This window comes from Curtobacterium sp. 9128, from assembly GCF_900086645.1.
Taxonomy (GTDB): domain Bacteria; phylum Actinomycetota; class Actinomycetes; order Actinomycetales; family Microbacteriaceae; genus Curtobacterium.
Map to the genome: position 1 here is coordinate 3647031 of NZ_LT576451.1, position 115343 is coordinate 3762373.

Below are 115343 nucleotides of genomic sequence, written 5' to 3' on the forward strand. Positions count from 1 at the left end.
GACGAGTCCACGACGAAGTCCGTCCGCGGACACTCGGTCATCGTCGGCAACTGCGGGATGCTCCAGGCGAACGCGATGCTCCTGCCGGAGGCCGAGATCGACGACGGGGTCTTCGACATCGTGGTCATGCGTCCCCGGGGGTTCTTCGGCTGGGTGCGGATCGGCGCGCGGATCTTCTGGGAGAACGCGATCCTCCGGTGGTTCCGCCGCTCGACGCTCGGCAACACGTTCGTCGGGCGTCGGATCATCACCCGCGCCAAGCAGGAACGGCCGCTGCGCTACCTGCGTGGTGAGGAGTTCGTGCTGCGGCTCGAGAAGCCGGACGAGTTCGAGATCGACGGCGACCCCGTCGGCGAGATCTCGGCGTTCCGGGCTCGGATCGACCCGGGGGCGCTCCGTGTCCGCGTGCCGGAGCCCGCGGAGCCGACCGGCCGCGCCGCGCGCAAGCGCTCCTAGCGCGGGTCGGGCTCGCCGGAGACGATCGCGCGGAGCCAGTCCCGTGCCTCGACGAACGCCTCGTCCGAGTAGCGCAGCGGCACCTCGGACTCCAGCCGATCCGCGCGCGGGTAGGACCCGAGGAACGTCACGCGCGGGCTGAACCGACGCAGGCCGAGCAGGGCATCGGCGACTCGCTCGTCCTCGACGTGCCCGTCGAGGTCGATGACGAACCGGTAGCGGCCGAGCTCGTCCCCGATCGGCCGCGAGGACAGCAACCCCATGTTGATGCCCCTCGTGGCGAACTGCTCGAGCATGTCGACGAGGGCACCCGGGTGGTCTGCGGGCAGTTCGACGATGACGCTCGTCTTGTCCGAACCGGTGCGCTCCGGGATGCTCAGCGTCTTCGAGACGAGCACGAAGCGGGTGACGGCACTCGCGTTGTCGCCGATCGAGCTCGCGAGCACGGCGAGGTCGTGGTGGTCGGTGATGCCCGGCGGGGCGACGGCGGCGTCGGCCGTGGGGTGCTCGTCGAGCAGGGCGACGGCGGCGGCGACGTTCGACGAGGCCGGGATGTGGCCGTGCCCGGGGACGTTCGTCTCGAGCCAGCGGTGGGTCTGGGCGTAGGCGACGGGGTGCGCGTTCACGGTGCGGACGTCGGCGAGCGCGGTGCCGTGCCGGGCGACGAGCACGAAGTCGACCGGGACGAGGTACTCGCCCACGATCCGCACGCCGGGGATCCGGGCGAGGGCGTCCTGTGTGGCGCTGACGCCGCCGTCGACGCTGTTCTCGATCGCGATGACGGCACCGACGGAGCGGCCTGACATCACGTCGTCGAGCGCTTCTCCGACGTTGTTGACGCTCCGCCAGGGCTTGCCGGCAGCCGCGTCGACGAGCTTGAGCGCCGCCTCGGTGAAGGTGCCGGCGGGTCCGAGGTAGCTGTACGTGTCGGACGCTGCGTCGGGCTGGCTCATGCCGCCGAGCCTATTGCACCCGTCCACGCCGCCACGGCCGGGTCAGTCGGCCGCCGGTCGCCACTGCTGCGCACTCGCCGCAGCGGGCGCCGCCGCAGCGGGCGCCGCCGGGCGGGAGGCCCGTGGCGGCCCGGCACTGGGCCTCCCGCCCGCCCCGCGGCGAGTGCGGGGCCGTGGCGGCCCGGCACTGGGCCTCCCGCCCGCCCCGCGGCGAGTGCGCAGACGTGGCGACGCCCGGCGGCTGCCGGCCACCGCTTCCGCGCACTCGCCGCCGGGCACACGCGCGCACCGCCGGGCGGGAGGCGCGGGTCGGGCTGGCACCGGGTCCCCCCCGCCCCGTAACGAGTGCGCAGACACGGCGACGCCCGGCGGCTGCCGGCCACCAATACTGCGCACTCGGCGCCAGGCACACGCGCGCACCGCCCGGCGGGAGGCGCGCGGCGGCCCCGCACCGGGCCTCCCGCCCGCCCCGCGGCGAGTGCACAGACGTGGCGACGCCCGGCGGCGAGGCCCGCGTCAGTCGGCCGCGGTACCGGTCAGCCGCGCCTCGCAGATGGCCGCGTCGTCGTCGTCCCGGGGGTAGGTCAGCGCCGCGAAGCGCCCCTCGGGGTCGAGCGTGGTGAGCAGCGACTTCGCGATGCCGTCGAGCTGGGCGACCTGCTCGTCGGTCAGCGCGTCGATCACGAAGCGACGGGCGGTACGGACGTGGTCGGGCGCTGCCTCCACGATCGTGGCGTACCCGGCGTCCGTGAGCCGCACGTCGGTCGCGCGGCGGTCGTCGGTGGACGGGCAGCGCGCGACGAGTCCGCGCTTCTCGAGCCGGGACACCACGTGCGACAGCCGCGGGAGCGACGCGTTCGTCGCCGATGCGAGCGCGGACATCCGGAGGGTGCGCGTGTCGGTCTCGGAGAGCATGGCGATGACCATGTAGTCGAAGTGGGTCAGGTCGGCGTCTCGCTGGAGCTGCTGGTCGAGCGCTGCCGGCAGGAGTTCCATCACCGCGACGAGCTTCATCCAGGCACGCAGCTGCTCGCGCGTCAGCCAGGGCGTCTCGTCGGTCATGCTCCCATCCTACGAAATGGTTGTCGTTTCAACCACCCTGGAGTTCCGCCGAGCCGTCAGCCACCCCACGACGAGCACCGCGACGACCACGAGCAGCAGTGCGCCCTCGACGACGAGCAACCGCGTGGTGTAGTCGAACGGCACCACCGTGGGGTTCTTCGCACCGTGGTGCTTCGCGGCGATCTCCGGCAGGACGACCAGCGCCAGCACGCTCCCGAGCACGACGGCCGCCTGCACCACCACGAGTACCCACAGGCGGAGCGCACGGCCGGCCCGGCGGAGTCCGAGACCGACGAGGACCACGAACGGCGACAGTATCGCGTCGTGCAGGATCACCGCGCCGAGGAGCCAGGTTGCGAGGCCCCCGATGCGGTTCGGACGGACGGTGGTGACCATGACGTACGCGCCGAACGCGATCACGAGGACCCCGACGACGACGAGCACGATCCGCGCGGCCTTCACGAGAGCACCTCGATCTTCGCGATCCACTTCGTCTGCAGCACGCCGGGCCGCCCGGGCGCGATGATCCGAGCGGGGAACCCGTGGTCGAGGTCGAGCGTCGCGCCGTTCAGCTCGAGCGCCACGAGCGTCGTCGGGTCGGACGCGTACTCCGGCCCCATGTCCATGATCCGGTAGCCGCCGTGGCGCTCCAGGCTGGTCACCCGCACGTGCGAGGACGGGTCGGCCTGCACCGCTCGGAGCAGGTCGCGCATCCGGACTCCCTTCCAGGTCGCCATCTGACTCCATCCCTCGACGCACGAGATCGGCAGCGCCGCCTCGGTGGTCCCGAGCGCGACGAGCTCGGCGCGGGAGAACATCCTCGTCACCGCTGGACCGGCCACCGTGAGCGACCAGTCCGCTGCGGTCGCGGTCGCGAGGACGCCAGCTGCCCGCGCGGTCCGGTTCACCGGGAGACCGTTCGGGCCGATGTGCCGCTTGCGGGGCGCGAAGACGTTGAACGGCTCGGCGAGCTTCGAGGACTGGCCGGCGGTGAGCACCACGACGCCGGCGGTCGCGGCCGCGATGCCCGTGAAGAAGCCGCGACGGGCGATCCGCTCGCGTCGACCGGCGGTCGGTTCCGGCCGTCCGGCCTGTCCGGCCTGTTCGGTCCGTTCGGTTTGTTCGGTCTGTTCCGGACGGGAGGCTCGGCCCGGCCCCGCCCCGTCGGCCCACCGCATCACGCGGCCGGTGATCCCCCGCGGGTACGCCGCGGTGGCGTCGTACGCCGGCAGCTCGCTGCCGACGGTGTCGTCGTGCACGAAACGGCCGTCCGCGTCGTAGGAGTCCCGCTTCCGCCAGTAGCGGCTGATCACCCGGAGCTTCGCGCCGATGTGGATCACGAGCGACCCGATGATGACGTACGCCAGCGCGTAGTGCACCTGCCGGAACGGGAACGGCCACGGGTACCACTGGAACGTGTTCACGAGCCCGGTCGCGACCTGCACGATCGACGCCGCGACGAACACCGCGATCGACGCACGCTCGAGGAAGTGCAGGACGTTCCGCACCGGCGGGTCCTGGGCCAACGCGGGCATCACGGTGTTGAGCTTCGCGAGGAGCAGGGGGATGATCGCGATCCCCGCCGTGATGTGGAGCCCCTGCGTGAACTGGTAGAGCTGCACGGGCCTGGTCGGGAAGCGCATCCCGGGCAGCGGGTCCTGCAGCAGGTGGCTGTAGACACCGGTCCCGAAGCAGATCAGGAACGCGATGCCGAGCAGCCGTCCGATGACGACCGCCGATCGCGCGTTCCGGTTCGGGGAGGCCATGGCGGCCCGGGCATCGTGGAGGCCCTGCCGGACGAACGTCGGTAGCCTCGACGGACCATGCGTCTGCGTCCCGGCACCCTGCTCCCGACCGTGCTCGCCGTCATCGGCGTGCTGGCCCTGGCGGGCGTCATCGCCTTCGGGGTCACGCATCTGGGGTTCCTCCGGTCCGGTCATCGACAACCATTCGTTGCGTGGACCCTGATCGCTTGGGCGGTGTTCGTCGTCGCGGTCGTCGGGCTCCGGTTCGTCCCGGCTCGTCTGGTCACCATCATCGTCCTCGGCGGCGCCGTGGTCGTGGGGCTCGCCGCCATGGTCGGTCAGCCGAACACCAGCACCGACTCTGCTCGCTACGCCTGGGACGGCATCGTCCAGCACGCCGGGGTCTCGCCGTACGCGCACACGCCGCAGTCGACCGCGCTGTCCGGCCTCCGTCCGGAGTGGTTGTTCCCGGACAAGGTGAACGGCACGTGCGAGCCGCTGCAGCCGCGGTACCGCGGGCTCGGGGACGGGGCAGCCGGACACTGCACGGCGATCAACCGCCCCGACGTGCCGACGATCTACCCGCCGATGGCCGAGCTGTGGTTCGCGCTCGTGCGCTTCTCCGTGCCGGCCACCGTGCAGTACTGGCCGTTCCAGCTCGCCGGCCTGCTCGTCTCGCTCGGCGTCACCGTCGGACTCCTCGTCGTCCTGCGCCGCATCGGCCGCCCGGCCTGGTGGGCGGCGCTCTGGGCGTGGTGCCCGCTCGTGGCGTCCGAGGCCGTCACGAACTCCCACGTCGACGTCGTCGGCGCGGCCCTCGCGACCGCCGGCGCCGTGCTGGTCGCGTTCGGCCGGCCGATCTGGGGCGGGATCATGCTCGGCGCCGCGACGTGCACGAAGCTCATCCCGGCGATCGTCTACCCGGCGCTGCTCGGCCGGTGGCGGAACTGGTGGGCGGTACCCGTCGGCATCGCCGTGTTCGGGTTGCTCTACGTCCCCTACGTCGCGTCGACCGGAGCGAAGGTGCTCGGGTACTTGCCCGGCTACCTGACCGAGGAGGGGTACGAGGACGGCTCCCGCTTCGCCCTCGTGTCGCTCGTCGCGAAGGGCGACCTCGGCACGGTGATCGTCGCGCTCGTCGTCCTCGTCGCAGCGGTGCTCGCGTGGCGCCTCTCGGACCCGAGCCGACCGTGGTCAGGCGAGGTCCTGATGATCGGCGTGACCTTCCTCGCGGTGACGCCGCGGTACCCCTGGTACGCGCTGCTCCTGATCCCGTTCGTGGTGCTCTCGGGGCGGTGGGAGTGGATGTCCATCGCGCTCGCGATCGCCCTGCGTGGTGTGTGGCCGTCGGTGGACGCGTACCGCTGGTGGCTCGGCGCGGCGATCCTGGTCATCGTGGTGGTGACGGTCATCCGGACGGACCGGTCGGACTGGATCCGCTGGCGCGACCGGCTCCTCCCGGGGCGCGACCGGCGACTGCTCCCGGTGCGCGACCGACGACCCGCCGTATCATCGCTGCCATGACGGCTCGCATGCTCCCGTCGACGGGACTGCTCCGTCGCGTCCGGCAGCCGTCCGCGCCGATCCCCCACCGGCCGGACGACGACGGCCTGCTCGACCGGTTCGGCCGACGGGCGGTCGACCTCCGTGTGTCCCTCACCGAGCGGTGCAACCTCCGGTGCACGTACTGCATGCCGGAGCAGGGGCTGCCGGTCATCCCGAACGAATCGCTGATGACCGCCGAGGAGATCGAACGGCTCGTCCGTCTGGGCGCAGCGCACCTCGGCATCCGCAAGGTCCGCTTCACGGGCGGCGAACCGCTGCTCCGCCGTGACCTGGCGGACGTCATCGCCCGGACCGCTGCGCTCGGGGTGGAGGTCTCGCTGACGACCAACGCGATCGGGCTCGCCGCACGCGCCGCCGATCTGCGGGCCGCCGGACTCGACCGGATCAACGTCTCGCTGGACACCGTCGACCCCGACGTGTTCGCGGAGGTCACCCGTCGGCCGTTCCTCGACCGTGTCCTCGACGGGATCGCCGCCGCGGACGATGCCGGACTCGGCGTGAAGATCAACGCCGTCCTGCTCCGCGGCGTGAACGACCACCTCGCACCCGACCTGCTCGCGTGGTGCCTGGACCGCGGCCACGAGCTCCGCTTCATCGAGCAGATGCCGCTCGACCCCGGACACGCCTGGGACGGCGACGACATGGTCACCGCTGCCGAGACCCGAGCGCTGCTCGGCGACCGCTTCGTGCTGACGCCGCACGACGCCCCGCGGGACGGTGCCCCCGCCGAACGGTTCCGGGTCGCCGCACGGTCCACGGGCGACGAACTCGGCACCGTCGGCGTCATCGCGAGCGTCACCGAGTCGTTCTGCGCCGACTGCACCCGCACCCGGCTGACCGCCGAGGGCCACGTCCGGAGCTGCCTGTTCTCCGACGACGAGTCCGACCTCCTCGACCCGATGCGCGCGGGCGCGTCGGACACCGACGTGCTCGACCTGTGGCGGCGGGCGATGTGGGCGAAGCCGCGGGACCACGGGGACGACGCCGACGGCATGGTGCACCCGTCCCGTGGCATGAGCGCGATCGGCGGCTGAGGTGACGACGATCCGGTTCTTCGCCGCGGCGCGCGCTGCCGTCGGCCTCGACGAGACCACGACGGACGCCCACACGCTCGACGACGCCCTGCGCGCCGTGCGGGCCGACGACCCCGAGCGCTGGACGGCCCTGCAGGAGCGGTGCTCGTACCTCGTCGACGGCGTGAGCACCCGCGACCGGTCGACCCCGCTCACCGGTGTCGCACTGGTCGACGTGATGCCGCCCTTCGCCGGCGGCTGACCCGCCGACGGCTGACCTGCCGACGGCTGACCCGCTGGGCAGGGCAGCGCGCTACGGGCTGACCGACAGGACGATGAACGCGGCGAAGATCACCAGGTGGACCCCGCCCTGCAGCCGCGTCGCTCGTCCGGGCAGCACCGTGAGCACCGCGGCGACGATGGTCAGCGCGAGCAGCACGATCTGCGCCGACCCGAGGCCGAGCAGCAGCACCCCGTCGGTGAAGAACGAGGCGATCGCGATCGCCGGGATCGTCAACCCGATCGACGCCATCGCCGATCCCATCGCCAGGTTCAGGCTCGTCTGGATCCGGTTGCGTGCAGCGGCCTTCGACGCCGCGATGCCCTCCGGCAGCAGGATGAGCAGCGCGATCACGACACCGACGAACGACGGCGGGAACCCGACCGCGGCGACACCGGCCTCGATCGCGGGCGACTCCACCTTCGCCAGCCCGACCACGGTCACGAGCGCCAGGAGCAGCAGCCCGAGCGAGATCAGCGTCGCGCGTCCGGCTGGACGGTCGGCGTGGGTGTCCTCGGATTCCTCGAGGACCCCGCCCGACCGGTTCACCGGCAGGAAGAAGTCGCGGTGCGCCACGGTCTGGGTGACGACGAACAACCCGTAGAGCGCGAGGGACGCCACTGCCACGAACACGAGTTGGACCGCGGTGAACGACGAGTCGGAGGTGCCGGTGGTGAACGTCGGCAGCACCAGCGTCAGCACCGCGAGCGCGGCGACGGTCATGGTCGCGGCGGAGGCGCCCTCCTGGTTGAACCGCACGGTGTTGTGCCGCAGGGTGCCGATCAGGATCGCGAGCCCGACGAGCCCGTTCATCGTGATCATCACCGCAGAGAAGACCGTGTCCCGCGCCAGTGTCTCGGCCTTGGCGCCTCCGGAGCTGGAGAGCGCGATGATGAGGGCGACCTCGATGATCGTCACGGCGACGGCGAGCACGAGCGACCCGAACGGTTCGCCGACGCGGTGCGCCACGACCTCCGCGTGGTGCACGGCCGCGAGCACCGTGCCGGCGAGGACGACCGCGACGAGGACGACGACCGCCGTCCCGAGGTCGTGCCGGCCGAAGGAGACCACGAGCACGATCGCGGCGATCACGGGCACTGCGATGGGCCACGCCCGGAGGATCCTCGTCACCGGGCAATCCTGTCACCGTCGCGGTTCGTACACGTCCACTTCGCCGACCGGCACCGCGATCCGGACGTCGTCACCGACCGCGAGCCCGAGCCTGCTGGCGGCCGCCACGGTCACGTCCGCGACCAGCTCCTGCGCATGGATGCGCACGAGTCCGTCCCGCGGCTCGAGCGCGGTGACGGTCCGCAGCAGACCGGAGCCGTCAGGGCCGACGACCGCGGCGGTCGGGTGGTAGGCCGCCAGACACCGGCGGCCTGGAGGCTCGACCCGCGTCCGCCCCGACAGCTCGCCGCCGCCGTCGAGCGCGATCCCACCAGCGGTGGCGGTCCCGGCGAGCAGCACCAGTCCGGAGAACGCGGCACCGAAGTCGCTCGTCGGACGCCCGAGGACCTCGGCGGTCGTGCCGGACTCGACGACCCGGCCGTGGTCGACGACGAGCACCCGGGTCGCGAGCGTGACGACCTCGATGGGGTCGTGCGTGACGAGCAGGCTCGGGCGCCCGGCGATCGCGGTCGCCAGGGCCGCACGCACGCTGCCCCGCGCCTCGACGTCGAGCGCGGACGTGGGCTCGTCGAGCAGGAGCACGGCGGGGTCGGCGGCGAGCGCCCGGGCGATCGCGACGCGCTGCGCCTGCCCGCCGGACAGGGTCGCGGGATCGCGGTCGGCCAACCCGACCGCGTCGACGAGTACCAGGGCCCTGTCGGAGGCGACCCGTGCCTCCCGTCCGCGCCTTCCGGCGGACCGCGGACCGTAGCCGACGTTGCCGGCCACCGACAGGTTCGGGAACAGGTCGGAGCGCTGCGCGACCAGACCGACCCGGCGTCGGTGCGGTGGCACGGGTCGACGGCCGCCGTCGACCGTGCTGCCGTCGATGTCGATCGACCCGGCGTCGAGTGCGAGCAGGCCGGCGACGGCCTCGACGATCGACGACTTGCCGGCGCCGTTCGGCCCGATGACCGCGACGCACTCGTCCGGCCCCACCTCGACGACCACGTCGACGTCGCGGTCCCGCAGGACCACGTGGGCGCGGAGCCCGCTCACGACCAGGCCGCCCGGGCTCCGGTGCGGATCGAGGTCAGCCCGATCACGACGACCGCGACCACGACGAGCACGAGCGCCAGCGCGACGGCCGTGTCCGGGTCGACCTCCCGCTGCAGGTAGATCTCCAGCGGCAGGGTGCGGGTGACGCCCTCCAGGCTGCCGGCGAAGGTCAGCGTCGCACCGAACTCACCGAGGGCCCTGGCGAAGCAGAGCACCAGGCCGGACGCGATGCCGGGCAGGGCACGCGGGATCGTCACGGTGAACAGCACCCGCGTCGGACCGGCACCGAGCGTGGACGCGATGCGCTCCAGCCGGTCGCCGCCGATCCGGAGCGAGCCCTCGATCGCCGACACGAGGAACGGCATCGCGACGAACGTCTGCGCCATCACGACCGCCGCCGTGGTGAACGCGATGCGGACGCCGTGGTCGGCGAGGAAGCCACCGACGGGCCCGATGCGGCCGAACGCTGCGAGGAGGGCGAGTCCGCCGACGACGGGTGGCAGGACGAGGGGCAGGAGCACGACGGCGCGCGCGACACCGACCCAGCGGGAGCGGACGCGGGAGAAGACGACGGCGAGCGGGAGCCCGAGGACGAACGCGATGCCGGTCGCGGCCGCGGCCGTGCCGAGGCTCAACCCCAGTGCGGTGAGGGACGACGGTGCGGTGACGAGCGCGACGAAGGACGTCCAGTCCACCCGGCCGACCATCGCGAGCACCGGGACGACGACGAACAGTCCCCCGAGCACGGCCGGGACCGGCAACCACCACGGTGCCGCCGTGCCCGACCTGCTCGTCACGGTGCGCCGAAGCCCGCCGTCGTGAGCACCTTCTCGCCCTCGGCCGAGCGGACGTACGCGCTGAACGACTTCGCGAGCGCGACGTTCGACGAACCCCGCACGACGCCGATCGGGTACGTGTTCACGGCGCTCTTCGACTCGTCGAACGACACCCCGTCCACCTTGTCGCCCGCGCCCTTGACGTCCGTGACGTAGACGAGCCCGGCGTCGGCCTGTCCCGACTCGACCTTGCCGAGGACGTCCGTGACGGACTGTTCCTCGCTGACCGGATGCAGGGTGACGCCGGCAGCCTGCTCGACCTGCTCGGTCGCCGCGCCGCACGGCACCGGGGCCGCGCACGTGACGACCTGCAGACCGGAGGCGGTGAGGTCGTCGAGGTTCGTGATCTTCTTCGGGTTCCCCGGAGCGACGGCGATCTGCAGCACGTTGGTGGCGAACGCCGGGGTCGTGCCGCTGATCAGGTCGGCCTTGGTGAGCTTCGTCATGTTCGCCTCGTCGGCGCTCGCGAACACGTCGGCCGGCGCACCGTTCTGGATCTGCGTGACGAGGTCGCTCGAGCCGGCGAACGAGAACTTCACCGTCGTGCCGGGGTGCGCGTCCTCGTAGTCCGATCCCAGCTCGGTGAAGGTCTTCTGCAGCGAAGCGGCAGCGAACACCGTGATCGTGCCGGTCGGGCCGGCGCTCGCACTGCTGCTGTCCTTCGCGGTGCCGGTGGCTGTGCCGGTGCCGGCGCTGCCCGTGCTGCACCCGGCCAGGACGACGGCGACGACAGCGGCCGTGACGGCGGCGGTGATGGTCGTGGTGCGCATTCGGTCTCCCACCTCAGTGACCGCATCCGCGGATCGACTGAGACATCCTATCCGCAGATGCGTTCACACAGTGGGAAGTCCCTCGCGGACCCACGCTTGCATGCCACCGTCGAGGATCGTCGTCGGCCGATCGGCGCTCGCTGCCCAGGCGACGGCGCGCGGGCCCCGGGCGCACACGACGACCACCGGGCCGCCGTCGTCCGGCAGGTCCTCCGGCGGGATCGCCCCGGTGATGACGCCGCCGGCACGCTCGGCCGGGGTCCGGACGTCGACGACCACCACGGGATCGGCGGCGTCCGCGATGCGCGCGGCGAGGGCCGACGGCGAGATGCGGTTCCCTGGTGCCACCTCGGGAGCGTCCGGTCGTCGCGACCCAGGGCCTCGCCGGAGCGGACTCTCGGTCCACCGCCACCGACGGGCGTCGACGCTCAGCACCCGACCGAGCAGCGGTTCCCCGAGCCCGGCGACGAGCGCGGTCACCTGTGCTGCCATCACCGAGCCCACCGCACCGCAGAGCGCCGGCAGGACCCCGTCGAGTGCGCACGAGCCCTCGTCCGGTCGCACCTCTGGATGCAGGTCGTGGAAGTCCACCACGCGGTCGTCGAACACCGAGACCTGCCCGTCGTAGCCGAGCACCGTCCCCCACACGAACGGGACCCCGTGCCGTGCGCACGCGTCCGAGACCGCACGTGTGACGACGACCGAGTCCGCGGCGTCGACCACGACGTCGTGCCCGGCGACGAGGTCCGCGTGGAAGGACCCGACGACGGCGTCGACCCGGCACTCGGGGTCGACGGCACGGACACGGGCAGCTGCGACCTCGGCCTTCGGCACCCCGATGTCCGCGGTGCCGAAGAGCGTCTGCCTGGCGAGGTTCGACGCGTCGACGACGTCGGGATCGACGATCGTCAGCCGGGCGATGCCGCTCCCCGCCAGGTACGCCACGACCGGGGCACCGAGTCCACCGGCACCGACGACGAGCACACGGGCGGACGCCAGCCGTTCGAGGACGGGATCACCGCCGGCGTCGAGCGCCGCGGTACGGGACCCGAGGCGACGGCGTCCAGGGGTCAGGTGCTCGTGCTGGTCAGTCGTCGGCATCCGGTGTCTCCACGGTGACCATCGTCGCCTTCACCGAGGCGACGGCGACCGACCCGATCTCGAGCCCCAGGTCGCGGACGGCCTCCGCGCTCATCAGCGAGACGACCCGGTGCGGACCGCACTGCAGCTCGACCTGGGCCATGACGGTGTCGACGACGAGGTCCGTCACGATGCCGACGAAGCGGTTGCGCGCCGAGCTCCGCACCGGTGCCGCCGGATCGGGCAGCGACGCCCCGTGGGCCTTGGCGTGCGTGGCGAGCTCGCGCCCGTCGACCACCGCGCGACCGGCGTCGTCGGCGAGTCGCGAGAAGGTCCCGTTGTCGACGAGCCGCCGCACCGTGTCGTCGCTCACACCCAGGTAACGGGCGGCGTCCTTGATGCGCAAGCGGCTCATGCCCAGACCCTAACCCGTCACCACGACCCGTCGGTTCCTGTGAGGGCTCCGAATCCGAATGTGACATTCACAGCCAGGCACGCCGATTCCCCAGGGGCCCGCCCAGGGGCCGTCGCTACCGTCGAGCGCGTGAGTTCCCCCCGCACCGGCAGCATCCGGGTGCCCCGTCCGATCGACGCACCCGTGGTCCGTTCGCGGCTGCGCGGCGCCGCCGGAGCGCTCGGCCTGTCGGTCGTCCGGACGCCGGAGCTGTCCGTCGGTGCGATCGGCGCGCTGGTCTCGTCTGCCTTCGCCTGGGTGCCGTCGCTCTGGTACGACGAAGCCGCGACCGTCACCAGTGCCCAGCGCTCCTGGCCGCAGCTCTGGGCCGAACTGCACTCCGTGGACGCCGTGCACGGGCTCTACTACGCGCTCATGCACGTGTGGTTCTGGCTCGTCGGGTACACGCCGTTCACCCTCCGCTTCCCGAGCGCCCTCGCCATCGGTGTCGCCGCCGGACTCGTCGTCGCCCTCGGCCGCCGGCTCGGTGGCAGACGACTCGGGATCGTCGCGGGCCTCGTGTTCATCGCACTCCCCCGCGTGCAGTGGGCCGGCAGCGAAGGCCGGCCCTACGCGACCGTCACCGCGCTCTCGGTCTGTCTGACACTCGTCGGGCTCACGGCGGTGCGACGGACCCGAGCGAACGGACGGCACCCCGTCCAGTGGTGGATCGCGTACGGCGCGCTCGCCGTCGTCGCCGTGACGCTCAACGTCTACCTCGCGCTCGCGGTCGTCGCGCACGCGGTCGTCCTGCTCTGGACCCTCGTGGCCCGCAGGTCCGCCGTCCGTCGATCCGCACTCTCGGACCGCGGTGGCACGGTGGCCGCACCGCTGGTCACACGGCGCGCACTCGTCCGCTGGGTGATCGCCGGGGTGGCCGCGGCCGTCGTGGTGTCGCCCTTGGTGATCGAGGTCGCGTCGCAATCGAAGCAGGTCGCCTGGATCGCCGGCATCACCTCGCGGACCGACGCCCAGGTCTTCGCCACCGCGTGGTTCGGTGGCGACAACGTCTACGCGACGGTCGCCTGGGCGCTGATGGCCGTCGGCGTCGTCACCGCGCTGGTGCGGGCACGCCGGACGTCTCCTGCCGTCCGTGACCTGTTCCGCGCACAGACCGTGCGGGTGGCACTCCCCCTGGCGCTCGTCCCGACCATCGTTCTGGTGGGCGCGACCGCGCTCGGTGAGCACCTGTACTCCCCGAAGTACGCGAGCCTGAGCCTGCCGTTCGTCGCCGTCCTGATCGCCCTGGCGCTGACCGCGATCCGCCCGCGGGTGTGGCTCGCAGGGGCGGTCGCAGCGCTCCTCGTCCTGTCGATCCCGTCCGCGTACGACGTCAAGACACCGACGTCCAAGCAGGACTCGACGTGGGCGAAGGCCGCGTCGATCATCGCGTCGGTCCGGGACGCCCGACCGGACGCCGACGAAGGCGTCATCTTCGGCAGTGTGTACAAGCACCCGGGGGCCACGTCGGACATCATCCGGGTGTCCTACCCGTGGGCGTTCACCGGCATGACCGACCTCGGCGTCCGGAAGAACGGCGCGGAGTCCGGCGTCCTGTGGAACCAGACCGGCGACCTCGCCACGACGGTCCCGGCGCGGCTCGACGACATCGACACCGTGTGGTTCGTCGGCGGGACCTCGCGGAACATCGAGCCTGAGGCGGCGTCCGTCCTCGCCGAGCACGGGTTCACCGCCCGCGAGCACTGGAAGACCGGCACCGTGATCATGACCGAGTACGTCCGCGCCTCCTGACACGAGGCCCGCCGGCTGCCCGGTGTGGGATGCTGCCGGGATGCGCCACGACGTCCGACCGATCGAACCGTCCGACGCCGACCGGCTCGCCGAGCTCCTCGTCGAGAACCGCGCGTACCTCGCCCCGTGGGACCCGGTGCGCCCTGACACGTTCTTCACGGCCGACGGGCAGCGCGCCGAGATCCTCGCGTGCGTCCGACGCCGCGAGCGGGGGCAGATGCTGCCGCTGGTCATCACCACCGACGGCGTCGTCGTGGGGCGCCTGAACATCAACGCGATCGTCCTCGGCGCGTTCATGTCGGGGACGCTCGGGTACTGGGTCGCCGAGGAGTCCGCCGGACACGGGGCCGCGACCGCGGCCGTGGGGCTCGCGGTCCGCCGTGCCTTCGACCAGCTCGGGCTGCACCGGGTCGAGGCGGGGACGCTGCCGCACAACGCACGGTCGCAGCGGGTCCTCGAGAAGAACGGCTTCGAGCGCTACGGCTACGCGCCGAGGTACCTCCGGATCGCCGGCGAGTGGCAGGACCACGTCCTGTTCCAGCGACTGTCCGACTGACCGCCGGACCGCCGGACCGTCGGTCCCGGTCCTGGGCTCAGTGCACGACGCGTGCGCCGTGCACCGGGCCGGTGGCGCGGACGGCGATCATGCCGATGGCGCTCAGGGCGACCTGGACCTCGAGCGCGGTGTCGGTGTCCGCGACGAGGAACGCCACCGTCGGCCCGCTGCCGGAGACGATCCCGGCGAGCGCACCCGACTTCTCACCGAGCTCCAGGGTCTTCGCGAGCGCGGGCTGCAGTCGCATCGCCGGTGCCTGCAGATCGTTGTGCAGGCAGTCCGCGAGCAGGTCGGGGTCCCCCGCGCGCAGCGCCTGCAGCACGTTCGCCTCGACCACGGGGTTCGACGGGGCCGGCGCGATGTCGGCCCGGTAGCGCTCGCGGTGTTCGTCGAGCGCACGGTACACGGCCGGCGTGGAGAGCCCGTCGTCGCTCAGCCCGAGGACCCAGTGGAACTCGCCCTTCGCCAGCGCCGGGCTGAGCTCGTCCCCGCGGCCGGTCCCCACGGCGGTCCCGCCCACGAAGGCGAACGGCACGTCGGCCCCCAGCTCGGCGGCAAGGCGCAGGAGTTCGTCACGCCCGAGCGCGGTGCCCCAGAGCGTGTCGACGGCGAGGAGCGTCGCGGCAGCGTCCGCTGACCCGCCGCCCATCCCGCCCGCGACCGGGACCTGCTTGTCGATCGTCAGCCGGACGCCGCCCTGGTACCCCGCCGACTCGGCCACGAGCCGGGCAGCACGGATCGCGAGGTTCGTGTCGTCAACGGGCACCGCCGAAGTGTCGATGGGTCCGGTGAACCGCACCGAGAAGTCATCGGCGGGTTCGGCGACGACGTCCTCGAACAACGACACCGCCTGGTAGGCCGTCGCGACGTCGTGGTAGCCGTCGTCCTGCAGGGCGCCGACGGACAGGAAGACGTTGATCTTGCCGGGAGCGCGCGTCCGCACGCGGGTCGGTGCGGCCAGCGAGGTCATACGACCAACCTATCCCGCGCGCGCTGCGCTGAAACCCCGCTCCAGGTCGGCCAGGATGTCGTCCGGGTGCTCCAGGCCGATCGACAGCCGGATGAGCCCGTCGCCGACCCCCGCTGCCGCCCGCTGCTCGGTCGTCATCTGCACGTGGGTCGTCGACGCGGGGTGCACGACGAGCGACCGGACGTCGCCGATGTTCGACACGTGGTCGAACAGCTCGAGTGCGCCGACGAAGCGCCGACCGGCCTCGACTCCACCGGCGAGGTCGAACGCCATCACCGCCGACGGGCCTGCCGGGACGTAGCGCTGCTGCAGGTGGTGCCACGGCGAGTCGGGCAGCCCGGCGTAGTGCACGCGGTCCACCTGGTCGTGTGCGTCCAGCCACGTCGCCACCGTCGCCGCGTTCGACACGTGCCGGTCCATCCGGAGCGACAGGGTCTGGATGCCCTGCAGCACGAGGAACGCGTTGAACGGGGCGATCGCGGGACCGAGGTCGGCGGCGACCTTCGTCCTGGTGCGCATGATGAACGCACGGTTCCCGAACCGCTCGGCGAAGTTGGTCCCCGCGAAGCCGGAGTCGAGCGTCGTCAGCTGCGGGTACTTGGCGGCGTGCGCCGCCCAGTCGAAGGTGCCGCCGTCGACCAGCAGCCCGGCGATCGCACTGCCGTGTCCGGCGAGGTACTTCGTCGCCGAGTGCACGACGATGTCCGCGCCGTGCTCGAACGGCCGGACGAGGTAGGGCGTGGCGATCGTGTTGTCGACGATGAGCGGGACACCGGCGTCGTGCGCGACACCGGCCACGCCCGCGAAGTCGAGGACGTCGCCGCGCGGGTTCGGGATCGACTCGCCGAAGAACGCGCGGGTCTCCGGGCGGACGGCCGCCGCCCACTCGTCGAGGTCGGTCGGGTCCTGCACGAAGGTGAACTCGATGCCGAGGTCACGGAGCGTCGAGGCGAACAGCGTGTACGTGGCGCCGTACAGCGAGGCACTCGAGACCACGTGCGCGCCCGCCCGGGCGACCCCGAGGATCGCCAGGGTGGTCGCCGCTTGACCCGAGGCGGTTGCCAGGGCGCCGACACCGCCCTCGAGGTCCGCGATCCGTCGTTCGAGCGCTGCCGCCGACGGGTTGTTGACGCGCGAGTACGTGTGGCCGGGGACGTCGAGCATGAAGCGCCCCGCTGCCTCCTCCGACGACGGGTACACGAACGCGGCGCTCTGCGCGATCGGCGGCACGTTCCCGCCGAACCCGGGATCGGCCTTGAAGCCGGCGCGGATCTGCCGGGTCTCGAACGCCCAGCCCTCTTCCGTCGTCCCCATCAGGCAGGCACCGACGCGCGGACCAGCGGGATGACCTGCTCGCCGAAGCGCTCCATCTCCTCGAGCTGCGGCGAGAACTGCAGCAGCAGCGTGTCGACGCCGGCGTCCTCGTACTCGCGGATGCGTGCCGCCACCTGCGCAGGGGTCCCGACGAACTGCGGCCGCAGACCACGGTTCGACACCGAGTAGTCCTCGAGCGACGGCACGTGCTCGAGCTGCGACTTGGAGATGAAGTCCTGGTAGGACTCGTAGGCCCCGCCGTGCTGCACGTCGGTGATCCGCGCCAGCTCGGCCTGCGCCTCCTCCTCGGTCTCGCGGACGATCGCGTAGGCGGCCATGCCGAACGCCTCGAAGGGCGGCAGCCCGGCGTCCTCGCGACGACGACGCATCTCCGCGATCTTCGTCCGGAGCTCCTCGACCGTGCCGCCGTGCGTCACGTAGGCGTCCGCGTAGTGCGTGATGCTCGCCTTGCCCGCCTCGCTCTCGCCGCCCGCGTAGATGCGCGGGGTGATGCGCGGCTTCGGTTCCAGGTGGGCGTTCTCGATGTCGTAGTACTCCCCGTGGAACGAGTACGGGGTCTCGCGCCACAGGCCCTTCAAGATCTCGACGAACTCCGCCGTGCGCTTGTAGCGGTCGTCGTGCTCCGAGAAGATGCCGCCGTACTGGCGCGCCTCCTCTGCCCACCACGCGCTCACCACGTTGAAGGTGAAGCGCCCGCCGGAGATGTCATCGATCGTCGCCGCCTGCTTCGCCGTGACGGCCGGCAGGTGGTACCCGGGCCGCATCGCCGCCATGATCTCCAGGCGCTCGGTCGTCGCCGCGATGGCCGCGGCGAGCGCCCAGGCCTCGAGTGAGGGTGCCGCGACGCCCTTGATGTCGTTGAGGTTCAGCTCCGGCACCAGGGTCAGGTCGAAGCCGATGCGCTCGGCGCGCTGCGCCAGGCGCTTGACGTAGTCGAAGGTGACCGGCATCTGCTCGTCGTCGACGTTGCGCAGCCAGCCGCCGAAGAGCGGGGTCCAGTATCCGAATCGCACGGGGTGAGTTCCTTGGGGAGGTGAGGAGGGTCGGACTGGAGGCTCGTGGCGGGCCCGCCACGAGCCTCCAGTCCGGTGGTTCTTGCGTGCTCAGGCCGTGAGCTGCGGCGCGTACTCGGCCGCCAGCAGACCGCCCAGGTAGCGGGCGATGGAGCGCGGGCCGGAGGCCGGCGCGGTCTCCTCGACGGCGGGGTTGTAGTTCGTGTTCGTGTTGATGTCGTAGACGACCGTGCGGCCGTCCGTCGTCTCCATGAACTCGACGCCCGCGATCTGGATGCGCTGGTCGGCGAGGAACGTGCGGAGCTGCTGGACGAGCGGGTGCTGCGCTGTGACCTCGGTGCGGACGGAGAACGCGCTCTGCTGGCCGGTACCGGGGACCTCGCAGACCGCGCCGGCGATGACCTGGGGCACCTCGCACGCGTCCGCCGGGCAGAGCTCGAAGCTGCCGGCGCTCGTGTCGACGCGAACGGCGTAGACGAACTCGCCGCCGACGAACTCGACGCGCGTGATGAACGGCTCGCGGGCCGTCAGGTACTCCTGCAGGAGCGTGATGCCGTCGACGGGCTCCTCGAACTCGGGGCTGTCGACGTAGGCGTCGAACTCCGCGAGCGAGTCGAAGCGACGGACGCCGAGGCCCTTGCCGCCCTGGTTGTGCTTCGTGATGAAGGGGACGTCCTGGCCGTCGGTGAACGTGCGGGCGGCGTCCTTCAGCGGTGCCGTGCCGAACACCGCCGTCGTGCGGGGCACGTCGAACCCGGCCTGCTGGAGCAGTCCGTGCTGGGCGACCTTCGACACCTCGAGCTCGAGCACGTGACTGCCGCCGACGACCTGCCGGCCGGCGCGCTCCAGGTGTCCGAGGAGTGCGCGGGTGTACTCCTTCGCGTGCTCGTGGCCGCGGGTGTGGGAGCTGGCCGACATCCGGGACCAGTACACGCCCGGTTCCGGCTCGGAGGCCAGGTCGACCTGCCCCTCGGTGAGGAGGATCTCCTGGACCGGCACGCCCTCGGCCTCGAAGGCAGCGGCGAGCGGCGGGAACCACTCGGGGTTCTCGTGGATGACGTACACGCGCGGAGTGCTCACGACCCCACCCTAGGCACGGCCTCGGAGGGGTTGCCAGGTGTGTGACGCGGTGTTGCTCGCCGTACGGCTCGGCGACTCGTCGCCAAGGTCCTCGCCCGCTCGTCGGCCGCGTTCGTCTTCCGCGGCATCGGCCTCGAAGCGCACCGGGCCCGGTACCGAGGTCACGCGTTCCCGTCGCACGAGAGCCGGATGCTGCAGGCGGCCGACGTCGCAACGTACTTCCTGAACCGATCGCACACCATCACGGAGACCGATCCGCGATCGGAGAAGGCGATGGCTGACATCGTGGGCCGCATCCGTTCCATCACGTGCAAGGAGTACATCTGGCGGCCCTGACGACACAACGCCCCGCTCGTGGGCGGGGCGTTGGCTGGGTGCGGGAGGCTCGAAGCGTCCTGCATGGGACATACTAGCCGTTCTGATCGGCCACGGCTAGCGGCTGAACACCTGCTGGCCGACCACGCCGAGGAGCTCGAGCTTCTGCGCGTCCTCGCTGCCGGCTGGTGCCGTGAAGAGCAGCAGCGCCTGGGTCTGGCTCGTGGTGTGCAGCACCTGGCAGTCGACGGTGATCCGGCCGAGCTCCTGGTGCACGAATGTCTTGTGGTCCTCCCACCGGGTCCCGACCTCGTGCAGCGACCAGAGCGCTCGGAATGCCTCGCTGTTCGCTTCGAGGTCCGCGACGAGCTCCGTGGCGCGGCGGTCGCCTGGACCCGCGGCGCCGACGGCCGCACGGAGCGCCGCGACCTGGGCCCGCGCGAGGCGGTCGTGCTGCTCCGGGGCGTACTTGGCTCGCTCGGACTCGGTCATGAACCAGCGCCACGGCTGGTACCGCTCGTTGCCCGTCAGACCGAGCCCGCTGCCGAGGAGTGCGACGGCCAGCCGGTTCTCGACCAGGGTCTCGCCGAGGTCGCTGACCACGATCGCCGGGGTGTCATCCAGCCTGTCGAGCACGCGGAGGATCGCCGGGTCGACGTGGTCGGCGCGGTGCACCCGCGCGGGAGCGTTGTGCCCGGCGAGACGGAACAGGTGGTCACGCTCGTCGAGGCTGCAGCGCAGGGCCCTGGCGATCGCCTGCACCATCTGCTCGGAGGGCTGCGGGCCGCGCTGCTGTTCGAGGCGCGTGTAGTAGTCGGTGGACATCCCAGCGAGTGCGGCGACCTCTTCGCGACGGAGTCCCGGCGTCCGGCGCCTGGCACCGGTGCCGAGGCCGACGTCCTCCGGGCGCAGGAGTTCGCGGCGACGGCGGAGGAAGTCGGCGAGCGCTGGGCGGTCCATGGTGTCCAGTCTGCTGCCCGCCGGGCGACGGTTGCCAGGGATCGGCGGTCCCCCGATGACCGGACTCTGGTCGGGGTTCGCCGGTGGCCCGATCGTGGACGGCATGGACATCACGAACGCCACCGTCTTCATCCCCGGCGCGACCTCGGGCATCGGCCTCGGTCTCGCCCTCCGCCTGCAGGAGGCCGGCAGCACCGTCGTCATCGGCGGACGTCGCCGTGCCCTCCTCGACGCACTCGCCGCCGAGCACGGCTTCGGCACCGTCGAGCTCGACGTCACCGACCCGGCGTCGATCACCGCTGCGGCGGCCACCGTGACCGCCTCGTACCCGTCGCTCGACACGATCATCACCATGTCCGGCATCATGCGAGCCGAGGACCTCCGTTCGGCATCGCACCAGGACGACGCGGTCGCCACGATCGAGACGAACCTGCTCGGCACCATCCGGCTGATCGACGCGTTCCTGCCGCACCTGCTCGCGCAGCCGGCGTCGACGATCATCACGGTGTCGTCCGGCCTCGCCTTCACCCCGCTCGCTGCGACCCCGACCTACAGCGCGACGAAGGCCGCGGTGCACTCGTACACACTCTCGCTCCGACAGCAGCTCATCGACTCCCCGGTGTCGGTGCTCGAACTCGCGCCGCCGGCCGTCGCGACCGACCTGATGGGCGAGGGCGTGGACTTCGGCGGGATGCCACTCGACGCGTTCCTGACCGAGGTCGTCTCGCTCCTGTCGGCCGGCGCATCGCCCGAGATCCTCGTCGAGAACGTCCTGCCACTCCGGTGGGCAGAGCGCGACGGGAACCAGCAGCAGCTGATCAAAGCGCTGGCGTCGAGCAGGCACTGAGCGGCCGGCCACATCGCCCGAACGACGACTGCGGTCGCTCTGGGACGTCAGCCGCATGGTCCCGTCGCTCAGGCGTCATCCTGAGCGACGGGACGCACGATCACATGGTCGCCCGAGCAGTCGGGCGACGCGAGCGACTCCTCCTGACGAGTCGTTGCGGCGTGTACATGCGGACCAATGTCTCGTTGACCGCGCTGAACCGGTCCTCCACAGTCGCGATGCCGTCCGCCCCGGATGCGACCACCATGCCGGCCTGCACGGCGTGCGCCGCGGACAGGCCGGCTCGTTCCATGAAGTACCGAACATCCTCCAGCATGTTGGGCAGCTCGACGTGCACGGCGTCTGCGCGAACCACGACCGCGTGCCACCGATCCAGCAGGTCCCCGGCGAGCGAACGGACCTTGGGATTCGTGTATCGCACCGCACCGGACGGCGGTCCGGTCCGACGTCGGACATCCCGAGTGCCGAGTTCGAACGCCCTCTCGTGGAGCTCGAGCTCGAAGAGGTCGTTGTAGAAGAGCGCGGTGCGCGCGCGGACGATCCGCTCGAGGAAGGCCGAGCACGCTCGGTGATGAGGATCCGACCCCTCGAGCGCGCTCACGACGAACCCCGTCTCGAGCACGACCCCAGCCGGGAGCTGTTGACAGTCCTCCATCGCCTCGACCCCGAGATCGCAGGATGCCCCACCGGGAAGCGCATGCACGTCAGAGGTACCAGGCAGGACGTCGATCCAGCCGCTTGGAATCCGTGAACGTGGAGCGGCTGAGGATCTCTGCGACCTCTCTCGCACGGTCCTCGGGCGTTCCGACCGGGTGGTTGCGGCCTGCGTCGATCTCCGCGGCCGTCAGGAGACGGATCGGGACGTCGTCCGAATTGTAGCGATGCTGGTCGGTGCTGATCATGGTCATGGGGTGCTCCTTTCGTCAGATGTTGCACGGTAGGAGCGGCGGATCAGCCTCTGCAAGGAATCGAAATACAACCTGCAACCAGACCACCGCTTTCGGGTGCGCCAGGATGGGTGCATGGGGAACGAGGGGTACACCGAGACCAGCAGCACGTCGACGCTCTTCCGGGTGCTCGGGATCGCGACGGCGCTCGGCAGCATCGCGATCGCCACGACGATCGCCCTCGTTCCGCCGTCCCCCGGCAAGGAACCATCCATGTCGGACCTCGTGATCAGCAGCGTCGCGCTCGTCGTGGTCGCAGGGCTCGGCGTCGTCCTTGCGCGGACGCGACTCACGGTCAAGCTGGACGACCGACTCTCGGTCCGCCTCACACCGTTCTGGTACCGGCGCTCCATCGACCCGCAGACGATCACCTCGGCGACCCCGATCGAACTGCGGGGGACGGACGTCGGCGGGTGGGGCGTCCGCTTCGGCACGGGTCGTGGCACGGTGGTCCTGATGGACAACGGGCCGGGCGTCCGGCTGTCGATCACGGGCAAGCGCGACCTGTCCTTCCGGCGCGGCGACCCCGAACGACTCATCGCCGCACTCGCCGGACGCGGCGCGACGATCACCAGCACCGAGACACGGACGGAGCACTGATGAACGCACGCATGCAGGAGATCCAGCGGATCGTCGCCGAGGCCGGCGTGGACACGACGGCACGCGAACTCCCCGACTCCACCCACACCGCGGCGCAGGCAGCGGCGGCGCTCGGCACCGAGCCTGGTGCGATCGCCAGCAGCCTGCTGTTCCTGGCGGAGGGCGAGCCGCTCCTGGTGATGACCTCAGGGCGCCACCGCGTCGACACGGCGCTGCTCGCCGGCGGCCTCGGTGTCGAGGAGCTCACGATGGCGACCGCGAAGCAGGTGCGCGAGATCACCGGACAGCCGATCGGTGGGGTCTCCCCCGTCGGTCACCCGGCGCCGATCCGGACGGTCATCGACACGGCGCTGGCCGACTACGACCCGGTGTGGTCGGCTGCGGGGACCGCGAACTCCGTCATGCCGTTGACGTTCGACCAGCTCGTCGCCCTGACCGGCGGGGAGACCGTGCAGGTCGCCGCGGACTAGCCAGCAGCCGGAAGCCCTCAGCTCGCGGCGGCGAGCACCGTCCGGCCGAGGCGTACGAAGTCGTCGACGTCGAGTTCCTCGCCGCGGGCGGTCGGCGCGATGCCCGATGCCTCGAGCACCTCGGACGCGTGCGCACTGCCACCGAGTATCCCGGACAGGGCCTGGCGGAGCATCTTCCGACGCTGCTGGAAGGCAGCGTCGACGAGCGCGAACACGCGAGAGCGCAGGAGTTCGTCGCCCGGCGGGTCCTTCCGTACGAACCCGACGAGGACACTGTCGACGTTCGGCACCGGCCAGAACACCTGACGACTCACCTGCCCGGCGATCCGCCAGTCGCCGTACCAGGCGGCCTTGACGCTCGGCGACCCGTAGACCTTGCTGCCCGGGTCGGCGGCCAGACGGTACCCGACCTCGGCCTGCACCATGACGAGCGAGCGTTCGATCGACGGGAAGGTCGCGAGCAGGTGGAGGAGCACCGGCACGGACACGTTGTACGGCAGGTTCGCGACGAGGTGCGTCGGCGCGACCGGGAGGTCGTCCGCGGCGACCTTGAGGGCGTCCTGGTGCACCACGGTCAGCTGCGCGGCCGGTTGCATCGCGGACACCGTCGCCGGGAGTTGCGCCGCCAGGCGGGCATCGATCTCGACTGCGGTGACGGCAGCGCCGGTCTCGGTCAGCCCGAGGGTCAGGGAGCCGAGACCCGGTCCGACCTCGAGCACGCGGGACTCAGCCGTCACGCCACCGGATGCGACGATGCGCCGGACGGTGTTCGCATCGTGCACGAAGTTCTGCCCGAGCTTCTTCGTCGGGGTGACGTCGAGCTTCGCAGCGAGATCGCGGATCTCGGTCGGCCCGAGCAGCGCGCTCATCCGGACACCGTCACGGGTTCGGCGTCCCACGCGCCGTAGACGAGCTCGGTGTTCGAGGCGATCTGCGCCGCGAGCATCGACGGATCGGTGCCGAGCGTCTCGGCCATCGACCGGAGCGTCAAGGGGATGAGGTACGGCGCGTTCGGTCGCCCGCGGAAGGGCGTCGGCGTGAGGTACGGCGCGTCCGTCTCGATCATGATGAGGTGCCGCGGCGCCACATGCAGCGCGTCCCGGAGCGACTGGGCGTTCTTGAACGTGACCGTGCCCGCGAACGACATGTACCAGCCCCGCTCGGCGCAGAGCCTGGCGAGGTCCGGCCCGCCGGAGAAGCAGTGGAACACCGTCTTCGCCGGGGCACCGACACGGTCGAGCACCTCGACGACGGCGTCGTGCGCGTCGCGGTCGTGGATCGTCAGCGCGATGTCGTTCTCCTTGGCGATCCGGATGTGTTCCTCGAAGGACCGGATCTGGGCATCCCGGCCGTCGTCACCGGTGCGGAAGAAGTCGAGCCCGGTCTCCCCGATCGCCCGGACACGGGGCAGCGCGGCGAGCCGCTCGATTCCGGCCAGGTGCTCGTCGAGCAGTCCGGCGGCGTCGAGCACGGGCGCCTCGTTCGGGTGCAGGGCCACGGCGGCGAGGACCCGGGGCTCACGCGCGGCGATCTCAGCGGACCACTCCGAGGTCGCGAGGTCGGTGCCGACCTGCACGACACCACGCACACCGACGCTCGACGCGCGGTCCAGGTGCTCCCGGTAGTCGAGCGCGCCGTCGTCGCCACCGTCGGCGATCTCCATGTGGGTGTGGTTGTCGTATACCGGCACGACGAGCGCCTCCGGCAGCGGCGGGTACGTCAGGTCACGCTTGGACCCGCCACCGTCGCCGGACCGGGAGCGGAGATGGGCGTCGGTCACGCTGCGCCCTGTTCCGCCTGTTCGACACGCGGGAACAGGCCGGACTCCAGCGACGTGATCCGGGTCGCACTCTGCCACTCCCACGCACGGTCCACGCGCTGCTCAGCGATGGAGCCGCCGGCACCGATCGAGGCCCAGAGCTTCTCGGTCGCCTTCGGCATGGCCGGCGATGCGAGCACCGCCACGGTGCCGAGGCCGCGCAGCGCCGTCGCGAGCACGGTCCCGAGGCGCTCGCGCTGAGCGTCGTCCTTCGCGAGGGCCCACGGCTGCTGCTCGGTGATGTACCCGTTCAGCGCGTCGACGAGCTCCCACGTGGTCGTGATGGCGTCGTGCGGCGCGAAGGCGGCGATCGCGGCGTCGGCGCGCGTCGTGACGTCCACTGCGAGGTCGTCGATCGCCTGGTCGGACGTGGACAGTTCGCCACGAGTCGGCACTGCACCGTCGAAGTACTTGTCGATCATCGCGAGGATGCGGGACGCCAGGTTGCCGAAGCCGTTCGCGAGTTCGGCCTGGTACCGCGCCGAGATGTCTTCCCAGCTGAAGTTCCCGTCCTGCCCGAAGGTGATCGCGCGGAGGAAGTAGTACCGGAAGGCGTCCGACCCGAACGTGTCGGTGATCTCCGACGGCGCGATGCCGGTGAGCTTCGACTTGGACATCTTCTCGCCGCCGACGAGCAGCCAGCCGTGCCCGAACACGCGCTTCGGGACCGGCAGCCCCGCGGCCATGAGCATGGCGGGCCAGATCACCGCGTGGAACCGGGCGATGTCCTTACCGACGATGTGCACGCTCGGCCAGAGGCGCTGGAACGCTTCGTCGTCGTCGCTGCCGTAGCCGAGTGCGGTGACGTAGTTGAGGAGCGCGTCGAACCACACGTAGAGCACGTGGTCGTGGTCCCACGGGATCGTGATGCCCCAGTCGAAGCTCGACCGCGAGATCGACAGGTCGCGCAGGCCCTGCTTGACGAAGGAGACGATCTCGTTGCGGACGCTCTCCGGCTGGATGAACTCCGGGTTCGACTCGTAGAGGTCGAGCAGGCGCTGCTCGAAGTCGGACATCCGGAAGAAGTAGTTGCGCTCGGACAGGACCTCGACCGGGATCGAGTGGATCGCGCAGACCTGCTGGCCTTCGTACGCACCGGTGCCGGGGACGAGGTCACTCGGCTGCTTGTACTCCTCGCAGCCCACGCAGTAGAACCCCTCGAACTCGCCGGCGTAGATGTAGCCGTCGTCGTAGAGCTTCTGCAGGAACGCGGTCACGCCGCGCTCGTGCCGTTCGTCGGTGGTGCGGATGAAGTCGTCGTTCCGGACGTCGACGGTGTCGAGCAGCGGCTTCCACGCGTCGGTGACGAGCCGGTCCGCCCACTCCTTCGGGGAGACGTCGTTCGCCGAGGCGGTGCGCAGGATCTTCTGCCCGTGCTCGTCCGTGCCGGTGAGCAGCCAGGTGTCGTCGCCACGCTGACGGTGCCAGCGCGCCATGAAGTCCGCGGCGACCTCGGTGTAGGCGTGCCCGATGTGGGGCACGTCGTTCACGTAGAAGATCGGCGTGGTGATGCTGAACGAGGAGCCGTCGGACATGCGGACCATCCTACGGGCGCGCGGCGACCGCATGACGCGCCCACCGACGGTCTGTGGAAAACCCGGACTGGAGGGTCGTGGCGCCGCCGCCACGGGCCTCCCGTCCGCCGATCAGCGGGGTCACCGCGCCGCCAGCGCGCCCTCGTACAGGTCCCGTTTCGACAGCCCCGTCGCGTCCGCGACGGCGGCCGACGCCTCCTTCATGCGGGTACCGGCGGCCACGCGCTCGAGCACCAGCCGGACACCCTCGTCGAGCGAGACCTCGTCCAGGGAGCCGGACGCCCCCGCGACGACGATGCAGATCTCGCCCTTCACCCCGTCGGCCGCCCACGCAGCGAGCTCGGCCACGGTTCCACGGCGGACCTCCTCGTACAGCTTCGTGAGTTCTCGGCAGACCACCGCTCGGCGCGCGCCCCCGAACCCGGCAGCCATGTCGGTCAGCGTGTCCGCCAGCCGGTGCGGCGACTCGAAGAACACCATCGTCCGCTGCTCCCCGGCGAGCGCCTCGAACGTGCGTCGACGCTCCCCCGGCTTCCGCGTCGGGAACCCCTCGAACGTGAACCGGTCCGTCGGCAACCCGGAAACGGCGAGCGCCATCAGCACCGCTGACGGCCCCGGGAGCGCCGTCACGGTGACCCCGGCGGCCGCTGCGGCCTCGACGAGCGGGAACCCGGGGTCGCTGATCGCGGGCATGCCGGCGTCGGTCAGCACGACGACGTCCTCGTCTCGGGCGAGCTCGACGACCTCCGCGGCCTTCGCCCGTTCGTTGTGCTCGTGCAGGGCGATGAGCCGCGGGCGGTTCTCGATCCCGAGCGCTCGCATCAGGTGGATCGCGGTGCGGGTGTCCTCCGCCGCCACGACCGTCGCGTTGGACAGTGTCTCGACGAGTCGGCGCGACGCGTCGCCGAGGTTGCCGATGGGAGTTGCTGCGAGGACGATCACACGCCCCATTGTGGACGCAGCGGATCACTGCGCCGCATCCGTAGGATGCTGCGGGTGACCACGGACCTGGCCGACGCACTCCCCTCTGCGCCCGAAGTGCCCCGTGGGTCGCGCCTCGACGACTGGTGGGTGCGCGTCATGTCGGTCGGTTGGCGGGTCGCCACCTGGCGCTGGGCGGGGCCGATCGCGGTCACCGTGCTCGCGGCACTGTTGCGGCTCGTCGACCTGGGACGACCGCACTCACTGGTGTTCGACGAGACCTACTACGTCAAGGACGGATGGTCGATCGTCCACCTCGGGTACGAGGGCACCTGGCCAGCGAACCCCACGGACGACTCGCTCCCGACGACCGACGAACGGTTCGCGGACGGCCAGACGAACCTGTTCACCAGTGCCGCGGAGTTCATCGCGCACCCGCCGCTCGGCAAGTACCTCATCGGCCTCGGGATGCTGCTGTTCGGGCCGGACAACTCGTTCGGCTGGCGGTTCGCGGTCGCGGTGCTCGGCATCGCGACGGTGTTCCTCGTCGCCGTGATCGCCCGGTCGCTGTTCCGCTCGACGCTCGTCGGCACGCTCGCCGGCGGGTTCCTGGCGGTCGACGGCCAGGCGATCGTGATGTCCCGCGTCACGCTGCTCGACGGGATCGTCACGTTCTTCGTCGTGCTCGGGTTCGGCGCGCTGCTGCTCGACCGCCGCTGGACCACGCGACGGCTCGACGCGTGGGTCGCACGCCGGGTCGCCGCCGGACGGGACACCCTCTGGGGCCCGGTGTTGTGGTGGCGGCCGTGGCTGCTCGCGATGGGACTGGCGCTCGGGCTCGCGACGAGCACGAAGTGGTCCGGGATGTACTTCCTGGCGTTCTTCGCCGTGTACTCGGTGCTGACCGACATGATGCTGCGGAAGCGCGCCGGCATCGAGTTCTGGTCGTCGAGCGCATTCCTGCAGCAGGCACCGGTGACGTTCCTGCTCACGGTGCCGATCGCCGCCGCGACCTACCTGGCGTCCTGGACGGGGTGGTTCGTGTCGAAGGACGGATGGGACCGGAACTGGATCGCCTCCGGCGGGCAGCGCTGGAGCGGGATCCTGTCGTGGGTGCCGGACAGCGTGCAGAACTGGTGGCACTACCAGTCCGAGATCTACGGCTTCAACATCGGCCTGCACACGCCGCACTCGTACCAGGCGAACCCGCTGCTCTGGATGCTCATGCAGCGCCCGACGTCGATGTACTACGTCGGCACGAACGCCGGGCAGGACGGCTGCACGGCGGTGCGGTGCGGTGCTGCCATCACGGGCGTCGCGAACCCGTTCATCTGGTACGCATCGGTCGTCGCGGTCGTGGCGCTGCTCGTGCTGTTCTTCCTGCGTCGCCGGTGGGAGTACGGCTTCGTCGTGATGGGCGTCGCGGCGGGGTACCTGCCGTGGCTGCTGTACGTGAACCGGACGGTCTTCCAGTTCTACACGATCGCGTTCGAGCCCTTCATGGTGATGGCGTTGGCCGCGGCGATCGGGCTCGTACTGGGCTCACGCGACGATCCGCGGCCACGTCGGACGAAGGCGATCGTGTGGGTCGGTGTGTACCTCGTCGTGGTGCTGCTCGCGAGTGCGTACTGGTACCCGATGTGGACCGCCATGCAGGTGCCGTGGGACTTCGTCCGGTCGCACTACTGGCTGCCGAGCTGGTTGTAGCGCTCGTCGCGCTGCGTGCGCGGTGCGTGCCGCGCAGTGCGGGTCGACAGGTCACGATCTGTCGGCTGGGAGGAGCTCAGCCGACGCGTTGTGACCGCTCGGCGGAACTGAGCGGGGTGTCGTGACCCGCCACGGGCCTGCCCCCTGCGCGGTGGGTCAGGACTGGGCGTGCAGCGCGCGCTCGATCGACTCGCGGTCGAGCGGCTCGCCGAGCATCCGGTGGTCGTCGACGTGCTGCGGCAGCACGCCCTCGATCAGGACCTCGGCGTAGCGGCGCCACGCGCTCGGGTCGTGCGCGCGGGTGGCGTCCGCGACCGCACCCACCATGGTCGTGAGCATCGGGAGATCGCGGTAGTCGAACCCGACCCGCACCACGCCGGCGTCGTGCGCACGACGGATGATCTCGGACACCTGGCGCTCGAGGCGGTCGCGCTCCTGCACGATCGAGGGGCGTCCCTTGCCCGCCCGGACGATGGCGTCAGCGAGTGCGCGGTCCCTGGCGCGGAACTCGAACACGCCCATCAGGTACAGCCGGAGCGACTCGCGCGGATCGATCTCCTCGGCAGCTCGTTCGGCGGCGGCGTTCATCGCGTCGAACTTGGTCGCGAGCAGCGCTTCGATCAGCGAGTCCTTGTCGGCGAACCGGCGGTAGACCGTCCCGACGCCGACCCCGGCTTCGTGCGCGATGTCGTTCAGGGTGACCGAGAGCCCGCGCTCCGCGAAGCACTTGCGCGCGGTCTGCAGGATCAACTCGCGGTTGCGGGCAGCGTCGGCGCGGAGGGGCCGCTCGAGCTCCGCGTGCTGGTCGATCGTGGTCACGCTCGCAAACGTAGTTGAACTTTCTGGGAATAAGCGGATGCAACGCGTCCGTTTGGGCTTACACTGGTGCGAACCGGATGCATCGCATCCGCTTTCTCCTCCCCGACCTGAAGTGCTCGACGGCGCGCGCTTCGACACCGTTCCATCCTTCTCAAGGAGGCCTGCCGTGACGGCAGAACAGACTGCGCCCGCGCCCACCGGCTCGGCACCCACGACCGCGGGCTCCGCACCCCGCAAGGACCACCGCTGGATCGCCCTCGCGGTGATCGCCCTCGCTCAGCTCATGGTGGTGCTCGACGCCACCATCGTGAACATCGCGCTGCCCTCGGCGCAGCAGGACCTCGGGTTCGGCACCGACCAGCGCCAGTGGATCGTCACGGCGTACTCGCTGGCGTTCGGATCCCTGCTGCTGCTCGGTGGTCGCCTCGGTGACCTCTTCGGCCGCAAGAACACCTTCATCATCGGGCTCGTCGGCTTCGCCGTCGCCTCGGTGCTCGGCGGCCTGGCGGACTCGTTCGGCCTGCTCGTCGCGGCCCGCGCACTGCAGGGTGCGTTCGGCGCGCTCCTCGCCCCGTCCGCGCTGGGCATGCTGACCACGACCTTCCGCGACCCGAAGGAGCGCGGTCGTGCGTTCGGCATCTTCGGGTCGATCGCCGGCTCGGGTGCTGCGATCGGCCTGCTCCTCGGCGGCGTGCTCACCGAGTACGCGTCGTGGCGCTGGTGCCTCTACGTCAACGTCGTCTTCGCCGTCCTCGGCGTGATCGGCGCGCTGGTCTTCATGGCGAAGCCGCCGAAGGTCGAGCGTCCGCGCATCGACGTCGCCGGCGTCCTCACGATCACGCTCGGCCTGGTCGGGGTCGTCTACGGCTTCTCCAACGCCGAGACCAACGGCTGGGACGACCCGCTGACGATCGTCATGCTCGCGGTCGGTGTCGTGCTCATCGCGGCCTTCGTGTTCATCGAGACCCGCGTGGCGCACCCGTTGCTCCCCCTGCGCGTCGTGCTCGACCGTGACCGCGGTGGCTCGTTCATCGCCATCGGCCTCGTCGCGATCGGCATGTTCGGGATCTTCCTGTTCCTGACCTACTACCTCGAGCAGACCCTCGGGTTCTCCGCGCTGCAGACCGGCCTGGCGTTCCTGCCGATGCCGCTGTCGATCATGATCTCCGCGACGCAGATCGGTGGCCGGCTCCTGCCCCGCATCGGCCCGAAGGTCCTGATCTTCGCCGGCGCGCTCGTCGCCGCAACCGGTCTGCTCCTGCTGCTGCGCACCGACCTCGACAGCTCCTACGCGGGCACGGTCCTGCCGGCGCTCATCGTCATCGGTCTCGGCATGGGCACGATCTTCTCGTCCGCGATGAACACCGCGACGACCGGGGTCGCCCGTGCGGATGCCGGCGTCGCGTCGGCGACGGTGAACACCATGCAGCAGATCGGCGGGTCGATCGGTACCGCGCTCCTGTCGACGATCTTCGCGGACGTCGTCAAGAACAGCCTCTCGGGGCTGTCCGCGGCACCGACGAAGCTCCAGCAGGCGCAGGCCACGCTCGACGGCTACCACGTCGCCTTCGCGATCTCGGCCGGCGTGCTGGTCGTCGTCGCGATCGCCAGTGGGCTGCTCATCAACCGGCAGTCCGTGCGACTGGCCAAGCTCGAGCACCTCAGCGCCAACGCGACCGGCAGCATCCCGGCCGCCGCGCACTGACGCGAGGACGACACACGCGGAAGGCCCGCTCGACTCCGGTCGGGCGGGCCTTCCGCGTTCCGGGCGTCGTGCGGGTGCGGGCGGGGGGTGGGCGGGCGCGGGGGCGGGGTGGTCGACTCCGAACGACGAAGTCGCTGTCGTACGACGTCGACTTTGTCGTTCGGAGCCCATCGAAGCGACGTTCCTTCGGCGACACACCACCCGCATCGGCCCCGATTGCGCACTGTTGCGATTCTCCTGTCAGACGTCAGGGGTGGGCATTATCGTGTGCGCCATGGCCCCCGTCCTGACCTCGCCACTCGTGTCCACGCAGTGGCTCGCCGACCACCTCGGTGCCGATGAGCTCGTCGTCCTCGACGCCTCCGTGCACACGTCCGGTGTCGGCCTCGGGACGACCTGGCATGCCGCCGGAGACGCGTACGAACAGCACGGACACGTGCCCGGTGCCCGCTACGCCGACCTCCTCCACGACTTCTCGGCACCCGACTCCGACCTCCCGTTCACGCGCCCCGGCGCCGAGCGGTTCGAGCAGGCGGCCCGGGCACTCGGCATCACCAACACGTCGACCGTCGTGGTCTACGACGACAGTGTCGGCGAATGGTCAGCACGGCTCTGGTGGATCTTCCGGTCGTTCGGGTTCGACGACGTCGCCGTGCTCGACGGCGGGTTCGTGAAGTGGCGGGACGAAGGACGTCCGGTCCGGGTCGGCGCGCTGACCACCCGCGCGGACGACCCCGACACGCAGCACGCCTTCCTCGCGGGCGAGGAACGGCCGCTCTGGGCCGACCGCGACCGGGTCGAACGCGCGGTGGACGGCACGCAGCCGGCCGCGCTGGTCCTGGCCGCGGACGAGACCGTCCTCGGTGACGGGCACGCCCCGGTCGTCCCCGGCACAACCCCGATCGCACTGCGGCGCATCGTCGACCAGGACTCGAACACGCTGCGGCGGCCGGCTGCGCTGGCGGACGCGTTCGCCCCGGTGTTCGACGCGGACGAGATCGTGACCTACTGCGGCGTGGGCAGCGCCGCGTGCGTCGACGCCCTCGCGCTCACCGTGCTCGGACACGACCGGGTGCAGGTGTACGACGGCTCCCTCGCCGACTGGTGGCGCCGCGAACCCGAACTCGCGTCCTGACACCAGCACTCGCGTCCTGACACCAGCACTCGCGTCCTGACACCAGAACTCGCGTCCTGACACCCGACCACACACGCACCCGCGCGGCACTAGCGTTGCCGTCATGAGCTCCAGACGCGCGGTCATCCTCGGCGGAACGGGCGGGATCGGCTCCGCCGTCGCGCGCGAGCTCCTCGACACCTCCGGCCGCGGCGGTGACGACTGGCAGGTCGACGTCGTCGCACGCCGAGGAGGTGCGATCGCGGACACGCTCACGAGGGACGGCGCGACGTTCGTCCCCGGCGACCGCCGCGACTCGACCGTGCTCCGCGATCTCCTGCGCCCCGGTGCGGACCTGCTCGTGGACACCGTCGGCGCGACCCGTGACGACGCAGCACAGCTCCTGCCGTTCCTGGGCGACGTCGGCTCGACCGTGTTCGTCTCGTCGAAGGCGGTCTACGTCGACGAGCAGGGACGGCACGCGAACTCGCTCGACAAGCCCGTGTTCGGCGGTCCGGTCACGGAACTCCAGCCGACGGTGACCGCGGCGGACGCCGACCCGACGAGTCGCGACGGGTACGCCGCGGCGAAGGTCGCAGCCGAACAGCTGCTGCTCGACCACGGCGCTCCCGTCACGGTGCTCCGCCCGTCGAAGGTCTACGGGGTCGGTGTCGGCCGTCCTCGCGAGTGGTTCGTCGTGCGCCGGGTCCTCGACGGCCGCGAGCGGGTCCTCCTCGCCGACGGCGGCCGCGGAGTCGACCACACCACGGCGGCCAGTGGCATCGGTTCGCTGGTCCGGCTCGTCGCCGACGCCCCCGACCGCCGGATCCTCAACGTCGCCGATGAGACGGCCCCGTCGGCGCTCGAGATCGTCCGGACGATCGCCGGCCACCTCGACCACCGGTTCGACGAGGTCCTGCTCGACGCCGACGCGCCGGCGTTCGTCGGAGTGACCCCGTGGTCGTCCCCGTCGCCGTTCGTCCTCGACACCACCGCGGCCAGGTCGCTCGGATGGGAGCCGCCCCGCTTCGCCGATGCCGTCCTCCCGGAACTCGACTGGCTCGTCGAGACGGCGCACCGCACCCCTGCGGACGGTGACGTGCCCTGGGCGTCCGACCCGTTCTGGGACCGGATGTTCGACTACGGCCCGGAGGACGCCGCACTCGTCCTCCTCTCGATCGGCGGCTGATCGGTGCCGCGTTCCGAGGTGCTCTTCATCGGCGGCCGGTCCGGTGTCGGCAAGTCGACAGCGGCCGAGGCACTGCACGACCTGCTCACGGACGCGGACGTCCGGCACGCGGTGATCGAGGGCGACGTACTCGACCTCGCCCACCCCGCTCCGCACGTCGAGCACCCGGAGGCGAGGCTCACGGAACGCAACCTCGCGGCGATGTGGGCGAACTACCGCGCGCTCGGGCACCACCGTCTCGTGTACACGAACACCGTGTCCGTCCTCGAAGCAGACCGCCTGGCCGCCGCGATGGGCGACGACCCCGTCGTGGTCGCCGTGCTGCTCCGGGCCGGAGACGAGACGACGGCGTCCCGGTTGCAGCGGCGGTCGGGCGGCGAGCTCCCGGTGGCGCAGCTCGCGCACTCGACACGGACAGCCGGGAGGCTCGACACGGCTTCCGCAGACCGGTTCACCCGAATCGACACGGACGCCATGGCCCCGGCCGACGTGGCACGTCGGCTCGCGTCCTTGACCGGGTGGCTTCCCGCCTGAGCCCTGTGGAGACGGACGATCCGTCCACACATCGTCCCGCCGCCCGTCCCGTTCAGCGCCGACCGTGCACGCTGGACACATGAACGACAACCGGCTCGGCACCGCCGTCAGTCCGTACCTCCGACTGCACGCCGACAACCCGGTGGACTGGCGGGAGTGGGGTCCAGCGGCATTCGCGGAAGCGCGCGAGCGCGATGTCCCGGTCCTGGTGTCGATCGGCTACGCGACCTGCCACTGGTGCCACGTCATGGCCCGTGAGAGCTTCGCCGATCCGGAGATCGCCGAGCTGTTGCGGCGGGACTTCGTCGCCGTGAAGGTCGACCGAGAAGAACGGCCCGACGTCGACGCGAGCACCATGGCGGCCGCCGCGGCGTTCACCGAACAACTCGGATGGCCGTTGACCGCATTCATGACCCCCGACGCCCACGTCTTCTTCGCGGGCACGTACTCCCCGCCGACTCCCGTCGGGGGTCACCCGTCGTTCCGGCAGGTGCTCGCCGCGGTCGTCGATGCCTGGCACGACCGTCGTGCTGAGGTGGATGCCAACGCGACCGCACTCGCCGGGGCCATCCGCCAGGGCGCCGTGGACGCGGCGACTCCGGACGGTGCCGACGGCGCCGGGGCCGACCCGGGCCTCCCGTCCGTCGACGCGGTCCACGGCGTCGTCGACACCCTGCTGCAAGCAGAGGACACCGTCCACGGTGGTTTCGGCGGCGCACCGAAGTTCCCCTCAGCACCACTCTTGGAGTTCCTCGCCGATGCCGGGGCCGACGGCGTCGCAGCCGCGCATCCCCTGCTCGAACGCTCACTCCGGGTGATCGCGTCCTCCGAGCTGACCGATGCCGACGGTGGGGTGTTCCGGTACGCGACCCAGCGAGACTGGGGCGTGCCGCACTACGAGCGCATGCTCTACGACAACGCCGGGCTGCTGGCGATGGCACCTCGGGACCAGGCTCGGGGCATCGCGGACTTCCTGCGCGACACCCTCCGCCGGCCGGACGGCGCGTTCGTCGCGGCACAGGACAGCGAGTCCACGATCGACGGGCTCCGCGTCGAAGGCGAGTGGTACCGACGCCCGCTCGCGGACCGGGTCGCGCTCGCTCCACCGCCCCTCGACGACCAGGTGCTGACCGGGTGGAACGGGCTCGCGATCCGCGGTCTCGCGATCGCCGGCGCGCGGCACGGGGACGACGAGATGATCGCCCTCGCGCGATCTGCCGCCGACGCCCTGATCGCCGGGCACCTGCGGAACGGACACGTCGTGGTGCGTGCCAGCACCCCGCGGGGTTCCTCGACCGCACCGCCCACGATCGAGGACATCGGGCTCTTCGCCGAAGGCCTCCTGGAACTGGCGGTGTTCACCGGCGAGGTCGCCTACGCGGAGACGGCGAGGACCCTCGTCGACGACGGGCTCTCGGGGACGCTGGCCGTCGACCCGGTGCTGGCCGCTTCCGGCACCGCGACCGGGGAGCAGCCGCAAACGGCGATGCGATCGGGCACCGTGGCGCTGGCGAACGCGGCGCTGACCCTCGCGGCCCTGACCGGCGTCGAGGACTACCGGACCGCTGCTGCGTCCCTCATCGCGGACCGCGCGCGCACTGGTGTCGGTCGACCGCTCGGGCACGCGGACGCGCTTGGCGTCGCGCTGGCGCTGCAGCGGCCCTCGCGGGAAGTCGTCGTCGTGACGTCGGTGGAGTCGCCGGGAGCGGTCGGGTCAGCCGTCGCGATGCGGCGTGCCGCGGTGACCGAGCGGCGTCCGGGCACGGTGACGGTCCTCGTGACACCGGAACAGGCGCGCGCGTGGGCCACAGCGGGCTTCGCACTCCTCGAGTCACGCGACGCGCTCGACCCCGCCGCGTACGTCTGCCACGACCGTGTGTGCGCCCTGCCCGCCCGCGATGCGGACGAACTCGCCGCGCAGCTCACGTCTGCGTGAGCGCGGGCGGTATCCTGGAATGCTCATGTCTCCCACGCCGCCCGTCATCACCTACCCGCCCGAGCTGCCGGTCTCGCAGCGGCGGGACGACATCGCCGCCGCCATCCGCGACAACCAGGTCGTGATCGTCGCCGGAGCGACGGGGTCCGGCAAGACGACGCAGCTGCCGAAGATCTGCCTCGAGCTCGGGCGCGAGAACATCGGGCACACCCAGCCCCGACGCATCGCCGCGCGCACCATCGCGGAGCGCGTCTCCGAAGAACTCGGCGGCGAACTCGGTGACCTCGTCGGGTACCAGGTCCGCTTCACCGACAAGGTCAGCGCGAACACCCGGGTCAAGCTCATGACCGACGGGATCCTGCTGAACGAGATCCACTTCGACCGCGACCTGAAGCGCTACGACACGATCATCATCGACGAAGCACACGAGCGCTCCCTGACGATCGACTTCCTCCTCGGGTACCTCAAGCGACTGCTCCCCCGCCGGCCCGACCTCAAGCTCATCATCACGAGCGCGACGATCGACCCGGAGTCCTTCTCGAAGCACTTCGGCGACGCCCCGATCATCGAGGTGTCCGGCCGCACCTACCCGGTCGAGATCCGCTACCGTGCACTCGTCGCGGAAGACCCGGACGACGACGGGGACGACGACACCGATTCGCGCACCGCGGACGCCGGCAACGGAGCCGACGACCGAGACGCACTCACCGGCATCACCGACGCGCTCGACGAACTCGCGCGCGAAGACCCGGGCGACGTCCTCGTGTTCCTGTCCGGCGAGAACGAGATCCGCGACGCCCAGGACGCGATCGAGGGCAAGCACTACCCGGGCACCGAGGTCCTCCCGCTGTACGGCCGCTTGTCCGCGGCCGACCAGCACCGGGTGTTCCAGCGCAGCGCGACCCCGGGTGTCCGACGGCGAGTCGTGCTCGCGACGAACGTCGCCGAGACCTCGCTGACCGTGCCCGGCATCAAGTACGTCATCGACACCGGGACCGCCCGCATCTCGCGGTACTCCCCCCGCGCGAAGGTCCAGCGGCTCCCGATCGAGGCGATCTCGCAGGCCAGCGCGAACCAGCGCTCCGGCCGCGCTGGACGCACGAGCGCTGGTATCGCCATCCGGCTGTACTCCGAGGACGACTTCGAGCGGCGTCCCGAGTTCACCGACCCCGAGATCCTCCGCACGAACCTCGCCGCCGTCATCCTGCAGATGATCTCGCTCGGGTTCGGCGACATCGAGTCCTTCCCGTTCCTGCAGCCGCCGGACTCCCGTGGCGTGAAGGACGGCCTGGACCTGCTCCGCGAACTCCGCGCCGTCGACAAGGACGGCGCGATCACGAAGTCAGGCCGGCAACTGACCCGTCTGCCGATCGACCCGCGGCTCGGACGGATGGTGCTCGAGGCCGGTCGACAGGGCGTCGGGCGAGAGGTCATCGCGGTCGTCTCCGCGTTGAGCATCCAGGACCCCCGGGAGCGCCCCCTCGAGAAGCGCGCGCACGCCGATCAGCTGCACGCGCGCTTCGCCGACCCGACGAGTGACTTCCTGACCCTGCTCGGCCTGTGGAACTACATCGAGGACAAGCAGGACGAGCTGTCGTCGAGCGCGTTCCGACGGCTGTGCAAGGCCGAGTTCCTGAACTACCTCCGCATCCGTGAGTGGCAGGACCTGTACCGCCAGCTGTCACGGGCGGCGAAGCAGGTCGGGATCCACGTCGGCAAGGAGCGCAAGGACGACCCCGACGCCGTGCACCGATCGCTGCTCGCCGGACTCCTCAGCCAGATCGGCCTGCGCGACCGCGAGAAGCGCGACTACCTCGGATCGCGGAACACCCGGTTCGTGCTCTTCCCTGGCAGCGTCCTGGCGAAGAAGCAGCCGGACGCGGTGATGGCCGCCGAACTCGTCGAGACGAGCCGCCTGTTCGCCCGCACCGCCGCCCGGATCGACCCCGCGTGGACGGAACAGCTCGCCGGCGACCTCCTCAAGCGCACCTACGGCGAGCCGCACTGGGAGAAGAAGCAGGGCGCCGTCGTCGCCTACGAGCGCGTGACGCTGTTCGGTGTCCCGATCGTGCAGCGCCGCCGCGTGCAGTACGCCCGGATCGACCCCGTGCACTCGCGGGAGCTCTTCATCCGGCACGCCCTGGTCGAGGGCGAGTGGGAATCGCAACAGGCGTTCGACCGTGCGAATCGGAAGCTCCGCAAGGAACTCGAACAGCTCGAGGAACGCACCCGCCGACGCGACATCCTGCTCGACGACGAGACCGTCTACGAGTTCTACGACGCCAGGATCCCCGCAGAGGTCGCCACGACGCGCGACTTCGAGGGCTGGTGGCGACGGATCCGCCGGGACGAGCCCGAGCTGCTGACGATGCGGAGGGAAGACCTCCTCGACGAAGACGCCGCCGAAGCAGCACAGGACGAGCAGGAGTACCCGACGCAGTGGCGGTCAGGCGACCAGCGCCTCGCGGTCAAGTACCGCTTCGAGCCCGGTGCCGCGGACGACGGCGTCAGCGTCCAGGTCCCGCTGGCGCTGCTCCCCCGTATGCGCGAGGAGGGCTTCGACTGGCAGGTCCGCGGTCTCCGCAAGGAACTCGTGACCGCGCTCATCAAGGCCCTGCCGAAGCAGATCCGGAAGAACGTCGTCCCCGCGGCCGACTGGGCGGAGAAGATCGTCGAGGAACTCCCCGACGACGCACCCACGACACCGACGGAGAGCTTCCGCGCGACCCTCGCGAAGACGATCCAGCGCATGACCTACGTGCAGGTCTCCGAGCGCGACTTCGACATGTCCCGCGTCCCCGCACACCTGCTGCCGACCTACGCGGTCGTCGACGAACGCGGCCGTCGCGTCGAGGCCGGCAAGGACCTCTCCGCGCTGCAGACGAAGCTGAAGGACAGGACGCAGCAGAGCGTCGCCGCCGCGACGCAGCGCCAGGGTCGTCCAGGAGGCTCGGCGCGGGTCGCCGAGGCATCCTCCGGCCGTCAGGTGGAGCGTTCGGGGCTCGTGGCCTGGCCCGACACGGACCTGCCGGAGATCCTGGACACGAAGCAGGCAGGCGGCGTGATCCGCGCCTACCCGGCGCTCGTCGAAGAGGGCTCCGGTCCGAAGGCGACCGTCGGCGTGCAGCTGCTCGCGAACCAGTCCGACCGCGCCGTGCAGATGCCGGCTGGCGTTCGACGGCTCGTGATGCTCGCGGTGCCGTCACCGGTGTCGTACATCCAGTCGCACCTCACCTCGCAGGAGAAGCTCGCGCTCGCCGCCAGCCCGTACCCGTCGACGAACGCGCTCTTCGACGACGTGCTCGCGGCCGTGGTGGATGCCGGCATCCGGCGAGCGCACCCGGACGGGCTGCTCTTCACGAAGGCCGAGTTCGAGGCCGTCCGGAACGCGGTGTCCGCATCCGTCGTCGACACGATGTTCACTGCCGTGTCCGAGGTCGCCGCGGTGCTCGCCGCACAGCGATCTGCGGAGCGAGCCCTCAAGCAGGCCACGAACATGTCCCTGCTGCCGGCGCTGAACGACATGCGGCAGCAGCTCGAGCGCCTCGTGTTCCCCGGGTTCGTGTCCGTGGCCGGGCTCGACCGCCTCCGCCGGATCCGCGTGTACCTGCAGGGCGTGGAGGCCCGCGTGACGAAGCTCCTGCAGAACCCGGGCAGGGATGCCACCTGGATGCGTGAGGTCTCGGCTGCGACCGGCCGGTACGAAGACGCCGGGGGGACGTTCCCGCCGGCCGTCGGAGCGCACCCGGAACTCGTGCACGCCAGGTGGATGCTCGAGGAGTTCCGCCTCAGCCTCTTCGCGCAGGAGCTCGGGACCGCCGAGACGGTCTCGCTGCAGCGCATCACGAAGGCACTGTCCGCCGCCTCTGCCTGACCGATAGGTTCTCCCCCAAGGGCGAAGGGGATCCCATGGTGGAACGCACGGATCGGTACGGCAGGGCGATCGAGCGAGCGGACGGGCGGGACTTCCCGTTCTGGGACGGCGATCCGCTCGCGCTGCGCGCGTGGCAGTGGGTGGTGATCGTCCTCGCGTGTGTCGTCGCGATCAACGTCCTGAGCTGGTACCCGGCGCACGACAACGTGCAGTCCCTCGTGCCCCGCTTCCTGTTCACCGCGATCCCCCTCACCGTGTTCATCGCCTTCACCCGAGGTCGCTGGTCGCGGATCTTCCAGCGGACGACCGGTCGGGACTTCCTGACGATGGTCCTGTTCGCGATCGCGAACGTCATCGTCACGTTCCTCGTGGGAGTCATCGTGAAGACAGTGTTCGGCGCGACGGCGAACACCGCGGCGAACGGCATCCACGGGGCCGCCGAGCTGATCTCGTTCTACGTCGGAACCGCGATCCAGCTGTTCGGCGAGGAGCTGTTCACGATCCTGCCCTTCCTCGCCGTCATGGCGCTCTGCCACCGGCTCGGGCTGACGCGCAAGCAGGCGATCCTCGTCGCGTGGCTGGCGACGGCCGTCTGGTTCGGTGCTGCTCACCTGCCGACCTACGGGTGGAACGTCGCCCAGGCGCTCCTCGTGATCGGTGTCGCTCGCCTCGTGCTGACGCTGGCGTACATCCGGACGAAGAACATCGCGGTGAGCACCGGTGCACACATCCTCAACGACTGGGTCATCTTCACCTTCACCATCGTCACGACGGGAGCACTCCTGTGATCGGTTCACTCGATGTCATCGTCCTCGACTGCCCGGACACCCGCGCGCTCGCGCGGTTCTGGGCCGAGGTCATCGGCGGCGAGATCGTGCAGTTCGACGACGACTGGGCAGAGGTGGTCCTGCCGATCGAGGGCAGCCGCCCGCTCCTCGCCTTCCAGCACGTCGACGACTACCGCGCGCCGGAGTGGCCCGGCCAGGTCGTCCCGCAGCAGATCCACCTCGACGTGAAGGTCGAGGACATGGATGCCGGCGAAGCAGCGGTCCTGGCGATCGGCGCGACCGCCACGGGCGAGGGTTCCGACGGCTTCCGGGTGTACCTCGACCCCGCCGGCCACCCGTTCTGCCTGATCGTCCCGAACGACTGAGTGCACGGCATGATCCGGACGGTGCTGTTCGACCTCGACGGGGTGATCCGTCACTTCGACCCGGACCACGTCGCCACGATCGAGCACCGCCACGGGCTCGACGCCGGGTCGATCGAGGCGTTCGCGTTCTCGCCGCCGCTCATCGACGACGTGACGACCGGACGGATCCGCCGCGCCGACTGGATCGCCGCGATCGGCGACCACATCGACGACGCAGCTGCGGCCGATGCGTGGGGACGGCAGCCGTTCCGCGCCGACCCTGACGTGCTGGACCTCCTCGACGAGCTCCGCAGCGCTGGCCACGGCGTCGCGGTCCTGACGAACGGGACGGACACCGTGCCGGACGAGGTCGCGTCGTTCGGTCTGCTCGACCACGTCGACGCGGTGTTCAACTCCGCCGACATCGGGTTCGTGAAGCCCGACGTCCGAGCGTTCCGGCACGTGCTCGACGCCCTCGGCCTCGACGGATCCGAGGTCTTCTTCACCGACGACTCGGCGCGCAAGCTCACGGGTGCCGCCGAGCTCGGGATGGTGACGCACCACTTCACCGACGTCGACGGGCTCCGGACGGCGCTCAGCGCGCAGGGGGCCCCGTCACCGTTGGGCGAGATCACGCAAGCAAGCCCGGATTCCACCCCGCAGGGCCGACAATCGTGACGGCGTGCCCTGCGTCGACCACCGCCACCGATGTGAACCAGTAGCTCGACCCCGACTCTTGGTCGGACCACTCGATGCGCACACCGCTGAGCAGATGATCGTCCACCACCACTGTGACGTCGGACCTGTCACAGCGCATGAGTTCACGCTCCGTCTGCTGTTCGACAGCGCGCATGACCGCTTCTTCGATCGAACCGCCCCGGAGGACCGCCTGTATGACCTCCTCCGCTGCCCGCTCGCAGGCCATGACCACGTTGTCCGAGTCGAGGAGGCGTTCGGTGCGGACTCGTGCCCACTGCCAATCGTCGCCCTGCCCGTTCGCGACATGGTCGAAGACGTACACGTCGACGTAGTCGATCGTCTCATCGACACCGTATAAGCCGACCCCTGCGAGTTCGAAGCCCGGGCTGTCCATCGGAAGGGCGACGCGAGCACCGAAGCGCGCCGCTGCTGTTGCCACGTCGTCTGCCTCGAATGGCAGGTACCGGCGGGGATCCACCATCCCGTCGCTCCGTCACTTCCAGGTCGGGTTCCCTGAGGAGCAGATCAGCCCCCAGGACGTCAGCACGTTACCCGAGGCCATCATCGAATTGATGCTTCCGGCTTGGCTGATCGACTTCCAGCCCGAGTTCCACGACGCAGAAATCGGCGCCAGTCCGGAATTGTTGTATGCCCTGATCGAGTTCGAGGTCGACACAGTGACGCTCCACGTGTGCGACACAGGGGCACCCCAAGCCGGCGAGATGACGTACCCGGTGCTGTACTTCCGGGTGGTCCGGTTGCCGTAGACGGTCGACGTGCCGCAGTTTCCGACGGAAGTACCCCGTTCGCTCGTCGGATGCCAACGCGCTGGCCGGCGTCGCCGACCCGATGATGAATGCGCCACAGATGGCCACCCCGGCTCCGTATGCGGTGAACTTTCCCATTACCCCTCCTTGTCCTGGCGTTAACATTCCAGATTCTGGAGTGGTACACAAGCGCCAGCTGAATTGACTACGGCTGGCGCTCAGCGCGCAGGGGGTCCTGTCACCCAGGCGATGACGTCGGCGAGCACCGGGTCGTACCCGTCGGTCGTGTCGACCTCGAGCACCGGCGCCCCGAGGTCCACCGGTTCGGCCACCAGCGGCAGGTTGCCGGCCACGCGGGCGTTCATCGCATCGTCGTGACCGCGTGCGACGAACCGCTCGTACGCCACGTCCGACCGACAGTGCACGTTGCGCACGACCCCGACGGGCGCCAGGAACTCGCGCACGTCCGCCTCGGACTGGTCGCGGTAGAGCGTCGCATCCGCGATGACGCTGCACCCGGCTGCCGCGTACCCGGCCGTCGCCGTCCAGAACAGCCGGATCCCGTGTGGGACGACCTCGTCGCGCGACATCGCCCCGCCGGCCATCAGTCCCGCGTAGAGCTCGTCCCGGTGCACCCGCGGCCACCCGAGTTCTGCGGCGAGCGCTCGGGCGAGCGTGCTCTTGCCGCTGCCCGGTGCTCCGCTCAGCAGTGCGATGGTCGCCGGCACGGTCAGGCCTCGACGGGGTTCGCGAGCCCCTCGACCACCTCGACGTGCGGCAGCGCGGCGAGCACGGCGCCGGGGAGGAACACCTTCGCACCGCGGACCCCGGCACCGATGACCGCGTCCGGGACCTCCGACACCCGTGAGTCCACGTACACGGGCCACTCCGCGGGCAGCCCGATCGGTGTGATCCCGCCGTACTCCATCCCGGTGCGCGCAACCGCCTCGTCCATCGGCGCGAAGCTGGCCTTCCGAGCGCCGAGCAGCTGCTTGACGGTGCGGTTGACGTCGAGCCGGGTCGACGCGAGCACGATGCACGCGGCGAAGGTGACGTCGCTCCCGCGCTTGCCGGTCACGACGATGCAGTTCGCTCCGCCGGCCAGCGGGAACCCGTACGCCTCGGAGAACGCCGCCGTGTCGGCCAGCTCCGGATCGATCGCGGCGGCTTCGATCCCGCTCGCGAGGTCCGCCGGGAGCGCTGCGATCGCCTGCGCAACAGGCGCCGCGAGCAGGTCGACGGCTTGGAGGGCGGGGAGACGCTGCAGGATCGGCACACCGCCAGCCTAGGGATCTGGGCCAGAGTGGTGCCATGGACGCGATGACCCCGGCACCGACGCCGATCGACCTGGACACCTGGCCGCGACGCGAGCACTTCGAGCACTACCGCGACACCGTGCCGTGCACCTACGCGATGACCGTCGACGTGGACGTCACCGACTTCGTGCGAGCACTCGGCGACACCGGCCGGAAGACCTACCCGGCGCAGATCTGGGCGCTCGCGACCGCGGTGAACCGGCACCGGGAGTTCCGGATGACGCTGCAGCCCGACCGCTCCCCTGCGATCTGGGACGTCGTGCACCCGGCCTTCACGGTGTTCAACCCCGAGCGTGAGACGTTCAGTGCGGTGTGGGTGCCGTACGACGACGACTTCGGGACGTTCCACGACGCCGCGGTCGAGGCACTGGCGACGTACCGGACGGCGACGACGATGATCCCGCAGCAGCCCCACCCGGCGAACCTCTTCGACGTCTCGAGCCTGCCGTGGCGGTCGTTCTCGGGCTTCACGATCCAGATCCGGGACGGCTGGGACCACCTGCTGCCGATCTTCACGATCGGCAGGTACCACGAGCGTGACGGCCGCACCCTGATGCCGCTCGCGGTGCAGATCCACCACGCGGCCGCCGACGGCTTCCACACGACCCGCCTGATCGCCGACGTCGAGCGTCTGCTCGCCGAACCGTCCTGGCTCGCGGACTGACGTTCGTTCCGGGCGATGACAACGAAAACCGGCGTGCAGACGCGACGGTCCACGGGGCGCGACCAGGAGCGGACGGGAGGCTCGGTGCCAGCTGGCACCGAGCCTCCCGTCCGGTTGCTGGTCCGGATCAGGACCCGGCGCGCGCCTGCAGGGCCTCCTCGTACTCCGCGCGCATCGCGTCGCCGCCGCGGCGGCGCCAGTCGCGGACGACGCCCTTCCAGGACGAGACCGGCGCGCGGCCGAGCAGGATGTCGTTGATCGCGTTGGTGGCGTACGTGCCGACCGCTGGCCCCTTCGTGGAGTTCGTCGGCGAGTAGAGCCCGTAGGTCGGGTTCGGCAGCCCGTCGTCGAGCCACGACGCCAGGGACTCGTAGACGGTGTCCGTCATGCCGGGGCGGCCCGAGTAGAAGAGCGGCAGCGGGCACTCGGTGAAGTACTGCAGCGGGAACTCGCCGAGCGCCGTCTCGCTGTTGCCCGTCTTCGTGAGCGTCGGCGACCCGTCCTGCATCTCGTAGTCCCGTCCCTCGATGCCGAACTTGCGGTACATCCAGGCCTCGGTCCCGAACGGTGACGCGCACCAGTCGAGGACCTCGAGCAGGGTGCGGACGCGGTCGTCCGGCGCTGCGGCGAGCGCCGTGATCGCGTTGTTCGGATCGCCGAGCCACGGCTTGGCCTTCGCGCCGGACGGCCCGACGAACGGCGCCGTCGTCAGGTCGAAGCCGCTGCCGGGGGTCGCCTGCTGGACGATGCCAGGGATGGCGCTGTACGTGTCCGACAGCATCAGCGCGGAGCCCTGCACGAGCCAGACCTTGCCGTTGTAGGCCGTGATGCTGTCCGGGTGCACGAGGTCCTCGGCGATGAGCCGGCGTGACACGTCGAGGAGGTCCTGGTACGCATCGAGCTCGTACATGTGGGTGAGCGTGCCGCCGCTGTGCTCCCACTGGTTCGGCAGGTCGAGCATCGGCGCGAGGATGCTCGTCGGCACCGAGGCGAGGGCCCAGCGGTTCGCGTGCGGGTCGGACACCTCGCGGCAGAGCTGGACGAACTCGTCGAGACTGCTGAACGACGGGTCGACGCCGAGCCCCTCGAACAGGTCCTGCCGCCGGTAGAGCACCTGCGACGTGAGCGGACCGCGGGGCACCGGCACGGCGTAGATGCCGCCGGAGAACACGGTCCCGCGCCAGGACGCCGTCGGGAGGTTCGCCAGGTACGGGAAGTCCCGCACACCGCTGCCGGAGAGGTGTTCGGTGAGGTTCTGGGCCTTCGCCTCGAGGAACTGCGGCAGGTACGGGAACGACCCGAACACCGTGAACACGTCGCCGAGCGTGTCGCCGGCGACCTGCGTGGCGAACTTGTTGCCGAAGTCCGCGTTCGGGGTGATCGTCAGGTCGAGGTCGATCCCCATCCGCTCGTCGAGGCCCTGCCAGTACGGGTTGCTGCCCTTGGTCGGCGGGACGGGCGAGTTCGTCGGGACGCTGCCGTGCACGGTCGAGCCGTCGCCCGGCTTGCGGGCGGTCGGGACGAGTCGGTCCGGGATCCGTCGGAACGCGCTCGGCATGAGCGCGCTCGTCTTCGGCAGGACGGGTTCCGGTCCGCCCGTCCACGGGACGTAGTCCGGCAGTGCGACCGCCTTGTTGATCGCCTTGACGTCGGTGGAGCGGGTCACGGTGGAGCAGCTGGCCAGGAGGCCCGTGGCCGCGATCCCGAGCCCGCCTGCGAACAGTGCGCGGCGGGTGATTCCGTTGTTCGTCACGCTGGTCAGCCCTTCACCGCGCCGGTCAGGACACCCTTGGCGAAGTGCCGCTGCAGGAACGGGTAGACGATGAGGATGGGGACGATCGACACGACGAGGATCGCCATCTGGATGGACGCCTGCGGGGGCAGTGCGTCGGAGCTCGTGCCGAGGTCGGCGCCGCCGAGCTGAGCGTTGTTGATCACGTAGGTGCGGAGGACGAGCTGCAGGGGCCACTTCGCGGTGTCGTTGATGTAGAGCAGCGCGTTGAAGAAGGCGTTCCAGTAGCCGACCGCGTAGAACAGCCCGATCACCGCGAGGACGGCCTTCGACAGCGGGAGCACGATGCGCAGGAAGACCCCGAAGTCCCCGGCGCCGTCGATCCTGGCGCTCTCGATGAGCTCCTTCGGGATGTTCATGAAGAACGACCGCATCACGATGACGTTGAACGCGCTGAGGGCCGTCGGCAGGATGAGTGCCCAGTACGAGTCGAGCAGGCCGAACTGCTTCACGACGAGGTAGTTCGGGATGAGCCCAGGTGCGAACAGCAGGCTGACGAGCACCAGGCTCAGGATGAACCCGGATCCGTAGGAGCCCGGTCGGCTGAGCGCGTACGCGAGCATCGCACTCACGAACAGGCTGATCACCGTCCCGACCACGGTGATCCCGAAGCTGACGAGCAGCGCCCGGGTGACGACGCCCCCGGCGAAGATGCTCTCGTACGCGCCGAAGTCGAGCCCCTTCGGCCACATCACGAACCCGCCGGCGTCGTTCACCTGGCTGGTCGGGGCGACGGACGTCGACACGATGCCGAGGAACGGCAGCAGCACGACGAGGCAGATGACGAACAGCACGAAGCCGGTCAGCATGCGGCCGGGCAGCGGCGGGGCGTCGAGTCGCTTCCGCTTGGTGTTCCGCGGACCGGGGACGGTGACGCTGCGCGTGGCGCTCATCGGGACTCCTTCTGGTACACGCCCGACTCACCGAAGACGTGGGCGAGCTTGTTGGCGCCGAGCACGAGCAGCACGCCGACGACGCCCTTGACGAGTCCGACGGCAGCGGCGACACCCCACTGCCCGCCGAGCACGCCGTTGTTGTAGACGTAGGTGTCGAGGACCTCGCTCGCGGCCCGTCCCACGGCGGCCTGCTGGAGGAGGATCTGCTCGAACCCGACGGTGAGCGAGTCACCGAGCCGCAGGATGAGCAGCAGGATGATGATCCCCCGCATGCCGGGCAGGGTGACGTGCCAGAGCTGCCGCATGCGGCTCGCGCCGTCCATCTTCGCGGCCTCGTACAGGCTCGAGTCGATCTGCGAGAGCACCGCGAGGAACAGGATCGTGGCCCAGCCGGTGTCCTTCCAGATCACCTGGCTGGTCAGCAGGGCGATGAACCCGTGCGGGTTGCCGAGGAAGTCGATCGCGTCGCCGCCGGCTGCCCGGATGGCGTTGTTCACGAGGCCGGACCCGCCGAGGATCTGCTGGAACACCGCGACGACGATCACCCAGGACAGGAAGTGGGGCAGGTAGAGGACCGACTGCACGATCTTCTTGATGCGCTCCGACAGCAACGAGTTCAGCATCAGCGCGAGGACGATCGGCGCCGGGAACACGAACACGACCTGCACGAGGGTGATGACGAGCGTGTTCCGCAGCGCGCCGAGGAACTCCGGGTCGCCGTTGAAGATCACCGCGAAGTTCTCGAACCCGACCCAGGGGCTGCGTCCGAGCGGGACGAACGGCAGGTACTCCTGGAACGCGATGAGGTTGCCGAGCAGGGGCAGGTAGTGGAAGCCGAGCAGCAGCGCGACGCCCGGCAGCCCCATCAGGAGCAGCACCTTGTCCCGCTTGATGCGTTCCCACGTGTTCCGTCGCCGCCGGACGGGTGCCGGGGGCGGCGCCGTCCGTCGGGTCCCTGCCGCGGGTTGCACGCGGTCGTCGAGCTTCGTCACTCCTGGCCTCCTCCGTTGGATTCCTGAGGTGACCCTGTCGGTCGCGGCAACGTTGCGGCAACTCGTTGCCAAACGTTTCCATCGTTGTAACGGTCCAGTGATCGCTCACCCGCACGGGAGTGGCAGGCTGGCCGCATGACCTTCGAGCAGCACGCGCACTCGTTCGGAGCCGCCGCCGACGCCTACGAGCGCGGTCGGCCCGGGTACCCGGCGTCGGTCGCCGAGTGGCTCGCCCCGGATCGGGTCGCACGAGCAGTCGACGTGGGAGCCGGCACCGGAAAGTTCACCGCGACGCTGCTGCCCCGCGCGGCCTCGGTCACCGCGGTGGAACCCGACGCAGCGATGCGGGAACGCCTGTCGGCCGTGGTCCCTGGTGTCGAGGTGCTCGAGGGCACGGGTGAGGCGATCCCGCTCCCGGACAGCGGCGCCGACCTCGTGACGTTCGCGCAGTCGTGGCACTGGGTGGACCCCGTCGCCGGCGCGGCCGAGGTGGCCCGCGTGCTGCGCCCCGGCGGGGTCCTCGGGCTGATCTGGAACGTCCGGGACGAGTCGGAACCCTGGTCGGAGCGGCTCGGGGACATCATCAGGCGCCCGGAGTCCCGCGTGACGGAGTACGACCGGCCGATCGTCGGCGCGCCGTTCCACGACGGCGAGTACCGGGCGTTCACCTGGGTGCACGAGCAGTCCCGGTCGGACTTCCTCGACATGGTGGCCTCGCGGAGCTACGTGATCGTGCTCCCTGTGGCCGAGCGTGACGCCTTGCTCCGGGACGTGGCCGACCTGCTCGACACCGACCCGGCGACCGCCGGAAAGGCCACGATCGCGGTCCCGTACGTCACCCACGTGCACCGGTACGTCCGTCCCTGATCCGGGATCGCCGTCGTCTGGCGCTACGGTGGCACCATGCGTGCGACCGTGCGGGACGTCGCGGCCCTCGCCGGGGTCTCGCCGAAGACCGTCTCCAACGTCATCAACGGCGGTGTCGTCGTCCGCCCGGAGACCCGGGAGCGGGTGGAGCGGGCCCTCGCGCAGCTCGACTACGTGCCGAACCTCTCCGCCAGGGGCCTGCGCAACGGACGCTCGGGCGCGATCGCGTTGACGCTGCCCGAGATGAGCAGTGCGTACTCCGCCGAGCTCGCTCGGTGGTTCGTCGAACTCGCACGCGACCGCGACTGGGTCGTGCAGCTCGACCAGACCGCGAACGACCCCGAGCGTGAGCGCGAGCTCGTGTCCCGCGCCAGGGCGCACCTCGTCGACGGCCTGATCCTGAACCCCGTGACGCTGAGCGCCAGTGTCCTCGCGTCGACCGCCGGGCTCCCGCCGACCGTCGTCATCGGCGAGGTCGAGCCGGAACACGTCGACCAGGTGCACGTGGACAGCGTCGCGGCCGCGACCGAGGTCACGCAGTACCTGCTCGACCGCGGGCACCGGCGGATCGCCGCGGTCGGCGCCCCCGAGCCCACCGCCGACCACACCAGGATCACCGCGACGAGCGAGCTGCGCGTGAGCGGGTACGAAGCGGCCCTGACGGCCGCCGGGGTGACGCCGGATCCGTCGCTGCGGGTCCCGCTGTCGTCGTGGTCGACCTCCGACGCTGCCACCGCGTTCGCCGCGTGGCTCGACGAGCACCCGCTGCCCGACGCGGTCTTCGCGTTCACGGACTCGATCGCGTTCGGCGTGCTGCACGTCCTGGCCGCGCGGGGCGTCCGCGTGCCGGACCAGGTCAGCGTGATCGGGTTCGACGACATCGACGGCGCCGCCTACGCGATCCCGGCACTCACGACGGTGTCGTTCGACCGCAGGGCCTTCGCCGACGCCGCGCTCGACCTGCTCACCGCACGCATCGCCGACCGCGACGCCCCACCAGCCACGGTGGTGATCCCGCACCGCATCGTCGAGCGCCAGAGCGTACGCTCCGCGCCATGACCTCCGCCGACGCGTCGATGCCGACCCTCGCCGCAACCGTCCTGCAGTCCCCCGAGCCGCTCGTGCTCGCCCGGTTCTACGGGGCGCTGACGGGCTGGACCGTGTACGAGGACGACCCCACCTGGGCACGCATCCGCCCCGAGGACGGCCCGGGGCTGTCCGTGCAGTTCGAACCCGAGTGGGTCCCGCCGACCTGGCCGGGCACGAAGGACGCTCCCGGGATGCAGCTGCACCTCGACTTCCAGGTGGAGGACCTGCCCGCGGCGGTCGAACGTGCCGAGACACTCGGTGCGACCCAGGCTGAGTACCAGCCGCAGGACGACGTCCGGGTGATGCTCGACCCGGACGGTCACCCGTTCTGCCTGTTCCTGCCCGGCGCCTGACGCACGCCCCACCCGACGCGCAGCGGGGTCAGTCCACGACGGCGTCGAGCACCACGTCGCGGGTGCTCGGGTCACCGAGGATCCGGAAGTGCCCACCGACGGGCACCGTGACGTTGCGGGCTCCCGTCAGTTCGCTGCCACCCGGGATGAGCGTGTCGAACACCCCGTAGACCGACGTGATCCGGGAGTTCGTCTCGAGCTGCTCCGCCAGGCCAGCGAGGACGGGGTCCGTCGCCCGGAACACCCGGAGGTGCGGCACCGGCGCGAGGTCTGCCAGCACCGAGCCCGCGAACGGCGTCGACACCGCGACCATGCGGTCGATGCGTCCGTCGCCGTCGAGGTCGGTCATCGCGTACTTGCCGATCAGGCCGCCCTTGCTGTGGGCGACGATCACGACGTCCCGGAGGTCGTGCTCGACGAGGTACGCCATCACGTCCGCTGCCGAGACCGGCACCGGCCGCACGTTGTGCCGCAGCACCGCGACGACGTGCACGGGGTGCCCCCGGTCGTGCAGGGCGTCCATGAGCGGGCGCATGAAGTGCCACGTCTCGTACACACCGGGGATCACGACGACGGCACTCTGGTCGCCGTCGCGGTAGTCGTCCGCCGTGGTCGGCCCGAGGCTGCTGATCTGCCACCTGGCCGCGTAGATCCAGTCGAGGACGGCCCACCACGCGCGCTGCGCCAGCCCAGGGCCGGGAGGCACGGGTCGGCCCGTCAGCGGCGGCTCGCCTCCGGGTGCACTCGCCTCGTCCGTCACCCGACCGACAGTACGCACCGCTCGATTCGCAGGCGCACGGCAGCGCGATCATCGGACACCCATAGCCGACGGGGGTGGAATGCCGACATGGACGAGAAGCACGAGAACGCTCCGGCCGAACGGGCCGCAGATTGGAGCGCGGCACCGGCGCCGACCTCGACGGTCGACCCCCAGCAGCCGTACCGAGCGGAACCGAACGGCTGGTACGGGCAGGGACCGGCTCCCGTCGGCCCGACCGCCTGGTACGGCGCCGCTGCACCGGGCGGGCAGCGCTCCGACAAGCCACGCCCGCCGTGGTTCTGGCCGGTGCTCGCGATCGTGATCGGTGTGGCGGCACTCCTGGTCGGCGGCGGTGCTGGTTTCGCGATCGGCCACGCGATCGGCGAGCAGCAGTCGCGGTCGTCGACCACGCAGGTCCCCGGGCAGGGCTCGAACGGGTTCCCCGGTGGGACCGACGGCGGGACGAACCAGTTCCCCGGGCAGGGAAGCTGAGGACTACGCTCCGACCATGCGGAAGGTCACGGCAGGGCTGTTCACGTCGGTCGACGGCGTCGTGCAGGACCCGTACGAGTTCCAGTACGACAGCTTCGACGACGAGCTCGGCGCCGGGATGGGGTCGTTCATGGCCCGCACCGACACGGTCCTGCTCGGTCGCAACAGCTACGCGGAGTGGTCCGAGTGGTGGCCGGCCCACCCGGAGGACCCCTTCGGGCAGTGGATCAACCCGATCGAGAAGTACGTCGCGTCGACCACGCTCGGCGACGACCTGGCGTGGCAGAACTCGACGCGCATCCAGGGCGACGTGCACGAGTTCGTGCGGGACCTCAAGCAGCGTGACGGCGACCACATCGCGGTGTGCGGCAGCGTCACGCTCGTCCGGAGCCTGTTGTTCGCGGGGCTCCTCGACGAGCTGCAGCTCATGGTGCACCCGGCGATCGCCGGACGCGGGCGGAAGCTCTTCGAGCCGACCGACCCGGCCACGCGCCTGCGTCTGGTCGACAGCACCGTGACGAGCAAGGGCAACGTGGTGAGCACCTACGCGCCGCTGGCGGTCTGACGGCGGCGATCCGAGCCTCTCCCCACCGACACGGCCGGCACGCCGCTGGCGCGTCGCGCCGGAACCGGCGGCGTGGGCCCAGACCGGCGGTACCGTTGACGGTGACCAGCACGCCATCCGAACCGGAGCCCACCATGCCGCAGGACACCCGCCCGCACGTCGTCATCGTCGGCGGTGGATTCGCCGGCGTCGCCGCCATGCGCGAGCTCGCGGACGCACCGGTCCGGGTGACGCTCGTCGACCGACACGTCTACAACATGTTCCAGCCGCTCATGTACCAGGTTGCGACGGGCGGGCTCAACGCCGGGGACGTGACGTACTTCCTGCGGAGCCTCCGTGCGAAGCAGGACAACGCCGAGTTCCGGCACGGGCTCCTCACCGGCATCGACCCGGTCGGCAAGGTCGCCGAGATGTCCGACGGCGAGCACCTGCACTACGACCAGCTCATCCTCGCCAACGGCGTGAACACGAGCTACTTCGGGACCCCGGGTGCGTACGAGTACGCGTACTCGATGTACTCACGCTCGCAGGCGCTCCGCATCCGCGACGAGCTGTTCACCCGGCTCGAGGAAGCCGCGGCGAACCAGGGGCCCGACGAGATCAAGATCGTCATCGTCGGTGGCGGCGCGACCGGCGTCGAGATGGCCGGTGCCCTCGCCGAGCTCCGCGACCAGGCGCTCGAGGGCGCCTACCCGGAGATCCTCCCGGGCAACATCACGATCACCCTCGTGCACCGGAGCGGTGAGCTGCTGAAGCCGTTCGCGCCGCGGCTCCGTCGGTACGCGGCGAAGGTGCTGCGGAAGCGCGGGGTCATCCTCCGCCTGAACACCGGCGTGGCCGAGGTCCTGCCCGACGGGGTGAAGACCGCCGAGGGCGAGTTCATCCCCGCGTCGCAAGTCATCTGGGCCACCGGGGTCGCCGCCCACAAGGAAGTGTCCAACTGGAACATGCCGCAGACGCACGGCGGCCGGATCAAGGTGGACGACGACCTCAGCGTGCAGGGCGTCGACGGGATCTGGGCGGCGGGTGACATCGCCGCGCAGGACGACGCCCTCGCGCAGCTCGCGCAGCCGGCACTGCAGGGCGGGAAGCACATCGCGCGGCAGATCGTCCGCTCGCTCGAGGGCAAGCCGACCGAACACTTCAAGTACTTCGACAAGGGCACCATGGCGACGATCGGTACGAACGCCGCCGTCGCCCAGCTCCGCGGTGGGATCACGATGGTCGGGCCGGTGGCCTGGGCCGCGTGGGTCGTCGTGCACATCGCGTCGCTGCTCGGGAACGGGAACCGTCTCTCGACGCTGTCGCACTTCTTCGTCCGGTACCTGTGGTTCATGCGGAAGCGGGCGATCCCCATCGTCGGCGACGTCCGTCCGGTGCGCCCGAACGGCGACCGCGAACCAGAGCCCTGGCAGATGCAGAAGGCCGAGTAGCGCGGGCGCGGGGCGGGCGGGGTTCCCAGCGTCCGGCGTCCAGCGTCCGGCGTCCGGCGGGTTCCGACTCGAAACGACGAAGTCGCTGTCGTACGACAGCGACTTCGTCGTTCGTACCGGCGTGCGAATGCTCGCGCGTGCAAGGAGCGACAGGATCGCTGTCGTACGACGACGAGGTTGTCGTTCCGGGTCAACGCCGGACCCGCCCGACGGACCCGCTCGCCCGCCCGCCCGCCGGCCCCGCTACGAGACCCGCACGTCGAAGTACGCGCCCGCGGCGATGTCCTCGGCGAGGGTCGGGCCCGTCGGGGTCCAGCCGAAGCGCTCCTGCGTCTCGGTCGACGTCGCGGACATCTCGAGACCGAAGAACCGCCCGATGAACCCGAAGTGCGACTCCGCGTCCGCCGGGTCGATCGAGGTCACCGGCAGCCCGAGTCCCTCGCCGATGGCCTCCGCGATCGAGCGCGTGGAGACGACGGGCTCCGCGACGGCGTGCAGTCGGGTGCCGGCCGGAGCGCTCTCGAGCCCGAGGCGCACGAGTCGGGCCGCGTCGGACCGGTGCACGGCCGACCAGTTGTTCGTCCCGTCGCCGATGTAGCCCGAAACGCCCTGCTGCTCGGCGGCGGCGACGATCGCCGCGATGAACCCGTGGTCGCCGATGCCGTGCACGGTGGGCGCGAAGCGCGCGGCGACGGTACGGACTCCCTGGTCGACGAAGTCGAAGCCGCGGTTCTCGCTCCCGCCGCGCATCGAGTCCGGGCCGACGAACGGGTTCGGGTCCGCCTCGGTCGCCGGGCGGTCGGAGGCGAGCCCCGCGATGCCCGACGCCACGATGAACGGCCGGTCACTGCCGGCGAGGGCCGTGCCGATGGTCTCGACGACGGCGCGCTCGGCCGCGTTCGTCGCGACCGGGTTCGCCCAGTCGTGCTTGTTGGCGAGGTGGACGACGCCCTCGGACTCGGAGGCGCCGCGGCGGATGGCGTCGAGGTCGTCGAGGTCGCCGCGGAGTGCGGTGGCGCCCGCCGCCTCGACGCGGGCGACGGAGGCGTCGGAACGGGCGAGGCCGACGACCTGGTGGCCGGCGGCGACGAGCTCGTCGACGGTGGCGGAGCCGATCCAACCGGAGGCTCCGGTGACGAATACGCGCATGGTGTGTCCTTCCAGAACAATGATGTCATTGACTGACATCAGAAACCGTACACCTCGATGTCATGCACTGTCATCAGTAGACTCGCAACCATGGCTCGATGGCAACCCGGAACGCGTGAACGGCTGCAGGCGACGGCACTGCGGCTGTTCCAGGAGCAGGGGTACGACCGGACGACGGTCGCGGAGATCGCTGCGGCCGCCGACGTCACCGAGCGCACGTTCTTCCGGCACTTCGCGGACAAGCGCGAGGTGATCTTCGCCGGGCAGGACGACTTCCTCGCGATGTTCATCGACCCGATCGCCGACGCCCCTGCCGATGCGCCGCCGTTCGCCCTGATCGCCCGGTCCCTCGACTCGGCCGGGCACTTCTTCCCCGAGGAGCGCCGTCCGTTCTCGCGGATCCGGCAGACGATCATCGACTCCGAACCCTCGCTGGGCGAACGCGAGCTCGCCAAGCTGGCGACGCTCAAGGTCCGGCTCGGCGAGGTCCTGCGCGACCGCGGGATCGGCGAACCGGCGGCGACGCTCGCTGCGGAGACCGGGGTGACGGTCTTCCACCTGTCGTTCCAGCAGTGGATCGCCGGCGAGGAGGTCCGTCCGTTCGCCGACATCGCCCGGGAACGACTCGACGCCCTGACGAGCATGGTGACCGCCACCGCACTCTGAGGTCGTTCTTGGCCGAGCGGGGCATCCTGACACGGGTCAGCGAACCCGAGCCCGTCGAGGAGGCGATGTGTCGACCACCACGCTCGAGCGGACGCCCGTGGCCGCGCCCGCCCGGACACGAGCGGACACCCACGGCCCACTCGCCCACCGCGCCACCGCACTCGACGGCCTCCGCACGGTCGCGATCCTGGCCGTGATGCGCTACCACCTGCACGTCCCCGGCTTCGAGGGCGGCTTCATCGGCGTCACCGTCTTCTTCGTGCTCTCCGGCTTCCTCATCACGACGCTGCTCCTCGGCGAGCACCGGCGCACCGGGCGCGTCCGGCTCGGCACGTTCTGGCTGAAGCGGATGCTGCGGCTCTACCCGGCCCTCCTGGTGCTCGTCGCCGCGGGACTCGCACTCTGGTCGTGGGTCGGCGACTACAAGGGCGCGTCGTTCTCCGCCGGTGAGGCCGCCGCGATCGCCCTGACGTACACGGGCAACCTCTTCCGGGCGTTCTGGAACACGACGCAGGGCGTCTTCGCGCACACCTGGAGCCTGTCGATGGAGGAGCAGTTCTACCTGGTGTGGCCGGTGGTGCTGGTCGCGCTGTTCGCACTCCGCGCACGCCGTCGCCTGCTGCTGACCGGCCTCGGCGTCGTGATCGCCGGTGGCGCGACGGCATCGTGGCTGAGCTACCGGACGCCGAGCGGCGGTTCGACGCCGGACGTGTACTTCTCCCCCGTGCTCGGACTCGTGCCGCTGGCGACCGGGTGCCTCTTGGCGATCCTGCTCGACGACGAACGGGTCCGTGCGTGGGCTGGCGGTCTCGCCGGGCACATCGGTACCTGGGTCGGGATCGCCCTGCTCGTCGGCGTGCAGTACTGGATCGACGACGACTGGACGCAGCACGCGTGGACGTTCGGTCTGCTCCTGCCGGCGACGGGCGTCGTGTCCGCCGTGCTGATCGGCGGCCTCGTGTCGGTCAGGAGCCCCCTGTCGATCGCGTTGTCGTGGACCCCGGTGGCCTGGTTCGGTCGGCGCGTCTCGTACTCCGCGTACCTCTGGCACCCGCTCGTGATCGCCCTGCTCGGGACCGTCGCGGCGAGCGCCTTCGGGGCCTTCGACTGGGTGTGGCTGATGGCCGGGGCGATCCTGGTCGCCATCGGTGCGGCCTACGCCGTCGAGGTGCCGGTCGAGCGGCTCCGCCGCCGCTTCCGGGAGGCTCGGCGCCTGTTGGCAGCGGAGCGTGCCGCTGCGCAGACGGGCGGCTGAGCCCCCGGACACGCACCGCTCCGTAGGCTCGGCCCGTGACCGCCCCGCGAACCGGAGTCCTGGTGGCCGGCGGTGGGCCCGTCGGACTGTTCCTCGGCGCACTCCTGGCGCACGCGGGTGTCGACGTGCAGGTGTGGGAGGCGCGGTCCTCGGCACCGTCGGGCTCACGGGCGATCGGCATCCACCCGCCGTCGCTCGACGCGCTCGACACGATCGGCGCCGCGCGGCCGGTGCTCGACGAGGCCTGCCTGGTCCGGACCGGCGTCGCCAGGAGTCGCGGGCGGACCCTCGGCACCCTGTCGTTCGCGCTCGCCTCGGCCACGCACCCGTACGTCGCCACCCTCGACCAGCACCGCACCGAGGCGATCCTCCGCGCGAGGCTCGCCGCAGTGGCTCCCGACGCGCTCCGTACCGGCACCCGGCTGACGGCACTGACACGGCACGCGGACCACGTCGACGCGATCGGCACCGGGGAGGACGGGCCGATCGGGCTCCGTGCCGCGTTCGTCGTCGGGGCGGACGGCGCCAGGAGCACGGTCCGCAGGCTCCTCGGGATCGGGACGACCGGTCGCGAGTACCCCGAGCAGTACGTCATGGGCGACTTCGCCGATCCGGAACCGGACACGGCGAGGAGCTCTGCCCTGGTCGACGTCGGGCCGGACGGCGTCGTCGAGTCCTTCCCGCTGCCCGGGGCGCGTCGCCGGTACGTCGTGCTCACCGGTCGCGGCGCGAGCACCACCGAGGAGGTCAGCACCGACGAGGTCAGCGCCGACGAGGTCAGCGCCGACGAGGTCAGCGCCGACGAGGTCAGCGCCGCGACGCTCGTCCGTGCCGTCCGGGAGCGGACAGACGCCGACGTGGACGCCGACACCTGTTCGATGCTCGGCGGCTTCCGGGTGCGGCGCACCGAGGCGGAGCGGATCGGCGTGGGACGTGCGCTCCTGATCGGGGACGCCGCGCACGAGATCAGCCCCATCGGCGGCCAGGGCATGAACCTCGGGTGGCTCGACGCCGCCGCACTCGCTCCGCTGCTGACGGAGGCGGTCCGCACCGGCGCGGCCGGACCCTGGCCGGAGTACGCCGCCCGCCGCCAGGCGGTCGCTCGGCGTGCCGCCCGCCAGGCGGAGGCGAACATGGCGCTCGGACGACCGGCGACGGGGCCGACGGCGCTGGCACGGGAGGTCCTGCTGCGGACGGCCCTCGGCCTCCCGTCAGCGCACCTGCTCGCCCGCGTCTACGCGATGCGGTGGTCCTGACCGCGTCAGGCGACCAGTCGCGCGCCCGCGAACCCGAGCTCCACGACGAGCACCAGTGACGAGACGATCACCAGCCGGAAGAGCGTCCGGTTCGGTGGGCCGGTGAGGACGAGCCGGATCCCGACCACGGCGAGGACGACCACGACCACCGTGCCGAGGACCGCGAGCACGACCCCGACACCGCGCACGGGATCGTCCCCGCCGAGCTGCCCGACGAGCACCAGCCCGGCGGCCACGACCAGTGACGCGAAGGCGAGCACCCCGGCGGCGTGCAGCCCGAGCCGGTGCGGGAAGCCCCTGACCCCCGTCGCCGCGTCGTCCACCAGGTCGGGCAACACGTTCGTGCAGTGGATCGCGATGCCGAACACCGCCCCGGTGGCGATCGCCCACGGTGCCGGGAGCTGCGCAGCGGGACCGGCCGCGACCGCCACGACGGGGAGCAGCCCGAACGCGACGACGAACGGCGCGACCGACCAGACCGACCGCTTCAGGCCGGCGTCGTAGGCCCACCCGGCTCCGACGAGCACGAGGTGCGCGACCGCTGCGACAGGGCCGAGGAACAGCGAGAGCACCACGGCGACCCCGGCGGTGACGAACGCTGCGGCCCTGACCGTCGACACGGCGATCAGCCCCTGCGCGACGGGCTTGTCCGACCGCCCGACGCTGCGGTCCCGGTCGGCGTCGATCCAGTCGTTGGCCAGGCCGATCGACAGCTGCCCGGCGACGACGGACGCGGCGACGAGGACGACGAGCCACGCCGGGTGGCCCACGACACTCGCGATGACCGCCGCGAGCACCGTGACGGTGAGCGTCGGGCCGGGGTGCGACGAGGCCAGGAGCAACCGCGCCGTGGAGGTCATGCCGTCAGCCTAGGTGGGCGGGAGTGCGACGACCCGTTCCCCGTCCCACGGTTCCGTCCACCCGAGCCGGTCGAACAGCGCGTCAAGCAGCATCGCGGTGAACCCCCACACCACGTGCGTCCCCGAATCGGTGTCGACGCTGAAGGCCGGCCCACGCCACTCGCGCCCGTCGCGGCGGATCACCGTGACACCGCGGTGTGCCGGGTCGAGCAGGTCCGCGACCGGGACCCGGAACACCGCTGCCGACTCCGCGACGTCGACGACCCGGACCGGGGACGGGTCCCGCCACCACCCGATGACCGGGGTGACCAGGTGCCGCGAGAAGTCCAGCGGCTGGGCGGGCAGGGTACCGAGGACCTCGACGCCGGACGGGTCGAGCCCCGTCTCCTCCCGCGCTTCCCGGAGGGCAGCGGCCACGGCGTCACGGTCACCGGGGTCGACGCGTCCACCGGGGAACGCCACCTGCCCCGGATGCGCACGGAGCGTGGTGGCCCTGGCGAGCAGCAGCACGTCGAGGTCGCGCGAGACGGCGACGTCCCGCGCGGAGCTGGTGCTCGGCACGCGATCGAGCACGCCGAAGAGGATGAGCACCGCTGCACGTCGGAACGAGGAGCTGCCGTCCGCGGGCGCCGCGGCGACGTCCTGCCGGGCGACCCCTGCGAGTTCGGTCCGCGCGCTCACCCCTGCAGCCTATGCGTGCTGCGGTGTCCGGACCGGCCGTCGCCACCGCACGACCCCGGACGCCAGGGCGATGCCGAGCAGGATGACGACGCCACCGACGGGCTCGTTCCACCGGACCCGCTCCCCCAGCACGAGGACGCCGAGCACCACCCCGACCACGGGCGTCAGGTACGTGACCGTGGACGCCCTGGCGGCGCCCCACGCCTGTACGAGCCCGGTGTTCCACATGTAGGCCAGCCCCGTGCCGACGCACCCCAGTGCGACCATCGCGGCCACGATCCTCCAGTCCAGCTGCACCGGCGAGAGCGCCGTGAACGGCGCGACCAGCAGCATCAGCCCCGCACCCAGCGTGAGCTGCACGGTCGTGAGGGTGATCGCGTCGTGGCCGCTGCCCGCGACGAACCGGCGCATGTAGGACAGCCCGAAGCCGTAGCAGGCGGTCATCCCGAGCAGGGCGATCTGGGCCGGCACCGTCGCAAGGACCGTCGGGTCGCCGATGAGGTCCCACGGCCCGACCAGGACGAGCACGCCGACGATCCCGAGCAGCACCCCGACGAGCTGCTTGCCACGGAGTCGCTCGGACGGCAGCAGCAACGGCATCGCGAGCAGCACCATGATGGGCGTCGTCGCGTTGTAGATGCTCGCGAGCCCGCTCGGCACCGTCTGCTCCGCCCACGCCACCAGGGACGACGGGATCGCGTTGAGGAACACCGCGACGACGAGCAGGTGGCCCCAGAGCCGGGGCGACCGCGGCCAGCGACGACGCGTGGCGAGGAGGATCACGACGAGCGTCACGGCACCGAGGAGCACCCGTCCGAGCGCGACCTGCTGCGGCGAGAGTCCCTCGAGCCCGATCTTCATGAAGAGGAAGCTCGATCCCCAGGTGAGTGCGACGAGCACGAACAGGATGCCGTTCATGCCGCTAGTGTCGAGCCAGCCGCCGACATGAAGCAAACGCATCGGCTTCATGCAGGCATGAAGGAAGCACATGAACATCACCCTCGCCCAGCTCCGCGCGCTCGTCGCCACGGTCGACCGCGGATCGTTCACCCTCGCCGCCGCGACGCTCGGGATCGGCCAGTCCGCCGTCTCGCACGCCGTCGCCGGTCTGGAGCGCGAGGTCGGTGGTCAGGTCCTCCGTCGCGGCGGCGCGGCCGCCCCCACACCGCTCGGGGAACGACTGATCGGTCACGCCCGCAGCGTGCTCGCCTCCGTCGACGCACTGGAGGCAGTGGTCCGGCCCGGTACGGCGCGCGGCACCGTGCGACTCGCGGCCGTCCCCACCGTCTGCCAGGGCCTGCTGCCGCGGCTCCGCGACCTGTGGGCGGTGACCCTGCCGGACGTCGACGTCCAGGTCTACGAGGGCGACGACGACGAGATGCCGGAGTGGCTCGAGGCGGGCACCGTCGACGCCGCCGTCCTCGTCGACCCGGTGTCCGTGCCCGACGGCGCGGTCGTCGTCGCGCGCGACGAGATGGCCGCCGTGATCCGACGCGACCACCCCCTCGCCGACGCAGCCGCCCTGACGCTCGACGACCTGCACGAGGACGGCCTGGTCGCCGGCGGCGGCGGGTGCGAGCACCAGATCCAGCGGATGCACGAGATCGCCGGGCAGCCGTTCCGCTACGCCCACCGGGTGCGGGAGATGAGCACGATGTTCGGCATGATCCAGCGCGGCGAGGGCGTGTCCGTCGTCCCGACGCTCGGGAGGGTGATGCTGCCGGACGACCTCGTGATGGTGCCGACGACGCCGAGGCTCGAGCGGACGCTGGTGCTGAGCGGTCCGTCGTCCCGGCCGTGGCACCCGCTGGCGAGGGCCCTCGTCGACGCGGTCTGAGCGACGCGGTCTGAGCCGTCCTCCGGCCGACGCTGGAAGGATGGATCGATGGCCGAGACGCACGTGAAGACCTTCACCGATCCGAACGAGGCAGCAGCAGAAGCCGCGGGGCTCGAGTGGCTCGCCGCGGCAGAGGAGTCCGGCGGTACCCGCGTCGCCCGGGTCCTCGACCGGCCGAGCCCGACGGTGCTCGACCTGGAGCTGATCTCCGACGGCTCCCCGACGAAGGCGCAGGCGGAACGCTTCGGCCGCTCGCTCGCGCACACGCACGCGTCCGGCGCACCGCACTGGGGAGCGCCGTCGCCGGGGTTCCCGTCCGGTGTACCGCTGCGGATGGGCCGGTCCGGCACCCCGTTCGTCGCCGCCGCCGATGCCCCGGCCACGTGGGGCGAGTTCTTCGCGGAGTACCGCATCCGCGACTTCGTCCGGCGGATCGTCGACCGGGGCGGGTTCGACGCGGGCGAGGCTGCGCTGCTCGAGCGGGTCGCGCAACGCGTCCAGGACGGGGAGTTCTCATCGCCCCAGCCGACGCTCGTCGGTGAGCGGCCCGCGCGGCTGCACGGCGACCTCTGGGCGGGGAACGTGCTCTGGCCGACGGACGACTCCGAGCCGACGGGGGCCGTGCTCATCGACGCGAACCCGCACGGCGGGCACGCGGAGACGGACCTCGCGCTCCTCGGGCTGTTCGGGCTGCCGCGGCTCGAGACGGTGCTGGCGGGGTACGACGCCGAGTCGCAGCTGGCCCCGGGGTGGCAGGAACGCGTCGAGCTCCACCAGCTCGCCCCGCTGCTCCTGCACGTGTTCCTGTTCGGCGGGTCGTACAAGTCCGCCACACTTCGGGCCGCGTCCCGGTACGCCTGACGGGTGCCCGCTGGCCGGCTGCCTGCCTGCCGGACCGCGGCCGGTCGAGTGCGCAGGAATGGCGGCCCGGCGCCCAACGTACCCACCACGTCCGCGCACTCGATCCCAGGCCCCGGCCACCCGAGGGGCGGGACGGGCGCGCTCACTGCACCCGAGCCTCCCGGCTGTCCCCGGCGCCCCTCGGACCGAACCCGCAGCGCCGCCCGCGTGCACGCCGGTCGAGTGCGCAGAAGCGGCGGCCCGGCGTCCCTCGCGCCGACCACTTCCGCGCACTCGATCCCAGGCCCCGGCCGCCCGACGCTCCGGACGGCCCCCGCACACTTACCCCGCGCACAGGTCACGCATGGGGGTGTTCGGGGAACGCCCCGGATGCTCATGGACATGACCACGTACCCGATCCCCGTGACCGATCGACGCGACCGTGCGCACTCGGGTGCGCAGACACGTCGGAGAGCCGTCGCCCGACTCTTCCTCGGCGAGCGCGAGGACGCCCGCTGGCTCCGGCCGGCCTTCTGGGCGCTCCTCGTCGTGACCGCCGTCGTGTACCTCTGGAACCTCAGCGAATCCGGGTACGCGAACTCGTTCTACGCCGCAGCTGTCCAGGCCGGCACGAAGTCGTGGGAGGCGTTCTTCTTCGGCTCCCTCGACTCGTCGAACTTCATCACCGTGGACAAGCCGCCGGCGTCGCTCTGGGTGATGGTCCTGTCCGCGAGGCTGTTCGGCTTCTCGTCCTTCAGCCTCCTGCTCCCCCAGGCCCTGATGGCCGTCGGGTCCGTCGCGCTGGTGTGGGGCACTGTCCGCCGGACCCTGGCGCGACTGGGGTCGACGACCGCGAACGTCGGCGCGCTGCTCGCCGGGTTCGTCGTCGCGGCCACACCGGCCGCGGCGCTGATGTTCCGCTTCGACAACCCGGACGCACTCCTCGTGCTGCTCATGACCGCCGGCGCGTACTGCACCGTCCGAGCGCTCCCGACGGGCAGCTGGCGGTGGATCGCGCTCGCCGGTGTCGCCCTCGGCTTCGCGTTCCTGACGAAGATGCTGCAGGGGCTCCTCGTCCTGCCGGCGTTCGGGCTCGTGTACCTGATCGCCGCACGGACCACGTGGCCGAAGCGCATCGTCGGCCTCCTCATCGCGGCCGGGTCCCTGGTCGTCGCCGCCGGCTGGTGGGTCGTCGCGGTGTGGCTGTGGCCCGCCGACTCCCGCCCCTACATCGGCGGCTCCACGAACAACACCGTCCTGGACCTGGTCTTCGGCTACAACGGGCTCGGCCGCATCTTCGGCGGCTCGGGCAACGGCGGTGGTGGCGGCGGGATGACCGGCGGCACCGCAGGCTCGTCGTTCGGCGGGTCGACCGGCCTGGACCGGCTGTTCTCGTCGGAGATGGGCCTCGAGATCTCCTGGCTGCTCCCCGCCGCGCTCCTCGCCCTCGTGCTCGGCCTGGTCGTGGTCGGACGCCGGACGATCGGCGACCCCGTCCGTGCCGGTCTCGTGCTCTGGGGCGGATGGCTCATCGTCACCGGGCTCGTGTTCTCGTACATGTCCGGCACGATCCACCCGTACTACACGGTCGCGCTCACCCCGGCGATCGCGGGCCTCGTCGGCACCGGCGGCGCGCTGCTCTGGAACGCCAGGAACCGGATGACCGGACGCCTGGGCCTCGCGGGCATGATCGGCATCACGGCGTTCTGGGGCTGGTGCCTGCTGAACGAGAACCCCACGTGGCTGCCGTGGCTCCGCTGGGTGGTGCTCGCCGGCGGGCTGCTGTCGGCCGTCGCGATCGTCGTCGGCAGCGTCCCGTCGCTCCGCAAGCTGGTCGCCGTCGGCGTCCTCGCCGGGACGCTCTTCGGGCTCACCGGCACCACCGCCTACGCGCTGGCCACCACCACGGTTGCGCACTCCGGCTCGATCCCGAGCGTCGGTCCGTCGGGATCGTCCGGTGGCGGGATGGGCGGCGGCGGCATGCCGGGAGGCACGGGTGGACCAGGCGGGACGCCCCCCGGCAGCACGTCCGGCGAGATGCCGGAACCGCCGAGCGGTTCCTCCGGCGAGATGCCGGGCGGGGGCGCCGGGACCGCGCCGGGCGGGACCCAGGAGGGTTCCGGAGACGGGACGGGCGATGCGGGATCGGGAACGAGCCTCCCGTCCGGTGACGCGACCGGTGGCGGAGGCGAGGGCGCATCGACGTCGTCGGCACTGCAGAAGCTGCTCGAAGCGACGGACACGAAGTGGGCCGCCGCCGTGAACGGGTCACAGTCCGCCGCGCAGCTGGAGCTCGACACCGACACCGCCGTGATGGCGATCGGCGGCTGGTCCAGCGACCCGACACCGACGCTCGCCGAGTTCAAGGCGTACGTCGCCGACGGGAAGATCGCTTACTACATCGCGTCCGGGAACGGCGGCGGCATGGGCGGCGGATCGTCCACGGCCAGCGCCATCCAGGAGTGGGTCGCGGCGAACTACGAGTCCACCACCGTCGGCGGACAGACCGTCTACGACCTGACGAGCGGGAAGTAGGCTCGGCCCGATGGCCGACCGACTGCTGCAGCGCACCGACGGGAGCCCCGTCCGTGCCCTCGTCGTGGACGACGAGCACGCGCTCGCCGATGCCGTCCGCCTCGCGTTCGAGGCGGACGGCTGGTCCGTGCACGCCGTGCACCGCGGCCGCGACGTGCTCTTCGCCGCGCGGGACTTCCAGCCGGACGTGATCGTGCTCGACGTGATGCTGCCGGACATCGACGGGTTCCAGGTGCTCGACCGGCTGCGGGACGCCCGTGACGACGTCCGGGTGCTGTTCCTCACCGCCAGGGACTCGTCCGAGGACCGGCTCGCCGGGCTCACCCGGGGCGGCGACGACTACCTCACGAAGCCGTTCGGGGTGGCGGAGCTCCTCGTCCGAGCGCGGATCCTGGCACGGACCTCGGCGCGGGTGGCATCCGCTCCGTCCGGCATCGTCGTGGGCGACATGGTGCTCGACGAGGACGCCAGGACCGTGAGCCGGTCCGGCTCCCCGATCGAGTTGACCCCGACCGAGTTCGAACTGCTGCGGTACCTCGCGCGGAACGCGAACCGGGTGCTGTCGCGGGAGCACATCCTGACGAACGTGTGGGGCATGGACTTCGGGTCGTCGTCGAACCTCGTGGACATGTACGTGTCGTACCTGCGGAAGAAGCTCGACGTCGGGCGCTCGCCGCTCGTGCAGACCGTGCGCGGCGCCGGGTACGTGTTGCGGCCGTGAGCGCTCGTGCTCGCGCTCGGCGGGTGCCGTCGCTGCGGTGGCGGCTCGTGGGCGCCGTGGCGTTGCTGCTCGTGGCGACGAACCTCGTCGTCGGGGTGGTGACCGTCGTCGCCTACCGCGGGTACCTCGTGGGACGGCTCGACGCGGAGCTCTCCACGGCGGCGAACCGGACGCTCGGGCCCGGTGGGTCCCCGTCGCCGCCTCCCGGTGCGGACTCCGGTGACCGCCCGGACCCGGGGAACGCGTTCATCGGCGCTCCCGGACAGGCCGCAGGGACGGTCGTGGCGATCTACCGCGACGGCTCCTCCGTGCTCGCCGGGTACACCGACAGCAGCGGCCAGCAGCACGGACTGACGTCGGCGCAGGAGTCCACGCTGTCGTCCGTCGACGCCGACGGCGCCCAGGTGACCGTGTCGCTCGGGTCACTCGGCACCTACCGCGCGCAGGCGATCGGGTCGTCCGGCGACGTCTACGTCACCGCGCTGCCCCTCGACGACCTGCGTGCGTCCGTGGTCCGGCTCGTCATCGTGATCGGCAGCGTCACACTCGTCGGGCTCCTCGTCGCCGTGTGGGCCGGCGCGATGCTCGTCCGCCGCTCCCTGCGTCCGCTCGAACGCGTGGCCGAGGTCGCATCGAGCGTCACCGGGCTCGACCTGGAGCGGGGCGACACCGACATCCCCGTGCGGGTCCCCGACGTGGACCTCGCGCAGAACCGCGAGGTCGGCGCCGTTGGTTCGGCGCTCAACCGTCTCCTCGGGCACGTGGCCCGCGCGCTCACCGTGCGACGCGATGCCGAAGCCGGCATGCGCACCTTCATCGCCGACGCGTCGCACGAGCTCCGCACCCCGATCGCGACCGTGCGCGCGTACGCCGAACTGTCCTCCTCGTCGTCGGACGTGGACGCGCTCCACCAGAACGTCGACCGGATCGGACGCGAAGCCGTCCGCATGGGGTCGCTGGTCGACGAACTCCTGCTGCTCGCCCGGCTCGACGCGGCGTCCTCCGGGACGGTCGTCCGTGCCGCCGACCCCGTCGACCTCACGTCGCTGGTCGTCGAGGCGACGATGGACGCCCGCGCAACCGCGCCGTCACACCGGTGGACGCTGCAGGTCGACGACGAGCCGATCGTCGTGTCCGGGGACGAGGCCCAGCTGCGCCGGGTGGTGACGAACCTGCTGGCGAACGCGCGGACGCACACACCAGCGGGGACCGCCGTCGTGGTGTCGTTGCAGCGTGTGGCCGGGACGGAGCCCGGCGAGGTGCGGTTCGTCGTGGCGAACGACGGGCCGCCGATCCCGGCCGAGGTACTGCCGACGCTGTTCGACCGGTTCACCCGTGGTGAGGCATCTCGCTCGCGGGAGCACGGGACGAGCGGCCTCGGGCTGGCCATCGTGCGCGGGGTCGTGGATGCGCACGGCGGCACGGTGCGGGTCGTGTCGGAGCCGGGGCGGACAGCGTTCACGGTCTCGCTGCGGCCCTGAGGCGCCTCGCCCCCTCGGACTGACACGGGTTCTTACCGTCGGCACAGGGCCGTGCTCCGGTTCCCGTAGGGGCACTGCCGAGCATCAGCGGTATGACGGAGACGAACCCCACCCTCGACATCGACATCGTCGTCCCCTGCTACAACGAGCAGGACACGCTCGCGGCCCACGTCCGGCGCCTGCACACGTTCTGCCGGACGTCGCTGGCCCACACGTGGCGGATCACGATCGCGGACAACGCCTCGACCGACGACACCGCCCGCATCGCCGACGACCTCGCAGCGATGCTCGACGGCGTCCACGCGGTGCATCTGCCCGAGAAGGGCCGCGGTCGGGCACTCAAGGCCGTGTGGGGTGCGTCCGACGCCCGGGTGCTCGTGTACGTCGACGAGGACCTCTCCACCGACCTCGCAGCGCTCGAGCCGCTCGTGGCACCGCTGCTCTCCGGCCACTCGGACCTGGCGATCGGCACCCGGCTGGCCGGTTCGTCGCGGGTGGTGCGGGGCGGCAAGCGCGAGTTCATCTCGCGCTCCTACAACCTGCTGCTCCGGACCACGATGGGCGTCTCGTTCTCCGACGCCCAGTGCGGCTTCAAGGCGATCACCCGGCAGGCGGCGGAGCACGTCCTGCCCCTCTGCGAGGACGACGCGTGGTTCTTCGACACGGAGTTGCTCGTGATCGCCGAACACGCGGGCCTGCGCGTGCACGAGGTCCCGGTCGACTGGGTGGACGACGTGAACTCGTCCGTGGACATCGCGTCGACCGCGACCGAGGACCTGAAGGGCATGTGGCGGGTGTCGCGCGGCCTGGCGACCGGGCGGATCCCCGTTGCGCCGGTCTACGAGGCGATCGGCCGCCAGCCGTTCACGACGCCGCATGTGGGCATCGTGGGCCAGGTGCTCCGGTTCGGTGCGATCGGTGTCGTGTCGACGATCGCCTTCGCGGTGCTGTACGCGCTGTTCCGCCCGGCGATCGGCGCACAGACCGCCGACTTCCTCGCGCTCCTCGTCACCGCGATCGGGAACACCGCGCTGAACCGACGGTTCACGTTCGGCGTGCGCGGTCGGTCCGGCGCCGGACGCCACCACGTGCAGGGGCTCGTCGTGTTCGGCATCGCGTGGGCGATCACGTCGGGGTCCCTCGTCGTGCTGCACGCGACGGCGCCCGGGTCGTCGCACGGCGCGGAGATCGCGGTGCTGACGGGGGCGAACCTGCTCGCGACCCTGGTCCGCTTCGTGCTCTTCAAGGCGTGGGTGTTCCGCACGCGTCGTCGTCCGGAGATCATCCGCGCCGGCACCACCCCCGCCGCCGAGGCCACGACCGAGGCACTGCCCGTGACGGACGCCGCGACGCGCACCGCCCCGACGACGCGCTGAGGCAGCGCGGGTACCGTGAGCCTCCCGTGACGCGAAGGAGCACCACATGACCGACACCAGCACCCCGGACCCGGACGGCACCGAGAAGACGGACGGCCTCGGGAAGGACAGCACGATCCCGAACCACCCCGAGGGTGTCGCCGCCGGCATCACCGACGCGGAGTCGCACTTCAACCCCGAAGAGGACGAAGACGCCGAGTAAGGCGGCACAGCCGAGTAACACGCACAACCGGAACCGATCCGAACCGCGGAAGACCGTGGTGCGGATCGGTTCCGGTTGTTCGGAGCCAGATCGCACAGCCACGCGAGCAGGAAGCAGCGGTGTTGCGCTGTCGGTATACCAACGCTTAGCATCGCCTCACCGCACCACGACCCCACAGGGCCCGACCGACACCACCGGTCCGCCCGCGGCGAGCGCTCCACCGTTGCAGCCTCCGTCCGTCCGCTGCCGGCACTCGCTCCTCAGGACCCGCACGTGAACCCCTCCCCCTTCGGTCTGTACGACCCTGCCCGCGAGAACTCCGATTGCGGCGTCGGCTTCATCACCCGTCTCGACGGCACCCCGAGCCACGACGTCATCGTGAAGGGCGACGAAGCGCTCTGTGCGATCCCGCACCGCGGCGGCAAGTCCTCCGAGGGGGTCGGCGACGGTGCCGGCGTCAGCATCGACCTGTCCGTGGAGTTCTTCAGCGCGCTCACCGGCGAGGAGCTCCGCGCCGGGCACTTCGGCGTCGCGAACTGCTTCGTGCCGAGCCAGACCGACGAGCGCGACCGCGCGGTCCGCACCGTCACCGAGCAGATCGAGGAGCAGGGCTTCGAGCTCCTCCTCGTCCGCGACGTCCCGGTGGACCACTCCGTCGCCCGTCCGGAAGCCGAGCAGTACCAGCTGCCCATCGTGCAGTGGGTCTTCCGTGCTCCAGAGGACTGGTCCCGCGACGCCGTCGACGCCGCCGCCAACCGCGCCCTGCTCGCGATCGAGGCGATCTCCTACGGCGAGGCGGCCGAGCAGCACCTCGAGCACGCCGCCCTGTCGCCGCTGTCCCTGAGCGCCCGCACGCAGGTGCTCAAGGGCCGCTTGAACTCCGGCGAGGTCATCGGGTACTTCACCGACCTCCGCGACCCCCGGCACTCCGTCCGGACGCTGTACTTCCACACCCGCTTCTCGACGAACACCGAGCCGCACCCGACGATGGCGCAGCCGTTCCGCCTGATGGCGCACAACGGCGAGCTCAACACCGACCGGAAGAACCGCCTCTCCGACGAGGCGCTCGCCCGAGCACGCACGCGCAGCATCGTCCGTCCACCAGGGCAGTCCGACTCGAGCCGCCTCGACCAGACCCTGCAGAGCCGCGTGTTCGACGACGGCCTGGAGATCGTCGAGGCCGTGGTGTCGCTCATGCCGCCAGCGTGGGAGAACGACCGCACGCTGACGGACGACGTCCGGGCGATGCTCGAGTACTTCTCGCTGTACGAGGAGAAGAACGACGGGCCCGCCGCCGTGATCTTCAGCGACGGCGACGTCGTCGGCGCCCGACTCGACCGCCTGGGACTCCGCCCGCTGCGCACGGTCGAGACGGCCGAGTACCTGATGGTGTCGTCCGAGGCCGGTCAGGTCACGTTCCCGGACGACGAGGTCGTGCACCGTGGCCGCATCGAGGCCGGCGGCATGCTCGTCGTCGACCACCGCACCGGCACGCAGATGCGCACCGGCGAGGTCCTCGAGATGCTCGCCGCCCGCCGCGACTACGGCACGCTGCTCGACGACGCCCGGGTGAACCTGGACGACCTGCCCGCGCCGGACTACGACCGCACCACGAACACCCTCGGCTACGACGGCGACCTGTCGCTGCAGGGCCGCTACGTGGCGTACTCGCTGAACCAGGAGAGCTTCCGGTTCATGCTCGACCCGATGCTGCAGAACGGCTCGGAGCGGATCTCGGCGATGGGCTACGGCAACGCCATCAACGCCCTCAGCGACACCGAGGGCGGCATGGCGAAGTACTTCTCGCAGCGCTTCGCCCAGGTGACGAACCCGCCGCTGGACTCCATCCGCGAGGCCGACGGCATGAGCATGCGCGTCGCCCTGGGAGCCAAGCCGGACGGTACGGGCGCGCAGACCCGGCAGCTCGTCGTGCAGTCCCCGATCCTCGGGCACCTCGACATGGTGCGGCTCCGCGACCAGGACATCGTGCCACTCGAGCGCTTCGACATGCTCTACGTCCCCGTCCTCGGTGACGAGCAGGCCAACGCCGACGCGGTGCGCACCGCGACCGAGCGGCTCGCCGACGCGGTCGTGGCGTTCGCCGAGCAGCGGGGCGGGATCGCGGTGCTGACCGACCGCAGCGTCTCGAGCACCTCCGCCGCGCTCCCCGTGATCCTCGCCGTCGCGGCGGTGAACCAGCGCCTCATCGAGACGGGTCTGCGCCTGCGCGTCTCGGTCGTCGCGGAGAGCGGCCAGCTCCCCTCGTCGCACCACGTGGCGACGGCGCTCGGCTTCGGCGCAGCAGCGGTGTACAGCCTGTCCGCGCGGCTCCGTGCCGAGGAGAAGTACCCGGCAGCCCCGGCACCGGCCGGCGAGCTCACCGCCACCGACCAGGCGCTGAAGCAGTTCAGGAAGGCAGCCGAGAAGGCCCTCGCGAAGACGATGGGCCGAGTGGGGCTCTGCACCGCCGAGAGCTACATCGGTGGCGAGTTCTTCGAACCGAACTACCTCGACACCCGCGACGACCTGTTCGCCCGGGTCTTCCCGCACATGGACGCCCCGGTCGGTGGTGTCGGCTTCGCCCGCATCGCCCAGGCGGCGACGGACTGGCACGAGCGCGCGCGGAGCGTGCAGGGCGACGCCCAGGTCCCGCTCCTCGGGCTCTTCAAGGAACGTTCCGACGGTGCCGGGCACTCGTTCGGCGTCGCGAGCGTGCGCGGCTTCGGCGGCATGACCGAGGAGCGTCCGTCCTTCGAGCGCTCCGGCGACTCGGAAGCGCTCCGGCTCCTGACGCTCGGCCAGCTCGACGACGCGTTCGGGATCTCCGACGCCGCGTACCGGAACACCGGCTACGACCGGCTGAGCGACGCCGAGATCGACGCCTTCCGCACGACTCCTGGCTACCGGACGTTCCTGCAGACCACGCACGAGGAGCGTTCCCGCCGCCCGAGCGCGCTCCGCGACGTGCTCGCGCTCCCCGCCGACGTGACCGGCATCGACACGCCGGAGGACTTCGCCCGCGAGCTCGGCCGGTTCTCGCTGACCGGCAACAGCAGCGTCACGGTGCGCGGTCTGCTCGGCTCACGGGTCGGTGACGGAGGTCCGACGGGAGGCCCGGTGCGGTTCCGTCTGCGGCTCACGTCCGCAGGATCGCAGGGCACCGAGCGCCACACGGCTCTCGCGAGCGGGCTCGCCCTGCTCTTCCCCGGCCAGGTCGACGTCGACGACGTCGACGACACCCAGGTGACGCTCCGCGCCACCGGGTTCGCCGTCGACCTCCTCGCGCTCTTGGAGAGCGCACCGGAGAGCGTCGAACTCGACGACGTCCAGCCTGCACACGAGATCACCAGGACGCTGGCGTCGGGTGCGATGAGCCACGGGGCGCTCGTCGCCACCGCGCACGAGGCGGTCGCGCACGGCACGAACATGGTCGGCGGCATGTCGAACAGCGGTGAGGGCGGCGAGCACCACTCCCGCTACGGCACCATCCGCGGCTCCCGGATCAAGCAGTTCGCCTCCGGTCGCTTCGGCATCTGGGCGGGCTACCTCGCCGACCCCATGCTCGAGGAGCTCGAGATCAAGATCGGCCAGGGTGCCAAGCCCGGCGAAGGCGGCCAGCTGCCGGCGCCGAAGGTCACGGTCGACATCGCCGCTGCCCGTGGTGGCACCCCCGGCGTCGAGCTCATCTCGCCGCCGCCGCACCACGACACGTACTCGATCGAGGACCTCGCGCAACTCATCCACGACTGCAAGGCCGCGCGTGTCCGGGTGATCGTGAAGCTGGTGTCCTCCGAGGGCATCGGCACCATCGCCGTGGGTGTCGCGAAGGCCGGCGCCGACGTCATCAACGTCGCCGGGAACACCGGCGGCACGGGGGCCGCGGCCGTCACGAGCCTGAAGTACGCGGGCCGCTCCGCGGAGATCGGCGTGGCCGAGGTCCACCAGGCCCTCGTCGCGAACGGCCTCCGGCAGAAGGTCACGCTCCGCTGCTCCGGCGCGCACCAGACCGGCAGCGACGTCGTCACGAGCGCGCTCCTCGGCGGCGACAGCTTCGAGTTCGGCACCACCGCGCTGATGATGCTCGGCTGCGTGATGGCGAAGAACTGCAACGTGAAGTGCCCTGCCGGTCTCACCACGAACGCCGAAGCGTTCGAGGGGGACCCCCGCGCGCTCGCGCAGTACCTGCTGAACATCGCGCACGACGTCCGGCAGATCCTCGCCCGCCTCGGCCTGCGCTCCCTGCGCGAGGCGCGCGGTCGTACGGATCTGCTGCAGCTCCTCGACCACCCGGCGAGCGTCGGACGCCTGGACGTGCGGAACCTGCTCGCGCAGGTCCCCGAGAAGGTCGTCACCGACCCTGAGTACCTGGAGAAGGACTTCCGCACCGACGACGCGCTCATCGAGCGGGTCCGCACGGCGCTCCTGACCCACCACGAGCACTCCGTCACCATCGACGGCGTGCTCCTCGGCAACGCCGACAAGTCGGTCGGCGGCCAGTTCGGCATCGACGTCGAGCGGATCCTCAACCACGAGCTCCGCGACGCGTCGTTCGAGGACGTCCCAGCCGTCACCACGGACGACCGCGGTCGCCGGCGCCTGGTCGACGGTGCCGTGACGATCCGCACGAGCGGCTCCGCCGGGCAGTCCTACGGCGTCTTCAACAACGACGGCGTCCTGCTGGAGCACACCGGCACCGCGAACGACGGTGTCGGCAAGAGCCAGAGCGGCGGCCGCATCGTCGTGCGCGCGCCGGGCGGCGGCAGCGCCGAACGCGGTGGAAACGTCCTCATCGGCAACTTCGCGCTGTTCGGCGCCACCGGCGGGCGGACGTTCGTCGAGGGCGAGGCCGGTGACCGGTTCGCCGTCCGGAACTCCGGCGCGACCGCGGTGGTCGAGGGCCTCGGCGACTTCGGCTGCGAGTACATGACGGGCGGCGCGGTGTTCAACCTCGGCGGCTTCGGCAAGGGACTCGGGAACGGCATGTCCGGCGGCTTCCTCTACCAGTACGACCCGTCCGGGCAGGTCACCGAGCGCGCCAGCACCGACTCGCTCCTGGTCTTCCCCGTCACCGACACCGAGCGCGGCGCGTTCCACGAGGACGCGGCACGACTGCTCCTCGCGTGGCACCTCGAGGCGACCGGCTCCGAGCTCGCGAGCCGGCTGCTGGCCGACTGGGACACGACACGCACGCACGTGTTCGTCGGCATGCCCCGCGCGCTCCTGCTCACGCAGGACGCCGAGGCGATCCTGGCGGCCGCGACGAGGAACGAACTGCTCGACGAGCTCGCGACGTCGACCGCGACGGACAAGCTCCGCGCGTTCAAGGTCGACTACCGCGACCGCCGCACCGTGCTCGACGGCCGTGCCCCGGCGCTCGGCGACCAGGGCGACGACATGTTCTCGCTGCTGTCGTCGTACACGGTGCTCGGCGCCGCGCAGGACATCGCGCTCGAGCGGGTCCCCGGCGCGACGGACCCGAACGACCCCCGCATCGCCGAGGCCGTCAAGAACCTCGTCCTGACCGAGGACTTCTTCGTGAAGCAGCGCGTCGTGAAGTACCTGCGCGGCACGCTCGAGAAGTTCGCGGACGACGAGCTCGCCACCCTCATCGCGATCAAGCGACTCGACGACTACAAGCGTGCGCTCACGCAGCGGAACAACCGCAGCATGGACGCACCGGGAACGACCGGCTGGATCATGCACCAGAACGCCAAGAACGACGGACGCGTCCGCGCGGCACGCTTCGACGAGCTGCTCGCCACCGCGGCGCTCGAGGACATCGCCCGCCGCGCTCCCGAGGCCCCTGCCGAGGCGGTGACCGCGTGACCCTGCTGCCCCCGACCGGCTCGCTGATCCCGGTCGACGCCCCGTTCTCCGCTGCCCAGGAGTCCTGGCTCGCCGGGTTCATCGCGGGGATCGCCGCCGCCGGCAAGAAGTCCCAGGCACCGGCGCCGACCACCACGATCGACGTGCTGTTCGGCACCCAGACCGGCAACGCCGAGTTCCTGGCCGACGAGCTCGTCGCCGGTGCGCGTGCCCGCGGACTCGGCGGCCGGACCACGGCGCTCGACGACGTCTCCCCCGAGCAGCTCGCCGGGATGTCGCACGTGCTCGTCGTCACCTCGACGTACGGCGAGGGCGAGATGCCCGACAACGCCGGCCTGTTCTGGGATGCGATCCAGTCCGACGCCACCCCGCGGCTGGAGGGACTGCAGTTCGCCGTCCTCGGCCTCGGCGACAGCGGCTACGACGAGTTCTGCCAGGCCGGCAAGCTCCTCGACACCCGGTTCGAGCAGCTCGGCGCCACCAGGATCAGCGACCGCGTCGACTGCGACGTGGACTTCGAGGACCCCGCGGCCCTCTGGACGGCCGGCGTCCTCGACCGCATCCAGGCCCAGACCGGCGCGGACGGGGCACCGGGCGCGACCTCAGCCGCCGGGGCCGGCGCGACCAGCGACGCGACCGCAGCCGGCGGGGCGGGCGCGAGCCGAGCCTCCAGGCCGGGTTCCCAGTGGAACAAGCGCAACCCGTACCGTGCTCGCCTGGTGGAGAACCGGCTGCTCTCCGACCCGCGCAGCGCGAAGGAGATCCGCCACTACGAGTTCGACCTCGGCGACAGCGGCATCACGTACGCCGCCGGAGACGCACTCGCCGTCGTGCCGCGCAACGACGACGCCCTCGTGTCTGAGCTGCTGGACCACCTCAGCGCCACCGGCGACGAGCGGTTCGACGGTCGGGCCGTCGTCGACGTGCTCCGCGACGACCGGGAGATCCGGACGCCGTCGAAGGACCTCGTCGCGGACCTCGTGCAGCGTGCCCCGGCCAGCGAGCTCGCGGCGGTCGTCGCGCACGGCGACAAGCACGAGCTGGACCGCTGGCTCTGGGGCCGTGACGTGCTCGACCTGCTCCGTGACGCCGGCCCTGCTGCACCCGGGTTGGACGAGCTCCTGCCGTTCCTCCGGCCGCTCCAGGCCCGCCAGTACTCGATCTCGTCGAGCCCGCTCGCGCACCCGGACCGGATCCACCTGACGATCGCCTCCGTCCGGTACGGCGACGTGAACCGACGGCACTCCGGCGTCGCGTCCACGCACCTGGCCGACCGGGTGGCGGTCGGCGACGAGGTCGGCGTGTACCTGCAGCCGAACGCCGCGTTTAGCGTCCCCGCCGACGACGCCGCACCGCTCATCATGGTCGGCCCCGGCACCGGCATCGCGCCGTTCCGCGGGTTCCTCCACGAGCGGGCCGCCAGCGGCGCCACCGGGCGCAACTGGCTGTTCTTCGGCGACCAGCACCGCGACACCGACTTCGTGTACCGGGACGAGCTCACGGCGCTGCAGGAGCAGGGCGTCCTCACCCGCATGGACCTGGCGTTCTCGCGCGACCAGGCAGAGAAGGTCTACGTGCAGACCCGGATGCGCGAGCAGTCCAGGCAGCTCTACGCGTGGCTCGAGGACGGTGCGACGTTCACCGTGTGCGGCGACGCGTCACGGATGGCGAAGGACGTCGAGACGGCCCTGCTGCAGGTCATCGCGACCGAACGCGGCAAGGGCGACGACGACGCTGCCGAGTACCTCGCCGACCTGCGTCGCGCGAAGCGGTACGTCCGCGACGTGTACTGAGCGGGGCCGCCGTCCCGGCCTTCGGAACCCGAATCCTCGGGCGGGACGGCGACCCCGACCGCCCGGCGCCTGCGGGGAGCCCCCTGATCCGGGTCTCCCCCGTCGTCACGGCACCCTGAGCCGACGACGACGGGAACATCGAGCGGTTCCTGCACCGTACTGGGGTTCACCTGTGGGTGGTACCCGTTGACTCGTACCGATCGGAATGCTAAGCGTCCCCGGGGACCACGGCACGCGACCACGGCGAGTCGTCGCCCGACGCGGTGTCCGGCGGCTCCGGGGTGAGCACCAGCCCGGACCCGGAGGACGCCGAGGTGTACAGCTCCTCGAGCCACGACCGGTTGATGGACGGCGCCCGGCTGCCGGCGAACTTGAAGTGGAGGCTGGCGTTCGGGTGCAGCCAGATGCTCGACCGGCCGTCGCCGTGCAGTGCGTCGTCCTTCCACGAGAACACGAAGCGGTGGTCACGCCGGAGCATGTTCACGATGACGACCTGCAGGTGCGTGAGGGCACGGTCGTCGACGTGCAGGTCGAGCGTCTCGCCCGCGTAGATCAGTTGGCCCATGGGTCTGTCTACACCGTGGGCCGGACGGGTGGCGCCGCCGGCTCGCCGAGACACCGCCGAGTCACCGAGACGGCGCCGGTTTCGGCGGCGTCTCGGCGGGTCGGCGGTGTCTCGGCGGTCAGTTGCGCACCTCGTAGTGGCGCGCGCCGCCGAGCACGCCGGCGAACCGGAACGGGGCAGTGGTCACGCGCGGACGCTCGACGTCGTCGCTGGTCGCGGCACCCGTCGCGTGCAGGGCCCGGTACTCCGCCAGCGTCAGCGGCACCCGGGCAGCGAGCGCCGCAGGGACGGAGCCGTCACGGCGGTGCTGCCGGTACTCGGGGCGGACGACGCCGGTCAGCATCTCGCCGACGCTGCCGGAGCCGTAGCTGAACATGCCGATCCGCTTGCCCGCCAGGTCGTCGTCGAGGTCGAGGAGGGCGGCGAGCGCGATCCAGAGCGAGGCCGTGTACGTGTTGCCGACCTGCTTGTTGTACGTGAAGCCCGTCACCAGTTCGGACTCGTCGAACTCCGTGCCGACGTGCTGCGTGAGCTTCCGGTGCGCCTTGAGCGCCATCTTCGTGAACGGCTGGTGGTGCACGAACCGGTCGATGTCCTCGATCGCCGGGCCACCCCGCGCCGCCAGGTCGTCCCAGGCGCCGATGAAGGCGTCCACGTAGGCACTGACCGACAGACGGCCGTCGACCAGGGCGGTCGAGCGGTCGTTCGGACGCCAGAAGTCGTCGACGTCGGCGGTGAACACCCCGGACAGCGGCTCGATCTCGATCAGGTCGGGGTCGGCGGCGACGAGCATCGCGACCGCGCCTGCGCCCTGCGTGGGCTCGGCGGCGGTGTCGACGTCGTAGCGGGCGACGTCCGCGGCGATCACGAGCACACGCTCGCGGGGGTCCCGCGCGACGATGCCGAGTGCGAGCTGCAGCGCGGCGGTCCCGCCGTAGCAGGCCTGCTTCAGCTCGACCACGCGGGCGTTCGTCGGGAGCCCGAGCAGTCCGTGCACGAACACCCCGGCGGCCTTCGACTGGTCGATGCCGGACTCCGTCGCGAACAGCACCGTGCGGATGCCCTCCGAACCGTGCCGGTCGACGACCTGCTTCGCAGCGGCTGCCCCCATCGTGACGATGTCCTCGTCCGGAGCGGGCACGCTGAAGGCGTCCTGGCCGATGCCGACGTGGTACTTCGCCGGGTCCACGCCGAGCTGCACTGCGAGGTCGTCGAGTTCGAGCACGTGGTGCCCGGTCGCGACCGCGATGTCGTGGATGCCGATGCCGGTCATGCCGTCTCTTCTCTCCGAGCAGTACCCCGCTCCATGGCGACGTGGGCCGCCATGAGCTCACCGGGGTTGGTCTGTGCGGCGAGCAGGGAGAGCTCGCCGCAGAGGACGGTCGCGGCGCAGAGGCCGGCGAGCCGTCGGGCGTTCGCGCCGGGTTCGCGGTCCTCGCGGCAGCCGAGGCGCACCAGGGCGTCCTCGACCACGGGCAGGTCGTTGCCCTTGCCGTTGCCGACCGTCCCGACGATGAGGTGCGGCAGCGAGCACGAGAAGTACAGGTCGTCGCCACGGGCCTCGGCGAACGTGATGCCCTGGGAGCCCTCGACGATGTTCGCGGCGTCCTGTCCCGTCGCCAGGTAGAACCCGAGGAGCATGTTCGCGTAGTGGGCGTTGGCGGAGCGCAGGGCACCCGCGATCGTGGAGCCGACCAGGTTCTTCGCCGTGTTCAGCTCGACGATCCGCTCGGTCGAGGACTTCAGGAACCGCTCGACGACCATGCCTGGCAGGACGATCTCGGCGATCGTGTTCCGCCCGCGCCCACGGATGCCGTTCACCGCCGTCGCCTTCTTGTCGGAGCAGAAGTTGCCGGAGATCGACACGTAGGACAGCTCGGGGTGCCAGCCGAGGATCGTCGGCAGCAGCGTGTCGGCAGCCTGCGTGACCATGTTGTGGCCGGAGGCGTCACCCGTGGTGAACGCGAAGCGCAGGAAGAGCAGGTCCCCGACGATCTCCGGGTGCACCTCGATGAGCTTCGCGAAGCGGCTCTGCCCGGTGACGACCGCCTCGAGTTCCGGCTGCCGCGCGAGGATCTGTCCGGCCGCGATGTGTGCGGCGGCGGCGCTCGTGGCACGCACGACGACGGAGCGGGTCATGCGCTCGTCGACGACGGTCGCGACGATGCCGCCCTCGACCATGCGCGAGATCCGGGCCCCGCGGCCGACGGACGGCCACAGCGGCGACTCGTACGTCGCGAGGGGTACCTCGTGCTCCCCCTCGACGGCGTTGCCGCTCACCCGGAGCGGACCGACCCAGCGTGTGGGGATCGGGGTCTGCGTGATGGTCTTGTCGCTCATTCGACGGTGCTCATTCGATCGGGCCTTCCGGGGGTTGCACGGCGATGGTGAGGTGCCGGATGTCGTGCGCCTCCCACTCGCGGAGGATCCCGGCGGTGTCGCTCTCCGCAGTGTCGCTCGTCGTGGGGACGAGGGCGATGCCGCAGTCGCCGCCGCCGGCTCCTGACGGCTTCGCCGCCCCGCCGGCACGCTCGACGACGTCGCACAGGGTGGTCAGGCGCTCGGTCTCGATGCTGGACCCCACGGAGTCGCCGAGGCGCTGCATCAGGCCGCGCGCGCGCCGCAGGGCGTCCAGCGTGCGCGCGGCGTCGCCGGTCTGGAGGCCCGTGGTCAGGTCGTCCACGCAGGCCCGGCTGTCGTCGAGGAACGCCTGGTACCCGCCGTTCCGGTGCCGCCGCACCACGCCCACGAGCTTCGTGGTGGACGCCGGCGAACCGGTCCAGCCGACGAGCAGGCGCAGGTTCTCGGGAGCAGGCAGGCGCTGGACGTCGAAGCCGTCCCAGGCTTCCGCGTCGTGCAGGATGTCCGACACGGTGCGGGCGTCGAGCTGCGATGCCAGACGTTCGCGGTCCGGGGCGCTGTAGCGGAGCCACCCGCCGAACGTGCTGGCGGCCAGGTCCCCGCCGGACGCGCGGGGGTTCACCCGGATGGTCGCGAGCAGGGCGACCTGGAAGCGCTGACGCTGCGAGAGCCCCAGGCCGTAGAACCGGTCGAGGGCGCCGACCGTGGCGACGGTCACGGCTGCGGACGAGCCGAGTCCGAACTTCCGGCCGCTGGCGTCGTCGAGCTGACTGGAGATGCGGAGGTCGTGGAACCGCGGTTCGATGCCGAGCTCCCCGCGGAGCTTCTCGACGAGGTCGATCGTCGCCATCACGTAGTCGTACGGGTGGTGTTCCCGGTCCAGCGCGATGCCGTCCTCGGCGCGGGTCCACGTCAGCGGCAGGTGCCCGTACTCCTCCGAGTGCACGCTGCCGGCACCGTGCCCCTCGGCGACACGGGCCGTGATGGCGCGGTCGAGGGCGATGATGACGGAGGGCTGCCCCGGCTCGACGACGGCGTACTCCCCCGCGACGAACAGCTTGCCGTGGGCACGGAACTCGATCACTCGGCGGACTCCTTCTGGTCGGGGTGGCTCCCCGTTCCTTCGGAGCGGACGACGTGAGCGGCTGGTCCGGTGCCGGACTCGATGACGTCGCCGAAGCCCGCGAGCGCACCGGCGACGGCACCGCGGTCCTCCGGCTTCGTGAGCACGACGACGTTCGGCCCGGCGTCGGCCGTGGCGTACGCCTCGGTGCCGGCGGCGCGGAGCTCGGCGACGGCGTCGAACACGGCGACGCTGCGGGCGTTGAGGTAGCGGATCGGGGGGAACGAGCCCTCGATCGTCGCGTGCATCCGGAGCGCGTTGCTCTCGGTGAGCTCGCCGACCCGGGTGAAGTCCCCGGCGGCGCATGCGTCGAGCATGTCACCGACCGTCTCCGTCGTCGACGTCACCCATGCCGGGTAGAACGGCGACGTCGCGATCGTCCGGCGCATCGCCTCGCGCGAACCGATCTCCTTCGGCCCGGCGTCGATCGTCACGACGACCATCGCCATCGGCGGCGCCGGGATCGTCTCCGCGTACGACCCCTGGTCGTCGCCGGCGTGCCAGACCGACACGCCTCCGGGGATCGAGCGCGTCGCCGATCCCGATCCACGGCGCGCGAGGCGGGACAGGTCACGCTCGGACAGGTCGAGGCCGTACGCGGCGGCGGCTGCGGTGGCGAGCGCGGCGAAGCCGGACGCGCTCGACGCCAGGCCGGCACCGGTCGGGACCTCGTTCGTCGACTCGACGAGCGCGCGCGCATCGCTGCCCGCCAGCTGCCGGACGATCTCGAGGAAGCGCTGGACGCGCGTCAACGCCCCGTCGTCGGCGACGTGACCGTTCAGGACGAACGCATCACGAGCCTCCTTCCCGTCCACCAGCGTGACCGTGGTGGTCGTCGGGAAGACGTCGAGGCCCATCGAGACGCTGCCCGTCGCGGGCAGCGCGAGGTCGGCGTCCGCCTTGCCCCAGTACTTCACGAGTGCGATGTTGGGGTGCGCGACGGCGGTGGCAGTGCTCAAGCGCGGTCTCCGATCCGAGTGGTCCAGGTGGCGGCGGCGCCGCTGCCGCGGAGCGCGACCGCGATGCGGTCCGCGTGCTCGCCGTCCGCGGCGAGTGCGAGGACGCAACCACCCCGCCCACCGCCGGTGAGCTTCGCGCCGAGGGCGTCCGCGCTGCGCGCGGCGCCGACGAGCCGGTCGAGGTCATCACTCGACACGTCGAGCGTGGTGAGCAGTTCGTGCGCGGCGTCCATCGTGGCACCGAGTGCCTGTGCGTCGCCATCCCCCAGTGTCCCCCGGGCTCGTCGCGACAGCTCGCCGATCTGGCCGATGACCGCGTCCACCGCTCCGGGATCGCGGTCGTGCCGCTCGCGGACCGCCGTCACGGCCTCGCGCGTGTGGCCGGGCACGCCCGTGTCGGCGATCACGAAGACGAACTCACCGGTCACCTCGACCGGCTCGATGCGGCCCCCCTCGAACCACACCGGGACGTCCGCGACGACACCTCGCGCGTCGAGCCCGGACGGTCGGCCGTGGGCGACGCGCTCGCACTCCTGGATGAGTTCGTGGTGCGTCTCCGGGTCGAGGACGACGCCGAGGGCATCGGCCACCGCTGCGGTCACGGCGGCGGCGACCGCGGCGCTCGACCCCATGCCCCGGGCCGTCGGGACGTCGCTGTCCACCCGGACGTGAAACTGCTGCCCGGTCTCGCCGAGGTGTCGCAGCGTGGCGGTCACGGCCGTCACGGTCGGCATGACGGCGGCCGGAGCGAGGTCCAGGGGGCCGGTGTGCACCGCTGACTCGAGGTGGTGTCCGGTGCCGCGCGGGATCGGCGTCACGGTCGCCGTGACCAGCACGTCGTTCGCCGGCAGCACGAGCGCGGGTGCGCCGTAGACCACGGCGTGCTCGCCGATCAGGATCGTCTTGCCGTGGGACGACGACGATCCGACTCGAGGCGTCGTTGTTCGTGCTGTGGCTGGGTGGTTGCTGGTCATCGTTGGTGTGGCCAGCCTAATCGTGGTTCGTGTCATTCCGCTCAGCGACGGCCCTACGCTGATCCGGTGGACGACTTCGAGACCGGCACGCACGACATCGACGGTGTCCCCGTGTGGTTCCGCACGCGAGCCGGTTCGGGGCCGTCCGCACCGAAGCTCGTCTTCCTGCACGGCGGCGTCTCGGACGGTCGGGTGTTCGACCCGATCCTCGCTCACCTCGACCCGTCGTTCGCGGTCTGGACGTACGACCGACGTGGGCACGGACGGACGCCGGACACCGACGAGCCGCTCGGCTTCGCCTCGATGGTGTCCGAAGCGGCGACCCTCGTCGACGACCGCATCGGAGGCCCCGTCCACGTGGTCGGGCACAGCGACGGTGCGAACACCGCACTGCTGCTCGCGATCGCACGACCGGACCTGGTCGCGTCGGTCTCGGCGTTCTCCGGCAACCTCGACCCGTCCGGGTACCAGCCGGGTTCGGTCACGGCCGAGGAGCTCGACGAGGCGATCGGGGACGACTGGGCGGCGATCGCCCCGGAGGACCGCTCGTACTTCCCGGTCATCGCCGCGAAGACCGTCGAGCTGTGGTCGACCGAGCCCCGCATGACCGCCGAGGACGTCGCACGGATCACGGCCCCGGTGCTCGTCGCCGCCGGGGAGAACGACGTCGTCCGGCCGGAGCACACACGGGCGATCCACGAGGCGATCCCGGGCTCCCGGCTCGTGATCGTGCCCGACACCGGCCACATGCTGGTCGAGGACCAGGCCGCGACGTGCGCCACGCTGATCGAGGAGACGGTCGCCCGCGGATCGTGACGGTGACGGGGCGCCGCGGTGCGCCGTCGCATCGGTAAGGTTGTGCACAACTCGGTTGCGTGCAATGCTTGGGGCATGCCGGTGACCGACGAGATGGTGTGCTTCTCGCTCTACGCGGCGACCCGGGCGACGACCCAGGCGTACCGCACGATGCTCGAGCCGTGGGGCCTGACGTACCCGCAGTACCTCGTCCTCGTGACCCTCTGGGTGGAGGGCGACCAGACCGTCTCGACCCTCGGCGACCACCTGCAGCTCGACTCCGGCACACTGTCGCCGCTGCTCCGTCGCATGGAGCAGTCCGACCTGGTGCGTCGTGAGCGCCGCAGCGCCGACGAACGGGTCGTCACGGTGACGATCGGCGACCGCGGCCGTGCCCTCCGCCCCGAGCTCGCCGACATCCCCGCACGCATCGCCCGCGGCACCGGGCTCCCCGACGAGCAGTCCGCCGCCGACCTCATCCACACGCTGCAGCGCCTCACCGAGACGATGCACGCCGCGGCCGCGCAGCCCGCCGGGCGCCCCTGAGTGCCCGCCCCAGTCCCCCACGAAGGAAGGAACACCACATGGAAGCCCTCTACACCGCCGAGGCCCTCTCCACCGGCGCCGGCCGTGACGGCCGCGTCGCCACCAGCGACGGCTCGTTCGAGCTCGACCTGGCCATCCCGAAGGAGATGGGCGGCTCCGGCAACGGCACCAACCCCGAGCAGCTCTTCGCCGCCGGCTACGCCGCGTGCTTCCACTCCGCGCTGCAGGGCGTCGCCCGCGCCAAGAAGGTGAAGATCGACGAGTCCTCCGTCGGTGGCCGCGTCCAGATCGGCCCGAACGGCAACGGCGGCTACCAGCTCGCCGTCCTGCTCGAGGTCGTCCTGCCCGGCATCGAGCACGACGAAGCCCAGGCCCTCGCGGACGCCGCACACCAGGTGTGCCCGTACTCGAACGCGACGCGCGGCAACATCGACGTCACGATCACCGTCTCGGAGGACTAGTCCATGACCGACACCACCATGCGCGCCGTCGTCCACGACACCTTCGCCGAACCCGCCGAGGTCCTCCACGTCGAGGAGCGTCCGGTCCCCACGCCCGGCCCCGGCGAGGTCCTCGTCCGCACGGTCCTCTCCCCGATCCACAACCACGACCTCTGGACCGTCCGCGGCACCTACGGTTTCAAGCCCGAGCTGCCCGCTGCATCCGGCACCGAGGCCCTCGGCGTCGTCGAAGCCCTCGGCGACGGCGTGACGAACCTGCAGGTCGGCCAGCGCGTCGCCGGCGGCGCGTTCGGCGTCTGGGCGGAGTACTACACCGCCAAGGCCGCCGGGCTCGTCCCGGTGCCCGACGCGATGACGGACGAAGCCGCGGCACAGCTCGTCTCGATGCCGTTCAGCGCGATCAGCCTGCTGCACTCCCTCGACCTGCACGAGGGTGACTGGCTCATCCAGAACGCCGCGAACGGTGCCGTCGGCCGCATGGTCGCGCAGCTCGGCAAGGCACGCGGGATCAACGTCATCGGTCTGGTGCGTCGCGCCGCCGGTGTCGAAGAGCTCCGTGCACAGGGCATCGAGCGCATCGTCGCCACGGACGCAGATGATTGGAAGGACCAGGTCACCGCGATCACCGGTGGCGCTCCGATCGTCGCGGGCGTCGAGTCGGTCGGCGGCAAGGCCGCCGGAGACATCGCGTCCGTGCTCGGCGAGGACGCGACGCTCGTCGTCTTCGGCGCGATGGCGTCGCCGACGCTCGAGATCCCGTCGGGCAAGGTCATCTTCGGCCAGCTCACCGTCAAGGGCTTCTGGGGCAGCGTGGTCTCGCGGACGATGCCCGCCGAGACGAAGCAGCAGCTCTTCGGCGAGCTCATCACGCGGGTGCTCGACGGCTCGCTGACGCTCCCCGTCGCGGAGACCTTCGCGTTCGAGGACGTCCAGGACGCGGTCCGCGCGTCGGACACCGCCGGCCGGGTCGGCAAGGTCCTGTTGCGCCCGTAACACGGCAACAGGACGGACGGGCGCGCCCCGCTTGGCGGCAATGCGAAGCGTTGTGCGGGGCGCGCCGACCGAGCCTGCGAGGGAGGGGTGCCAGCTGACACCGTGCCTCCCGTCCGTCGTCTGGTCGCGTTCCGTCCCATCGCGCTCGCAGTGGAAAGCCGGATCGCGCGTAGGTGACCGGAACATCTGGCCTCCTACGCGCGATTCGTCTTCCTACGCGCGATTCATCCGACTGTCGGGCACCAGGGCGCGCAGCGCGTCCGACGCTCCGAGCCAGCCGACCGGCCGCCCGGCTCCGTCGACCACCGGCAGCCCCACCGTCTCGGTGGCGTCGACGACATCGGTGACGACGGCCTCGAGCGCGGAGTCCGCGGGGACCGCGCGGACGTCGGCGACCACGTCGACGACCGAGCGCGAGGCGAAGCCGACGTCCTTCAGCACGGCGTCGCCGACGGACCTCGCGGAGACCACCCCGGCGAACTGCCCGTCGACGCCGACGACCACGACCGGATGACCGCCGGAACCCTCCAGCACCTCGAGCGCCTGCGCGGCGGTCGCCTCGGTCGTCAGCACGTCGCCGAGCGGCCGCGCCGACGACCCGGCCGTCGTCCCCGAAGGCCGAGGAGGCTCCACCGCCGAGTCCGTCAGGTCCACCCCGCGACGACTGAGCTTGAGCGTGTAGATCGTGTCGCGTGAGAGCACCCGCGACACGGCGGTGGCGATCACGATCGCGACGAACACGGGCAGGATCAGCGCGTAGTCACCGGTCAGCTCGAACAGCATGATGCCGGCCGTGATCGGCGCACGGGTCGATCCGGCGAAGACCGCAGCCATGCCGACCACGGCGAAGGCCGCCACCTGCCCCCGCATCGACGGATCGACCATCGCGACCACTTCGCCGAAGGCGGCTCCCGTCATCGCGCCGACGAAGAGCGACGGCGCGAACACGCCTCCCGACCCGCCGATGCCGAGGGTCAGTGACGTTGCCAGCACCTTCCCGATCACGAGCACCGCCAGGAACCCGATCGCGTACTCGCCGCCGACGCCCCGCTCGAGCACCGGGTAGCCGACGCCGTACATCTGCGGCAGGACGAGGAGCAGGAGCCCGAGCAGCAGGCCGCCAGCGACCGGCCGGAGCCACTCCGGCCCCTTCGTGGCCCGCCAGAGCACGTCGCAGAGGTCCTCGACGAGGTACAGCACCCGCGCGAAGCCGATGCCGATCGCGCCCGCGAGGAGCCCGAGCAGCGCGAAGAGCAGGTACTCAGGCGGGGTGATGGACCCGATCGCGGGCAGGTGCAGGAACGCGGTGTCGCCGAACGCCGCACGGCCGATGAGCGCTGCCGTGACGCTCGCGATGACGACGGCGCCGAACGAGGTCGGCGTGAAGTCGCAGAGGAGGAGCTCGAGCGCGAAGAAGACCCCGGCGACGGGGGCGTTGAACGTCGCCGAGATCCCACCGGCCGCCCCGCACGCCACGAGCGTCCGCAGCCGGACCTCTGGCATCCGCATCCAGCGGCCGATCGTGGAACCGAGCGCCGAGCCGATCTGGATGATCGGCCCCTCACGACCCACCGAACCGCCGGCCCCGATGCAGATCGCGCTCGCGACGGCCTTCACGACCGCGACACTCCCCCGGATCCTGCCGCCGTTCCGGGCGACGGCGAACATCACCTCGGGGACGCCGTGGCCGCGCGCCTCACGGGCGAAGCGCTGGATCAGCGGCCCGTAGAGCAGACCGCCGACGGCCGGCGCGAGGACGACGAAGCCGGCCCCGAGCCACGGCACCCACTGGTTCGCGGGATTCCCGTGCGTGGCGGAGTAGTCGGCGTGGCCGCTGAAGACCCACGTGGCGTGCTCGATGAGCCATCGGAAGACGACGGCAGCCACGCCGGCCCCGGCTCCGACGACGAGGGCGGGAAACGCGAGCCGGACGGCGGCACCGCCGAAGCGCGTTCCGGCGCGGTGGAGGTGTGGGCGGGTGACGGCGTGTGTGGACACGGTCCTCCAGAGTGAGTTGCATGGACACAATGATTGTACTCATGCAATGAACCTGGACCCGCTCCGCGGTTCCGGGACGCCTCGTCAGCCGCCGAACGCCGAGATCTCCTCCGGCAGTGGCTCCCCCATCGCCCGTCGGAGCGCGCCCATGCCCGCGACGACCGCGTCACGGTCGCCCTCTGGGATCCGCGCCAGGATCGCCGCGAGCTCCTGACGACGCCGCTCGCTCACCTCGTCGACCAGCTCCCTGCCCCGGTCGGTCGCGACGACGAGGACCTCTCGTCGGTTCTCCTCGCTCGATCGACGTTCGACCCAGCCGCCCGCGACCAGACGGTCGACGTTCCTGGTCAACGTCGACGGACCGACCGCCAATCGTTCGGCAAGATCACCGGCGCGGGTCGGACCGAGTGTCGACACGAGGACGATCAGTCGGAACTGCGGGACGGTGACGTCCTCGAGCGCCGGCGCCAGGGACCGGACCACCACGCCGAGCAGTCCCCGTGACGCGGCGAGGAGCTCGTCGGTACCCCTGGGCGCGGTGTCAGCCATGACCCCATCTTCGCAGGCCGCCTGCGGTGGAGACCGCGTGCGCCACGAACGCGCGGAGCCGACCTCCTCGAGGGTGCGACCCCCGCCCTCCGGGACCACCTTCCAGATGGACAGCAGGGCCAGGAAACCGACGACCGCGAGCCCGAGGGAGGGATGCCGGCTGGCACCGTGCCTCCCGTCCATCACCGGTCACGCTCCCTCGCGTCGGCCGGGTTCCCCTCAGGACGTCAGTGGCATCGGGTGGATCGGCAAGCGCCACCGCGTGGTGCGGTGCAGGATCCCGGAACCGGCGTCACCCTCCCACTGCAGCGAGCCGGGCTGGGTCGTGGTGCCGAGGAAGACGACCTCGCACAGACGGACGGTACGGCCGCGCCGGAGGTCCGAGGCGTTCTGCACCGACGGACAGAGGCGGTCGAACGCCGGATCGCCGACCGGCAAGGACTCTTCGCTCGCTGCCGCCCAGTCCGGGGAGACACCGAACTTGCCACTGTGGTTGCGCTCGTGGAGCACCCAGTGCCGGGACGAGAACACCGGAGTGTCGTCGAGGGTGCCGCCGACGAGCCGCACCGAGCCGCGGGCGATGTACGCCCGCGTGGACTCGTCGAGGTCGATGCCCAGCGACCGTGCTCGCTTCCGCTCGACCTCGTGGAACGAGTCGATCTGCACCGACACCCGAGCGTGCTGCCCGGCGACGTCCACGTCGACCGACTGCCCGAGCGAGGCCGAGGTCGACCGGTCGAGGACGATCCCGCCGACGACCACGATCGGCAGCAGGACCAGCGCCGTGACGCCGACCACGGTCCGGATCCTGTCGAAGACCCGCCGACGGGCCGCTCGGGGCGTCTCGGTCACCATGTTCCGATGGTGCCATGCGTGACGAACGGACGAAGCCGACCACACCTCGTGGTGTGGTCGGCTCCGGTGGCACGGGTCAGCGGTGGGCCTTCTTGTCCGGAACCGTGAAGATGTTGCCGGTCGTGACGCCTTCCTCGACCTCCTCGAGGGTGCGGCCGCGGCTCTCCGGCACGAACTTCCAGATGAAGAACAGCGCCAGCACACCGACGATGGCGAACCCGAAGAACGTTCCGGTGATGCCGGTCGCAGCGACGATCGACGGGAAGTACAGGCCGAGGAACGCGTTCGCGATCCAGAGGCAGAACACCGCGATGCCCATGCCGAGCGCACGGATCTGCGTCGGGAAGATCTCCGACAGGATCACCCACGTGGCGATGTTGAGGAAGGTCTGCATCGAGCCGACGAAGGCGACGACGAGGAACAGGATCACCCAGGGGCGGGCCGGGTTGCCGGCGGGCAGGGTGATCGACGCGATGCCGATGAGGAAGTGGCACACGGTCGTCAGCGAGTACCCGATGATGAGCGTCGTCCGGCGGTTGATCCGCTCCATGTTCGCGATCGCGATCACACCACCGATCACCGCGATGACCCCGGGCGCGATGTTGGCGATGAGCGCCGCCGACTGCTCGAAGCCGGACTCGATGAGCACGGTCTGGCCGTAGTACATGATCGAGTTGATGCCGGTGAGCTGCTGCGCGACACCGATGCCGGCGCCGATGAGCACGATGCGGATCAGCCATTTGTTGCCGAGCAGGGTGCGCCAGCCGCTGACGCGCTGGATCTTCGCTTCGAGGTCGTTCGTCCGCTTGATGTCGTCGAGCTCGGCGACCGCGCGCTCCTTCGAGCGGATCTGCCCGAGCACATCGAGCGCCTCGTCGTTCCGGCCCTTCGACGCCAACCACCGCGGCGACTCCGGGACGCGGAGCATGCCGATGAACAACGCGATCGCGGGGAGCGCACACACGGCGAGCATGACGCGCCAGACACCGTTGCCCTCACCCCAGAGGGTGCCGATGATCGCGTTCACGACGAAGGCCGCGAGCTGACCGATCACGATCATGAGCTCGTTCCGGCCGGACAGGGACCCACGGATCTCGTACGGGGCGAGTTCGGCGAGGAACACCGGCACCACCGTCGACGCACCACCGACTGCCAGCCCGAGGAGCACACGGCCGACCACCATCACGCCGAAGGCCGGGGCGAAGACGCACGTCAGCGTGCCGACGAAGAAGGTCACCGCGAGCAGGATGATCGTCTTGCGGCGCCCCCACCCGTCAGCGATCCGACCGCCGAGCATCGCGCCGATGGCAGCGCCGAACAGCAGGGAGCTGGTGACGACGCCCTCGGTGAGGTTCGTCAGGCCGAGCTCCTGCTTCATCGGGAGCAGGGCACCGTTGATCACGCCGGTGTCGTACCCGAAGAGCAGGCCGCCGAAGGTGGCGACGAGTGCCAGCACACCGAGACGCTTGCGGTACGGGCCGGTGCCGAGCGGTGGAAGCGTGCTCGTGGATGTCGGTTTGATGTCGACCATCGGGGACTCCTTCGTCAGTGATCGTGCGCCCTTGCTGGGGTCGATCGTAGCCGAGTACTTTGTCCTGTCAACCACACATTCTCACGTCAGGTCGATTGGATCGGTCCATCGAAAGCCCTGGTCACGATCGGTCGCCTCGGCCCTGCTCCCCGAGCACGTCGCCGAGCGACGACATGTCCGCGCCGTGGTCGGTGTAGCGACGGACCGTGCGACGTGCCGCCGCACGGGCCGCCCCCGACAGCGCCTGGTTTCGACGTGCGGCATCGGCGACGCGACCCGCGTGGCCAGCCGTCGACAGCAGGACGTTGGCCAGGGCGCGACCGGCACCGGGGTCCGGGACGCCGGCGATCGACCAGGCGGAACGCACCTGCTCGTCCGGGGTGACACCGCGGCGGGTGCCCATCCGGTGCCAGTCGGACAGCGCCCCTTCGGTCCGGTCGGCCGCGCGGTCCGACTCCGCCGCGCGAGCCCGTTCGCGGTCTCGGTCGGTCGCGCGGTCGTGCTGCGCGCCCGACACACCCACGGCACGCGCCCGGGCATCGGTGTCGTCACCACCGGCTGCTGCGATGCGTGCGGCGTGCGCGGCCGCGGCTGCTGCGAGGATCTCCGACCTGTCCATGCGACGAAGGTACCCCGCGCCTGTGACACCGCGGCGCCGGCCGCTTGCATTCCAGCGGCCAGGTGCTGTTGTATTACCGGACACACCGTCGTGGAAGAAGGGGACCATGAACACGCACCATCGCATCGACCCGGCCGACCTGCACCTGCCACCGACGGCGCCGATCGACATCACCGACCTCGTCGTGCTCGGGGTGGGGGTCACGAACGACGAGGAGCGGAGCAGGTCACTCCGGCGCTGAGCCGACATGCTCGGCGAGGACGTCCCGCACGCTCGTCCACTCGTCACCGAACGGGGCGTTGTCGACGTGGCGCAGCTCACCCTCCCCGCTGAACATCGTCACGAAGTACTGCATCCCCTGCCAGGCAGGGAACGGCTCGCCCGTGTCCCGCGACACCCGGCGCCCGACCCTCGCCATCGCGGAGAGCGTCCCAGCGGTCCCGGCCCACTGCAGCCGGAACACGGTGCCCGTGAGCCGCGACATCGTGCCCGCGATCTCACGTGCGGTCACCCGGTCCCCGGCGACCTCGACGACCCGCGGGGCCGACGGGTCGAGCGCGACCTCCGCCGTCACCCGTGCGGTGTCGTCCTTCGTGGTGAAGTCGAGCACCTGGTCCGCGGACGACCAGAACAGCACCCGCTGCCTGTCGAACAGGATCATCGGCGCCTGCCCGGTGAGCATGTCCGTGAACGCGCCGTTGAGCACCGACGTGCCCCGGATCCGCGCGGCGTCGAGGTCCGCGGCGAACTCCCGCCGGAGCTCGAAGTTCCGGTTCGTGCCCGGCGTGGTCCGTCGGTAGTCAGCCGAGTAGTCCGACGGGACGAAGCGCTCGACACCGGCGTCGACTGCGGCGGCGAGCAGTGCCCGCTGCGCGTCGACGATCACGGAGCGGGTGCCGCTGACGGCGGAGACGACGACCTCGACGCCGGTCAGTGCCGCTCGGAGTGCCGTGCCGTCAGTGTACTCCGCCACGACGACCTCGACGCGGTCGTCCCTGCCGAAGCGCTCGGCGGCGGTCGTGCTGCCGGGTCGGGTGAGGACGCGGACGCTGGTGTCACGGGCGAGGAGCTCGCGGACGATGCGCCCGCCGAGGTCTCCGGTCGCGCCGGCGACGAGGACGGTGGTGGTCATGCTCCCGACAGTACGGACGCGGTGCCCACACGGGCTCAGGCGGGGGACGACGGGCGCTCAGCCCGCCAGGCGCCGCAGCCCCTCGTCGATCGACACCGCGGGCTCCCACTGCAGGTCGCGCCGGGTGCGTCGCTGGTCGAACCAGTGCGACGTCGACAGCTGTTCGGCCAGGAACCGCGTCATCGGCGGCTCGTCCACCCCCGGCCGGACCCGCCAGACCGCTTCGACGACGGACCCGGCCGCACGGGCGACACCCGCTGGGACGTGCCACCTGGGCGTCGGCACACCGGATGCCCGGCAGATCCCGTCGAGCAGGTCCGCGACGGGCCGTGGTTCGCCGTTGGTGACCACGTACGCGTTCCCGTGGACACCCTCGTCGGCCGCGTGGGTCAGCGCCGCGACCATCGCCGACGCCGCGTTGTCGACGTAGCAGGAGTCGATGAGTGCAGCGCCGGAGTCGAGCAACGGCAGCCGGCCGCGACGGGCCCGGTCGACGATGCGGCCGACGAGCTGTGTGTCGCCGGGGCCCCACACCAGGTGCGGGCGGACGGCGACGACGGCGAACCCGGGTGCGTCCGCGGCGAGCGCCAGGAGTTCGGCGGCCGCCTTGGTCCTGGCGTAGTCCCCCCGCGCGCCGTCCGGCGAGGCAGGGGACGCGCCGGCACCCGCGATCGAGGACCCGGTGTGGGCCACCGACGGCGACGACACGAACACGAACCGGGAGACACCGGCCGCCCGTGCGGCGTCGATGAGCGCCTGCGTGCCCTCCACGTTCACCCGGGTGAAGTCGGCGGGGTCACCGGCGAGCGAGACCTTGGCGGCGAGGTGCACGACGGCGTCGACGCCCTCGACGGCACGGACGACCGCAGCCGGGTCCGTCATCGTCCCGAGCACGTCGGAGACCGCGGCCCCACCGTCGACACCGGCAACGCCGGACGGACGGCGCTGGAACGTGCGCACGTCGTGCCCGGCGTCCCGCACGGCGGCGGCGACCGCTCGGCCGAGGAACCCGCTCGCGCCGGTGACCAGGACCGTCACGGGCGCACCATCCGTCCGCCACCGAGGACCGATGCAGCCCAGCGCGCGAGTCGTGTGCGGTCGACCTTCGAGTTGTGCCGGATGTCCGTCGGCAGCACGGGCACGACGAGCACCGCGGCGATCGGCGCCCCCGCAGCGGCACGGATCGACGCGGCCAACGCGGACGGGGCCAGCCCTGGACGCCGCACCGACGGGACCGTCTCCACGACGGCGACGACCTGCTGCGTCCCCGCGGGGCCGACACCGGCGACACCCGCACGCCCCACGCCGGTCACGCCCTCGATGCGCTGCTCGGGACCGACCGGTGTGAGCACCTCGGCCGGCGTCGTGATCACGTGCTGGAGCCGCCCCTCGACCCAGAGCTGCCCGGAGGCGTCCAGGTGCCCGACGTCACCGGTGCGGTGCCCGCGGGGATCGATGACGCCCAGCCGCGCGGCACGGTTCGTCCGCCAGAGCCGGTCGTAGTGGTCGCGGACGTGCGGGGCGACGACGACGATCTCCCCCGTGACGTCCGGCTCGTCCGTGAGCTCGCCCGTCGGCGCTCCGGACGGCGACAGGGGTGCGATGCGGACGGAGACACCGGCGGCCGGTCGGCCGACGCACACCCCACCCGCACCCGAGGACGTCGCAGCGGCCCCACGGATGCCGTCGAGGTCCACGTCCGTCATGAGCAGCCCCTCGGTCATGCCGTAGGGGGTGTGCGCACTCGCGTTCGGCATCAGCTCGGTCGCGGCCGTCAGCAGCGCGGCCGAGACGGGAGCGCCCGCCGACAGGAACAGGCGGACGCGGCCGAGCGCGGCACGGTCGGCATCGGTCAACGCGGGCGCTGTCGCCACGACGTTCGCGATGGCCGCCGGCGACAGGAACACCACGGTCGCGTCGGCCGCGGCGACGGAGTCCGCCACTGCCTTCGCCGTGAGGGTCCTGGGCGCGGTGACGTCCATGTCGGGCGCGACGGACCGCGCACCGAGCGCCGGACCGAGCAGTGCGAACGGCGCGAACCCGGCGACGAGGCCGGTCCCGATCCCGACGTCGTACTGCGCCGACAGGACGTCACGGACGGCGCCGAGCTGTCCGTGCGTGTACACGACGCCCTTCGCCGGACCGGTCGACCCCGAGGTGAAGAGCACGGCCGCCGGCGCATCGGACGACGGTGCGTCCGGCAGCGCCGTCCCGGCCGCGAGACGACGCGCTCCGCGACGTGCGACCGACGACAGCGTGTGCTCGACACGCAGCGCAGCACGTGCCGGAGCCGGAAGGGCCACCGTCGCGATCCGCCGTCCCGGCCAACCGAGCGCACGCGCCGCGGCGAGGCCGGGCAGCGCACCGATGATCCAGTCCGGCCGTGCGCCCTTCACGGCACGGGTGAGGCCACGGAGCCCGAGTCCGGCATCGGCGACGACGACCGTCGCGCCGACGCGGACACAGGCGTAGAGCGCCGCCGTGAGGTCGGCTCCGGGGGTGACGAGCAACGAGACGCGGTCACCAGGGCGGACACCGACGTCGAGGAGCCCCGCGGCGACCTCGTCGACCCGGCGGGCGAGGAGCCGCCAGCTGATCGTCCGGGTCCCGCCGGGTGCCGCCATCTCGACGAGCGCCGCCTCGTCCGAGTCGCGCAGCTCGTCGAGTGCGGCCCAGAGCGGGCGGCTCGCGGCCGCCTCGGACGTGTCGGTCTGGAGGGACGGCTCGGCCCCGGCGGGCACGCGACCGTCCGGCAGGCGGTCACCCAGCCAGTCGAAGACCGTCCCGGCGACGTCCGCGTCCTCCGGCAGCAGGTGCCCTGCACCCTCGAACCGGTGCACGTCCGCGTGTGGGAGCCGCTCCGCGAGGTCGTCGAGGTAGCGCTCGAGGAACACCGGATCGCGAGGCCCCCACACGAGCAGTGCGGGGACGTCGAGCGCAGCGACGCCCGAGGAGATCCGGTCGAGCTCCCTCGCGCTCGGGTGCCCGGCGTCGACGGGGATGTCCGCCACGAAGCCGCCGATGCCACCGCGACGCGCAGCACCCCGGTACGGCGCACGGAAGGCGTCGGCGACGGGACGCTCGAGCTTCGGGTGCGCGATCGCGAGGGTCGTCTCGAGGAACGCCGGCGTCACGACGGTCGCACGACCGAGGAGGCCCGGACGGAGCGCCAGACGCAGCGGAGCGGGGATCGGGGCGTCGTCCGGCTGGTGCACGGCGGTGTTGCACGTCGTCACGCCGACCACGAGGTCGGGGTGGTCGACCGCCCAGCCGAGCGACACCACACCGCCCCAGTCGTGCCCGAGGGTCACCACGGGTCCGGTGAGGCCGAGTTCGTCGGTCAGGGCGCCGAGGTCGGCGACGCGCTGGGGCAGCCCGCGCTCGAGCCCGGTGCGCTCCGAGAAGCCCATGTCGAGCTGGTCGACGGCGATCACGCGCCACGCGGGTCCGCCGGCCGCGGCGACCTCGAGCGAGGTGCGGAGCACCGACCGCCACAGGTACGACCACGTCGGGTTGCCGTGCACGCACAGCAGCGTGCCGACCGGTTCCACGCCGAGCGCGGCCAGGGACCCGGCCGTGTCGAGGAGGTGCCAGGTGCGCGCGGCGCGATCCGAGCCTCCCGAGCGTCCACCCGACCACGCGGGGACGGTCACCAGACGGGACCACGCGGGGTCGAGTCCTGGCAGGGAGGGCGGCTGCGTGGCCGGAGCGGTGCTCGCGGCCACGCGGGGCAGCCCGGATGTCACCAGCGGAGTTCCATCATCGCCGTGTTGATGCCGGAGCCGACACCGCCGAGGAAGACGCGGTCACCGGGGCGGATCCGCCCGTTCGCGGCCTCGTCGGCCAGGGTGATCGGGATCGACGCCGGGCCGACGTTGCCGAAGCGCTCGTAGGTGGTGGGGACCTTGTCCCGCGGGACCCCGATCGCCTCGACGAAGGCGTTGGTGTGCACGTCGGAGACCTGGTGCAGGACGTAGCGGTCCATGTCGGCCCAGTCGAAGTGCGAGCGCGCCTCGTTCCAGGCGGCCACGACGAGCTCCATGCCGCCCTTGAGCAGCATCTTCGCGTCGGTGAACATGCCGTCGACGCTGCCGACGCAGAGGTCGTACCACTGCGTCGCCGCGCGGGTGACGCCACCGACGATCCGGTGTCCGCCCGGGTGCATGTCCGCCGGGCCGAGCACGGCTGCGGCAGCGCCCGAGCCGAGCGTCAGGCTGGCGAACTCGCTCATGAAGTCCTTGCGGTTCCGGCCACCCTGGTTCAGGCGGTCGATCGTGTTGAGCTGCACCTGGTCGGCGTCCTCACCGTCCACGACGAGCGCGTACTTGATCTGGCCGGAGTCGATCATGCCAGCGGCCACGCTCATGGCGTTGACGAACCCGAGGCAGGCGTTCGCGATGTCGAAGTTGATCGCCGACGACGGCAGCCCGAGTCCGTGGTGCAGGCGCACGGCGACGCTCGGCTCGAGGTGCGGCCGGGTCACGGAGGTGTTGATGAGGAGTCCGACGTCCTCCGGGCGGATGCCGGCCTCGGCCATCGCACGACGTCCGGCGTCGATCGCGGCGTCCTGGAAGGTCTGGCCGTCGCCCCAGTTGCGGCGCTCCTTGACCCCGGCGACCCGCTCGAGCAGACCCATCGGCAGGCGGAGGCGCCGGAGCACCCCGCGGAGGCGCTCCTCGATGTCCGCCGACGTGGTCACACGCTCAGCAACAGTGGTCGCGACGGACAGCAGAGCGACGTTGTCGTGCTTGGCCGTGGCGTTGCCGGGCCGCTCCGGTTCGCTGCTCGTCGCCTGGTCCACCGGCCGTTCCGTCATGATCGTCACCGATACATACTTCCGCATCTGGGCTGGATGCGCGATCCGGATGCGCTGAGCGGTGGGGGACGCCGTCTGCGTGGGCCGTTCGACACAGGCTCTGGAGACGGACCTGTGCCGTGACGATCCGTCGGATACGATCCTTCGGCGAGGGGGAAACGTGCACGCCAGGAAGAACGCGATCGCCGTGGTCGGTGTGGGCGTCGTCGTCGCCGCGAGCCTCGGCGGCTGCTCACTGCTGCGGGGTGGCGGTGGGGATCTGCCTGCCCCCACCCGCTCGATCTCCGCGTCACCGACGCCGACCCCGTCGACGTCGTCCGATGCGGGCGACTCGGCCGCGGACCTGCTGCGCGAGTCGTCGTCGCCACGCCCGCCGACGCCGGAACCGTCGCAGGCGTCAGCACCCGCGCCGACGATCTCGACCATCCCGGCGGGCACGGTCGTCACCGAGGGCGACGTCGCCTCACCGAAGGGCAGCGTCCACTTCCACTACCGGGTGGTCGCGGGTGCCGATGACCACTTCGTGGTGCAGTACTCCGGGTTCACGTCCACGCTCCCGGTCCCGGTGAGTGCGACGTTCCTCGAGGACGCACCCGCCGTCGGCGACGGGCTGACCTACCACGGCATCGGCGACGACCAGCTCGGCGGTGCCACGACCACGCCGTCGGCCGCTGTTTCGGTGCCGATCGACAAGGCCGGCTCCGACCCGTCGTGGCTCGGTTCCCTGGTGACCTACTCGTCGGCGACGGCTGACCCGTCGCTGCCGGTCGAGATCGGCCCGGACAAGGTGCTCGCGGTGACGAAGGTCGCGTGGTCGGTGCCCGCCAGGACGACGAACGTGCACCCGGCGGACGGCGGCGCGACGGCGAACGCGAGCGGGACGGTCTCCGCGACGACGGCGTCCGGCGTACCGGCGTCCTACGTGATCGCGCCGGGCGACCTGATCGGGGACGTCGCGGCGCGGTTCGGGATCACCGTCGAGACGCTCATCTGGCTCAACGACGGCATGCAGGTGTACGGCAAGCAGCAGTACCTCTACGAGGGCACGACGCTCAACCTCGACCCGCTCCGACGCTGACGCGGCGCAGCCCCGCCGACTGGTCGCGACACCCCGCTCACGATCGTCGAGCGGTCGCATCCCGTCGGTCACGCGCCCCGGCCTCGACGGTATGCGACCACTCGACGTGAGGCACTCGGGGTGTCGTGACCGGTCGCGGCGCATCGGACCCCGGACACGACGACGCCCCGGACACGACGACACCCCGCCGCCCGAGGGCGACGGGGTGTCGTCGGCCAGCGTGCTACTTGCGCAGCTCCAGGTACTTCGCGATGAGGGCCTTCGTCGAGGAGTCCTGCGACGCCAGCGCGTCGGCGTCACCGTCGACCGCTGGTGCGATCTGCAGCGCGAGCTGCTTGCCGAGCTCGACGCCCCACTGGTCGAACGAGTCGATGCCCCAGATGGTGCCCTCGGTGAAGACGATGTGCTCGTACAGCGCGATGAGCTGCCCGACGACGCTCGGCGTGAGCGCCGGCGCGAGGATCGACGTCGACGGCTTGTTGCCCGTGAACGTGCGCGCCGCGACGATCGCTTCGTCGGTGGTGCCCTCTGCCCGGACCTCGTCCGCGGTCTTGCCGAACGCCAGCGCCTTGGTCTGCGCGAAGAAGTTCGCGAGGAACAGGTTGTGGACGTCCTGACCGGGCTCCACGGCCTTGCCGTCGCCGGTCTCGTCCTTGAGCGGACGGGCCGGGTTCGCCACCGCGATGAAGTCCGCGGGGATCAGGCGGGTGCCCTGGTGGATGAGCTGGTAGAACGCGTGCTGGCCGTTCGTGCCGGGCTCGCCCCAGAAGACCTCGCCGGTGTCCGTCGTGACGGGCGAGCCGTCCCAGCGGACGCGCTTGCCGTTCGACTCCATGGTGAGCTGCTGCAGGTACGCGGCGAAGCGGTGCAGGTACTGCGTGTACGGCAGGACCGCGTGGCTCTGGGCACCGAGGAAGTTCGAGTACCAGACGTTGAGCAGGCCCATCAGGACCGGCACGTTCTGCGCGAGCGGGGTGGTGCGCATGTGCTCGTCGATGGTGTGGAAGCCGGCGAGGAAGTCCTGCCAGTTCTCCTTGCCGATCGCGATGATCACGCTCGTGCCGATGGCCGAGTCGACCGAGTAGCGGCCGCCCACCCAGTCCCAGAAGCCGAATGCGTTCTCGGGGTCGATGCCGAACGCGGCGACCTTGTCGAGCGCGGTCGACACGGCGACGAAGTGCTTGGCGACGGCGTCGTTCTTCGCGTCGTCGGCGGCGTCGGTGAGGCCGAGCTTCTCCCAGAGCCACTGCCGCGCCAGGCGGGCGTTCGTCAGGGTCTCGAGGGTGCCGAAGGTCTTCGACGCGACGATGAACAGCGTGGTCTCGGGGTCGAGGTCAGCGGTCTTCTCGTAGATGTCGGCCGGGTCGATGTTCGAGACGAACCGTGCCTCGATGCCGGCCTGCACGTAGGGCTTGAGCGCCTCGTAGACCATGACGGGGCCGAGGTCCGACCCGCCGATGCCGATGTTCACGACGGTCTCGATGCGCTTGCCGGTGACGCCCTTCCAGGCGCCGGAACGGACCTGCTCCGCGAAGGCGTAGACCTTGTCGAGCGTGGCGTGCACGTCGGCGTCGACGTCCTGGCCGTCCACGACGAACGGTGCCGCGGGGGTGAGCTCGCCGCCCTTCGGACGACGGAGCGCGGTGTGCAGCACGGCACGGTCCTCGGTCGGGTTGACGTGCTCACCGGAGATCATCGCCTGGTAGCGCTCCGCGACCCCGGTGGCCTCGGCGACCTGGAGGAGCGCCGCGAGGATCTCCTCGGTCACCAGGCCCTTGGACAGGTCGACGGTGAGGTCGCCCGCCTGGAACGTGTACTGCTCGGCCCGGCCCGGGTCGCTGTCGAACCACCCTCGCAGGTCCGGCGAGAAGCCGTCGGCGATGCCGGCGAGCGTCTTCCAGCCTTCGGTCGTCGTGGGGTCGACGGGTGCGGATTCGGTCACGGATTCCTCCTGAGCGCATGAACTGGAACGGTCCGCAGACCTCCGCAACGCTGCGACGCGGGCCGCATCCGAGCGTAGTGCGCTCCGGGACGGCGCGTGCACCGCACGGTCAGGCCTGTGGAGAACGACGGGAGGCCCGGGTCGGGTGACCGGCGCGGCTCACGTGAGCAGGGCCTCCAGGATGTCCGCGACCGGCCGGTCGGCCGCCGCCCGCCAGGACCGACCCGCCCACAAGTGGAGCGCATGCGGATCGCCCGCGGCGGCGGCCGCCGTGCGGATCGGCTTCGTGAGGTGGTGCAGGGCCGGGTACCCGAGCGGCGCGTCCTCGTGCTCGCGGACGAAGCGGTTCACGAGTGCCCGTGCCGGACGTCCGGTGAACGCCCTGGTCAGCGCGGTCCGGTCGAAGACCGGGTCGGCGAGGGCCTCGCGGTGGGTCTGGTTCGTCCCTGCCTCGTCGGCGCGGAGCACGAGGGTGCCGACCATCGCGGCACCTGCCCCGGCGAGGCGGACGGCCTCGACGTCTGCGGCTCCCCCGATGCCGCCCGCAGCGATGACGGGCAGGTCGACCGCTCGACGGACGGCCCGGACCAGCTCCGGCAGCGGTTCCCACAGCGGCTCGGCGGCCGGGTCGAGCACGGCGGAGTGTCCGCCGGCCGCCTCGCCCTGCACGACCAGGACGTCGACACCGCGTTCCGCTGCGGCGAGTGCCTCGGCCCGGTTCGTCACGGACTGCATCGTGATGGTCTCGCGCTTCCGGAACTCCCACACCAGGTCGGCGTCCGGCAGCCCGAACGTGAAGGACACGACCGGCACCGGGTCGTCGAGGAGCAGCGCCACCTTGTCCGCCCAGGCGTCGTCGTCCTCGCGCTTGTCCGGGAGCCCCTCGACCCCGAGGGCATCGCGGTACCGGTCGTACGCCGCGTCGGTGATCGGGACCGGGTTGGGCGCGAAGAGGTTCACCCCGAAGTGCTCGGTGGCGTCCCGGACCTCGGCGATCTGCGCGGCGAGGTCGTCGACGGTGCGGTACCCGGCGGCGAGCTGCGCGAAGTGACCGGCACGGGCGGCGGCGACCACCAGCGCCGGGGTCGTCGGACCGCCCGCCATCGGGGCGACGTGCACGGGGGTACGGAGCGGGGCGGGGAGGTCGGTCACCCCTCGATCCTGCACCGCTCTCCCCGCCCCCGATGCGTACACGGCGTCACTGCTCGGGCAGGGGCTCCTTCGGGAGCTTCCGGAGCTTGGCGCGGCGCTTCCGGCGCTCCGGGATCATCGACCGCATCTCCTCGAGCTTGCCGAAGCAGAGCAACCGGTCGCCCGGCTCGAGTGCGACGCCGCTGCGCGGGTTCGGGATGACGTTCGACCCGCGGTGCAGGGTGAGGACCGTGATGTCGCGGTCCCAGAGCCCGGAGTCCTTGATGGTCTTGCCCACCAGGTCGGCGTTGGTGTGCACGAGGAGTTCGGCCACGCCGTAACCGGTCGACACCGACAGGCGCTGGCGGACGTCGATCTCGGGGAAGGCGACCTGGTTCGCGATGAAGTCGATGATCGCGCCGGCGATGTCCAGCCCGGTCGCCCGCTCGATGCCCTCGAGCCCCGGGGACGAGTTGACCTCCATCACGAGGGGCCCGTCGTTGCCCTCGAGCATGTCGACGCCGGCGACGCGGAGTCCCATGATCTGCGCCGAGCGGACCGCCGCCTCTTCGTACTCCGGGGTCAGCGTGACCTGCTCGACGGTGCCCCCGCGGTGCACGTTCGACCGGAACTCGTCGCCGCTCGCACTCCGGCGCATCGCGGCCACGACGCGGTCGCCGACGACGAGCGCGCGGATGTCCTTGCCGCGGCTCTCCGAGATGAAGCTCTGGATGAGGACGTTCTGCTTCGTGGAGTGCAGCGTCTCGACGATCGACTCGGCGACCTTCGCCTCCGGCGCCAGGATGACGCCGATGCCCTGCGTGCCCTCCAGGAGCTTGATCACGACGGGCGCTCCACCGACGCGCTCGATCGCACCGCGGACGTCGGCCCGACCGGCGACGAACGTGGTGGCCGGCATACCGATGTCGTGGCGGGACAGGATCTGGTTCGCGCGGAGCTTGTCGCGGGAGTTCGTGATGCCGTTCGCGGTGTTCGGCGTGTACACGTCCATCTGCTCGAACTGCCGGACGACCGCGGTGCCGTAGTACGTGATCGAGTTCCCGATGCGGGGCAGGATCGCGTCGTAGTCCGAGAGCAGCTTGCCGCGGTACTGCAGGTCGGGCGCGTCCCCGGTCAGGTCGATCGCGAAGCGCAGGGTGTTGAGGACCTTCACCTCGTGCCCACGGTCGAGCGCTGCCGCCCGGAGCCGCTGCGTCGAGTACGCCTGCGGGGCGCGCGAGAGGATGGCGAGTTTCATCGAGGAGGCTCCGCGGGTTCTGGGGTGGCGACGGCGACGCTCCATGCTGTCAGACGGAGCACACGCTCCGCGCGCCGTCCTGCCAGGATGGGGACATGGCCGACGACCCGAAGCCCACCCGTCGCGGGCCGATCGTCTCCGGGTGGCGTGAGTGGGCGGCACTGCCAGACCTCGACATCCCGTGGATCAAGGTCAAGCTCGACACCGGCGCGCGGACCTCCGCCCTGCACGCGTTCGACCTCGAAGAGCTCCCGGGCGATCGGGTCCGCTTCTCGGTGCACCCGTGGCAGGACTCCGACGCCGACCCGCAGACCGTCGAGTGCGACGTCCACGACCGCCGGGTGATCCGCAGTTCCTCCGGGCACACGCAGGAGCGCATCGTCGTGCGCATGGCGATCGAGCTCGCCGGTCGCTCCGTGGACGCCGAGGTGACGCTGAGCAACCGCGACCAGATGGGCTTCCGGATGCTCATCGGCCGGGAGGCGCTGCGACAGGGGTTCGTCGTCGACCCCGCCCGGTCGTTCCTCGCTGGACGGGCACCGAAGGAGATCCGCCGGCGCAATCGCGGACGGGTCTGACGCGTTCCCGACCCGGATGGTCACAGATCGGTCACGACGCGTCAGGTTCGCGGATTGCTCGACACTTCTGGGGTGAGAGGGGGCACCGTGGACCAACCCACCGATGCCGACGCCGCACTGGCACGTCGGCTCGCACTCGGCGACACCGGAGCGCTGGCCGAGGCGTTCGACCGCTTCGCACCGACACTGACCCGCTACGCATGGGCGCTGGCGGACAGCAAGCAGGACGTCGAGGAACTCGTGCAGGACACGATGCTCACGCTCTGGCAGAAAGCCGCATCGATCGACCTGCCCACCGGCACACTCCTGCCCTGGCTGCTCGTCGTGTGCCGCAACCACGCCAGGAACCAAGCCCGTCGCATCGCGAAGAACGCCGGCGACGAACTCCCGCCGGAGCTCGCAGCACCCGCCAGCGAAGACGACGCCCGCGAACGCCTCCGCTGGGTCCGCGACGAGATCGCCGCGCTCCCAGAGATCGACCGGAAGATCTGCGAACTCTGCCTCCTCCAGGGGCACACCTACTCCGAAGCCGCCACGATGCTCGGCCTGAGCGTCGGCGCGGTCACCCAGCGGGTCTCACGCTCGCGAGCACGACTCAGGAAGGCGGTGACGCACGATGAACACTGAACCTCCCCAGGGAGACGACCTCCAGCAGATGCTCGTCACGATGAAGCACAACGTCCTCGCCCGCGCCGAACTCGACCGACCGGCACCACGACGCCGCGGACACCGCGCCGGCATCGTGATCGGCATCATCGCCGTCCTCGGCATCGGCGTCGGCAGTGGCGCCGTCGCACTCGGCATGGTCCCCCAGCCCTTCACCGCAGCACCAGCACCGAGCCCGACCGTCACCGAACCGACCCAGACCCCGACGAAGTCCTCCGCACCCGTCGTCAACGAACCCACCACCACACCCACACCGGCGCAGGCCGACGGCGTGATCCCGTCGGACTGCCGCGCGCTCGTCCCGGCGGACGACTACGACCGGTTCTTCGGGACGATCCCGCTCCAGGATCCGGCCGGCAGCGAGTGGGGGGACGACACGGGATTCCCCGCGCCGGACCTGTGGTGCATCTGGAAGGACCCCAGGGCCGACGTCACCGGTCTGGACATCAAGGTCGGCAAGTCGACCCCCGAGAACGTCCACGCCGACACCACCCTGCTCGAGCAGGACGGCTGGGTCTGCTCCACGCGTGACGGCGGCAGGTTCTGTCAGCGGACGCAGCAGGCGGTCCCCTATCCCGTCGACACCACGACGACCTTCTTCATCAAGGGCACCACCTGGGTCGAGATCAACCAGACGAACGTGGCGACGAACGGCCTCCTGCAGGCCGTGCAGGAACAGGTCTGGGGATGACTCGCCCCGCGTGCACTGACCGGTCGTGGGGGGCGGTCAGTGCACGCGGAAGCGTTCGACCATCGGACACGCGAAGGGGTCGGACGCGGACAACCCGACCTCGTTGAGGTACCGGACGACGATCGCGTACGAGTGCACGAGCGTCGTCTCGGTGTAGGGCACGTCCTGCTCGGCGCAGTACTGCCGGACGAGCTCTCGCGCGGCCCGCAGGTTCGGCCGCGCCATGCTCGGGAACAGGTGGTGCTCGACCTGGTGGTTCAGCCCGCCCATGAAGTACTCCACCCATCGACCGCCGGTGATGTCGCGGGAGGTCAGCACCTGGCGGGAGAAGAAGTCCACGCGGCGGCCGGCTTCGATGATGGGCATCCCCTTGTGGTTCGGGGCGAAGGCGATGCCCATGCAGAACCCGAAGACGCCGAGCTGGACGCCGAGGAACGCGAACGCGACGCCGAGCGGCAGGAACCAGAACACGGCGCCGAAGTACAGGACGAACCGTCCGAGGAAGACCGAGCCCTCCGCCCAGCGCCGCTTGACGCCGTCGCCACCGGTGTAGGTCCGGATCGACTGCCAGTGCAGGTTGACCCCTTCCACGAGCAGCATCGGGAAGAACGCGTACCCCTGCACCCGCACGAGCACCCTGAGGAACCCGGTGCGGCTCGCGGCGTCCTCCGGGCGGAACGAGATCGCGTCGAAGGAGATGTCGGGGTCTTTGCCGACGGTGTTCGGGTTCGCGTGGTGCCGGTTGTGCTTGTTGATCCACCACGCGTAGCTCACACCGGTCAGGAACGTGCCCGCGTACCGCGCCGCACGGTCATTCCAGGTGTGGGACGCGAAGACCTGCCGGTGCGCGGCCTCGTGCGACAGGAACGCGAACTGGGTGAAGACCAGGCCCACAACGCCGGCGACGATCAGCTGCCACCAGGAACCGCCGAGCACGGCGAACGCTCCCCCGGCGACGACCAGCACGGCCGCGAGGACCCCGATCAGCCCCCAGTACCAACCGGTCCTCCGCGCGAGGAGACCCGCGTCCTTCACGCGAGCCAGCAGCGCCGTGTAGCTGGACGTGCCTCCGGTCCCCGGGGTGCGACGCCCGGTGGGGATGTACGTGTCTGCCATGATGCCTCCTGGTTCGGCTCCGCTGCCGTAACCAGGGACCAGGGCTACACGCCGGATCGTACGCCGACGATCCGTGCGCTCCTCAGGGCAGGACCAGCCGCCGCTCGATGATCGCCCGCGCGACGTCGGCCAGCGGCTCCTGGTGCGACCTGGCGTACCGGCGGATCAGCGCGAACGACGTCTCCATGTCGACCTGGTGGGTGTGCGCCACGAAGCCCTTCGCCTGCTCGATGACGACCCTGCTGTCCAGCGCGTGCTGGAGCTGGCGCTGTGCGAGGTCGGCGTGCTCGAGGGTCCGCTGCTGCAGGACGCTGATGGTCGCGACGTCGGTGAGGGCCTGGGCGGCGAGGGCGTCGTCCGGGTTGAGCTCCCCCTCGGACTCACGGAACAGGTTGAGCGACCCGAGGGTCGTCTCGCGCAGCCGCATCGGGATGGAGAGCACGGACGCGTAGCCGAACTGCGCCGAGGCGTTCGCGAACCGCGGCCACCGCTCCTGCATCTCGGCGGGGTTCCGGACCGAGACCTGTCGTCCGGTGGCGAAGCACTCCACGCACGGCCCCTCGCCGGCGTTGAGCTGCAGCAGCCCGACGAAGCTCGACCGCTCGCTCGTCGACGCCAGGACCTCGAGCTCTTGGTGCTGGTTGACGAGCAGGATCCCGGCGGCGGACGCGTCGAAGAGGTCCACGACGGTGTCGACGAGGTTCTGCAGGAGTTCGACGACGTCGTAGTCGTCGACGAGGGTGTCGGTGAGCGCGACGAACGTCTCGACGAGGCGGTGCTCGCGTGTCGATGCCATCATGTGTGCTCCCTAGCTCTCGAGACCGTACGGTCGGTCGAGGTCGATGCGTCTGGCGATGACGTCGGACGCCACCTCCCGCACGGTCCGCTCGGTGGCGTACGCGTGCGCCTGCAGGACGAGCAGCGCATCCGCGACGGTGACAGCGAGCTGCGCAGCCACCATCCCCGTCGCCTGGTGGACCTCTCTCCGCGAGTATCGTCCCTGGTCCATGTCAGCGCGTCCGTCGGACGCCGCGTCGAGGAGGGCTCCGCGCAGGACACGCCTGGCCGCCACCTCGGTGAGTTCGACCGCACCACGGATCTGCCCGACGGTGAGCACGTGCTCGCGGTCGACGGACAGGTCGACCGCACCGACGGGGATGTTCCCGATCCGCATCGGGAACGAGAACACCGCGCCGATGCCGGCGCGGAGCAGCGCCTCCAGCGCTGCGGGCCAGCGGTCACCGGTCGTCGCCGACAGGTCCGGCTCGAGCACCGGACGTCGGGTCGCGAGGGACTCCCAGCAGGGCCCCTCGCCGAGGTCGAGCTGGATCTCGTCGACCCGTTCGGCGATCGCGTCGCTGGCGCACACCGTGGCGGAGCCGAGCGGGTCACCGAGCGTCGAGATGCCGACTCCGGAGACCGGCAGGACGGCGAGGAACGACGGGCAGAGGTCGGCACCGTCGGGGGCGGCTTGCATGGAATTCGCGGCGGCGGTGAACTCGCTCATCGGGGCCTTCGGTGGAGGTGGACCGTGCTGGACATGAAGCGCTCCTTCGGCCGCGCGATCGGGCGCCGCGCACGGCACTGTCCGATTCACGCTCCACGCTACTCGACCTGGTCGGTACCAGGTGCACGGAGCAGGGCACGGAGCGCGTCGTCGAGCGGCCCGGCGATCGCCGGGTCCGAGGCGGACGCGAGCGGTTCCACCCGGGTGGACGTCCGGAGCATCGTCATACCGAGCACGACCGACAGGGCGATCTCGGCGCGGAGCAGCAGGTCCTCGGTGACGTCGTCGGCGACCACGCCCGCGAGCCGTTCCGCGAAGCGCCGGAGGGTCTCCCGCCGGATCGCGTCAGCGCCGTCGTCGCCGGACGACCGCAGCAGCAGCATGAGCTGGACGGAGTCGTCGTCGCTCGGCGACCGCACGCTGTGCCCGACGAGCTCGCGCAGCGCGTGCTCGAGGTCGGTCGGACGGACGACGTCCGGGTCGAGGTCGTGCACCACGCGGTCCAGGCAAGCGCGGAACAGGCCCTCCTTCGACACGAAGTACCGGTTGATCAGCGCGACGTTCACCCCGGCGTCCGCCGCGATGTCCCGCACCGTCGTCGCCTTGTACCCGTCGAAGGCGAACCGGCGCCTGGCGGCCTCCACGAGGAGCCGCCGGGTGGCCGCAGCGTCCTTGCTCATGGTCGAAGCGTACCGGGACGAGCCCCGATGTAAGCAACTGTTGACATCAGGCGACAAGTGCGTACGATCGTTGAGTCAACAACTGTTTACACGACGAGCACGGAGCACGATGACCGAGACACTGCAGAGCCCGCGGACCGGATCACACCCGACCACCGACGGACGCCGACCGAACAGCACGGCGATCATCGTCTACCTGTCCCTCGGCGGCCTGTCCTTCGCCGTCCTGCAGTCGCTCGTCGCACCCGCCCTGTCGACCATCGGCCAGGACCTCGGCGTCTCCACGAGCGCCGCGAGCTGGGTGCTCACCGCCTACCTGCTCTCGGCGTCGGTGCTCACGCCGATCCTCGGTCGTCTCGGCGACATGATCGGCAAGCGCAAGGTGCTCATCGTGGTCCTCACGATCCTCCTGGTCGGCGCGGTCACCGCAGCCCTCGCACCGAACCTCGGGACACTCATCGTCGGGCGTGCCCTGCAGGGTGCCGCCGGCGCCGTGATGCCACTCTCCATCGGCATCGTCCGTGACGAGCTCCCGAAGGAGAAGGTCAGCGTGACGATCGGCCTGCTCTCGGCGATCTTCGGCATCGGCGCGGGGGTCGGCATCGTCGCCGCCGGCCCGATCGTCGAGCACCTGTCGTGGCACTGGTTGTTCTGGCTCCCCGCCGTGCTCGTCGTCATCGCGCTGCTCGGAGCGATCTTCGGCATGCCGGAGTCACCGGTCCGCAAGCCCGGTCGACTCGACATGGTCGGCACGCTCGTGCTCGCCGTCTCGCTCGTGTCCATCCTCATGGCAGTCAGCGAGGGCGAGACGTGGGGTTGGGGTGACGGCAAGACCATCGGACTGCTGGTCCTCGGCGCCGTGGCACTCGTCGCGTTCGTGCTGGTCGAGCTCCGGGTCGCCGAACCACTCATCGACGTGCGGCTCTTCGCGGTCCGTGGCGTGTGGACCGCGCACGTCGTCGCACTGGTCTTCGGCTTCGCGATGTTCGGCACGTTCGTCCTCGTCCCGACGCTGCTCCAGCTCCCGACAGCCGTCGGGTACGGCTTCGGCAAGGACGTCACCGAAGCCGGGCTCTTCCTGCTGCCGACCGTCGTCATGATGGTCGTCGCCGGGCCGATCGCCGGCGTTCTCGTGCGGAAGGTGGGCCCGAAGCCGCCGATGCTCCTCGGCGGGATCGCCATCGTCGCCGCGTTCCTGCTGCCCGCGATCGCGCACGGCGAGCTCTGGCAGGTCGTCGTCTCCGGCATCCTCACCGGGATCGGCATCGGACTGGCACTCGCGGCGTGCTCGAACGCGATCATCGAGAGCGTCCCCGCGAACCAGACGGGCGAGGCGATCAGCGCCAACACCGTCGTCCGCACGATCGGCTCGAGCGTCGGAACCGCGGTCATCGCCGCCCTGATCACCTCGCACAGCACGCCGCAGGGGCTGCCGACCGACGACGCGTTCACGATCGGGTTCTGGGCGTGCACCGGCGTGGCGGTCCTCGCGGTGCTCGCCGCACTGGCCGCGCCGTCGATGCGCGCCCGCCGGGTCGCCGCTCAGGCGGCCGGGATCACCGACCTCGACGAGGTCGCCGAGTAGCACCGGTCCGGAGCGACCAGCAGTTCATTCTGCGCAATGACGAATCCGGTTCCCGATCGCCGGGGATCGGGAACCGGATTCGTCAATCCCCAGAAGGAAGTTCCTCGCGCGCGATCGCGCGACACCGGCCGGACTGACGGACCGACGGACTGACGGACCGACGGACCGACGGACCGACGGACCGACGGACCGACGGACTGACGGACTGGAGGCTCGGTGCCAGCTGGCACCGAGCCTCCCGTCCGGTGGGTGGCCGGCGCTCAGCCGACCTTGCGTCGGTACTGCAGGGTCGCGACGACCGTCGCGACCGCGAGGATCCCGACGAGCCAGGCGAGCGCCACCCAGATGTCGGATCCGACCGCCTGCTCTGCGAAGAGGGCGCGGATCGTGTCGACGATCGACGTCACGGGCTGGTGCTCGGCGAACCAGCGGACCGGCCCCGGCATGGTGTCCGTCGGGACGAACGCCGAGCTGATGAACGGCAGGAAGACCAGCGGGTAGCTGAAGGCGCTCGCGCCGTCGACCGTCTTGGCGGACAGCCCCGCGATCACCGCGACCCAGGTCAGCGCCAGCGTGAAGAGCAGCAGGATCCCGGCGACCGCGAGCCACGCTCCGACACCCGCACCGGTGCGGAAGCCCATGGCGAACGCGACGCCGACGACCACGACGAGCGCGACCGTGTTCGCGACCAACGACGTCAGGACGTGCCCCCAGAGCGCACTCGACCGGGCGATCGGCATGGACTGGAACCGCTCGACGATGCCCTTCTGCATGTCGAGGAACAGGCGGTAGGACGTGTACGCGATGCCCGATGCCACCGTGATGAGGAGGATCCCCGGCAGCAGGTAGTCGACGTAGGCCCCCGTGCCGGTGTCGATCGCGCCGCCGAACACGTACGTGAACAGCAGCAGGAACGCGATCGGCATCACCGCGGTCGTGATGATCGTGTCCGGGCTCCTGAGCACGTGCCGCAGCGACCGGCCGGTCAGTGCTGTGGTGTCGGCGATGACATGGGTGCTCATGCTGCGCTCCTCGTGTTCGTCCCTGCCGTGATCGCCAGGAAGACCTCTTCGAGGGTGGGCTGCTTCTCGACGTACTCCACGCGCGCCGGGGGCAGCAGTCGCCGCAGGTCGGCGAGGCTGCCGTAGGCGATGATCCGGCCCTCGTGCAGGACCGCGATGTGGTCGGCGAGCTGTTCGGCCTCGTCGAGGTACTGCGTCGTGAGGAGCACCGTCGTGCCGGCGGCGGCGAGCTCGCGGACCGCCGCCCAGACCTCGATGCGGGCCTGGGGGTCGAGGCCGGTGGTCGGCTCGTCCAGGAACACGACCGTGGGTTCCCCGATCAGGCTCATCGCGATGTCGAGTCGACGCCGCATCCCGCCGGAGTACGTGCCCGCACGCCGTGGTCCGGCGTCGACGAGGTCGAACCGGGCCAGCAGGCGGTCCGCGACCTCGCCGGGATCGGCCAGGTGCCGGAGCCGCGCCATCAGGACGAGGTTCTCGTGGCCGGTCAGGACGTCGTCCACCGCGGTGAACTGCCCCGTGAGGCTGATCGCCTGGCGGACGTCCGACGCACGGGTCACGACGTCGTGCCCCTGCACGCTCGCGGTGCCGCCGTCCGGCTTCGCCAACGTGGCGAGGATCCGCACCACCGTCGTCTTGCCGGCGCCGTTCGAGCCGAGCAGGGCGGTGATGCTGCCCCGCTGCACCTCGAGGTCGACGCCACGGAGGACGTGGAGGCTGCCGAAGGACTTCTCGAGACCCCGGACAACGATCGCCGCGGCGGCGGTGTCGTGGGCGGCGGTGTCGCGGGCGGCGGTGTCCCGGGTGGTCACGACTCCGCCGCCTGTTCCTCGGTCGCCAGGGCGATGGCGTCCTGCAGCCGCTGCTGCTCCTTGCTGAGCCATGAACCGAGGCCGTAGTTGCGCTTGAACTCCTCGGCGAACTCGATCGGGTCGTCCCCGACGACGCTCGCGACGGGGGTACCGTCCGCGGCCGCGCGCTCGAAGAGGTCCGCGAGGTCGTCGAGCATCCGCATGAGGCGCTCGGCGTCGCTCGGGCCGGTGTACATGAGGTAGCGCTCGATGCCCTCGACCGCGGTGCCGTAGCCGGCCGGGAGCGCCTTGACGCGGGCCTTGTACTCGCGCCACTCGCGCTTGTCGCCGATGAGCTTGGTGATGATGGACATGTCAGTTCCCCTGCGTGGTCTGTGTGCGGAGCTGTTCGAGTCGTTCTGCGAGGAAGCTCCAGGTCCTCCAGAACTCGGTGAGACGGTCCCGCCCCAGGTCGGTGATGGAGTACACCTTCCGCGGCGGGCCCTTCTCCGACGGCACCTTCTCGACGTCGACCAGGCCGCGCTGTTCGATGCGGACGAGGAGCGCGTAGACGGTGCCCTCGGCGATGTCGCTGAAGCCCTGGTCCCGCAACCACGCGGTGATGTCGGCTCCGTGCGACGGTGTGGATGCGACGACGGCGAGGACGATGCCCTCGAGGACGCCCTTGAGCATCTCGGTGTCCTGCTTGCCCATGACCCCTCCTGCTACTCAGTGATGATGACTACCGGTAGAAAGTAACACTGACTACTGGTACATAGCAACACCGAGTACCGAGGAGTTCGCGACCGGTTCCCCGCTGCCGTCCCAGGTCGCGCCCCCGTGCGGACATCGCGCCCCGTCGCATGCGGGCGCGATGTCCGCAGCGGGGCGCAATCCCGGTCAGCGACCCGGGTGCGCATGGACGGGAGGCCCGGTGCCAGCTGGCACCGGGCCTCCTGTCCGTCAGGAGAACGCGATCAGCGCGCGGTGCGGCGGAAGAAGGACCGCACGACCGCGCGGAGGCCACCGGACGGCTTCGCCGGACGGGCGACGCGCTGCGGTGCCTGGAAGGCGACGTCGTGCAGGTTGTTGCGCTTGGAGCCGTCCCAGTTGGCGAAGAGGTACGAGCCGCCGATCATCGACAGACTGCGGACCCGTGCCCGGTGCCACTCGCCCGCGCGGACGACGTACCCGGAGTGCCCGGAGTGGATGTTGCGGATCACCGTGTCCACGTCGATGACGCTCGTCGTGGTGACGACGGCGGTGATGCCCGTTCGGTCGCGGGCGACGTACTCGATGATGTGTTCGGTCACAGAAGGGGCTTCGGGTCGGCGTGCAGGGATGGGAACCGCCGTTGCTTCCTGTGCCCAGGATACGTCCACGCGCCGACGAGCGGTAGCGCCTGCTCAGGACGTGCGGGCCACCGCGACCCGGCCGGAGCCCGTCAGCGTTCCCGGACCGATGCACGTGTCCCCGAACGCGAGCGGTCGCCCGTCGCACCGGACGTCGCCGTCGAGCAGGATCACGGCGAGCGCGTCGGCGCCCGGCACGGACGACCCGGCGACGCTCTCGACGCGCAGGTCGGGCCGACCCACCCCGCGGCGGACCATGAGGTTGAGGTCGTGGGCGGACTCGGACACCCCGACTGCGGCGACCGCCGACTCCCCCGCGAAGGCGAGGCCGTCGTACTGCCCGAGCACCGTGCGCACCCCGTCCACGTCGAGCTCGAGCCCGCGCACGCCGAGCGCCACGAGCACGCGGTCCACGCCGGGCAGCAGGGAGAACGGCGCCGACGAGCCCACCGTCGCGATGCTGAGCCGCACGTCGAAGTCCCCCGCCGATGGCGTTCGCCAGAGCTCCACGGTCTCCCCGATCCCGTTCGCCCACCGGGTGGGCGGCGTCTCGTCGAACCGGACGAGCCTCACGCGACCCCCTCGTCGTCGAGCGACACGTGCGCGGTCTCCGGCGCGAGGAGGATGGACACGACCATGCCGACGACGAGCACGGCGGCCAGGGCGAGCAGCGTCGCGCTGATGCCCCACCCGGCGAGCGTGATGGGCAGCAGGAACGTGCCGATCGCCGATCCGATGCGGCTCACCCCGTTGAGGAGGCCGACGCCGGCGGCGCGGACGTTCGTCGGGAAGAGCTCCGGCGGGTACACCTGGTCGAGGTTCGAGCTGCCCGACATCACGAACGTGAAGATCAGGAACGGCGGCAGCACCACCCAGACGGGTGCGTGGCTGCCGAGTGCGACGGCGGCGAGCGCGACGGCCATGATGCCGAACGTCCAGATGACGAGCGGACGGCGGCCGATCTTGGCGACCGCCCAGAGTCCCGCGACCCCACCGAGCAGCAGGAACACGTTGAGCAGCAGGCCGGACGCGAACCCGTCGGCGTCCATCCCGAGGCTCAGCAGGATGACGGGCAGGAACGTGTAGATCGCGAAGTACGGGATCACCTGCGCGTTGTAGAACACCGTGCCGAAGACGGTCCGCCGCAGGTTCCGACCGGTGAAGAGGTCCCGGTAGCGACCGGGACGCGCGGTCGAGTGCGTCGCCGCCACCGCGTCGACGTCGAGCTGCCCCGGCAGGTACTTCGCGACGATCGCGCGGGCTTCCTCGATGCGGCCCTTCGTGATCAACCACCGCGGCGACTCCGGCGTGCCGAGCCGCAGGATCAGCACGACGATGGCCGGGATCGCGCCGCTCGCGAGCAGGAAGCGCCAGCCGAGGTCGGACGGGATCGTGCTGATCCAGGTGCCGATGAAGTAGGCCGCCGTGTACCCGACCGTCCACGCGACCGTGAGCGAGGCGAGGAGGCCGCCGCGGAAGCGAGCCGGCACGAACTCGGCGACGAGGGTCGGCCCGAGCGCGTAGTCCGCACCGACGCCGAAGCCGATGAGCAGGCGGAGCACGAACAGCGACACGGGTTCGTGCACGAAGAACTGCGCTGCCGACGCGACGACGATGAGCACGAAGTCGAGCATGTAGATGAGCCGACGGCCGAACAGGTCGCCGAGCCACCCGCACGTGATGCTGCCGACGAAGATGCCGATGAGCACCGAGCTCGCGATGAGGCCCGACCACAGGGCGTCGACGTGCATGCCGGAGCCGATGAGGGTCAGTGCGATCCCGATGCTGCCGAGGGCGTAGCCGTCCGAGAAGTTCGCACCGAAGGTGAGCGCGGTGATGCGGAGGTGGAAGCGGCTGAGCTTCTCGGGAGGGTCCTGGCGCACCGCGGGGGTGCCGGTCGAGGACGATGTCATGGTGCTCCGATGGTCGGTGTTCCCGTGATCTCGAGGAGCTCGTCCGAGCAGACCAGGGTGTAGAGGGTCTCGATGTCCTCGCCGAACGCACGGTCGTGTTCGGCGAAGGGGACGTCACGGCGGACGCGGGTCCGGACGGCGGCGAGCGCCGGGGAGCTCGCGTCGATCGAGTCGAGCAGGTCGGTGGCCTGTGCGGCGGTGAGCAACTCGATCGCGAGCACGTACCGGAGCCGCTCCACGGTACGGGTCGCCTGCTGGGTGGCGAGGTACGCGTTGCTGATCGGGTCCTCCTGTCCGGCCGAGGTGGGGATCGAGTCGATCGTCGCCGGGCATGCCTCGCCGCGGATCTCCATCACGAGGGCGGCGGCGGTGTACTGCGGGATCATCAGACCGTTGTCGAGCCCGGGGGTCGTGGCCAGGAACGGTGGCAGTTCGCTGACCGTGCTGTTCACCATGCGGTCGACCCGACGTTCGCTGTGGTGGGCGAGGACCGCCGCCGCGGCCTTGAGCGAGTCCATCGCGAGGCCGATCGACGTCGCGTCGAAGTTCCCGCCCATCACCGCGTCACCGTCACCACTGCCGTCGCCGAACAGCACCGGGTTGTCGCCGAGGGATCCGAGGGCTTCGTCGACGATCGTCGCGGCGTCGCCGAAGGCCCGTGCGACGGACCCGTGCAGCTGGGGCATCGCGCGGATCAGGTAGGGGTCCTGCACGCGGTGGTCCCGGTGCCGCTCGGCGAGGGCACTGCCGTCGAGCAGCCGCGCGATGGTACTGGCCGACCGCTGCTGCTCGGGGGCACGGCGGAGCGCGTGCAGGCGCGGGTCGAGGGCCCTGGTCGTGCCGCGGAGCGCCTCGAACGACAGCGCGCCGATCACATCAGCGTGCCGCAGTGCGCTCGTGGCGTCGTGCACGGCGAGGGCGGCGATGCCGGTGACGCTCATGATGCCGTTGAGGAGCGTCAGCCCCTCCTTGGCCTCGAGCCGGATGGGCGACAGCCCCGCGGCGTGCAGCGCGTCCGCCCCCGGGAGCACCACGCCGGCGACCCGGGCGCGCCCGCGACCGATCAGGACGAGGGCGAT

The 115343-nt window shown here is 71.1% G+C and carries 112 protein-coding genes (2 of these 112 cut by a window edge); 49 read left to right on the forward strand and 63 right to left on the reverse strand.

Annotated elements, in window-relative coordinates; translation table 11 throughout:
* On the forward strand, positions 1-456 hold the end of the coding sequence (locus QK288_RS17400; RefSeq protein ID WP_281265525.1) for a diacylglycerol kinase family protein. The gene continues 618 nt to the left of window position 1, outside the view; the window shows 456 of its 1074 coding nt (coding positions 619-1074); its start codon lies beyond the left edge, outside the window; the stop codon is at positions 454-456.
* On the opposite strand, the gene pheA is transcribed toward QK288_RS17400, so the two are convergent.
* The 4 genes from pheA to QK288_RS17420 form a co-directional block, all read right to left on the reverse strand.
* Positions 453-1409 (reverse strand): prephenate dehydratase, encoded by a 957-nt coding sequence (gene pheA, locus QK288_RS17405; protein WP_281265526.1) that lies wholly within the window; start codon positions 1407-1409, stop codon positions 453-455. The two genes, QK288_RS17400 and pheA, sit on opposite strands and share 4 nt — an antisense overlap.
* Before the next feature lie 516 nt (positions 1410-1925).
* Positions 1926-2471: a MarR family transcriptional regulator gene (locus tag QK288_RS17410; RefSeq protein ID WP_281265527.1), complete on the reverse strand. Its 546-nt coding sequence runs from the start codon at positions 2469-2471 to the stop codon at positions 1926-1928.
* Between the two features lie 9 nt (positions 2472-2480).
* Positions 2481-2933, reverse strand: coding sequence for a hypothetical protein (locus tag QK288_RS17415; protein WP_281265528.1), 453 nt, complete (start codon positions 2931-2933; stop codon positions 2481-2483).
* Positions 2930-4237 carry a molybdopterin-dependent oxidoreductase gene (locus tag QK288_RS17420; RefSeq protein WP_281265529.1) on the reverse strand — a complete coding sequence of 436 codons (1308 nt, stop codon included), beginning with the start codon at positions 4235-4237 and terminating at the stop codon, positions 2930-2932. Before QK288_RS17420 ends, QK288_RS17415 begins: the two co-directional genes overlap by 4 nt.
* 57 nt (positions 4238-4294) lie before the next feature.
* Between QK288_RS17420 and QK288_RS17425 the strand changes: the two genes are divergently transcribed.
* Genes QK288_RS17425 through QK288_RS17435 form a run of 3 tightly spaced genes read left to right on the forward strand, consistent with a single transcriptional unit; the run spans position 4295 to position 7057 of the window.
* Positions 4295-5740, forward strand: a complete 1446-nt coding sequence (locus tag QK288_RS17425) for a glycosyltransferase family 87 protein (protein WP_281265530.1) — start codon at positions 4295-4297, stop codon at positions 5738-5740.
* Positions 5737-6816 carry a GTP 3',8-cyclase MoaA gene (gene moaA, locus QK288_RS17430; RefSeq protein ID WP_281265531.1) on the forward strand — a complete coding sequence of 360 codons (1080 nt, stop codon included), beginning with the start codon at positions 5737-5739 and terminating at the stop codon, positions 6814-6816. Before QK288_RS17425 ends, moaA begins: the two co-directional genes overlap by 4 nt.
* Before the next feature lies 1 nt (position 6817).
* Positions 6818-7057 carry a MoaD/ThiS family protein gene (locus QK288_RS17435; protein ID WP_281265532.1) on the forward strand — a complete coding sequence of 80 codons (240 nt, stop codon included), beginning with the start codon at positions 6818-6820 and terminating at the stop codon, positions 7055-7057.
* A 51-nt stretch (positions 7058-7108) separates the two neighbouring features.
* On the opposite strand, the gene QK288_RS17440 is transcribed toward QK288_RS17435, so the two are convergent.
* The 6 genes from QK288_RS17440 to QK288_RS17465 all read right to left on the reverse strand — a co-directional run bounded on the left by QK288_RS17440 (position 7109) and on the right by QK288_RS17465 (position 12345).
* Positions 7109-8206, reverse strand: coding sequence for an ionic transporter y4hA (locus QK288_RS17440; RefSeq protein ID WP_281265533.1), 1098 nt, complete (start codon positions 8204-8206; stop codon positions 7109-7111).
* Positions 8207-8218: 12 nt separating this feature from the next.
* Positions 8219-9244, reverse strand: a complete 1026-nt coding sequence (locus tag QK288_RS17445; protein WP_281265534.1) for an ATP-binding cassette domain-containing protein — start codon at positions 9242-9244, stop codon at positions 8219-8221.
* Positions 9241-10041: an ABC transporter permease gene (locus QK288_RS17450; protein WP_281265535.1), complete on the reverse strand. Its 801-nt coding sequence runs from the start codon at positions 10039-10041 to the stop codon at positions 9241-9243. The genes QK288_RS17445 and QK288_RS17450 overlap by 4 nt, the downstream gene beginning before the upstream one ends.
* Entirely contained in the window at positions 10038-10850 is an 813-nt protein-coding gene (gene modA, locus QK288_RS17455; RefSeq protein ID WP_281265536.1) for a molybdate ABC transporter substrate-binding protein, read from the reverse strand. The genes QK288_RS17450 and modA overlap by 4 nt, the downstream gene beginning before the upstream one ends.
* Positions 10851-10913: 63 nt before the next feature.
* Entirely contained in the window at positions 10914-11951 is a 1038-nt protein-coding gene (locus QK288_RS17460; protein WP_281265537.1) for a ThiF family adenylyltransferase, read from the reverse strand.
* Positions 11938-12345 (reverse strand): TOBE domain-containing protein, encoded by a 408-nt coding sequence (locus tag QK288_RS17465; protein ID WP_281265538.1) that lies wholly within the window; start codon positions 12343-12345, stop codon positions 11938-11940. Before QK288_RS17465 ends, QK288_RS17460 begins: the two co-directional genes overlap by 14 nt.
* Positions 12346-12474: 129 nt before the next feature.
* Here QK288_RS17465 and QK288_RS17470 point away from each other — a divergent pair, with 129 nt between their 5' ends.
* Complete coding sequence (locus QK288_RS17470; RefSeq protein ID WP_281265539.1) at positions 12475-14136, forward strand: glycosyltransferase family 39 protein; 1662 nt, start codon at positions 12475-12477, stop codon at positions 14134-14136.
* Positions 14137-14176: 40 nt separating this feature from the next.
* Positions 14177-14692 carry a GNAT family N-acetyltransferase gene (locus tag QK288_RS17475; RefSeq protein WP_281265540.1) on the forward strand — a complete coding sequence of 172 codons (516 nt, stop codon included), beginning with the start codon at positions 14177-14179 and terminating at the stop codon, positions 14690-14692.
* 37 nt (positions 14693-14729) lie between these two features.
* On the opposite strand, the gene QK288_RS17480 is transcribed toward QK288_RS17475, so the two are convergent.
* The 5 genes from QK288_RS17480 to QK288_RS17500 form a co-directional block, all read right to left on the reverse strand.
* Positions 14730-15662, reverse strand: coding sequence for a 4-(cytidine 5'-diphospho)-2-C-methyl-D-erythritol kinase (locus QK288_RS17480; RefSeq protein ID WP_281265541.1), 933 nt, complete (start codon positions 15660-15662; stop codon positions 14730-14732).
* Positions 15663-15671: 9 nt separating this feature from the next.
* On the reverse strand, positions 15672-16976 hold the full coding sequence (locus tag QK288_RS17485; RefSeq protein ID WP_281265542.1) for a PLP-dependent transferase: 1305 nt from the start codon (positions 16974-16976) through the stop codon (positions 15672-15674).
* Entirely contained in the window at positions 16976-18010 is a 1035-nt protein-coding gene (locus tag QK288_RS17490) for an LLM class flavin-dependent oxidoreductase (protein WP_281265543.1), read from the reverse strand. The genes QK288_RS17485 and QK288_RS17490 overlap by 1 nt, the downstream gene beginning before the upstream one ends.
* Before the next feature lie 90 nt (positions 18011-18100).
* Positions 18101-19090 (reverse strand): alpha-L-glutamate ligase, encoded by a 990-nt coding sequence (locus QK288_RS17495; protein ID WP_281265544.1) that lies wholly within the window; start codon positions 19088-19090, stop codon positions 18101-18103.
* A gap of 432 nt (positions 19091-19522) precedes the next feature.
* Positions 19523-20365, reverse strand: coding sequence for a helix-turn-helix transcriptional regulator (locus QK288_RS17500; protein ID WP_281265545.1), 843 nt, complete (start codon positions 20363-20365; stop codon positions 19523-19525).
* A gap of 103 nt (positions 20366-20468) precedes the next feature.
* Here QK288_RS17500 and QK288_RS17505 point away from each other — a divergent pair, with 103 nt between their 5' ends.
* Positions 20469-21212 (forward strand): SDR family NAD(P)-dependent oxidoreductase, encoded by a 744-nt coding sequence (locus QK288_RS17505; protein WP_281267623.1) that lies wholly within the window; start codon positions 20469-20471, stop codon positions 21210-21212.
* Positions 21213-21312: 100 nt separating this feature from the next.
* Here QK288_RS17505 and QK288_RS17510 read toward each other — a convergent pair whose 3' ends face one another.
* Together QK288_RS17510 and QK288_RS17515 are read right to left on the reverse strand one after the other, a co-directional pair.
* Positions 21313-21915, reverse strand: coding sequence for a hypothetical protein (locus tag QK288_RS17510; RefSeq protein WP_281265546.1), 603 nt, complete (start codon positions 21913-21915; stop codon positions 21313-21315).
* A gap of 1 nt (position 21916) precedes the next feature.
* Positions 21917-22120: a hypothetical protein gene (locus tag QK288_RS17515; RefSeq protein ID WP_281265547.1), complete on the reverse strand. Its 204-nt coding sequence runs from the start codon at positions 22118-22120 to the stop codon at positions 21917-21919.
* Between the two features lie 114 nt (positions 22121-22234).
* On the opposite strand from QK288_RS17515, the gene QK288_RS17520 reads away from it, so the two are divergent.
* A complete protein-coding gene (locus QK288_RS17520; protein ID WP_281265548.1) occupies positions 22235-22759 on the forward strand; it encodes a hypothetical protein in 525 nt (174 codons plus the stop codon).
* 11 nt (positions 22760-22770) lie between these two features.
* Positions 22771-23229: a YbaK/EbsC family protein gene (locus QK288_RS17525; RefSeq protein WP_281267624.1), complete on the forward strand. Its 459-nt coding sequence runs from the start codon at positions 22771-22773 to the stop codon at positions 23227-23229.
* Between the two features lie 17 nt (positions 23230-23246).
* Here the strand turns inward: QK288_RS17525 and rsmA are convergent, their stop codons facing one another.
* The 4 genes from rsmA to rsmI all read right to left on the reverse strand — a co-directional run bounded on the left by rsmA (position 23247) and on the right by rsmI (position 27525).
* The gene (rsmA, locus tag QK288_RS17530; protein WP_281265549.1) at positions 23247-24098 is read right to left on the reverse strand and encodes a 16S rRNA (adenine(1518)-N(6)/adenine(1519)-N(6))-dimethyltransferase RsmA; all 852 of its coding nucleotides are present in this window, start codon (positions 24096-24098) and stop codon (positions 23247-23249) included.
* Complete coding sequence (locus QK288_RS17535) at positions 24095-25009, reverse strand: TatD family hydrolase (protein ID WP_281265550.1); 915 nt, start codon at positions 25007-25009, stop codon at positions 24095-24097. The genes rsmA and QK288_RS17535 overlap by 4 nt, the downstream gene beginning before the upstream one ends.
* Complete coding sequence (gene metG / locus QK288_RS17540; protein ID WP_281265551.1) at positions 25006-26583, reverse strand: methionine--tRNA ligase; 1578 nt, start codon at positions 26581-26583, stop codon at positions 25006-25008. The genes QK288_RS17535 and metG overlap by 4 nt, the downstream gene beginning before the upstream one ends.
* 120 nt (positions 26584-26703) lie before the next feature.
* Positions 26704-27525 (reverse strand): 16S rRNA (cytidine(1402)-2'-O)-methyltransferase, encoded by an 822-nt coding sequence (gene rsmI / locus QK288_RS17545; RefSeq protein ID WP_281265552.1) that lies wholly within the window; start codon positions 27523-27525, stop codon positions 26704-26706.
* A gap of 45 nt (positions 27526-27570) precedes the next feature.
* Here rsmI and QK288_RS17550 point away from each other — a divergent pair, with 45 nt between their 5' ends.
* Positions 27571-29211, forward strand: coding sequence for a phospholipid carrier-dependent glycosyltransferase (locus QK288_RS17550; protein WP_281265553.1), 1641 nt, complete (start codon positions 27571-27573; stop codon positions 29209-29211).
* Positions 29212-29367: 156 nt separating this feature from the next.
* Here QK288_RS17550 and QK288_RS17555 read toward each other — a convergent pair whose 3' ends face one another.
* On the reverse strand, positions 29368-30030 hold the full coding sequence (locus QK288_RS17555; RefSeq protein WP_281265554.1) for a TetR/AcrR family transcriptional regulator: 663 nt from the start codon (positions 30028-30030) through the stop codon (positions 29368-29370).
* Between the two features lie 166 nt (positions 30031-30196).
* Here QK288_RS17555 and QK288_RS17560 point away from each other — a divergent pair, with 166 nt between their 5' ends.
* The 9 genes from QK288_RS17560 (at position 30197) to QK288_RS17600 (ending at position 42192) form a co-directional block, all read left to right on the forward strand.
* Entirely contained in the window at positions 30197-31735 is a 1539-nt protein-coding gene (locus QK288_RS17560) for an MFS transporter (RefSeq protein ID WP_281265555.1), read from the forward strand.
* A 274-nt stretch (positions 31736-32009) separates the two neighbouring features.
* Entirely contained in the window at positions 32010-32870 is an 861-nt protein-coding gene (locus QK288_RS17565) for a rhodanese-like domain-containing protein (protein ID WP_281265556.1), read from the forward strand.
* A 103-nt stretch (positions 32871-32973) separates the two neighbouring features.
* A complete protein-coding gene (locus QK288_RS17570; protein ID WP_281265557.1) occupies positions 32974-34038 on the forward strand; it encodes an NAD-dependent epimerase/dehydratase family protein in 1065 nt (354 codons plus the stop codon).
* Positions 34039-34041: 3 nt separating this feature from the next.
* On the forward strand, positions 34042-34572 hold the full coding sequence (locus tag QK288_RS17575; protein ID WP_281265558.1) for an ATPase: 531 nt from the start codon (positions 34042-34044) through the stop codon (positions 34570-34572).
* Between the two features lie 79 nt (positions 34573-34651).
* Positions 34652-36508, forward strand: coding sequence for a DUF255 domain-containing protein (locus QK288_RS17580; protein ID WP_281265559.1), 1857 nt, complete (start codon positions 34652-34654; stop codon positions 36506-36508).
* Between the two features lie 25 nt (positions 36509-36533).
* A complete protein-coding gene (gene hrpA, locus QK288_RS17585) occupies positions 36534-40382 on the forward strand; it encodes an ATP-dependent RNA helicase HrpA (protein ID WP_281265560.1) in 3849 nt (1282 codons plus the stop codon).
* Between the two features lie 35 nt (positions 40383-40417).
* Entirely contained in the window at positions 40418-41170 is a 753-nt protein-coding gene (locus tag QK288_RS17590) for a CPBP family intramembrane glutamic endopeptidase (RefSeq protein WP_281265561.1), read from the forward strand.
* The gene (locus tag QK288_RS17595) at positions 41167-41535 is read left to right on the forward strand and encodes a VOC family protein (RefSeq protein WP_281265562.1); all 369 of its coding nucleotides are present in this window, start codon (positions 41167-41169) and stop codon (positions 41533-41535) included. The genes QK288_RS17590 and QK288_RS17595 overlap by 4 nt, the downstream gene beginning before the upstream one ends.
* 9 nt (positions 41536-41544) lie before the next feature.
* Positions 41545-42192, forward strand: a complete 648-nt coding sequence (locus QK288_RS17600) for an HAD family phosphatase (RefSeq protein ID WP_281265563.1) — start codon at positions 41545-41547, stop codon at positions 42190-42192.
* On the opposite strand, the gene QK288_RS17605 is transcribed toward QK288_RS17600, so the two are convergent.
* Positions 42146-42694, reverse strand: a complete 549-nt coding sequence (locus QK288_RS17605; RefSeq protein WP_281265564.1) for a hypothetical protein — start codon at positions 42692-42694, stop codon at positions 42146-42148. The two genes, QK288_RS17600 and QK288_RS17605, sit on opposite strands and share 47 nt — an antisense overlap.
* 91 nt (positions 42695-42785) lie before the next feature.
* Between QK288_RS17605 and QK288_RS17610 the strand changes: the two genes are divergently transcribed.
* Positions 42786-42980: a hypothetical protein gene (locus QK288_RS17610; RefSeq protein ID WP_281265565.1), complete on the forward strand. Its 195-nt coding sequence runs from the start codon at positions 42786-42788 to the stop codon at positions 42978-42980.
* A gap of 218 nt (positions 42981-43198) precedes the next feature.
* Here the strand turns inward: QK288_RS17610 and QK288_RS17615 are convergent, their stop codons facing one another.
* Positions 43199-43708: an AAA family ATPase gene (locus tag QK288_RS17615; protein WP_281265566.1), complete on the reverse strand. Its 510-nt coding sequence runs from the start codon at positions 43706-43708 to the stop codon at positions 43199-43201.
* A gap of 2 nt (positions 43709-43710) precedes the next feature.
* The gene (locus QK288_RS17620) at positions 43711-44256 is read right to left on the reverse strand and encodes a YbaK/EbsC family protein (protein WP_281265567.1); all 546 of its coding nucleotides are present in this window, start codon (positions 44254-44256) and stop codon (positions 43711-43713) included.
* Between the two features lie 35 nt (positions 44257-44291).
* Between QK288_RS17620 and QK288_RS17625 the strand changes: the two genes are divergently transcribed.
* Entirely contained in the window at positions 44292-44960 is a 669-nt protein-coding gene (locus QK288_RS17625) for a CatA-like O-acetyltransferase (RefSeq protein WP_281265568.1), read from the forward strand.
* 127 nt (positions 44961-45087) lie between these two features.
* Here QK288_RS17625 and QK288_RS17630 read toward each other — a convergent pair whose 3' ends face one another.
* The 3 genes from QK288_RS17630 to QK288_RS17640 are packed head-to-tail and all read right to left on the reverse strand — an operon-like array spanning position 45088 to position 48640.
* Positions 45088-46713: a hypothetical protein gene (locus QK288_RS17630; RefSeq protein ID WP_281265569.1), complete on the reverse strand. Its 1626-nt coding sequence runs from the start codon at positions 46711-46713 to the stop codon at positions 45088-45090.
* 5 nt (positions 46714-46718) lie between these two features.
* The gene (locus tag QK288_RS17635; RefSeq protein WP_281265570.1) at positions 46719-47645 is read right to left on the reverse strand and encodes a carbohydrate ABC transporter permease; all 927 of its coding nucleotides are present in this window, start codon (positions 47643-47645) and stop codon (positions 46719-46721) included.
* Complete coding sequence (locus QK288_RS17640) at positions 47642-48640, reverse strand: ABC transporter permease subunit (RefSeq protein ID WP_281265571.1); 999 nt, start codon at positions 48638-48640, stop codon at positions 47642-47644. Before QK288_RS17640 ends, QK288_RS17635 begins: the two co-directional genes overlap by 4 nt.
* A 135-nt stretch (positions 48641-48775) precedes the next feature.
* Here QK288_RS17640 and QK288_RS17645 point away from each other — a divergent pair, with 135 nt between their 5' ends.
* Genes QK288_RS17645 through QK288_RS17655 form a run of 3 tightly spaced genes read left to right on the forward strand, consistent with a single transcriptional unit; the run spans position 48776 to position 50949 of the window.
* Positions 48776-49507 (forward strand): class I SAM-dependent methyltransferase, encoded by a 732-nt coding sequence (locus tag QK288_RS17645; RefSeq protein WP_281265572.1) that lies wholly within the window; start codon positions 48776-48778, stop codon positions 49505-49507.
* A gap of 36 nt (positions 49508-49543) precedes the next feature.
* Entirely contained in the window at positions 49544-50566 is a 1023-nt protein-coding gene (locus QK288_RS17650; protein WP_281265573.1) for a LacI family DNA-binding transcriptional regulator, read from the forward strand.
* Positions 50563-50949, forward strand: a complete 387-nt coding sequence (locus tag QK288_RS17655) for a VOC family protein (protein ID WP_281265574.1) — start codon at positions 50563-50565, stop codon at positions 50947-50949. Before QK288_RS17650 ends, QK288_RS17655 begins: the two co-directional genes overlap by 4 nt.
* 28 nt (positions 50950-50977) lie before the next feature.
* Here QK288_RS17655 and QK288_RS17660 read toward each other — a convergent pair whose 3' ends face one another.
* Complete coding sequence (locus tag QK288_RS17660; RefSeq protein ID WP_281265575.1) at positions 50978-51709, reverse strand: alpha/beta hydrolase; 732 nt, start codon at positions 51707-51709, stop codon at positions 50978-50980.
* A gap of 87 nt (positions 51710-51796) precedes the next feature.
* On the opposite strand from QK288_RS17660, the gene QK288_RS17665 reads away from it, so the two are divergent.
* The 3 genes from QK288_RS17665 (at position 51797) to QK288_RS17675 (ending at position 54199) form a co-directional block, all read left to right on the forward strand.
* The gene (locus QK288_RS17665; protein ID WP_281265576.1) at positions 51797-52201 is read left to right on the forward strand and encodes a hypothetical protein; all 405 of its coding nucleotides are present in this window, start codon (positions 51797-51799) and stop codon (positions 52199-52201) included.
* A gap of 16 nt (positions 52202-52217) precedes the next feature.
* Positions 52218-52766, forward strand: a complete 549-nt coding sequence (locus QK288_RS17670; RefSeq protein WP_281265577.1) for a dihydrofolate reductase family protein — start codon at positions 52218-52220, stop codon at positions 52764-52766.
* Between the two features lie 101 nt (positions 52767-52867).
* Positions 52868-54199, forward strand: coding sequence for an NAD(P)/FAD-dependent oxidoreductase (locus QK288_RS17675; RefSeq protein WP_281265578.1), 1332 nt, complete (start codon positions 52868-52870; stop codon positions 54197-54199).
* Between the two features lie 243 nt (positions 54200-54442).
* Here QK288_RS17675 and QK288_RS17680 read toward each other — a convergent pair whose 3' ends face one another.
* Positions 54443-55348 (reverse strand): SDR family oxidoreductase, encoded by a 906-nt coding sequence (locus QK288_RS17680; RefSeq protein ID WP_281265579.1) that lies wholly within the window; start codon positions 55346-55348, stop codon positions 54443-54445.
* 90 nt (positions 55349-55438) lie between these two features.
* Here QK288_RS17680 and QK288_RS17685 point away from each other — a divergent pair, with 90 nt between their 5' ends.
* The 3 genes from QK288_RS17685 (at position 55439) to QK288_RS17695 (ending at position 58525) form a co-directional block, all read left to right on the forward strand.
* Positions 55439-56014: a TetR/AcrR family transcriptional regulator gene (locus QK288_RS17685; RefSeq protein ID WP_281265580.1), complete on the forward strand. Its 576-nt coding sequence runs from the start codon at positions 55439-55441 to the stop codon at positions 56012-56014.
* Between the two features lie 67 nt (positions 56015-56081).
* Positions 56082-57269, forward strand: a complete 1188-nt coding sequence (locus QK288_RS17690) for an acyltransferase (protein WP_281265581.1) — start codon at positions 56082-56084, stop codon at positions 57267-57269.
* Between the two features lie 35 nt (positions 57270-57304).
* Positions 57305-58525, forward strand: coding sequence for an NAD(P)/FAD-dependent oxidoreductase (locus QK288_RS17695; RefSeq protein ID WP_281265582.1), 1221 nt, complete (start codon positions 57305-57307; stop codon positions 58523-58525).
* Between the two features lie 5 nt (positions 58526-58530).
* Here the strand turns inward: QK288_RS17695 and QK288_RS17700 are convergent, their stop codons facing one another.
* Genes QK288_RS17700 through QK288_RS17710 form a run of 3 tightly spaced genes read right to left on the reverse strand, consistent with a single transcriptional unit; the run spans position 58531 to position 60984 of the window.
* The gene (locus QK288_RS17700) at positions 58531-59385 is read right to left on the reverse strand and encodes a UbiA family prenyltransferase (RefSeq protein WP_281265583.1); all 855 of its coding nucleotides are present in this window, start codon (positions 59383-59385) and stop codon (positions 58531-58533) included.
* A 9-nt stretch (positions 59386-59394) separates the two neighbouring features.
* Complete coding sequence (locus QK288_RS17705) at positions 59395-60066, reverse strand: CoA pyrophosphatase (RefSeq protein ID WP_281265584.1); 672 nt, start codon at positions 60064-60066, stop codon at positions 59395-59397.
* Positions 60067-60075: 9 nt separating this feature from the next.
* On the reverse strand, positions 60076-60984 hold the full coding sequence (locus QK288_RS17710; protein WP_281265585.1) for a DMT family transporter: 909 nt from the start codon (positions 60982-60984) through the stop codon (positions 60076-60078).
* Positions 60985-61054: 70 nt separating this feature from the next.
* On the opposite strand from QK288_RS17710, the gene QK288_RS17715 reads away from it, so the two are divergent.
* The 9 genes from QK288_RS17715 to QK288_RS17755 all read left to right on the forward strand — a co-directional run bounded on the left by QK288_RS17715 (position 61055) and on the right by QK288_RS17755 (position 76677).
* Positions 61055-61903 (forward strand): LysR family transcriptional regulator, encoded by an 849-nt coding sequence (locus QK288_RS17715; RefSeq protein ID WP_281265586.1) that lies wholly within the window; start codon positions 61055-61057, stop codon positions 61901-61903.
* Positions 61904-61951: 48 nt separating this feature from the next.
* Positions 61952-62764 (forward strand): fructosamine kinase family protein, encoded by an 813-nt coding sequence (locus tag QK288_RS17720; RefSeq protein WP_281265587.1) that lies wholly within the window; start codon positions 61952-61954, stop codon positions 62762-62764.
* Positions 62765-63145: 381 nt separating this feature from the next.
* Positions 63146-65278 carry a glycosyltransferase family 39 protein gene (locus QK288_RS17725; protein WP_281265588.1) on the forward strand — a complete coding sequence of 711 codons (2133 nt, stop codon included), beginning with the start codon at positions 63146-63148 and terminating at the stop codon, positions 65276-65278.
* A gap of 10 nt (positions 65279-65288) precedes the next feature.
* A complete protein-coding gene (locus tag QK288_RS17730) occupies positions 65289-65999 on the forward strand; it encodes a response regulator transcription factor (RefSeq protein WP_281265589.1) in 711 nt (236 codons plus the stop codon).
* On the forward strand, positions 65996-67480 hold the full coding sequence (locus QK288_RS17735; RefSeq protein WP_281265590.1) for a HAMP domain-containing sensor histidine kinase: 1485 nt from the start codon (positions 65996-65998) through the stop codon (positions 67478-67480). The genes QK288_RS17730 and QK288_RS17735 overlap by 4 nt, the downstream gene beginning before the upstream one ends.
* A gap of 92 nt (positions 67481-67572) precedes the next feature.
* Complete coding sequence (locus QK288_RS17740) at positions 67573-68856, forward strand: bifunctional glycosyltransferase family 2/GtrA family protein (protein WP_281265591.1); 1284 nt, start codon at positions 67573-67575, stop codon at positions 68854-68856.
* A 46-nt stretch (positions 68857-68902) separates the two neighbouring features.
* Positions 68903-69058: a hypothetical protein gene (locus QK288_RS17745; protein ID WP_281265592.1), complete on the forward strand. Its 156-nt coding sequence runs from the start codon at positions 68903-68905 to the stop codon at positions 69056-69058.
* Positions 69059-69331: 273 nt separating this feature from the next.
* Positions 69332-74884: a glutamate synthase-related protein gene (locus tag QK288_RS17750; protein ID WP_281265593.1), complete on the forward strand. Its 5553-nt coding sequence runs from the start codon at positions 69332-69334 to the stop codon at positions 74882-74884.
* Positions 74881-76677: a sulfite reductase subunit alpha gene (locus tag QK288_RS17755; protein WP_281265594.1), complete on the forward strand. Its 1797-nt coding sequence runs from the start codon at positions 74881-74883 to the stop codon at positions 76675-76677. Before QK288_RS17750 ends, QK288_RS17755 begins: the two co-directional genes overlap by 4 nt.
* Before the next feature lie 208 nt (positions 76678-76885).
* Here QK288_RS17755 and QK288_RS17760 read toward each other — a convergent pair whose 3' ends face one another.
* The 6 genes from QK288_RS17760 to mvk all read right to left on the reverse strand — a co-directional run bounded on the left by QK288_RS17760 (position 76886) and on the right by mvk (position 82659).
* Positions 76886-77242, reverse strand: coding sequence for an ATP-dependent DNA ligase (locus tag QK288_RS17760; RefSeq protein WP_281265595.1), 357 nt, complete (start codon positions 77240-77242; stop codon positions 76886-76888).
* A 118-nt stretch (positions 77243-77360) separates the two neighbouring features.
* Positions 77361-78515, reverse strand: a complete 1155-nt coding sequence (locus QK288_RS17765) for a hydroxymethylglutaryl-CoA synthase (RefSeq protein WP_281265596.1) — start codon at positions 78513-78515, stop codon at positions 77361-77363.
* Complete coding sequence (locus QK288_RS17770; protein ID WP_281265597.1) at positions 78512-79582, reverse strand: hydroxymethylglutaryl-CoA reductase; 1071 nt, start codon at positions 79580-79582, stop codon at positions 78512-78514. Before QK288_RS17770 ends, QK288_RS17765 begins: the two co-directional genes overlap by 4 nt.
* 10 nt (positions 79583-79592) lie before the next feature.
* Positions 79593-80687 (reverse strand): phosphomevalonate kinase, encoded by a 1095-nt coding sequence (locus tag QK288_RS17775; protein WP_281265598.1) that lies wholly within the window; start codon positions 80685-80687, stop codon positions 79593-79595.
* Entirely contained in the window at positions 80684-81685 is a 1002-nt protein-coding gene (gene mvaD / locus QK288_RS17780; protein ID WP_281265599.1) for a diphosphomevalonate decarboxylase, read from the reverse strand. Before mvaD ends, QK288_RS17775 begins: the two co-directional genes overlap by 4 nt.
* A complete protein-coding gene (gene mvk / locus QK288_RS17785; protein ID WP_281265600.1) occupies positions 81682-82659 on the reverse strand; it encodes a mevalonate kinase in 978 nt (325 codons plus the stop codon). The genes mvaD and mvk overlap by 4 nt, the downstream gene beginning before the upstream one ends.
* 66 nt (positions 82660-82725) lie before the next feature.
* On the opposite strand from mvk, the gene QK288_RS17790 reads away from it, so the two are divergent.
* The 4 genes from QK288_RS17790 to QK288_RS17805 all read left to right on the forward strand — a co-directional run bounded on the left by QK288_RS17790 (position 82726) and on the right by QK288_RS17805 (position 85454).
* Positions 82726-83475: an alpha/beta hydrolase gene (locus QK288_RS17790; RefSeq protein ID WP_281265601.1), complete on the forward strand. Its 750-nt coding sequence runs from the start codon at positions 82726-82728 to the stop codon at positions 83473-83475.
* 75 nt (positions 83476-83550) lie between these two features.
* The gene (locus tag QK288_RS17795; RefSeq protein ID WP_281265602.1) at positions 83551-84000 is read left to right on the forward strand and encodes a MarR family transcriptional regulator; all 450 of its coding nucleotides are present in this window, start codon (positions 83551-83553) and stop codon (positions 83998-84000) included.
* 38 nt (positions 84001-84038) lie between these two features.
* Entirely contained in the window at positions 84039-84461 is a 423-nt protein-coding gene (locus QK288_RS17800; RefSeq protein ID WP_281265603.1) for an organic hydroperoxide resistance protein, read from the forward strand.
* An 18-nt stretch (positions 84462-84479) separates the two neighbouring features.
* Positions 84480-85454, forward strand: coding sequence for a zinc-binding dehydrogenase (locus QK288_RS17805; RefSeq protein WP_281267625.1), 975 nt, complete (start codon positions 84480-84482; stop codon positions 85452-85454).
* A gap of 213 nt (positions 85455-85667) precedes the next feature.
* On the opposite strand, the gene QK288_RS17810 is transcribed toward QK288_RS17805, so the two are convergent.
* The 5 genes from QK288_RS17810 to QK288_RS17830 form a co-directional block, all read right to left on the reverse strand.
* Positions 85668-87452: a chloride channel protein gene (locus QK288_RS17810; protein WP_281265604.1), complete on the reverse strand. Its 1785-nt coding sequence runs from the start codon at positions 87450-87452 to the stop codon at positions 85668-85670.
* A gap of 84 nt (positions 87453-87536) precedes the next feature.
* On the reverse strand, positions 87537-88001 hold the full coding sequence (locus QK288_RS17815; RefSeq protein WP_281265605.1) for a MarR family transcriptional regulator: 465 nt from the start codon (positions 87999-88001) through the stop codon (positions 87537-87539).
* A 219-nt stretch (positions 88002-88220) separates the two neighbouring features.
* Positions 88221-88856: a hypothetical protein gene (locus QK288_RS17820; protein WP_281265606.1), complete on the reverse strand. Its 636-nt coding sequence runs from the start codon at positions 88854-88856 to the stop codon at positions 88221-88223.
* 76 nt (positions 88857-88932) lie between these two features.
* The gene (locus tag QK288_RS17825; protein WP_281265607.1) at positions 88933-90387 is read right to left on the reverse strand and encodes a sugar porter family MFS transporter; all 1455 of its coding nucleotides are present in this window, start codon (positions 90385-90387) and stop codon (positions 88933-88935) included.
* 121 nt (positions 90388-90508) lie between these two features.
* Entirely contained in the window at positions 90509-91006 is a 498-nt protein-coding gene (locus QK288_RS17830) for a hypothetical protein (protein WP_281265608.1), read from the reverse strand.
* A 106-nt stretch (positions 91007-91112) separates the two neighbouring features.
* Between QK288_RS17830 and QK288_RS17835 the strand changes: the two genes are divergently transcribed.
* Entirely contained in the window at positions 91113-91247 is a 135-nt protein-coding gene (locus QK288_RS17835) for a hypothetical protein (protein ID WP_281265609.1), read from the forward strand.
* Here QK288_RS17835 and QK288_RS17840 read toward each other — a convergent pair.
* The 4 genes from QK288_RS17840 to QK288_RS17855 are packed head-to-tail and all read right to left on the reverse strand — an operon-like array spanning position 91233 to position 96954.
* Complete coding sequence (locus QK288_RS17840) at positions 91233-92138, reverse strand: NmrA family NAD(P)-binding protein (RefSeq protein ID WP_281265610.1); 906 nt, start codon at positions 92136-92138, stop codon at positions 91233-91235. The two genes, QK288_RS17835 and QK288_RS17840, sit on opposite strands and share 15 nt — an antisense overlap.
* Positions 92139-92195: 57 nt before the next feature.
* Positions 92196-93176 (reverse strand): NAD-dependent epimerase/dehydratase family protein, encoded by a 981-nt coding sequence (locus QK288_RS17845; protein WP_281265611.1) that lies wholly within the window; start codon positions 93174-93176, stop codon positions 92196-92198.
* Positions 93173-95884, reverse strand: a complete 2712-nt coding sequence (locus QK288_RS17850) for an alpha/beta fold hydrolase (protein ID WP_281265612.1) — start codon at positions 95882-95884, stop codon at positions 93173-93175. Before QK288_RS17850 ends, QK288_RS17845 begins: the two co-directional genes overlap by 4 nt.
* Positions 95881-96954: a 3-oxoacyl-ACP synthase III gene (locus QK288_RS17855; protein WP_281267626.1), complete on the reverse strand. Its 1074-nt coding sequence runs from the start codon at positions 96952-96954 to the stop codon at positions 95881-95883. The genes QK288_RS17850 and QK288_RS17855 overlap by 4 nt, the downstream gene beginning before the upstream one ends.
* 160 nt (positions 96955-97114) lie before the next feature.
* Here QK288_RS17855 and QK288_RS17860 point away from each other — a divergent pair, with 160 nt between their 5' ends.
* The gene (locus QK288_RS17860) at positions 97115-98032 is read left to right on the forward strand and encodes a LysM peptidoglycan-binding domain-containing protein (protein ID WP_281265613.1); all 918 of its coding nucleotides are present in this window, start codon (positions 97115-97117) and stop codon (positions 98030-98032) included.
* A 223-nt stretch (positions 98033-98255) separates the two neighbouring features.
* Here the strand turns inward: QK288_RS17860 and pgi are convergent, their stop codons facing one another.
* The 3 genes from pgi to rimK all read right to left on the reverse strand — a co-directional run bounded on the left by pgi (position 98256) and on the right by rimK (position 102363).
* Positions 98256-99974 carry a glucose-6-phosphate isomerase gene (gene pgi, locus QK288_RS17865; RefSeq protein ID WP_281265614.1) on the reverse strand — a complete coding sequence of 573 codons (1719 nt, stop codon included), beginning with the start codon at positions 99972-99974 and terminating at the stop codon, positions 98256-98258.
* Positions 99975-100133: 159 nt separating this feature from the next.
* The gene (locus QK288_RS17870) at positions 100134-101126 is read right to left on the reverse strand and encodes a nitronate monooxygenase (RefSeq protein WP_281265615.1); all 993 of its coding nucleotides are present in this window, start codon (positions 101124-101126) and stop codon (positions 100134-100136) included.
* A 46-nt stretch (positions 101127-101172) separates the two neighbouring features.
* Positions 101173-102363, reverse strand: coding sequence for a 30S ribosomal protein S6--L-glutamate ligase (gene rimK / locus QK288_RS17875; RefSeq protein WP_281265616.1), 1191 nt, complete (start codon positions 102361-102363; stop codon positions 101173-101175).
* 95 nt (positions 102364-102458) lie between these two features.
* Between rimK and QK288_RS17880 the strand changes: the two genes are divergently transcribed.
* From QK288_RS17880 to QK288_RS17890, 3 genes are all read left to right on the forward strand, one after another.
* Entirely contained in the window at positions 102459-102941 is a 483-nt protein-coding gene (locus tag QK288_RS17880) for a RimK/LysX family protein (RefSeq protein ID WP_281265617.1), read from the forward strand.
* Between the two features lie 87 nt (positions 102942-103028).
* A complete protein-coding gene (locus QK288_RS17885) occupies positions 103029-103568 on the forward strand; it encodes a sigma-70 family RNA polymerase sigma factor (RefSeq protein WP_281265618.1) in 540 nt (179 codons plus the stop codon).
* A complete protein-coding gene (locus QK288_RS17890) occupies positions 103558-104298 on the forward strand; it encodes a hypothetical protein (protein WP_281265619.1) in 741 nt (246 codons plus the stop codon). Before QK288_RS17885 ends, QK288_RS17890 begins: the two co-directional genes overlap by 11 nt.
* A 36-nt stretch (positions 104299-104334) precedes the next feature.
* Here QK288_RS17890 and QK288_RS17895 read toward each other — a convergent pair whose 3' ends face one another.
* The 4 genes from QK288_RS17895 to QK288_RS17910 all read right to left on the reverse strand — a co-directional run bounded on the left by QK288_RS17895 (position 104335) and on the right by QK288_RS17910 (position 107601).
* Positions 104335-105414 (reverse strand): acyl-CoA desaturase, encoded by a 1080-nt coding sequence (locus QK288_RS17895; RefSeq protein WP_281265620.1) that lies wholly within the window; start codon positions 105412-105414, stop codon positions 104335-104337.
* An 82-nt stretch (positions 105415-105496) separates the two neighbouring features.
* On the reverse strand, positions 105497-106213 hold the full coding sequence (locus QK288_RS17900) for a GAF and ANTAR domain-containing protein (RefSeq protein WP_348639026.1): 717 nt from the start codon (positions 106211-106213) through the stop codon (positions 105497-105499).
* A 9-nt stretch (positions 106214-106222) separates the two neighbouring features.
* Positions 106223-106921 (reverse strand): GAF and ANTAR domain-containing protein, encoded by a 699-nt coding sequence (locus tag QK288_RS17905; protein ID WP_281265621.1) that lies wholly within the window; start codon positions 106919-106921, stop codon positions 106223-106225.
* Positions 106922-107019: 98 nt separating this feature from the next.
* Positions 107020-107601, reverse strand: coding sequence for a TetR/AcrR family transcriptional regulator (locus QK288_RS17910; RefSeq protein ID WP_281265622.1), 582 nt, complete (start codon positions 107599-107601; stop codon positions 107020-107022).
* Between the two features lie 109 nt (positions 107602-107710).
* On the opposite strand from QK288_RS17910, the gene QK288_RS17915 reads away from it, so the two are divergent.
* Positions 107711-109186, forward strand: coding sequence for an MFS transporter (locus QK288_RS17915; protein ID WP_281265623.1), 1476 nt, complete (start codon positions 107711-107713; stop codon positions 109184-109186).
* A 260-nt stretch (positions 109187-109446) separates the two neighbouring features.
* Here QK288_RS17915 and QK288_RS17920 read toward each other — a convergent pair whose 3' ends face one another.
* From QK288_RS17920 to QK288_RS17955, 8 genes are all read right to left on the reverse strand, one after another.
* Complete coding sequence (locus QK288_RS17920) at positions 109447-110208, reverse strand: ABC transporter permease (RefSeq protein ID WP_281265624.1); 762 nt, start codon at positions 110206-110208, stop codon at positions 109447-109449.
* Positions 110205-111020: an ATP-binding cassette domain-containing protein gene (locus QK288_RS17925; protein ID WP_281265625.1), complete on the reverse strand. Its 816-nt coding sequence runs from the start codon at positions 111018-111020 to the stop codon at positions 110205-110207. The genes QK288_RS17920 and QK288_RS17925 overlap by 4 nt, the downstream gene beginning before the upstream one ends.
* Entirely contained in the window at positions 111017-111373 is a 357-nt protein-coding gene (locus tag QK288_RS17930) for a DUF1048 domain-containing protein (RefSeq protein ID WP_281265626.1), read from the reverse strand. Before QK288_RS17930 ends, QK288_RS17925 begins: the two co-directional genes overlap by 4 nt.
* A gap of 1 nt (position 111374) precedes the next feature.
* Positions 111375-111713, reverse strand: a complete 339-nt coding sequence (locus tag QK288_RS17935; protein ID WP_281265627.1) for a PadR family transcriptional regulator — start codon at positions 111711-111713, stop codon at positions 111375-111377.
* A 263-nt stretch (positions 111714-111976) separates the two neighbouring features.
* Positions 111977-112312: a hypothetical protein gene (locus QK288_RS17940; protein WP_281265628.1), complete on the reverse strand. Its 336-nt coding sequence runs from the start codon at positions 112310-112312 to the stop codon at positions 111977-111979.
* A 93-nt stretch (positions 112313-112405) separates the two neighbouring features.
* Complete coding sequence (locus tag QK288_RS17945; RefSeq protein WP_281265629.1) at positions 112406-112924, reverse strand: HutD family protein; 519 nt, start codon at positions 112922-112924, stop codon at positions 112406-112408.
* Complete coding sequence (locus QK288_RS17950) at positions 112921-114264, reverse strand: MFS transporter (protein ID WP_281265630.1); 1344 nt, start codon at positions 114262-114264, stop codon at positions 112921-112923. The genes QK288_RS17945 and QK288_RS17950 overlap by 4 nt, the downstream gene beginning before the upstream one ends.
* Positions 114261-115343, reverse strand: the 3' portion of a protein-coding gene (locus tag QK288_RS17955; protein ID WP_281265631.1) for an aromatic amino acid ammonia-lyase. 453 nt of this gene lie beyond the right edge of the window; 1083 of the gene's 1536 nt are visible here — the last part of the coding sequence; its start codon lies beyond the right edge, outside the window; the stop codon is at positions 114261-114263. Before QK288_RS17955 ends, QK288_RS17950 begins: the two co-directional genes overlap by 4 nt.

Coding starts and splice junctions, on each gene's coding strand:
- pheA (WP_281265526.1), bottom strand. CDS start 1,409: ATGAGCCAGCCCGACGCAGCGTCCGACACGTACAGCTACCTCGGACCC.
- QK288_RS17410 (WP_281265527.1), bottom strand. CDS start 2,471: ATGACCGACGAGACGCCCTGGCTGACGCGCGAGCAGCTGCGTGCCTGG.
- QK288_RS17420 (WP_281265529.1), bottom strand. CDS start 4,237: ATGGCCTCCCCGAACCGGAACGCGCGATCGGCGGTCGTCATCGGACGG.
- QK288_RS17425 (WP_281265530.1), top strand. CDS start 4,295: ATGCGTCTGCGTCCCGGCACCCTGCTCCCGACCGTGCTCGCCGTCATC.
- moaA (WP_281265531.1), top strand. CDS start 5,737: ATGACGGCTCGCATGCTCCCGTCGACGGGACTGCTCCGTCGCGTCCGG.
- modA (WP_281265536.1), bottom strand. CDS start 10,850: ATGCGCACCACGACCATCACCGCCGCCGTCACGGCCGCTGTCGTCGCC.
- QK288_RS17460 (WP_281265537.1), bottom strand. CDS start 11,951: ATGCCGACGACTGACCAGCACGAGCACCTGACCCCTGGACGCCGTCGC.
- QK288_RS17465 (WP_281265538.1), bottom strand. CDS start 12,345: ATGAGCCGCTTGCGCATCAAGGACGCCGCCCGTTACCTGGGTGTGAGC.
- QK288_RS17475 (WP_281265540.1), top strand. CDS start 14,177: ATGCGCCACGACGTCCGACCGATCGAACCGTCCGACGCCGACCGGCTC.
- QK288_RS17480 (WP_281265541.1), bottom strand. CDS start 15,662: ATGACCTCGCTGGCCGCACCGACCCGCGTGCGGACGCGCGCTCCCGGC.
- QK288_RS17485 (WP_281265542.1), bottom strand. CDS start 16,976: ATGGGGACGACGGAAGAGGGCTGGGCGTTCGAGACCCGGCAGATCCGC.
- QK288_RS17500 (WP_281265545.1), bottom strand. CDS start 20,365: ATGGACCGCCCAGCGCTCGCCGACTTCCTCCGCCGTCGCCGCGAACTC.
- QK288_RS17505 (WP_281267623.1), top strand. CDS start 20,469: ATGGACATCACGAACGCCACCGTCTTCATCCCCGGCGCGACCTCGGGC.
- QK288_RS17515 (WP_281265547.1), bottom strand. CDS start 22,120: ATGACCATGATCAGCACCGACCAGCATCGCTACAATTCGGACGACGTC.
- QK288_RS17520 (WP_281265548.1), top strand. CDS start 22,235: ATGGGGAACGAGGGGTACACCGAGACCAGCAGCACGTCGACGCTCTTC.
- QK288_RS17525 (WP_281267624.1), top strand. CDS start 22,771: ATGCAGGAGATCCAGCGGATCGTCGCCGAGGCCGGCGTGGACACGACG.
- rsmA (WP_281265549.1), bottom strand. CDS start 24,098: ATGAGCGCGCTGCTCGGGCCGACCGAGATCCGCGATCTCGCTGCGAAG.
- metG (WP_281265551.1), bottom strand. CDS start 26,583: ATGTCCGACGGCTCCTCGTTCAGCATCACCACGCCGATCTTCTACGTG.
- QK288_RS17550 (WP_281265553.1), top strand. CDS start 27,571: ATGCTGCGGGTGACCACGGACCTGGCCGACGCACTCCCCTCTGCGCCC.
- QK288_RS17565 (WP_281265556.1), top strand. CDS start 32,010: ATGGCCCCCGTCCTGACCTCGCCACTCGTGTCCACGCAGTGGCTCGCC.
- QK288_RS17570 (WP_281265557.1), top strand. CDS start 32,974: ATGAGCTCCAGACGCGCGGTCATCCTCGGCGGAACGGGCGGGATCGGC.
- QK288_RS17580 (WP_281265559.1), top strand. CDS start 34,652: ATGAACGACAACCGGCTCGGCACCGCCGTCAGTCCGTACCTCCGACTG.
- hrpA (WP_281265560.1), top strand. CDS start 36,534: ATGTCTCCCACGCCGCCCGTCATCACCTACCCGCCCGAGCTGCCGGTC.
- QK288_RS17590 (WP_281265561.1), top strand. CDS start 40,418: ATGGTGGAACGCACGGATCGGTACGGCAGGGCGATCGAGCGAGCGGAC.
- QK288_RS17600 (WP_281265563.1), top strand. CDS start 41,545: ATGATCCGGACGGTGCTGTTCGACCTCGACGGGGTGATCCGTCACTTC.
- QK288_RS17605 (WP_281265564.1), bottom strand. CDS start 42,694: ATGGTGGATCCCCGCCGGTACCTGCCATTCGAGGCAGACGACGTGGCA.
- QK288_RS17610 (WP_281265565.1), top strand. CDS start 42,786: ATGCTTCCGGCTTGGCTGATCGACTTCCAGCCCGAGTTCCACGACGCA.
- QK288_RS17625 (WP_281265568.1), top strand. CDS start 44,292: ATGGACGCGATGACCCCGGCACCGACGCCGATCGACCTGGACACCTGG.
- QK288_RS17635 (WP_281265570.1), bottom strand. CDS start 47,645: ATGAGCGCCACGCGCAGCGTCACCGTCCCCGGTCCGCGGAACACCAAG.
- QK288_RS17645 (WP_281265572.1), top strand. CDS start 48,776: ATGACCTTCGAGCAGCACGCGCACTCGTTCGGAGCCGCCGCCGACGCC.
- QK288_RS17650 (WP_281265573.1), top strand. CDS start 49,544: ATGCGTGCGACCGTGCGGGACGTCGCGGCCCTCGCCGGGGTCTCGCCG.
- QK288_RS17655 (WP_281265574.1), top strand. CDS start 50,563: ATGACCTCCGCCGACGCGTCGATGCCGACCCTCGCCGCAACCGTCCTG.
- QK288_RS17665 (WP_281265576.1), top strand. CDS start 51,797: ATGGACGAGAAGCACGAGAACGCTCCGGCCGAACGGGCCGCAGATTGG.
- QK288_RS17670 (WP_281265577.1), top strand. CDS start 52,218: ATGCGGAAGGTCACGGCAGGGCTGTTCACGTCGGTCGACGGCGTCGTG.
- QK288_RS17680 (WP_281265579.1), bottom strand. CDS start 55,348: ATGCGCGTATTCGTCACCGGAGCCTCCGGTTGGATCGGCTCCGCCACC.
- QK288_RS17685 (WP_281265580.1), top strand. CDS start 55,439: ATGGCTCGATGGCAACCCGGAACGCGTGAACGGCTGCAGGCGACGGCA.
- QK288_RS17700 (WP_281265583.1), bottom strand. CDS start 59,385: ATGACCTCCACGGCGCGGTTGCTCCTGGCCTCGTCGCACCCCGGCCCG.
- QK288_RS17710 (WP_281265585.1), bottom strand. CDS start 60,984: ATGAACGGCATCCTGTTCGTGCTCGTCGCACTCACCTGGGGATCGAGC.
- QK288_RS17715 (WP_281265586.1), top strand. CDS start 61,055: ATGAACATCACCCTCGCCCAGCTCCGCGCGCTCGTCGCCACGGTCGAC.
- QK288_RS17720 (WP_281265587.1), top strand. CDS start 61,952: ATGGCCGAGACGCACGTGAAGACCTTCACCGATCCGAACGAGGCAGCA.
- QK288_RS17725 (WP_281265588.1), top strand. CDS start 63,146: ATGACCACGTACCCGATCCCCGTGACCGATCGACGCGACCGTGCGCAC.
- QK288_RS17730 (WP_281265589.1), top strand. CDS start 65,289: ATGGCCGACCGACTGCTGCAGCGCACCGACGGGAGCCCCGTCCGTGCC.
- QK288_RS17740 (WP_281265591.1), top strand. CDS start 67,573: ATGACGGAGACGAACCCCACCCTCGACATCGACATCGTCGTCCCCTGC.
- QK288_RS17745 (WP_281265592.1), top strand. CDS start 68,903: ATGACCGACACCAGCACCCCGGACCCGGACGGCACCGAGAAGACGGAC.
- QK288_RS17760 (WP_281265595.1), bottom strand. CDS start 77,242: ATGGGCCAACTGATCTACGCGGGCGAGACGCTCGACCTGCACGTCGAC.
- QK288_RS17765 (WP_281265596.1), bottom strand. CDS start 78,515: ATGACCGGCATCGGCATCCACGACATCGCGGTCGCGACCGGGCACCAC.
- QK288_RS17770 (WP_281265597.1), bottom strand. CDS start 79,582: ATGAGCGACAAGACCATCACGCAGACCCCGATCCCCACACGCTGGGTC.
- mvk (WP_281265600.1), bottom strand. CDS start 82,659: ATGACCAGCAACCACCCAGCCACAGCACGAACAACGACGCCTCGAGTC.
- QK288_RS17795 (WP_281265602.1), top strand. CDS start 83,551: ATGCCGGTGACCGACGAGATGGTGTGCTTCTCGCTCTACGCGGCGACC.
- QK288_RS17800 (WP_281265603.1), top strand. CDS start 84,039: ATGGAAGCCCTCTACACCGCCGAGGCCCTCTCCACCGGCGCCGGCCGT.
- QK288_RS17805 (WP_281267625.1), top strand. CDS start 84,480: ATGCGCGCCGTCGTCCACGACACCTTCGCCGAACCCGCCGAGGTCCTC.
- QK288_RS17815 (WP_281265605.1), bottom strand. CDS start 88,001: ATGGCTGACACCGCGCCCAGGGGTACCGACGAGCTCCTCGCCGCGTCA.
- QK288_RS17820 (WP_281265606.1), bottom strand. CDS start 88,856: ATGGTGACCGAGACGCCCCGAGCGGCCCGTCGGCGGGTCTTCGACAGG.
- QK288_RS17825 (WP_281265607.1), bottom strand. CDS start 90,387: ATGGTCGACATCAAACCGACATCCACGAGCACGCTTCCACCGCTCGGC.
- QK288_RS17830 (WP_281265608.1), bottom strand. CDS start 91,006: ATGGACAGGTCGGAGATCCTCGCAGCAGCCGCGGCCGCGCACGCCGCA.
- QK288_RS17835 (WP_281265609.1), top strand. CDS start 91,113: ATGAACACGCACCATCGCATCGACCCGGCCGACCTGCACCTGCCACCG.
- QK288_RS17840 (WP_281265610.1), bottom strand. CDS start 92,138: ATGACCACCACCGTCCTCGTCGCCGGCGCGACCGGAGACCTCGGCGGG.
- QK288_RS17855 (WP_281267626.1), bottom strand. CDS start 96,954: ATGACGGAACGGCCGGTGGACCAGGCGACGAGCAGCGAACCGGAGCGG.
- rimK (WP_281265616.1), bottom strand. CDS start 102,363: ATGAAACTCGCCATCCTCTCGCGCGCCCCGCAGGCGTACTCGACGCAG.
- QK288_RS17880 (WP_281265617.1), top strand. CDS start 102,459: ATGGCCGACGACCCGAAGCCCACCCGTCGCGGGCCGATCGTCTCCGGG.
- QK288_RS17890 (WP_281265619.1), top strand. CDS start 103,558: ATGAACACTGAACCTCCCCAGGGAGACGACCTCCAGCAGATGCTCGTC.
- QK288_RS17895 (WP_281265620.1), bottom strand. CDS start 105,414: ATGGCAGACACGTACATCCCCACCGGGCGTCGCACCCCGGGGACCGGA.
- QK288_RS17900 (WP_348639026.1), bottom strand. CDS start 106,213: ATGATGGCATCGACACGCGAGCACCGCCTCGTCGAGACGTTCGTCGCG.
- QK288_RS17905 (WP_281265621.1), bottom strand. CDS start 106,921: ATGAGCGAGTTCACCGCCGCCGCGAATTCCATGCAAGCCGCCCCCGAC.
- QK288_RS17910 (WP_281265622.1), bottom strand. CDS start 107,601: ATGAGCAAGGACGCTGCGGCCACCCGGCGGCTCCTCGTGGAGGCCGCC.
- QK288_RS17915 (WP_281265623.1), top strand. CDS start 107,711: ATGACCGAGACACTGCAGAGCCCGCGGACCGGATCACACCCGACCACC.
- QK288_RS17920 (WP_281265624.1), bottom strand. CDS start 110,208: ATGAGCACCCATGTCATCGCCGACACCACAGCACTGACCGGCCGGTCG.
- QK288_RS17930 (WP_281265626.1), bottom strand. CDS start 111,373: ATGTCCATCATCACCAAGCTCATCGGCGACAAGCGCGAGTGGCGCGAG.
- QK288_RS17935 (WP_281265627.1), bottom strand. CDS start 111,713: ATGGGCAAGCAGGACACCGAGATGCTCAAGGGCGTCCTCGAGGGCATC.
- QK288_RS17950 (WP_281265630.1), bottom strand. CDS start 114,264: ATGACATCGTCCTCGACCGGCACCCCCGCGGTGCGCCAGGACCCTCCC.